This window comes from Streptomyces sp. NPDC002788 (assembly GCF_053592115.1).
On the sequence record NZ_JBSFVB010000003.1, the window covers coordinates 342,393 to 455,292 of the forward strand.

At 71.8% G+C, this 112,900-nt stretch carries 99 protein-coding genes and 3 pseudogenes (2 of these 102 only partly in view); 58 read left to right on the top strand and 44 right to left on the bottom strand.

Translation table 11 applies throughout. The annotated features are described in order from the left end of the window. Both ACWD1U_RS08200 and ACWD1U_RS08205 read right to left on the bottom strand, forming a co-directional pair. Positions 1–1,131, bottom strand: partial view of a flotillin family protein gene (locus ACWD1U_RS08200; RefSeq protein ID WP_451105524.1) — the 5' portion only. The gene continues 402 nt to the left of window position 1, outside the view; only the first 1,131 of its 1,533 coding nucleotides appear in the window; it begins with the start codon at positions 1,129–1,131; the stop codon falls past the left edge of the window. Positions 1,132–1,236: 105 nt separating this feature from the next. Then, positions 1,237–1,749 (bottom strand): hypothetical protein, encoded by a 513-nt coding sequence (locus ACWD1U_RS08205; RefSeq protein WP_451105526.1) that lies wholly within the window; start codon positions 1,747–1,749, stop codon positions 1,237–1,239. A gap of 526 nt (positions 1,750–2,275) precedes the next feature. On the opposite strand from ACWD1U_RS08205, the gene ACWD1U_RS08210 reads away from it, so the two are divergent. Next, the gene (locus ACWD1U_RS08210) at positions 2,276–3,532 is read left to right on the top strand and encodes a cation:proton antiporter (protein WP_451105528.1); all 1,257 of its coding nucleotides are present in this window, start codon (positions 2,276–2,278) and stop codon (positions 3,530–3,532) included. Between the two features lie 415 nt (positions 3,533–3,947). Then, the gene (locus ACWD1U_RS08215; RefSeq protein WP_451105530.1) at positions 3,948–5,486 is read left to right on the top strand and encodes an alanine/glycine:cation symporter family protein; all 1,539 of its coding nucleotides are present in this window, start codon (positions 3,948–3,950) and stop codon (positions 5,484–5,486) included. Between the two features lie 102 nt (positions 5,487–5,588). On the opposite strand, the gene ACWD1U_RS08220 is transcribed toward ACWD1U_RS08215, so the two are convergent. Continuing rightward, positions 5,589–6,038 carry a hypothetical protein gene (locus ACWD1U_RS08220; RefSeq protein ID WP_451105532.1) on the bottom strand — a complete coding sequence of 150 codons (450 nt, stop codon included), beginning with the start codon at positions 6,036–6,038 and terminating at the stop codon, positions 5,589–5,591. A gap of 499 nt (positions 6,039–6,537) precedes the next feature. Beyond that, entirely contained in the window at positions 6,538–8,043 is a 1,506-nt protein-coding gene (locus tag ACWD1U_RS08225) for a SulP family inorganic anion transporter (RefSeq protein WP_451105534.1), read from the bottom strand. Positions 8,044–8,485: 442 nt separating this feature from the next. Here ACWD1U_RS08225 and ACWD1U_RS08230 point away from each other — a divergent pair, with 442 nt between their 5' ends. Then, positions 8,486–8,887 (top strand): MerR family transcriptional regulator, encoded by a 402-nt coding sequence (locus tag ACWD1U_RS08230; protein ID WP_451105782.1) that lies wholly within the window; start codon positions 8,486–8,488, stop codon positions 8,885–8,887. Between the two features lie 201 nt (positions 8,888–9,088). On the opposite strand, the gene ACWD1U_RS08235 is transcribed toward ACWD1U_RS08230, so the two are convergent. Beyond that, positions 9,089–9,262 carry a hypothetical protein gene (locus ACWD1U_RS08235; RefSeq protein WP_451105806.1) on the bottom strand — a complete coding sequence of 58 codons (174 nt, stop codon included), beginning with the start codon at positions 9,260–9,262 and terminating at the stop codon, positions 9,089–9,091. A 222-nt stretch (positions 9,263–9,484) separates the two neighbouring features. On the opposite strand from ACWD1U_RS08235, the gene ACWD1U_RS08240 reads away from it, so the two are divergent. Continuing rightward, positions 9,485–9,631 (top strand): hypothetical protein, encoded by a 147-nt coding sequence (locus ACWD1U_RS08240; RefSeq protein WP_451105536.1) that lies wholly within the window; start codon positions 9,485–9,487, stop codon positions 9,629–9,631. Between the two features lie 176 nt (positions 9,632–9,807). On the opposite strand, the gene ACWD1U_RS08245 is transcribed toward ACWD1U_RS08240, so the two are convergent. Both ACWD1U_RS08245 and ACWD1U_RS08250 read right to left on the bottom strand, forming a co-directional pair. Continuing rightward, on the bottom strand, positions 9,808–10,596 hold the full coding sequence (locus tag ACWD1U_RS08245; protein WP_451105538.1) for an ABC transporter permease subunit: 789 nt from the start codon (positions 10,594–10,596) through the stop codon (positions 9,808–9,810). Between the two features lie 58 nt (positions 10,597–10,654). Then, positions 10,655–11,581, bottom strand: a complete 927-nt coding sequence (locus ACWD1U_RS08250; RefSeq protein ID WP_451105540.1) for an ABC transporter ATP-binding protein — start codon at positions 11,579–11,581, stop codon at positions 10,655–10,657. An 84-nt stretch (positions 11,582–11,665) separates the two neighbouring features. Between ACWD1U_RS08250 and ACWD1U_RS08255 the strand changes: the two genes are divergently transcribed. Further along, complete coding sequence (locus ACWD1U_RS08255; RefSeq protein WP_451105542.1) at positions 11,666–12,127, top strand: GbsR/MarR family transcriptional regulator; 462 nt, start codon at positions 11,666–11,668, stop codon at positions 12,125–12,127. A gap of 409 nt (positions 12,128–12,536) precedes the next feature. After that, a complete protein-coding gene (locus ACWD1U_RS08260) occupies positions 12,537–13,634 on the top strand; it encodes a DUF7847 domain-containing protein (protein WP_451105544.1) in 1,098 nt (365 codons plus the stop codon). 396 nt (positions 13,635–14,030) lie between these two features. Here ACWD1U_RS08260 and ACWD1U_RS08265 read toward each other — a convergent pair whose 3' ends face one another. Continuing rightward, entirely contained in the window at positions 14,031–14,396 is a 366-nt protein-coding gene (locus ACWD1U_RS08265) for a hypothetical protein (RefSeq protein WP_451105546.1), read from the bottom strand. A gap of 34 nt (positions 14,397–14,430) precedes the next feature. Continuing rightward, on the bottom strand, positions 14,431–14,937 hold the full coding sequence (locus tag ACWD1U_RS08270) for a hypothetical protein (RefSeq protein ID WP_451105548.1): 507 nt from the start codon (positions 14,935–14,937) through the stop codon (positions 14,431–14,433). A 470-nt stretch (positions 14,938–15,407) separates the two neighbouring features. Here ACWD1U_RS08270 and ACWD1U_RS08275 point away from each other — a divergent pair, with 470 nt between their 5' ends. Then, the gene (locus ACWD1U_RS08275; RefSeq protein ID WP_451105550.1) at positions 15,408–16,988 is read left to right on the top strand and encodes an alpha/beta hydrolase; all 1,581 of its coding nucleotides are present in this window, start codon (positions 15,408–15,410) and stop codon (positions 16,986–16,988) included. Positions 16,989–17,269: 281 nt separating this feature from the next. Here the strand turns inward: ACWD1U_RS08275 and ACWD1U_RS08280 are convergent, their stop codons facing one another. Together ACWD1U_RS08280 and ACWD1U_RS08285 are read right to left on the bottom strand one after the other, a co-directional pair. Continuing rightward, positions 17,270–19,279, bottom strand: a complete 2,010-nt coding sequence (locus ACWD1U_RS08280; RefSeq protein WP_451105552.1) for an FtsX-like permease family protein — start codon at positions 19,277–19,279, stop codon at positions 17,270–17,272. Then, positions 19,276–20,061 carry an ABC transporter ATP-binding protein gene (locus tag ACWD1U_RS08285; protein ID WP_451105554.1) on the bottom strand — a complete coding sequence of 262 codons (786 nt, stop codon included), beginning with the start codon at positions 20,059–20,061 and terminating at the stop codon, positions 19,276–19,278. Before ACWD1U_RS08285 ends, ACWD1U_RS08280 begins: the two co-directional genes overlap by 4 nt. Positions 20,062–20,223: 162 nt before the next feature. Here ACWD1U_RS08285 and ACWD1U_RS08290 point away from each other — a divergent pair, with 162 nt between their 5' ends. Together ACWD1U_RS08290 and ACWD1U_RS08295 are read left to right on the top strand one after the other, a co-directional pair. After that, positions 20,224–21,420, top strand: a complete 1,197-nt coding sequence (locus tag ACWD1U_RS08290; RefSeq protein WP_451105556.1) for a sensor histidine kinase — start codon at positions 20,224–20,226, stop codon at positions 21,418–21,420. Further along, the gene (locus ACWD1U_RS08295) at positions 21,417–22,076 is read left to right on the top strand and encodes a response regulator (RefSeq protein WP_451105558.1); all 660 of its coding nucleotides are present in this window, start codon (positions 21,417–21,419) and stop codon (positions 22,074–22,076) included. Before ACWD1U_RS08290 ends, ACWD1U_RS08295 begins: the two co-directional genes overlap by 4 nt. A 277-nt stretch (positions 22,077–22,353) precedes the next feature. On the opposite strand, the gene ACWD1U_RS08300 is transcribed toward ACWD1U_RS08295, so the two are convergent. Both ACWD1U_RS08300 and ACWD1U_RS08305 read right to left on the bottom strand, forming a co-directional pair. Continuing rightward, complete coding sequence (locus tag ACWD1U_RS08300) at positions 22,354–24,804, bottom strand: ABC transporter permease (RefSeq protein WP_451105560.1); 2,451 nt, start codon at positions 24,802–24,804, stop codon at positions 22,354–22,356. Further along, positions 24,798–25,523 carry an ABC transporter ATP-binding protein gene (locus ACWD1U_RS08305; RefSeq protein WP_451105562.1) on the bottom strand — a complete coding sequence of 242 codons (726 nt, stop codon included), beginning with the start codon at positions 25,521–25,523 and terminating at the stop codon, positions 24,798–24,800. Before ACWD1U_RS08305 ends, ACWD1U_RS08300 begins: the two co-directional genes overlap by 7 nt. A gap of 161 nt (positions 25,524–25,684) precedes the next feature. Here ACWD1U_RS08305 and ACWD1U_RS08310 point away from each other — a divergent pair, with 161 nt between their 5' ends. The 3 genes from ACWD1U_RS08310 (at position 25,685) to ACWD1U_RS08320 (ending at position 29,111) form a co-directional block, all read left to right on the top strand. After that, positions 25,685–26,956: a sensor histidine kinase gene (locus ACWD1U_RS08310; RefSeq protein ID WP_451105564.1), complete on the top strand. Its 1,272-nt coding sequence runs from the start codon at positions 25,685–25,687 to the stop codon at positions 26,954–26,956. Beyond that, positions 26,946–27,605 (top strand): response regulator, encoded by a 660-nt coding sequence (locus tag ACWD1U_RS08315; protein ID WP_451105783.1) that lies wholly within the window; start codon positions 26,946–26,948, stop codon positions 27,603–27,605. Before ACWD1U_RS08310 ends, ACWD1U_RS08315 begins: the two co-directional genes overlap by 11 nt. 177 nt (positions 27,606–27,782) lie before the next feature. Next, positions 27,783–29,111, top strand: coding sequence for a cytochrome P450 family protein (locus tag ACWD1U_RS08320; RefSeq protein WP_451105566.1), 1,329 nt, complete (start codon positions 27,783–27,785; stop codon positions 29,109–29,111). On the opposite strand, the gene ACWD1U_RS08325 is transcribed toward ACWD1U_RS08320, so the two are convergent. Continuing rightward, a complete protein-coding gene (locus tag ACWD1U_RS08325; protein WP_451105568.1) occupies positions 29,056–29,979 on the bottom strand; it encodes an NAD-dependent epimerase/dehydratase family protein in 924 nt (307 codons plus the stop codon). The two genes, ACWD1U_RS08320 and ACWD1U_RS08325, sit on opposite strands and share 56 nt — an antisense overlap. Continuing rightward, positions 29,976–30,995 (bottom strand): ScbA/BarX family gamma-butyrolactone biosynthesis protein, encoded by a 1,020-nt coding sequence (locus ACWD1U_RS08330; protein ID WP_451105570.1) that lies wholly within the window; start codon positions 30,993–30,995, stop codon positions 29,976–29,978. The genes ACWD1U_RS08325 and ACWD1U_RS08330 overlap by 4 nt, the downstream gene beginning before the upstream one ends. A gap of 159 nt (positions 30,996–31,154) precedes the next feature. On the opposite strand from ACWD1U_RS08330, the gene ACWD1U_RS08335 reads away from it, so the two are divergent. From ACWD1U_RS08335 to ACWD1U_RS08350, 4 genes are all read left to right on the top strand, one after another. Further along, entirely contained in the window at positions 31,155–31,829 is a 675-nt protein-coding gene (locus ACWD1U_RS08335; RefSeq protein ID WP_451105572.1) for a ScbR family autoregulator-binding transcription factor, read from the top strand. Between the two features lie 255 nt (positions 31,830–32,084). Then, on the top strand, positions 32,085–33,536 hold the full coding sequence (locus tag ACWD1U_RS08340; protein ID WP_451105574.1) for a DUF2252 domain-containing protein: 1,452 nt from the start codon (positions 32,085–32,087) through the stop codon (positions 33,534–33,536). A gap of 340 nt (positions 33,537–33,876) precedes the next feature. Beyond that, positions 33,877–34,704: a hypothetical protein gene (locus ACWD1U_RS08345; protein WP_451105576.1), complete on the top strand. Its 828-nt coding sequence runs from the start codon at positions 33,877–33,879 to the stop codon at positions 34,702–34,704. Between the two features lie 65 nt (positions 34,705–34,769). Further along, complete coding sequence (locus tag ACWD1U_RS08350; RefSeq protein WP_451105784.1) at positions 34,770–35,099, top strand: rhodanese-like domain-containing protein; 330 nt, start codon at positions 34,770–34,772, stop codon at positions 35,097–35,099. Between the two features lie 60 nt (positions 35,100–35,159). Here the strand turns inward: ACWD1U_RS08350 and ACWD1U_RS08355 are convergent. Continuing rightward, positions 35,160–35,369, bottom strand: a pseudogene (locus ACWD1U_RS08355) (acyl-CoA dehydrogenase family protein); the annotation flags it as partial. Between the two features lie 657 nt (positions 35,370–36,026). Here ACWD1U_RS08355 and ACWD1U_RS08360 point away from each other — a divergent pair. Genes ACWD1U_RS08360 through ACWD1U_RS08370 form a run of 3 tightly spaced genes read left to right on the top strand, consistent with a single transcriptional unit; the run spans position 36,027 to position 38,913 of the window. Then, positions 36,027–36,968, top strand: a complete 942-nt coding sequence (locus ACWD1U_RS08360; protein ID WP_451105578.1) for a DUF5819 family protein — start codon at positions 36,027–36,029, stop codon at positions 36,966–36,968. Then, positions 36,965–38,176 carry an HTTM domain-containing protein gene (locus ACWD1U_RS08365; RefSeq protein ID WP_451105580.1) on the top strand — a complete coding sequence of 404 codons (1,212 nt, stop codon included), beginning with the start codon at positions 36,965–36,967 and terminating at the stop codon, positions 38,174–38,176. The genes ACWD1U_RS08360 and ACWD1U_RS08365 overlap by 4 nt, the downstream gene beginning before the upstream one ends. Next, positions 38,173–38,913, top strand: a complete 741-nt coding sequence (locus ACWD1U_RS08370; RefSeq protein WP_451105582.1) for a TrmH family RNA methyltransferase — start codon at positions 38,173–38,175, stop codon at positions 38,911–38,913. The genes ACWD1U_RS08365 and ACWD1U_RS08370 overlap by 4 nt, the downstream gene beginning before the upstream one ends. 181 nt (positions 38,914–39,094) lie before the next feature. Here ACWD1U_RS08370 and paaN read toward each other — a convergent pair whose 3' ends face one another. Then, positions 39,095–40,786: a phenylacetic acid degradation protein PaaN gene (gene paaN / locus ACWD1U_RS08375; protein WP_451105584.1), complete on the bottom strand. Its 1,692-nt coding sequence runs from the start codon at positions 40,784–40,786 to the stop codon at positions 39,095–39,097. A gap of 160 nt (positions 40,787–40,946) precedes the next feature. Here paaN and ACWD1U_RS08380 point away from each other — a divergent pair, with 160 nt between their 5' ends. After that, positions 40,947–42,464 (top strand): 3-hydroxyacyl-CoA dehydrogenase, encoded by a 1,518-nt coding sequence (locus tag ACWD1U_RS08380; protein ID WP_451105586.1) that lies wholly within the window; start codon positions 40,947–40,949, stop codon positions 42,462–42,464. After that, a complete protein-coding gene (locus tag ACWD1U_RS08385; RefSeq protein WP_451105588.1) occupies positions 42,461–43,051 on the top strand; it encodes a TetR/AcrR family transcriptional regulator in 591 nt (196 codons plus the stop codon). The genes ACWD1U_RS08380 and ACWD1U_RS08385 overlap by 4 nt, the downstream gene beginning before the upstream one ends. A 75-nt stretch (positions 43,052–43,126) precedes the next feature. Here ACWD1U_RS08385 and ACWD1U_RS08390 read toward each other — a convergent pair whose 3' ends face one another. Then, on the bottom strand, positions 43,127–43,612 hold the full coding sequence (locus ACWD1U_RS08390; protein ID WP_451105590.1) for an Lrp/AsnC family transcriptional regulator: 486 nt from the start codon (positions 43,610–43,612) through the stop codon (positions 43,127–43,129). A 188-nt stretch (positions 43,613–43,800) separates the two neighbouring features. On the opposite strand from ACWD1U_RS08390, the gene pdhA (ACWD1U_RS08395) reads away from it, so the two are divergent. The 6 genes from pdhA (ACWD1U_RS08395) to ACWD1U_RS08420 all read left to right on the top strand — a co-directional run bounded on the left by pdhA (ACWD1U_RS08395) (position 43,801) and on the right by ACWD1U_RS08420 (position 50,962). After that, positions 43,801–44,952 carry a pyruvate dehydrogenase (acetyl-transferring) E1 component subunit alpha gene (pdhA, locus tag ACWD1U_RS08395; RefSeq protein WP_451105592.1) on the top strand — a complete coding sequence of 384 codons (1,152 nt, stop codon included), beginning with the start codon at positions 43,801–43,803 and terminating at the stop codon, positions 44,950–44,952. Further along, positions 44,949–45,953 carry an alpha-ketoacid dehydrogenase subunit beta gene (locus tag ACWD1U_RS08400; protein WP_451105594.1) on the top strand — a complete coding sequence of 335 codons (1,005 nt, stop codon included), beginning with the start codon at positions 44,949–44,951 and terminating at the stop codon, positions 45,951–45,953. The genes pdhA (ACWD1U_RS08395) and ACWD1U_RS08400 overlap by 4 nt, the downstream gene beginning before the upstream one ends. Further along, on the top strand, positions 45,953–47,392 hold the full coding sequence (locus ACWD1U_RS08405) for a dihydrolipoamide acetyltransferase family protein (RefSeq protein WP_451105596.1): 1,440 nt from the start codon (positions 45,953–45,955) through the stop codon (positions 47,390–47,392). The genes ACWD1U_RS08400 and ACWD1U_RS08405 overlap by 1 nt, the downstream gene beginning before the upstream one ends. Before the next feature lie 86 nt (positions 47,393–47,478). Continuing rightward, entirely contained in the window at positions 47,479–48,438 is a 960-nt protein-coding gene (locus ACWD1U_RS08410) for an NTP transferase domain-containing protein (protein WP_451105598.1), read from the top strand. Then, complete coding sequence (locus ACWD1U_RS08415; RefSeq protein ID WP_451105600.1) at positions 48,438–49,859, top strand: molybdopterin molybdotransferase MoeA; 1,422 nt, start codon at positions 48,438–48,440, stop codon at positions 49,857–49,859. The genes ACWD1U_RS08410 and ACWD1U_RS08415 overlap by 1 nt, the downstream gene beginning before the upstream one ends. Then, the gene (locus tag ACWD1U_RS08420) at positions 49,856–50,962 is read left to right on the top strand and encodes a potassium channel family protein (protein ID WP_451105602.1); all 1,107 of its coding nucleotides are present in this window, start codon (positions 49,856–49,858) and stop codon (positions 50,960–50,962) included. Before ACWD1U_RS08415 ends, ACWD1U_RS08420 begins: the two co-directional genes overlap by 4 nt. Before the next feature lie 74 nt (positions 50,963–51,036). Here ACWD1U_RS08420 and ACWD1U_RS08425 read toward each other — a convergent pair whose 3' ends face one another. Then, positions 51,037–51,885: an ABC transporter permease gene (locus ACWD1U_RS08425; RefSeq protein ID WP_451105604.1), complete on the bottom strand. Its 849-nt coding sequence runs from the start codon at positions 51,883–51,885 to the stop codon at positions 51,037–51,039. After that, positions 51,882–52,901 (bottom strand): ATP-binding cassette domain-containing protein, encoded by a 1,020-nt coding sequence (locus tag ACWD1U_RS08430; protein ID WP_451105605.1) that lies wholly within the window; start codon positions 52,899–52,901, stop codon positions 51,882–51,884. The genes ACWD1U_RS08425 and ACWD1U_RS08430 overlap by 4 nt, the downstream gene beginning before the upstream one ends. Before the next feature lie 171 nt (positions 52,902–53,072). On the opposite strand from ACWD1U_RS08430, the gene ACWD1U_RS08435 reads away from it, so the two are divergent. Next, positions 53,073–54,062 (top strand): NAD(P)H-quinone oxidoreductase, encoded by a 990-nt coding sequence (locus ACWD1U_RS08435; protein WP_451105607.1) that lies wholly within the window; start codon positions 53,073–53,075, stop codon positions 54,060–54,062. A gap of 37 nt (positions 54,063–54,099) precedes the next feature. Here ACWD1U_RS08435 and ACWD1U_RS08440 read toward each other — a convergent pair whose 3' ends face one another. After that, positions 54,100–54,615: a hypothetical protein gene (locus ACWD1U_RS08440; RefSeq protein ID WP_451105608.1), complete on the bottom strand. Its 516-nt coding sequence runs from the start codon at positions 54,613–54,615 to the stop codon at positions 54,100–54,102. A 374-nt stretch (positions 54,616–54,989) separates the two neighbouring features. Between ACWD1U_RS08440 and ACWD1U_RS08445 the strand changes: the two genes are divergently transcribed. Continuing rightward, positions 54,990–55,538, top strand: coding sequence for a bacterial proteasome activator family protein (locus tag ACWD1U_RS08445; protein WP_451105610.1), 549 nt, complete (start codon positions 54,990–54,992; stop codon positions 55,536–55,538). A 79-nt stretch (positions 55,539–55,617) separates the two neighbouring features. Here ACWD1U_RS08445 and ACWD1U_RS08450 read toward each other — a convergent pair whose 3' ends face one another. Further along, a complete protein-coding gene (locus ACWD1U_RS08450; RefSeq protein ID WP_451105785.1) occupies positions 55,618–57,255 on the bottom strand; it encodes a protein kinase domain-containing protein in 1,638 nt (545 codons plus the stop codon). 345 nt (positions 57,256–57,600) lie between these two features. Here ACWD1U_RS08450 and ACWD1U_RS08455 point away from each other — a divergent pair, with 345 nt between their 5' ends. The 5 genes from ACWD1U_RS08455 to ACWD1U_RS08475 all read left to right on the top strand — a co-directional run bounded on the left by ACWD1U_RS08455 (position 57,601) and on the right by ACWD1U_RS08475 (position 63,685). Next, on the top strand, positions 57,601–59,193 hold the full coding sequence (locus ACWD1U_RS08455) for a protein kinase domain-containing protein (RefSeq protein ID WP_451105611.1): 1,593 nt from the start codon (positions 57,601–57,603) through the stop codon (positions 59,191–59,193). Positions 59,194–59,642: 449 nt separating this feature from the next. Then, on the top strand, positions 59,643–60,845 hold the full coding sequence (gene pdhA / locus ACWD1U_RS08460; RefSeq protein WP_451105613.1) for a pyruvate dehydrogenase (acetyl-transferring) E1 component subunit alpha: 1,203 nt from the start codon (positions 59,643–59,645) through the stop codon (positions 60,843–60,845). A gap of 1 nt (position 60,846) precedes the next feature. Then, a complete protein-coding gene (locus tag ACWD1U_RS08465; RefSeq protein ID WP_451105615.1) occupies positions 60,847–61,824 on the top strand; it encodes an alpha-ketoacid dehydrogenase subunit beta in 978 nt (325 codons plus the stop codon). 10 nt (positions 61,825–61,834) lie between these two features. Further along, entirely contained in the window at positions 61,835–63,289 is a 1,455-nt protein-coding gene (locus tag ACWD1U_RS08470) for a dihydrolipoamide acetyltransferase family protein (protein WP_451105617.1), read from the top strand. 228 nt (positions 63,290–63,517) lie between these two features. Beyond that, positions 63,518–63,685 carry a hypothetical protein gene (locus tag ACWD1U_RS08475; protein WP_451105618.1) on the top strand — a complete coding sequence of 56 codons (168 nt, stop codon included), beginning with the start codon at positions 63,518–63,520 and terminating at the stop codon, positions 63,683–63,685. Positions 63,686–63,740: 55 nt separating this feature from the next. Here ACWD1U_RS08475 and ACWD1U_RS08480 read toward each other — a convergent pair whose 3' ends face one another. Continuing rightward, positions 63,741–64,640 carry a D-alanyl-D-alanine carboxypeptidase family protein gene (locus ACWD1U_RS08480; protein WP_451105619.1) on the bottom strand — a complete coding sequence of 300 codons (900 nt, stop codon included), beginning with the start codon at positions 64,638–64,640 and terminating at the stop codon, positions 63,741–63,743. 208 nt (positions 64,641–64,848) lie between these two features. On the opposite strand from ACWD1U_RS08480, the gene ACWD1U_RS08485 reads away from it, so the two are divergent. Together ACWD1U_RS08485 and ACWD1U_RS08490 are read left to right on the top strand one after the other, a co-directional pair. Then, positions 64,849–65,499 carry a GntR family transcriptional regulator gene (locus ACWD1U_RS08485; RefSeq protein ID WP_451105621.1) on the top strand — a complete coding sequence of 217 codons (651 nt, stop codon included), beginning with the start codon at positions 64,849–64,851 and terminating at the stop codon, positions 65,497–65,499. Continuing rightward, positions 65,496–66,791: an MFS transporter gene (locus ACWD1U_RS08490; protein ID WP_451105623.1), complete on the top strand. Its 1,296-nt coding sequence runs from the start codon at positions 65,496–65,498 to the stop codon at positions 66,789–66,791. Before ACWD1U_RS08485 ends, ACWD1U_RS08490 begins: the two co-directional genes overlap by 4 nt. Before the next feature lie 25 nt (positions 66,792–66,816). Here ACWD1U_RS08490 and ACWD1U_RS08495 read toward each other — a convergent pair whose 3' ends face one another. After that, complete coding sequence (locus ACWD1U_RS08495) at positions 66,817–67,554, bottom strand: SAM-dependent methyltransferase (protein ID WP_451105625.1); 738 nt, start codon at positions 67,552–67,554, stop codon at positions 66,817–66,819. Between the two features lie 148 nt (positions 67,555–67,702). Continuing rightward, entirely contained in the window at positions 67,703–68,527 is an 825-nt protein-coding gene (locus ACWD1U_RS08500) for a maleylpyruvate isomerase family mycothiol-dependent enzyme (protein ID WP_451105627.1), read from the bottom strand. A 181-nt stretch (positions 68,528–68,708) separates the two neighbouring features. Here ACWD1U_RS08500 and ACWD1U_RS08505 point away from each other — a divergent pair, with 181 nt between their 5' ends. After that, positions 68,709–69,506, top strand: coding sequence for a carbon-nitrogen family hydrolase (locus ACWD1U_RS08505; protein ID WP_451105629.1), 798 nt, complete (start codon positions 68,709–68,711; stop codon positions 69,504–69,506). 50 nt (positions 69,507–69,556) lie between these two features. Here the strand turns inward: ACWD1U_RS08505 and ACWD1U_RS08510 are convergent, their stop codons facing one another. Beyond that, positions 69,557–70,048, bottom strand: coding sequence for an LURP-one-related/scramblase family protein (locus tag ACWD1U_RS08510; RefSeq protein WP_451105631.1), 492 nt, complete (start codon positions 70,046–70,048; stop codon positions 69,557–69,559). Further along, entirely contained in the window at positions 70,045–71,043 is a 999-nt protein-coding gene (locus tag ACWD1U_RS08515) for a GlxA family transcriptional regulator (protein WP_451105633.1), read from the bottom strand. Before ACWD1U_RS08515 ends, ACWD1U_RS08510 begins: the two co-directional genes overlap by 4 nt. A gap of 52 nt (positions 71,044–71,095) precedes the next feature. Here ACWD1U_RS08515 and ACWD1U_RS08520 point away from each other — a divergent pair, with 52 nt between their 5' ends. Both ACWD1U_RS08520 and ACWD1U_RS08525 read left to right on the top strand, forming a co-directional pair. Beyond that, a complete protein-coding gene (locus ACWD1U_RS08520) occupies positions 71,096–71,488 on the top strand; it encodes a cupin domain-containing protein (RefSeq protein ID WP_451105635.1) in 393 nt (130 codons plus the stop codon). 119 nt (positions 71,489–71,607) lie between these two features. Continuing rightward, a pseudogene (locus ACWD1U_RS08525) lies at positions 71,608–71,921 on the top strand (alkyl hydroperoxide reductase); the annotation flags it as partial. 12 nt (positions 71,922–71,933) lie between these two features. On the opposite strand, the gene ACWD1U_RS08530 reads toward ACWD1U_RS08525, so the two are convergent. From ACWD1U_RS08530 to ACWD1U_RS08545, 4 genes are all read right to left on the bottom strand, one after another. Continuing rightward, positions 71,934–72,188: a DUF6458 family protein gene (locus ACWD1U_RS08530; protein ID WP_031137490.1), complete on the bottom strand. Its 255-nt coding sequence runs from the start codon at positions 72,186–72,188 to the stop codon at positions 71,934–71,936. Positions 72,189–72,275: 87 nt separating this feature from the next. After that, positions 72,276–73,574: a M18 family aminopeptidase gene (locus tag ACWD1U_RS08535; RefSeq protein WP_451105637.1), complete on the bottom strand. Its 1,299-nt coding sequence runs from the start codon at positions 73,572–73,574 to the stop codon at positions 72,276–72,278. Positions 73,575–73,648: 74 nt separating this feature from the next. Continuing rightward, a complete protein-coding gene (locus ACWD1U_RS08540) occupies positions 73,649–75,475 on the bottom strand; it encodes an acyl-CoA dehydrogenase (RefSeq protein WP_451105639.1) in 1,827 nt (608 codons plus the stop codon). Between the two features lie 133 nt (positions 75,476–75,608). Then, positions 75,609–76,427: an intradiol ring-cleavage dioxygenase gene (locus tag ACWD1U_RS08545; RefSeq protein WP_451105641.1), complete on the bottom strand. Its 819-nt coding sequence runs from the start codon at positions 76,425–76,427 to the stop codon at positions 75,609–75,611. A 122-nt stretch (positions 76,428–76,549) separates the two neighbouring features. Here ACWD1U_RS08545 and ACWD1U_RS08550 point away from each other — a divergent pair, with 122 nt between their 5' ends. The 3 genes from ACWD1U_RS08550 to ACWD1U_RS08560 all read left to right on the top strand — a co-directional run bounded on the left by ACWD1U_RS08550 (position 76,550) and on the right by ACWD1U_RS08560 (position 78,528). Continuing rightward, entirely contained in the window at positions 76,550–77,014 is a 465-nt protein-coding gene (locus ACWD1U_RS08550) for an SseB family protein (RefSeq protein ID WP_030846788.1), read from the top strand. 113 nt (positions 77,015–77,127) lie between these two features. Then, positions 77,128–77,376 (top strand): hypothetical protein, encoded by a 249-nt coding sequence (locus tag ACWD1U_RS08555; RefSeq protein ID WP_451105643.1) that lies wholly within the window; start codon positions 77,128–77,130, stop codon positions 77,374–77,376. A 174-nt stretch (positions 77,377–77,550) separates the two neighbouring features. Next, positions 77,551–78,528: a pirin family protein gene (locus ACWD1U_RS08560; protein WP_451105644.1), complete on the top strand. Its 978-nt coding sequence runs from the start codon at positions 77,551–77,553 to the stop codon at positions 78,526–78,528. A gap of 195 nt (positions 78,529–78,723) precedes the next feature. Here ACWD1U_RS08560 and ACWD1U_RS08565 read toward each other — a convergent pair whose 3' ends face one another. Then, complete coding sequence (locus ACWD1U_RS08565; RefSeq protein WP_451105645.1) at positions 78,724–80,865, bottom strand: ATP-binding SpoIIE family protein phosphatase; 2,142 nt, start codon at positions 80,863–80,865, stop codon at positions 78,724–78,726. Positions 80,866–81,064: 199 nt separating this feature from the next. Here ACWD1U_RS08565 and aspS point away from each other — a divergent pair, with 199 nt between their 5' ends. The 4 genes and pseudogenes from aspS to ACWD1U_RS08585 all read left to right on the top strand — a co-directional run bounded on the left by aspS (position 81,065) and on the right by ACWD1U_RS08585 (position 84,337). Continuing rightward, on the top strand, positions 81,065–82,828 hold the full coding sequence (aspS, locus tag ACWD1U_RS08570) for an aspartate--tRNA ligase (RefSeq protein WP_451105647.1): 1,764 nt from the start codon (positions 81,065–81,067) through the stop codon (positions 82,826–82,828). A gap of 118 nt (positions 82,829–82,946) precedes the next feature. Further along, a complete protein-coding gene (locus ACWD1U_RS08575; RefSeq protein WP_451105649.1) occupies positions 82,947–83,912 on the top strand; it encodes an intradiol ring-cleavage dioxygenase in 966 nt (321 codons plus the stop codon). Between the two features lie 67 nt (positions 83,913–83,979). Beyond that, a pseudogene (locus ACWD1U_RS08580) lies at positions 83,980–84,216 on the top strand (Scr1 family TA system antitoxin-like transcriptional regulator); the annotation flags it as partial. Continuing rightward, entirely contained in the window at positions 84,131–84,337 is a 207-nt protein-coding gene (locus ACWD1U_RS08585; protein WP_451105650.1) for a DUF397 domain-containing protein, read from the top strand. The pseudogene ACWD1U_RS08580 and the gene ACWD1U_RS08585, both read left to right, overlap by 86 nt. Here the strand turns inward: ACWD1U_RS08585 and ACWD1U_RS08590 are convergent. The 3 genes from ACWD1U_RS08590 to ACWD1U_RS08600 form a co-directional block, all read right to left on the bottom strand. Next, positions 84,334–84,699, bottom strand: coding sequence for a PH domain-containing protein (locus tag ACWD1U_RS08590; protein ID WP_451105651.1), 366 nt, complete (start codon positions 84,697–84,699; stop codon positions 84,334–84,336). The two genes, ACWD1U_RS08585 and ACWD1U_RS08590, sit on opposite strands and share 4 nt — an antisense overlap. A gap of 116 nt (positions 84,700–84,815) precedes the next feature. Beyond that, positions 84,816–86,531: a methionine--tRNA ligase gene (metG, locus tag ACWD1U_RS08595; RefSeq protein WP_451105653.1), complete on the bottom strand. Its 1,716-nt coding sequence runs from the start codon at positions 86,529–86,531 to the stop codon at positions 84,816–84,818. A gap of 167 nt (positions 86,532–86,698) precedes the next feature. Continuing rightward, positions 86,699–88,642 carry a VWA domain-containing protein gene (locus ACWD1U_RS08600; protein ID WP_451105655.1) on the bottom strand — a complete coding sequence of 648 codons (1,944 nt, stop codon included), beginning with the start codon at positions 88,640–88,642 and terminating at the stop codon, positions 86,699–86,701. A gap of 279 nt (positions 88,643–88,921) precedes the next feature. On the opposite strand from ACWD1U_RS08600, the gene ACWD1U_RS08605 reads away from it, so the two are divergent. Further along, the gene (locus ACWD1U_RS08605; protein WP_451105657.1) at positions 88,922–91,000 is read left to right on the top strand and encodes a PhoX family protein; all 2,079 of its coding nucleotides are present in this window, start codon (positions 88,922–88,924) and stop codon (positions 90,998–91,000) included. Between the two features lie 51 nt (positions 91,001–91,051). Here the strand turns inward: ACWD1U_RS08605 and ACWD1U_RS08610 are convergent, their stop codons facing one another. Both ACWD1U_RS08610 and ACWD1U_RS08615 read right to left on the bottom strand, forming a co-directional pair. Then, positions 91,052–92,053, bottom strand: a complete 1,002-nt coding sequence (locus ACWD1U_RS08610) for an endonuclease/exonuclease/phosphatase family protein (protein WP_451105658.1) — start codon at positions 92,051–92,053, stop codon at positions 91,052–91,054. Positions 92,054–92,262: 209 nt separating this feature from the next. Then, positions 92,263–93,090 carry an alpha/beta fold hydrolase gene (locus ACWD1U_RS08615; RefSeq protein ID WP_451105660.1) on the bottom strand — a complete coding sequence of 276 codons (828 nt, stop codon included), beginning with the start codon at positions 93,088–93,090 and terminating at the stop codon, positions 92,263–92,265. Positions 93,091–93,167: 77 nt separating this feature from the next. Here ACWD1U_RS08615 and ACWD1U_RS08620 point away from each other — a divergent pair, with 77 nt between their 5' ends. Continuing rightward, positions 93,168–94,514 (top strand): aminotransferase-like domain-containing protein, encoded by a 1,347-nt coding sequence (locus tag ACWD1U_RS08620; RefSeq protein WP_451105662.1) that lies wholly within the window; start codon positions 93,168–93,170, stop codon positions 94,512–94,514. Here ACWD1U_RS08620 and ACWD1U_RS08625 read toward each other — a convergent pair. Together ACWD1U_RS08625 and ACWD1U_RS08630 are read right to left on the bottom strand one after the other, a co-directional pair. Continuing rightward, positions 94,411–95,379: a hypothetical protein gene (locus ACWD1U_RS08625; RefSeq protein ID WP_451105664.1), complete on the bottom strand. Its 969-nt coding sequence runs from the start codon at positions 95,377–95,379 to the stop codon at positions 94,411–94,413. The two genes, ACWD1U_RS08620 and ACWD1U_RS08625, sit on opposite strands and share 104 nt — an antisense overlap. A gap of 211 nt (positions 95,380–95,590) precedes the next feature. Continuing rightward, the gene (locus ACWD1U_RS08630) at positions 95,591–96,034 is read right to left on the bottom strand and encodes a hypothetical protein (RefSeq protein ID WP_451105666.1); all 444 of its coding nucleotides are present in this window, start codon (positions 96,032–96,034) and stop codon (positions 95,591–95,593) included. A 122-nt stretch (positions 96,035–96,156) separates the two neighbouring features. Here ACWD1U_RS08630 and ACWD1U_RS08635 point away from each other — a divergent pair, with 122 nt between their 5' ends. From ACWD1U_RS08635 to ACWD1U_RS08655, 5 genes are all read left to right on the top strand, one after another. Beyond that, positions 96,157–97,371, top strand: coding sequence for a PP2C family protein-serine/threonine phosphatase (locus ACWD1U_RS08635; protein ID WP_451105668.1), 1,215 nt, complete (start codon positions 96,157–96,159; stop codon positions 97,369–97,371). Between the two features lie 65 nt (positions 97,372–97,436). Beyond that, on the top strand, positions 97,437–98,498 hold the full coding sequence (locus ACWD1U_RS08640; protein WP_451105670.1) for a hypothetical protein: 1,062 nt from the start codon (positions 97,437–97,439) through the stop codon (positions 98,496–98,498). A gap of 107 nt (positions 98,499–98,605) precedes the next feature. Continuing rightward, complete coding sequence (locus ACWD1U_RS08645; RefSeq protein WP_451105671.1) at positions 98,606–98,959, top strand: hypothetical protein; 354 nt, start codon at positions 98,606–98,608, stop codon at positions 98,957–98,959. A gap of 4 nt (positions 98,960–98,963) precedes the next feature. Then, positions 98,964–101,486, top strand: a complete 2,523-nt coding sequence (locus tag ACWD1U_RS08650; protein WP_451105673.1) for a substrate-binding domain-containing protein — start codon at positions 98,964–98,966, stop codon at positions 101,484–101,486. Further along, positions 101,486–102,898 carry an extracellular solute-binding protein gene (locus tag ACWD1U_RS08655; RefSeq protein ID WP_451105787.1) on the top strand — a complete coding sequence of 471 codons (1,413 nt, stop codon included), beginning with the start codon at positions 101,486–101,488 and terminating at the stop codon, positions 102,896–102,898. The genes ACWD1U_RS08650 and ACWD1U_RS08655 overlap by 1 nt, the downstream gene beginning before the upstream one ends. A gap of 125 nt (positions 102,899–103,023) precedes the next feature. On the opposite strand, the gene ACWD1U_RS08660 is transcribed toward ACWD1U_RS08655, so the two are convergent. After that, the gene (locus tag ACWD1U_RS08660) at positions 103,024–103,599 is read right to left on the bottom strand and encodes a CGNR zinc finger domain-containing protein (RefSeq protein ID WP_451105674.1); all 576 of its coding nucleotides are present in this window, start codon (positions 103,597–103,599) and stop codon (positions 103,024–103,026) included. 103 nt (positions 103,600–103,702) lie between these two features. Here ACWD1U_RS08660 and ACWD1U_RS08665 point away from each other — a divergent pair, with 103 nt between their 5' ends. After that, positions 103,703–104,875: an epoxide hydrolase family protein gene (locus ACWD1U_RS08665; protein WP_451105675.1), complete on the top strand. Its 1,173-nt coding sequence runs from the start codon at positions 103,703–103,705 to the stop codon at positions 104,873–104,875. Positions 104,876–105,063: 188 nt separating this feature from the next. Here the strand turns inward: ACWD1U_RS08665 and ACWD1U_RS08670 are convergent, their stop codons facing one another. After that, positions 105,064–107,064, bottom strand: a complete 2,001-nt coding sequence (locus ACWD1U_RS08670; protein ID WP_451105676.1) for a YncE family protein — start codon at positions 107,062–107,064, stop codon at positions 105,064–105,066. Between the two features lie 120 nt (positions 107,065–107,184). Continuing rightward, positions 107,185–107,337, bottom strand: coding sequence for a hypothetical protein (locus ACWD1U_RS08675; RefSeq protein ID WP_451105677.1), 153 nt, complete (start codon positions 107,335–107,337; stop codon positions 107,185–107,187). A 213-nt stretch (positions 107,338–107,550) separates the two neighbouring features. Here ACWD1U_RS08675 and ACWD1U_RS08680 point away from each other — a divergent pair, with 213 nt between their 5' ends. The 3 genes from ACWD1U_RS08680 to ACWD1U_RS08690 all read left to right on the top strand — a co-directional run bounded on the left by ACWD1U_RS08680 (position 107,551) and on the right by ACWD1U_RS08690 (position 110,314). Then, positions 107,551–108,522 carry a permease gene (locus tag ACWD1U_RS08680; RefSeq protein WP_451105789.1) on the top strand — a complete coding sequence of 324 codons (972 nt, stop codon included), beginning with the start codon at positions 107,551–107,553 and terminating at the stop codon, positions 108,520–108,522. After that, positions 108,519–109,319: a TIGR03943 family putative permease subunit gene (locus tag ACWD1U_RS08685; protein ID WP_451105679.1), complete on the top strand. Its 801-nt coding sequence runs from the start codon at positions 108,519–108,521 to the stop codon at positions 109,317–109,319. Before ACWD1U_RS08680 ends, ACWD1U_RS08685 begins: the two co-directional genes overlap by 4 nt. Positions 109,320–109,525: 206 nt before the next feature. Then, positions 109,526–110,314, top strand: a complete 789-nt coding sequence (locus ACWD1U_RS08690) for a GAF and ANTAR domain-containing protein (RefSeq protein ID WP_451105681.1) — start codon at positions 109,526–109,528, stop codon at positions 110,312–110,314. A gap of 18 nt (positions 110,315–110,332) precedes the next feature. Here ACWD1U_RS08690 and ACWD1U_RS08695 read toward each other — a convergent pair whose 3' ends face one another. Further along, positions 110,333–111,121 carry a hypothetical protein gene (locus tag ACWD1U_RS08695; protein ID WP_451105683.1) on the bottom strand — a complete coding sequence of 263 codons (789 nt, stop codon included), beginning with the start codon at positions 111,119–111,121 and terminating at the stop codon, positions 110,333–110,335. Positions 111,122–111,464: 343 nt separating this feature from the next. On the opposite strand from ACWD1U_RS08695, the gene thrS reads away from it, so the two are divergent. After that, positions 111,465–112,685, top strand: a complete 1,221-nt coding sequence (gene thrS / locus ACWD1U_RS08700; protein ID WP_451105685.1) for a threonine--tRNA ligase — start codon at positions 111,465–111,467, stop codon at positions 112,683–112,685. Positions 112,686–112,757: 72 nt separating this feature from the next. Here thrS and sigJ read toward each other — a convergent pair whose 3' ends face one another. Continuing rightward, positions 112,758–112,900 carry the end of an RNA polymerase sigma factor SigJ gene (gene sigJ / locus ACWD1U_RS08705; RefSeq protein ID WP_451105687.1) on the bottom strand. Its footprint extends 787 nt past the window's final position, so only the last 143 of its 930 coding nucleotides appear in the window; its start codon lies beyond the right edge, outside the window — the gene reads right to left on this strand; the stop codon is at positions 112,758–112,760.

Sequence of the window (112,900 nt, forward strand, 5' to 3'; positions counted from 1 at the left end):
CGCCGCACGCCGGGACCGCTCGGCCTCGCCCTGCTTGAGACCCTCGATCGCCTGCGCCTCGGCCAGCGCGCTGCGCTGCTGCTTCTCGCCCTCACCCGTGAGCCGGGACCGCTCGGCCTCCGCCTGCGCGGCGGCGATGGCGGCCAGCCGCTCCGCCTCGGCCTGCTTCACGCGGGCCACGCGCTTGGCCTCCGCCTCCTGCTCGGCGGCGTACCGCTGGGCGTCGGCGGGCTTGCGGACCTGGGTGTCGAGCTGACGGTCGGTCAGTTCGGCCTGCCGCTCGGCGACCTTCTCCTGCTGGGCGAGGATCTCCTGCTCCCGGGCCGCCTCGGCCAGCGGACCGGCGGCGGCCGCACGGGCCGCGGCCTCGTCGGTCTCGGCCTTGATCTCGGCCTGCTTGAGGTAGAAGGTCCGCTGGGCGATCGCGATCTCCTCCTCGGCCTTGAGCCGCGCCTGCTCGGCGGCCCGCCGGGCGACCGCCTCGGCGATGTCGGCCTCCTGCTTGGCGCGGGCGGCCTCGGGCCGGCCGAGGTCCTCCAGGTAGGAGCCCTCGGTGGTGATGTCCTGGATCTGGAAGGCGTCCAGCACCAGGCCCTGCCCGGACAGGCTCGCCTCCGCCTCCTCCGCCACCTGTCCGGCGAACGCGGCCCGGTCCCGGATGATGTCCTCCACCGACATCCGGCCGACGATGGCGCGCAGCGCGCCGGAGAGCACCTCCTGGGTGAAGCCGACGATGCCGTCCTGCTGCATGAGGAACCGCTGGGCGGCGGCGCGGATGGCGTCCTCGGTGCCGCCGACCTTGACGATCGCGACACCTTCGAGGTTGGCCTTCACCCCGCGCAGGGTGACCGCGCCGCGCACGGCGATCGGGATGTGCCGGGACGACAGGTCGAGGGTGAACTTCTGCTGCACGAACGGCACGACGAACACACCGCCGCCCACCACGACCTTCTGCCCGCTGTTGTCGGTGAAGATCCGGCCGGTCTCCGGATCGGTGGACTGCTTGCCACGTCGGCCGGTGACGATGAACGCCTCGCTCGGACCGGCCACCTTGTACCGGCTGACGACGACCAGCGCGATCAGCACCAGGAGTACGACGACTCCCCCTGCCGCGATGACGACGGAACTCATGGTGTTGTCCCCTCAGCCCTCCCTGAGGACGGCATTCGATAAGGATGTGTGCGTATTCGAACGGCACCGCTGTACGGGTGCCGGAAGCCCGACAGGCCGCGTGATTCAGCGCTCTACCGGGCGGACGGACACCGCCGACTGCGACAGCGCCCGCTCCACCCAGACCTCGGCTCCCCGGGCCACCGGAACCGGGCTCTTCGCCGAGAGCTTCACCGGCGCTCCGGCCAGGTGGACGAGTACCTCGCCGTAGCCATGGGCGGGGATGGAGGTGACGACCGACCCCGATGCGCCGATCAGGTCGTCCTCACGCGGGGCCCCGGAAGAGTCGCGCATGAGCTCCCGGCTGAGGCGGTAGGCGAACCAGCCGGTGAGCACGCCGGCCGGCACCCCGATCACCACGGCCCCCACCGCTCCCAGCCCGGTGGTCCCCATGACGATCGCCCCGGAGAACCCGAGCATGGACAGGAACCCGGCGATCACCGGCAGCGACAGCAACCCGTCGACGATGCCGTCCAGAACGGCTACGCCGTCGAACAGCCCCTCAAGCAGGCCGTCGAGGACGAACGACAGGGCAAGGAGGACGATCCCCGCAATGCCGAGTCCAAGAAACCAGGCCACCCGCGGACACCGCCTCTCCTTGCCTTACCCCCGTCGGTAGCTGCATCGTCACATGTCGACCTTCTGCAAAGCATTGCCTGCTTCCGGCAATGTTTACGCGGCTTTTAGTGCCGGGCTCTCCACAGTCGGCCAACTGGCGGCCAGAGTCCCCGGATTCAGGCCGCCATGAACCGTACCGAGCCCTCGGCCGGCTCCGGTCGCCGCTCCGCAGTCGCCGCCTCGATCGGACCGGTGACACTGCTCAACGCCCCGGCGGGCACCGGCGCCAGAACCAGGTCGTGCGCGTGTCCGCTCGGCATCCGCACGCCGGTTCGACTTGCGCGATGCCACCGCGCGGAGGGGGTGCTACATCTCCGTCGCCGACCGGAGGCGGGTCCCCTGTCGAGAAATCCGCCCATGCCCCAGCCGACGACGGTTTGGGCCTCCGCTCGTTGTCGTCCATGACCTGTGGGATGTGGGGTATTCGGCCGGGGCCCCAGCGGGCACACCCAATGATCGATGGCGGCAAGAAGGGCGGGCCATACCGGTGACGAGCGCGGACGCGGTTTTCGCGTGGCTGGGGGTCGGTGCGTTGCTCGCGGCCGTGCTGCCTCGGGTCCTGTCCGGACGACCGCTGTCCCTACCGCTGGTCTTCCTGCTGTGCGGCATCGGGGTGTATCTGCTGCCTCTGCCGTTGCCCGTGATCGATCCGGTGGAGGACCGGGTGGTGGCCGAGCATGTCACCGAGGTCGTGGTGATCATCTCGTTGATGGGTGCGGGGCTTGCGCTGAACCGGCCCTTCGGGCGGCATCGGTGGGGTGCCACCTGGCGACTGCTGGGTGTCACCATGCCATTGACGTTCGTGATCACCGCGCTGGTGGCCTGGTGGTTGCTGGACTGGCCGCCGGCCGCCGCGCTGCTGCTGGGAGCCGTCCTCGCGCCGACCGATCCGGTGCTCGCCGCGGAAGTGCGGGTGGGCGAGCCCACGGACGACGAACACGATGAGGACGAGGTGCGGTTCGCTCTCACCAGTGAGGCGGGCCTGAACGACGGACTCGCGTTTCCGCTCACCTACGCGGCCGTGGCACTGGCCGCCGCCGCGGGCAGCGGCTGGTCGGCTGCGTGGATCGGTACGTGGGCCGCCCAGGACGTCGCATACAAGTGCGCTGTCGGTGTGCTGGGCGGACTGCTGGTGGGCAGGTTGCTCGGCTGGCTGTTCTTCCGGACGCGGTCAACGGTGCTGAGGCTGTCTCAGCACCGGGAGGGCTTTGTCGCGCTGGGCGCCACCTTCCTGTCGTACGGGGTGACCGAAGTCGCCGGGGGGTACGGCTTCCTGGCGGTGTTCGTCACCGCGTGCGCCATCCGGGCCGCCGAACGGGCCCACGGCTACCACAACGTCCTGCACGACTTCACGGAGCAGGTGGAGCGCCTGCTGACGGCGGCCGTGCTGTTCTTGCTGGGCGCCTTCGTCGCGCTGGGCGGCCTCTCTGCTCTTTCGTGGCGGGGCGCGGCCACCGCGTGCGTGGTGCTGCTGGTGATTCGGCCGCTGTCGGGGTGGGCCGGACTGCTGCGGAGCTCCCTGGGGAGCCGGGAACGCTGGGTCGTCGCGGCATACGGCGTCCGGGGGATCGGCTCGTTGTACTACCTCGCCTACGCCCTGGGCCGGCACGGCTTTGTCGTCCCGGAGCGGGAGCTGTGGGCAGTGGTGACCTTCACCGTGCTTGCCTCGGTCGTGCTGCACGGCATCACGGCGGGCCCGGTCATCGCACGGCTCGACCGGCTCCGCGACACCCGATCGATGTAGTGGCCGCGCGAGCCCGGGGGCACGGTCCCCCACGCGTGGTTTCAGGGAGGGCGTTGGCCCGGGGGCCTGGGCATCGGCTCAGGCAGGTGTCCGATGAACGTATCCGGGTCTCCGGATAACGGCTTGATATCGCCCGCTGGCGCTTTCCATCATCACCGACGGTTATGTGATCTGCATTACTAATGGTCTTGCAAAGACCGTGATAGAACAACCCAACTCCGCAGGTGGTGCGACTCGTCGCCGCATTGCGGAGCGGTCGGCGTGCACCGGCAACACGCTCAGGCGATCACGGTCCGCGTCCGTGGGGCCACGTTCACGAGGTCGGCGTCAGCCGTCGGCGTCCACTCCCACCAACCGCACATCAACCGGCAGCACTCACCCCGTGTTCCGGTTCTGCGCCATCGAGGTAGCCACTGTGTCACTCGACTCCGTCACCCAAAACGTCGACGAAGCCGTCAGCGATTTCTTCGAACCGATAGCCAAGTGGCTCGGAGAAGTCGTCTTCTACGCGGTTCCCGTCGGCGGAACGGAACTTCCCCTGATCGTCGCCTGGCTTGTCGTCGCCGGTCTGGTCTTCACCGGCTGGTTCGGGTTCGTGCAGGTCCGCAAGTTCAGACTCGCCGTCGATGTGGTGCGAGGGAAGTACGACGAGAAGGGGTCGGCCGGTGAGGTCAACCACTTCCAGGCGCTGACCGCGGCCGTCTCCGGCACGGTCGGCCTCGGGAACATCGCCGGTGTGGCCGTCGCCGTCTCCATCGGCGGCCCCGGCGCGACGTTCTGGATGATCCTCTGCGGCCTGCTCGGCATGGCCACCAAGTTCGTCGAGGTCACCCTCGGCGTGAAGTACCGCGAGGTGCACGCCGACGGCACCGTCTCCGGCGGGCCGATGCACTACCTGCCCAAGGGCCTCGCCGACCGCTTCGGCACGAACGGCAAGAAGCTCGGCAAGGTCCTCGCGGTCCTCGCCTCCTTCATGATCCTGTTCTTCGGCCTCTTCGGCGGCAACCTCTTCCAGGTCAACCAGTCCTACGCGCAGCTGGTCTCCGTCACCGGCGGCGAGGACGGCCTGATGGGCTCCTCCGCCGGCGCGCTGTTCTTCGGCATCCTCGTCGCCGCGCTCGTCGGCATCGTGCTGCTCGGCGGCATCCGCTCCATCGCCACCGTCACCAGCAGGCTCGTGCCCGCCATGGCCGGCATCTACATCGCGGCCTGCCTGGTCGTCATCCTGGTGCACGTCACCGAGGTCCCGGCCGCCATCGGCACGATCATCGAAGGCGCCTTCAACCCCGAAGGTGTCGCCGGCGGTGTGCTCGGCGCGCTGATCATCGGCTTCAAGCGGGCCGCGTTCTCCAACGAGGCGGGCCTGGGCTCCGCGCCGATCGCCCACTCCGCGGTGAAGACCAAGCACCCGGCCAGCGAGGGTCTCGTCGCCCTGCTGGAGCCGTTCATCGACACCGTCGTCATCTGCACCATGACCGCGCTGACCATCGTCATCGCCAACCCGGCCAGCTGGGCCGAGGCCCGCAAGGACCCCGATTCCATCGGCGGCGTCACGATCACCTCCGACGCCTTCGAGACGGTCCTGCCCTGGTTCCCGTACATCCTCACCGTCGCGGTGCTGCTGTTCGCCATCTCCACCGTGCTGACGTGGGGCTACTACGGCCTCAAGGCGTGGACCCACCTCTTCGGCCGCAGCAGGATCAGCGAGCTGACCTACAAGGTCGTCTACACCCTGTTCGCGATCACCGGCTCGCTCCTGACGCTCCAGACCCTGATCGACATGGCCGACGCGGTGCTGTTCATGCTCGCCGTCATCAACATCATCGGCCTGTACCTCCTCGCACCGGTCGTCAAGCGCGAGCTCAACTCCTTCATGGAGTTCGTCCGCGCCCGTAACGCCGGTGAGGCCATCGGGGGCGACGAAGACCAGGAGTCGGTGAAGACCACCGTCTGACCGTCCCCCCGGGCGGCCCGGCTCCTGAACGGGCCCGTGCACACCTTGCGCCTTGGTGGGCACGGGCCCGTTCCTTCGCCGGCTGCACCGTCGCACAAGCGCTCACCCCTTGGTGACGGGCGGTGATGCGGGCCGTCCCGGGACCGGGGCGGCAGTCCCCGTGGGAAGCTGGTCCAAGACATCGTCCGACTGCGTCGAGACCGTGTCTCCGGGCCTGTCGACACCGCTGCCGGAGCCGCTGGAGAGCTGGGACATCGCTCCCAGGACCACGACGACCGCCGTAGCCAGCCCGACGACTCGGCCGATGCGTCGGCGTCTGGCTCGGGCATCCATGTCCTGCCACGCCGGCCCCCGCCAGGGGTCCTCCGGGTCATACAGCTCACCGACAGCCTCGATCTGCCCTTGCCGGTCCTGCAGGTGAAAGGCATCACGATCGCCTGCTCGAAGCCGCTCGGCCCGTTCCATCCGTTCCTGTGCGGACGGCTCCTTGGGGGCGGATTCCCCGATGGCCCGTTCGCTGTCCCGGAGGAACTGCTGCCAGAACTCGTCCATACCCATCGCCCCCGTTGTCCACATCCTGTGGGTATCGGCAAGGCAGGACGACCCACCTCACCCGGCGGGCATCGACCGTACCTCTTCCGATCACCTCTCCACGAACGGGAGTTGGTGGCCGCGGAAGTCGCCGGCGGCACGCTTCCGCATCCCGGCAGGATTCCCCGGCTACGGCTGCCGTCAGGGGCCCTGCCAGTGGCGCGACCTTCCCTTGTCCCGCCACTGCTCACGCATCGGCCAGGGGCGGCGACAGCCACTCAGAGCACAGCGCCAGCGCCTGAAGGGCACTGGAGCAGGCGCCGGCCGTGCGAACCGGCTCGCCGCTGATCCAGCACGCAAGGCGGCGGACCCCCCTGGTCGGAGGGTCACGAACGGCGAGTGCTCGCTGAGCAGCAGCAGCTTGCGCAGCGCCAAGCGGATACGCCACAGAACTCGGCGACGTGCCGATGCGGGTACAGACATGGCTCCCACCCCGGCGATACTCCGCGATGCGGCTCGGTCAGTGGCCGGCTGACAATTCGCCGCTGAGCTTGCCGTGGAGATGGGCGCTGAGGTCGTTCAGGCCGATGATCTCGACGGTCTTGCCGCGCTGGGCGTACTTGGTCTCGATGGCGTCCAGTGTCGCGACGGAGGAGGCATCCCAGATGTGGGCGGCGGACAGGTCGATGACGACCTTGTCCGGGTCGGTGGCGTAGTGGAACTGCCCGACGAGGTCGTTGGAGGAGGCGAAGAACAACTCGCCGGTCACCTGGTAGACGACGGTGCTGCCGTCGGGATCGGTGACGGCGGTGACCTCGGCGAGGTGGGCCACGCGCTTGGCGAAGACGACCATGGCGGTGACGGAGCCGACGACTACACCGATGGCCAGGTTGTGGGTGGTGATCACGACGGCGACGGTGATCACCATGACGGTGATTTCCCCGGTCGGCATCCGCTTGAGGGTCTTGGGGGCGATGGAGTGCCAGTCGAAGGTCGCGAACGACACCATGACCATCACCGCGACCAGGGCGGCCATGGGGATGTCGGAGACGACCGGGCCGAAGACGACGCACAGCACCATCAGGAACGCCCCGGCGAGGAAGGTCGACAGGCGGGTGCGTGCGCCGGAGACCCGTACGTTGATCATCGTCTGGCCGATCATGGCGCAGCCGCCCATGCCGCCGAAGAGCCCGGTGACGATGTTGGCGATGCCCTGGCCGATGGACTCGCGGGTCTTGCTGGAGTGGGTGTCGGTGATGTCGTCGACCAGCTTGGCGGTCATCAGCGACTCCATCAGGCCGACCAGCGCCATGGCGAAGGCGTACGGGGCGATCGTCGTGAGGGTGTCGGGAGTGAAGGGCACATCCGGCAGGCCGGGCACCGGCAGCGCGGACGGCAGCTCCCCCTTGTCGCCGACCGTTGGTACGGCGATCCCGGCCGCCACTGTGATGACGGTCAGGATGACGATCGACACCAGCGGCGCGGGGATCACGGTGGTGACCTTCGGGAAGAGCACCATCAGCGCCAGCCCGGCCGCGATCAGCGGGTAGACCGGCCAGGGCACGTCGATCATCTCGGGCACCTGGGCCATGAAGATGAGGATGGCGAGGGAGTTGACGAAGCCGACCATCACGCTGCGGGGGACGAACCGCATCAGCTTCGCCACGCCGAGCGCGCCGAGAATCACCTGGAAGACGCCGGCGAGAACCACGGCGGCGACCAGGTAGCCGAGGCCGTGCTCGCGGTTCAGGGGCGCGATCACGAGGGCGACGGCGCCGGTGGCCGCGGAGATCATCGCCCTGCGGCCGCCGACGACGGCGATGGTGACGGCCATGGTGAACGAGGCGAACAGGCCGATAGCCGGGTCGACACCGGCGATGATCGAGAAGGAGATCGCCTCGGGGATCAGCGCGAGCGCGACCACGAGGCCGGCCAGTACCTCGGTGCGCCAGACCTTCGGGTCACGAAGCCAGCCGGGCTTGAGGGAGCGCAGCCATGTGCCGGGGGACAGTACGGAAGAAGACAACGAAGCAGCAACCTGTCGTGCTCGGGGGCACCCCTGGGGGCGGACGGGGCGCGGAGGACGGCGCGGAAGGCCAGGCCGGCGTCCCGCGATCGGCCACCAGGGGCCGGAAGTCAGGGCAGAGCCGAGGGCGCGATCGAATGCGCGTCGGGCTCTGGTCAGGGTCGAAGGATCAGGGCGGACAGGCGGCGGTGCCGGGCACCACGGACTCGCGCACGGTCTCTCCTGCAACACTCGGATTCATCGCCGGGGGCGACGTCGGTCCCGGCACGGCAACGGCCCGGCCAGGATGCCCGCCCCACACGCGGAGGAGGAACGGCGATCAAGGCCCGCCCTCAGCCACGGAAACTCTACCCTAACGTTAGGGTAGGGATCGGCGAGCTGGACGGGACGCAGCGCCGTCGACAGCGAGAAGGGCCAGGTCGGGGACGTGAACAGCAAGCACATGCAGATCGGTGAGGTCGCCGCTCGAACCGAGCTGTCCCTGCGCACCATCCGGCACTACGAGGAGACCGGGCTCGTCGTCCCCTCGGCCCGCTCGCAGGGAGGCTTCCGCCTCTACACCGACGCCGACGTCGCCCGCCTGATGGTCATCCGCCGTATGAAGCCGCTCGGCTTCACTCTGGAGGAGATGCGTTCGCTGCTGGAGGCCACCGACCGCCTGGACTCCGGCGGGGAACTGCTGCTCGAGGAGCGAGAGGAACTACTGGACCGGGTGCGCGGCTACGAACAGGCCGCGCAACAGCGCGTGGCCGACCTTCGCACTCAACTGGCCCGGGCGGAGGAGTTCGCGGCCACACTGCGCGAGCGCCTCCGGCGGAACGCGGCGTCGGCCGGGACCCCATAGCGGATCGGAACCGAGTCGAGCGCGGTTTGATCACCCGCCAGGGCCGGACACCTGCCCGTCGGGCGGGAGACTGCCGGCTCAGAGCCGGGGCGAGGCGCAGCGTTCGCTGGACGGTGACAGAGCACCAGGGGCACACCACGGGCTACCAGTCGGCTGCCGGCCGCTGCAGGCGGTCGGCAGCGGGTTTGTCGTCGCGGGCGCTCAGGTGCGGCGTCGGCGACCGGCGGTCCGTACGACAGCGCCCGTGGCGGTGAGGATCAGGCCCAGGACGAGAACCGGAAGGCCGGGTCCCGGGAGGACGTACATGAGAGCTCCGGTCACTGTGGTGGCACCACCGATCGACATGAGTGCGACGCCGAGAGAGGACATGGACACACGGTTCTCCTGTCTTGTGCGGGCTTCGGACGGATACTGACGGCTGCCAGGTCCGGCGGACCGGGCAGCCGTGTGAGGTGCCTCGGACGATGAGTGACCCCAGCCCTCGGCGTTGACCGGGTCGCCGCAGACGTCGTCGCAGTTGCTGCAACTGTCGCCCGCGACGGGACCGGCCTGCAGGAACCGGCCGGAAGCCGGGTCGTACAGCCGGACGTCTCCAGTATGACCAGGTGGCACGGTGTCGGAGGAGCGCTGCTCGCCGGAGAGGGCTTCTCCTACGCCACCGCCGAGGCGGTCGTCCAGAAGGGCGACGTCATCGTCGTCACCGGCAGGACCCGCGCGGTGGAGGCGTTCGCCGAGCTCAGCTGAAGCCCCGTCCGGGGGCTACTTGTCCGCGCGACAGAGCTTGAGGTCCCTGTTCACGAAGAGGTGCACGAATCCGCACCGCCAGCAGATGAGACCGGTCGCCGTCGCCTGGTCGGGGCCGGTGACCAAGGAGGCTATCCCGCACGTGGGTGCGGCGGCTCTGCGGATCCGCCGGCCCGTCAGCCGTTGATGTCGCGGTGGTTGAAGCGGTACGTCCCTGCGGCCACCAGCACCGCGGCGGCTGCCGCGAGGATGCCCGCGTCGGTCCACTGGAAGCCGTGCTTGAGCGGCTCTCCGCCGATGTAGTAGTGGAACGGTGACAGGTACGCGGCCCAGTCGGCGCCCAGCTGGTCGGCGAAGGTGTGCGCGGCGTAGGTGAGGACGCCGATGCCTGCGGTCGCGGTGAAGACGACGGCACGGCGGCCGGTGGCGGCGCCGAGGCCCATGGCGAGCGCCCCGAACGCCACAGCCAGGAGAGCAAGGTTGAGGCACTGGGCCAGGAACTCGGCCGGGCTGATGGAGGTGAGGTCGGCACTATCCCTGACGGCGAGCATCGCGACCCACACTGCGGCGGCGATTGCGCAGGCCCCGGCGGTCAGGGCTCCGAACCGCTGCAGGATCAGTCGGGTCCGGGTGACCGGGTGGGCGAGGAGAAGGTCGAGGGTGCCGGTCTCCTCGTCTCCCGCCGTGGCGCGGGCCCCGGTCGCCGCCCCGTAGAAGAGGGCGAGCAGCGGCAGGATGAGGCCGAAGACGGAGGACTGCAGATATCCGGCGGCCGAGGTCAGATCGTCGAGGTGGAAAGCCTCGCGCATCGCTTCGGGGAAGTCCTGGACGGACTCGGCCCCGCCGGTGGCCATCTGGGGGTAGAAGCTCGCGTACATGGCGGCGGCCAGGGTCGTGCCCATCGTCCAGGCGATGAGCGGGCGGCGGCTGTCGCGGAGGGTCTGGGTGAACACGGTGGCGTGCATGGCGGGTTGGCTCCTCGGTGAGGCATCTGAGCAGTTGAGCAGGTGATGGTGCGGCAGGTCAGACGGTCGCGGCGGTCGGACGGGGCGCGGCCTCCGCGTCGGCGTAGTACGCGTGGAAGAGGTCGTCGAGGGCGGGTTCGATGGTCCGTAGCGCGGTGACGTGGTGCTTGGCGGCGGCCTTGACGAGGGCGTCGGGCTCGCCGGTGAGTTGTCCGCGCAGGGTGGTCCCGTCCGGGCCGAGCACGAGGTCATTTACGCCGGGCAGCTGGGCGAATTCCTCGGCGGTGACCGGCTCGGCGAAGCTGATCTCGATCTCGCGGACCGCTCCGGCCCGCAGCCGGGCCACGGTGTCCAGGGCCACCACACGCCCGTCCCGGAGGATGCCGACCCGGTCGGCGACCGCCTCGACCTCGTCCATGATGTGGCTGGACATGAACACGGTCTGGCCGTTCGCGGCGGCCTCCGCGACCAGCTCCAGGAACGTCTGCTGCACCAGCGGGTCGAGTCCGGAGGTGGGCTCGTCGAGGATCAGCAGCTCCGGGGTGTGCATGAAGGCCTGCACCAGCCCGACCTTCTGCCGGTTGCCCTTGGACAACTTCTTGATGGGTGCGCTCTGGTCGAGGCCGAGCCGGTCGGCCAGGTCGTCGATGTGCTGCCGAGGCACGCCGCCGCGCAGATCGGCAAGGAAGCGCAGGCAATCACGCACCTTCTGGCGTCCGTCGACGACGAAGTCGCCGGCGAGATAGCCGACGCGGCGGCGCAGTTCGACACCGTCGGCGCGCGGGTTCAGACCGAGGACCGTCGCGTGGCCGGAGGTGGGGCGGATCAGGTCGAGCAGCAGCCGGATCGTGGTGGATTTCCCTGCGCCGTTCGGCCCCAGACAGCCGAAGACCTCCCCGACGCGCACGTCGAGGGACAGGCCGTTCAGGCCGCGACGGGAGCCGTACGTCTTGGTGAGCTCACGGAGCTCGATCGCGTTCTCCATGACTTGGAATGTATCGAGCTTTCAGAGATCTGTAAATACTCGGAATATATTGAACGCTCGAAGATGGTCGCTACCCTGAGAGGCATGGACGCGAAGGAACAGCTGCGCCACGCAGCGGAGAAGCTGGCCCTGACCCTGGCCCAGAACGGCATGCAGAAGACCACGGCCCGGGTGATGACCGCCCTGCTCTACACGGAGCAGGACACAATGACCGCCGCTGACCTGTGCGAGGAGCTGTCGATCAGCTCAGGAGCCGTCTCCACCGCGATCAAACAGCTCATCCCTGTCGGACTCGTCGAGCGCGTCCCCGCGCCCGGCAGTCGCCGCGACCATTACCGCTTCCGCGACGGCGCCTGGGCCACCCTCATGTCCCAGCAGAACGTCATGCTGGACGTGATGCTCGGCGCGGCTCGGGAGGGCATCGACGTCGCGCGGGATGGTTCCTCCACCGCACGGCGTCTGCACGAGATGCAAAACTTCTACGCCTACATGGCACGGGAGATGCCCACACTGATCGAGAACTGGCGCAAGACCTACCAGGTGTAGTCCTTCGCTGCGCAGCGCCTCCGTCAGGCCCGTGCCCGAGCCGGTGGCGACCCCCTTCGTCTGGGCAGCCGCCTTCTTCGGCGGCTTGCTGTGGTGGCCGTACTCCGTGCCGTCGGAGGCCTGTCCGGTTCCGCCGTCGCCCTTGGCGTGCTGTGCGCGCCGGGGGGTGCTGGGGCCTGCCCGCCCGCTTCACGGGTCCTGTCAGAATCCTGGGTTCTTGCCGGCGAGGGTCATGCAGTGGGCGAGCTGGAGGAACACCTCGTGCATGGCGTCCCGGACTTCCAGGTTTCCCGGCTGAGCGCATCCGCCGCGAAGGCCTCGCGGCCGCCTTGGCCGAAGCCGCCTACCTCCCCCGCTGACCCCCGCCGGGCTAACGTATGCCGTTCCGAACAAAAGAACGGAACACGGCATGGCGTACCAGGGGTGGGGACCACAGGGGTCGAACGGTCCGCAGGGGCCGTACGGTCCCTACGGCTGGGGCGGCTGGCAGCCGCCACCGTCCAGACCGGGCGTGATACCGCTGGCACCGCTCGGGCTCGGTGCCGTCTACAACGGTGCGTTCTCGACGATGGGGCGGTACGCGCGGCAGTTGTTCGGCGCGATGGGCGCGGGCCTCGCCCTGCTCTTCGCCGCGACGGCCGGCGCGTTCGCGGTGGCCTACCTCAGCGTTGAGGACGACTGGCAGGTGCTGATCCACGCCGACGAACCGACCTGGGCCATGGCTGGCCCGATCGTGATCTCCGTCGTGGTGGCGTACGTGGTGCTCATGCTGCTCACCCTGCTGGTGAACTCGTTCCTCTCCGCTGTCAGCCCGGTGGTCCTGGAACACGCCGTGCTGGGCCGGCGCACCACCTTCGGTGCGGTATGGCGCCGCGCCTGGGCCCGTACACCGTCGGTGCTCGGCGTCACACTCCTCATGTATCTGCTGATCGCGATCCCGGTCGCCCTCTTCTTCCTGGTCTGGATCAGCCTGATCGCCCTGCTGGTGACGGCCGAGAGCCCCCTGATGGCGCCGGGGCTCGTGTTCTTGCTCGGGCTGCTGATGCTGCCCTTGGTGACCTGGCTGTTGGTGTCCTTCTCGTTCGCGCCCGCCGCCGCGGTCCTTGAGTCGGCCGGCCCGATCACTGCCCTGAAGCGCTCGTTCCGGCTGGTCCGCGGTGCCTGGTGGCGCATGTTCGGCATCCTGCTGCTCACCTGGGGCATGGTGGCCGTCGGAGGGTGGATCGTGCAGATCCCGCTGCTGTTCACCGGCCCGCAGCCCTCGTACGACGCCTACGGCCCGTACGAGGAACCGCCCGCCAACGTCGGCGAGTTCTTCACCGACGTGTACGGCGACGCGCTGCCCGGCCTGTGGACCTATCTGGTGCTCACCGTCGTCGCCACGCTGGTGGTCCAATTGCTCGCCATCGCCTTCACACAGCTGGTCAGCACTCTGCTCTACATCGACCAGCGCATCCGCCGCGAAGGCCTCGGCGAGAGCCTTGCCCGGGCGGCCGGCCACCAGTAGGCCGGCACACGGAAGCCCAGGAGGCACAGGGGACAGGAAGCACACGGAAGGGCGGCCGGCACCCAGCGGTACCGACCACAGGGCCGCCCTGTTGCTGCTGACTCCGGGCCGGCTACCGAACCGCCGCACGGGCCGCATTGTCCGTGATGCGGCTCAACTCCGCGCGCTGGCGTGCGCTCCACCCACAAACCGTGGACCGGCCTGATCCGCCCTCATGACGTCGTGGCGGTCCACCGCCTGTGGGGCCCGCGCCGGCGAACAGGTGCCGCCGAGCTCCCCGACGGCACACACGGGCACCATCGCGGTCTTCGACACGGGTCAGGTCCGTCGGCCGCCCCGGCCCGGTGCTGGGGTTGCGCTCAGGACGGCCGCACGACGCAGCAGCCCTGGCCGTGTTCACCGCTCGGCGGACCGCCCCAGGCTCTTGATCTTCTCGAACGGGTAGGCACCCACGATCACCACGGCCAGGCCGTAGAGGGCGAGGACCACAAGTCCCCAGGTGCCGACCGTTCGGCCGCCGCCGCTCATGATGACCGTGCCGATCGGCCCCAACGGGGCGAAGCTGAGCACCGCGGCCCCGGTGCACCAGAAGGCCACCAGGTCGTTCGCCCGTTTCCTCAGCCTCGGGTCGGACTTCACCTCCGCAGGGACCTCGTACCCGTCGGACCGGTCACAGACCTTGCCCCGGTACCCGGTGCGTGCGGCCAGCGAACTGGCCACGCCCAGCAGGAGGAAACAACCGAAGATGAAGATGTAGGCCATGAATGCCCCAGGATTCGCGCGGTGCCGGGCAACTTCAGCGGATGTACTTGATGATGAAGGCGATCACCATGTTGACGGCCTTGTTCTTGACCCAGCCCGGCAGGAACTTCCAGACGACGCCCCCGATCTCGCCCCCGAGGCAGCCGATGACGGCATTCCTGACGTAGGTCTTCTTGCTGGACGCCTTGCCCGCCGCGATGTCGCTGAGCACCGAGGTGGGAATGCTGGCCAGCGCCCCCTTCGCGCACCATGCCGCGGCACCGATGGCCGCCGCGGCGATCGGGAAGGCGAAGCCACCGGACCGGCTCATGGCCTTCTCGATCTCGGCCAGCGCCTCCGGACCCATCTCCTGCTCGATGAACTGGCGCTGATCCGCGGTCAGTTCAGGAGATTGCGTCGCGGCTGAGTCAGCCACGGCGCGAGCCGTTCCCCGGCTGTCGTCGGCGGCCGTGGCGCTGGGAGCCGCGGTGGCGAGCAGGGCGGCACTGGTGACGGCGGCTATTCCGGCCAGAGAGACGCGGCGCGTGGTGGTCTTACGCATGTTGAATTCCCCAGTAGTCGTTCATCCGTCTCCAGGTCAGGGGAGACGGTTCCGTGGTCCTCACCTGCAGGTCATGGAGGTGATCACGGACGAGACTCTGACATCCCGAGGGAGATCCGACATGAGAGAAGACGCGTGAAAAGGATCACGACTACAGACCGGAACGTCCCGCTCGAATCAGGCCTCTTGTCGAAGACGCCGGTGGAATCACAACTGGCATCGCGAGGAAGCGAAGAAAGTCCTTGGATTGCGGATCACTTGGAATCGTACAACACTCAACTGCATTTCAGCAGGCCACTTGAGGCAGATGGCAATGAGCCAGTCGCGGTTGTCCGACTCCAGCACGATCCGCCCCAACTCCCCGTACGGCCACGGTGGGAGAAACACTGCCCCGTGGAGTGATCAATCCGCATTCCGTGCGCGGCAGGGTGGGTGCGTCCCGTACGCATCGACCCAAGGACCCAACGCACGTGCGCAGCAGTCGAATACCCCTCTTCCTGGCGGTCAGCGCCGTCACCACGCTCGTCCCCGCGCTGACCCCCGCCACGGCATCCGCCGCTGAGAACCCCCTCCGCCCCTACCTCCAGCAGAAACCGGTCTGGCACCGCTGCGACACGGCGCTGCCCGCCTCCCTCCAGTGCGCCATGATCAAAGTGCCGCTCGACTACGGCAGACCGGGCGCCAAGAAGCTCGACCTCGCGATATCCAGGATGAAGACGAGCACCAAGAAGGAACGGCGCGGTGTGCTTCTGCTCAACCCGGGTGGCCCGGGCGGGCCGGGCGTCGACATGCCGCAGTACATGGCCGGCGAGCTGCCGAAGTCCGTGAAGAACGAGTACGACCTCGTCGGCTTCGACCCGCGAGGCATCGGCCGGAGCTCACCCGTCGGCTGTGGCCTGACGCCCGAGGAGCGGAACTGGGAACGGCCTTACAAGGCCGGGACGTTCACCAAGGACGTGAAGTGGGCCCGGACCGTCGCCGAGAAATGCGACAAAAGGCAGGGCGGCAAGCTGCGCCACATCACCACCCGCAACACCGCCCGGGACATGGACGTCATCCGCCCCGTGCTCGGCGAGAAGAAGATCTCCTACCTCGGATACTCCTACGGCACCTACCTCGGCGCCGTCTACACGCAGATGTTCCCGAAGCGCACCGACCGCTTCGTGCTCGACAGCGCCGTCGACCCGGCCCGGGTCTGGCGCGGGATGATCCAGGTTTGGGCGGAGGGCGCCGAGCCCGCCTTCACCCGATGGACCGAGTGGACCGCCGCGCGGCATGCCGCCTACAAGCTGGGCCGGACTCCCGAGGCGGTCCGCAAGACCTTCTACGGCCTGGTCGCCCAGGCCGACCGCAAGCCGATCGACCTCGACGGCACGCTGCTGACCGGAGACGACATCCGCCACGGCTTCCGGGGCCTGTTCTTCAGCACACGCGACGCCGCCGAAGCGGTCGCCGAGCTGAAGAAGGCCGCAGCCGGACCTCGCCCGACCGCCGATCGGGAACTCAGGACACCCGAGCCGGTTCCGCCGTCCTTCGGCCGGACCGTACCCGAGGACAACGGCGATGCCGGCTTCTGGGCCGTCGTCTGCGCCGACACCCGCGCCTGGCCGCGTGATCCCGAGCAGTACCGCAAGGACGCGATCCGGGACAAGGCCAGGTACCCGCTGTACGGCGACTTCGCCTCGCACATCAAGCCGTGCGCCTTCTGGAAGAAGAACGGCAGCGAGCCCGCCACCAGGATCGATAACAAGGTGCGCGCGCTGATCCTCCAGAACGAGTGGGATTCCCAGACGCCGCTGACCAGCGGCCAGGGCCTGCGCCGCGCCATGAAGGGCTCGAGGATGGTCACGGTCGCCGGAGGTGTCGGACACGGCATCTACGGCACCAAGTCGTGCGCCGACAAGACGGCCACCACCTACCTGACCACCGGCAAGCTCCCCACGAAGGACATGACCTGCGAGGCCGCACCGGCCGCAGACGAACGCGACGCCCCCAACCGGCTGCCGCTCCCGACACCTCCGGGCATCCCGGGGATGGTCAGCCGCTTCTGATCGCCAGGAGTCCCTGGGAGGCCGGCCGCCTGCGGGAGGCCACCAGCCGGCCCCACCGGGTTCGTCGTGAGACATCACACAGCCTGGTCACGCCGTACGACAGGCCCCGACGCGTGAGCCAACTCACGGACGGGGCCTGTCCCTCGTCATGCTGTCAGAGCCGGGTTCGGATTGATCTGTGCCGTTGGCACCAGGTGGCCGGTCGGGGTCCAGCGGGGAACGGCAGTGAGCTCTCCCGCAGGCGGCTCCGGCAGGGCCGGTTCTACCCGGCCCCCGCGGTGTCACTCGCCCCGCGCCCCCGCCTGCCGGGTGACCGAGCGCAGCAGGGGACGGCTCAGCCCGCCGGCCGCCAGGATTCCGGCGAACCCGGCGGCGCAGCAGACCGCGAGAACGATCAGGCCGCGTGCGTCGAAGGACGAGTCGCCGCCGGCCAGCGTCAGCGATCCCCCGCACAGCAGCCCCGTCGCGACAGCCCCACCCGCCAGCACCGTGACCGGGATCAGCGTCTCCCGGTTCCGGGCGGCGTCCAGGACCCGCAAGGGGGTCCCGGCCAGGTGCAGCAGGCCGTAGGTGCGGCGGCGGTCCAGGACGGCGGCGGCCGCGGTGATCCCGGCCGAGGTGATGGCGACCGTGAACGTCACCACGAGCACCACTCGGGTGATGGTGGTGAAGTCCCGGGTGAACCGGGCCTCGGACCAGTTCACGTCGGTGCCGGTGACCGGGTACTGGTCGGGCGTCAGGCCGGTGAGCGCGGTACGGGCGCGGTCCAGCTCGGCCGGGCCGCCGGACACGGTGGCGGTGACCTGGCGGCTGTCGTAGGGGGCCTGGGCCACGAAGCCGTCGTCCACGCCGATCACCGCGGTCACCCCGGCGGCGTGCAGGCGCTGTTCGGCCAGCGTGCGCACCTGCGTCACCTTGTTGACCGGGACGGCGATGGCGAGCTGGTCGGGCCGTCCTCCCCACGGGGGAGCGGCGTCCAGGGTGAGCAGGGCGAAGAACCCGGCGACGAACCCGGCCAGGGTGAGCCCGGAGACGATCCGCCAGGCGGCCTTCGGATCGTCGAGCAGCCGGCGCCCGGCCAGCAGCGTCGCCGGCCGCTTGGCCCGGGCGGTGACGATCCTGCCGAGCAGCCGGACCACCCAGGGCCCGATCACGGCCAGCGCCAGGAAGACCGCGGCGAACGCGTACAGCGCCATGGAGTCGTCGCTGCCGTACTTCTTGGTGATCCAGCCGTATCCGGCGACGACGGCCACGAAGACGACCGCTCGTACGGCGCTCGCTCCCCGGCTGCGCGAGCGGCGTGCCACACCCAACGGGCCGACGACCACCTGACGGAGTCCCGCGAGCGCGCTGACCACGACCAGCGCGACCACCCCTGCCGTCACCGCGAGCAGCGGCAGTGCGCCGATCCACAGGTCGGCCGTGTACCAGGCGCCGCCCGCGAGCGGCAGACTCGCCGCCACCGGCAGCAGCACGGCGTACCCCACGGCGCCGAGCAGCGCCCCGGCCGTCCCGGTCAGCAGCGCCTCGGCGGCCGTCAGCCCGGCGATACGGCCCGGCGTGGCGCCGATCAGGCGCAGTGCGGCCAGCCGCTGGTCGCGGCGGGAGACCGACAGCCGGGCGGCCGAGGCCCCCAGCACCAGCAGCGGAACGATGACGAGGACGGTGGCGAGCCGGGCCAGGAACTCGTACATCCTGCCCGTGCCGTCCGCGAGCTGTGCGCCGGTGAAGGACGCGACGCGGGTGGGGGAGGCGATGTCGCCGACCCGGCGCGGATCGGGCGCGCGGGGGGCGGTGACCGCCGGGTCGGTGGAGCGGTGTCCGACCACCGCGACGAGTTCGCCGGGGTGCGCCAGCGCCGCGCGGCCCAGCGTTCCGGTGGGTGTGCCGGGGACGGGGTGGCGGTCGGCGGGCAGCCGGTCGAGCAGGGCGCCGAGCGCCGGGGAGACCCACAGTTCGCCCGGGGCGGGGAAGCGGTCGAGGCCGGGCGGGGCGGGGGCGGTGCGCCCGGGCAGCCGCGCGACGTCCACGACGGTGACGGGCACTCCCCGGCTGAACGTCGTGCCGACCGCCTCGACGGCCACCGGACGGGAGGACTCCACCGGGTTGCGCCAGTCGGTGCGGTCCGAGCGGTGCTGGAAGCCCAGGTTCATCGCGACGCACAGCAGCAGCAGTGCGGTGGACACGGCCGCCGCCGCGACCGCGAGCCCGGTGGCGAGCAGGCCGGTGCGGCCGCCGGCCCGGGTGAGCCGCCAGGTCAGCGCCCAGGTGGTGCGGTCCGGTGCCCTCATGGCCGGTACCCCGCCTTCGCCTCGGCGCCGGTCTCCGTCCCGGCCTGGGTTCCGGTCTCCGTCTCGGCCCGGTCCCCGGTCAGCCGGCCGTCGCGGACCTGCACCGTGCGGTCGCACCAGCGGGCCACGTTCGCGTCGTGGGTGACGACGACCAGGGCGGCGCCCTGGTCGCGGCTGACCTCCACCAGCAGGTGGATCACGTCCATGCCGGTGGCCTGGTCCAGCGCGCCGGTCGGCTCGTCCGCGAAGATCACCTTCGGACGGCCGACCAGGGCCCGGGCGATGGCCACCCGCTGCGCCTGGCCCCCGGACAGCTGCCCGGGACGCCGGCTCTCCAGGCCCTGAAGGCCCAGCGGCCCGAACCACTGGCGGGCCTGCTCGACGGCCTCCCGGCGCGCCGTGCCGCCGAGCATCAGCGGCAGGGCCACGTTCTCCTCGGCGGGCAGTTCCGGCAGCAGCTGGCCGGACTGGAAGACGAAGCCGAACGCGGTGCGGCGCAGCTCGCTGCGGGCCGGTTCGCGGAGCTGGTCGATCCTCCCCCAGACTTCGTCCGGGGGGACCCCCATCTCGCTTCGCTCGCCGTCCAGCAGGACCTCACCGGAGTCGGGTCGTTCGATCCCGGCCAGGCAGTGCAGCAGGGTGGATTTGCCGGAGCCGGACGGGCCCATGACGGCCAGCGACTCGCCGGCCGTCACGTCGATGTCGACGCCGGCCAGGGCGCGGGCCATGCCGTAGGACTTGAACAGGCCGGTGCCGGTCAGGACGGCGGAGGGGGTGTTCATCGGGCGGTCTCCCCGGCGGGGACGGTGATCATCAGGTGCATGCCGTCCACGATCGGGGCGCACGGTTCCCGGCGGGCTCGGCCGGACGGCCGGTTGTGGCGGCCGGACATCGGCCGTTCGGCCGAGTCCGCGGGGAATCGCCGCTTCCGTATCCTTCCGGGCGTGTACTCCGAGAATCCGCTGCTCCGCCGGGCGCTGACCGCCGTCGGCTGGATCATCCTCGGCCTGATGGGGCTGTTCGACGTGTTCGCCAAGGGGGCGCCCGACTACCGCTGGCCGAGCTTGCTGCCGATGGTGTCCGGCCCGCTCGCATGCATGGCGCTGCTGTGGCCCGCTCGTCGGCCGAGCGTGCCGGTACGTGCCGTGCTCGTCGCGGGCGGCTCGCTGGTCCTCACGGCTGTGATCGCCACGTGGGCGGGCCCGGACATCGCCCGTACGTTCGGGGCGCTGGAGAGCGTCGCTCTGCTGGTGCTGCTGTCCCGCGCGGTGTGGGCGGTACCGGGCTCGAGGACCGCGGTGGCCGTTTGTGCCGCACTGAGCGTGGCCGTCGTCGCGATCCCGCAGCGCTTGCTGCCGAACGACATCCGGAACGACGGCCAGTCCGCCCTCAGCGGGTCTCTGCTGATGACGCTCGCCGTCGGCCTGGCTCTCGCCTGGGGTTCGCGGGTACGGCTGATGGAGGAGCGGCGGGCCCGCGACATCGCCGCCGTACGCCAGCGCCAGCGCCTGGAACTCGCCCACGACCTGCACGACTTCGTCGCCCACCACGTCACCGGCATCATCGTGCAGGCCAATGCCGCGCTGACCCTCCAGCACACCGCACCGGAACAGGTCGGACCGCTGCTGGAGAACATCACCCGCTCCGGATCGGAGACGCTGGACTCGATGCGCCGTCTGGTGCGGGTCCTGCGCGAGGACGACCACGCGGGCGTGCGGCCCGGCGAGGTGTGGGCGGAACTCGCCCGCCTGGTCTCCGCGTTCTCCGGAGACGAAGAGGACGCCCAGTTGCACGTGGCGGCGGCGGCCCGCGAGGTGCGGCTCGCCCCCGAGGTGGAGACGTCCGTGCACCGCGTGGTGCAGGAGGCGTTGACCAACGTGCGCCGGCACGCGCCCGGCGCCGTGGTCGCCGTACGGGTCGACGTGGACGGGCACCGGCTGCGGGTCGAGGCGTACAACACGGCACCGGCCGCGCGCCACACCGCCCCGGTCGGCGGGCGCGGCGGCTTCGGCCTGGTCGGCCTGCGGGAACGCGTCGAGGCGGTGGAGGGCACGCTGACCGCGGCCCCCACCGACGACGGCGGCTGGCGGGTGACCGCCGCCTTCCCGGTGCTGGCCGCTGTGGCAGGATCACCGGCGTGAACGACGCGGCGATCCGGGTGCTGATCGCGGACGACCAGGAGCTGGTCCGCATGGGCTTCCGGCTGATCCTCGGCGCCCAGCCCGGCATCGAGGTGGTCGGTGAGGCCGCCGACGGCGCCGCCTGCGTGGAACTCGCCCGCCGGCTGCGGCCGGACGTGTGCCTGGTCGACATCCGGATGCCGAGACTGGACGGACTGGACGTCACCCGGGCCCTGGCGGGCCCCGGAGTTCACGCACCGATGCGGGTCGTCGTGATCACCACCTTCGACCAGGACGACTACGTGCACACCGCGCTGCGCAACGGGGCCTGCGGCTTCCTGCTCAAGGACGCCCCGCCCGGCCTGCTGATCGAGGCGGTGAGGGCCGCCGCCCGCGGCGACGCGCTGGTCTCCCCCGCCGTCACCGTCCGGCTCTTGAAGGAACTGTCCTCCACGCGGCGCGATCCGGATGCCCCATGCCCGCTGACCGAGCGCGAGCTGGACGTGGCCCGGCTCGTCGCGGTGGGCCGCACCAACCAGGAGATCTGCGACCGGCTCGTGCTGTCACTGTCCACCGTCAAGACGCACCTGGCCAACATCCAGCAGAAGATCGACGCTCGTAACCGGGTCGAGATCGCCGCCTGGGCGTGGGAGTGCGGCGTGGTCCGGGAGCGATAGGGACCGCCTCCATCGGCCCGGAGGGTGCGCCCGGAGCGCATTCCGCTCATGGCGCACCGCCGGCGGAGGCGCCGCCGGCGGCCTGCGCGCCCTGCCGGGTGGTGCAGCACCACCGGGGTGCCCACGTCGCCGGCCGGCCGGCGGTCCTCAGTCCTCCCCCAGGCGTCGAGCGCGGCGAGCACCCCGAGGAAGTCGCGGCCCTCGTTCGTCGGCAGGAGGTCCGTTGCGCGGCCACCTGGTCATCGGTCTCGTCGTGAGACGGACCGGTTCCGGCCTCTCACTCCCGTACGCCCGCCAGTTCCACCGCCCGGCGCCGCAGGGCGAGGGCGGCGGGGGTGGCCGCCGAGACCACGGCGAGCACGGCGCAGGCCGTCACCGTCGTGCCGAGGGCCTGCCACGGGAACACGAGGGCGGGCCGCACCGACAGCAGGGCGAGCGCGCCCCCCATCCCGGCCAGGTTGACGGCGGTGACCAGGAGACCGAGGAGCGCACCTGCCGTCACGACCGTCAGGGCCTCGGCGCCGGTCAGCCACAGCACCTGCCACCGGGTGGCTCCGGCCAGCCGCAGCACGGCCAGGTCGCGGGTCCGGTCGGACGTCGCCATGACCATCGTGTTGGCCACGGAGATGCCCGTGTAGAGCAGCGCGATGCCGAGCACGAGCAGAAGGCCGAGGCGGGTCGTGCGGTTCGTCTCGGGGTGGGTGGCCCGGATCCACTGGTCCCGAGGGAGGACCCGGCCGTGCCGCGCGCCGGCGACGTCGCGCAGGGCGGCGGCCACGGCACGCGGGTCCGCGCCGCCGGCCAGGGACACGTCCACCCGGTCGACCGTGGAGCCCGGGGCGTTGCGCGGGGTGACGTAGACGCCGTTGCCGCCGGTGCCCTTGTTCATCACCGCGGCGATCCGAAGGGTCCGCGGCGTCCCGTCGCCGAGCCACACCCGCACCCGCTCGCCCACCCGGTGCCGCGGCCACTCCTCGTTGACGATGATCGAGCCGTCGTCGAGGCCGCTCACCTTCCCGGCGGCCAGCGGCAGGCGCGTGGTGGCCGCCAGGGCCCCGGGGGCCGCCGCGCGTGCCTCGGACCTGACGAGAGCCACGCCGTCCTCCAGGACGTGGACGGCCGTCGAGGACGTCGGCGACACCACCGTGCCCGGCACCGCCCGCAGCCGGCGCAGGGTGGCGTCGTCGAAACCCGCGCCGGCCGCCGGGGTCACGACGAAGGCGGCGGTGGTGCGCTCGCTCGTCTCGGCGGCCTTCGCCCGGTTCAGGGTCGCGGTGGCGCCGAGCAGCGAGCCCGCGAGGGCTACCGTGACGAGGACGGGGGCCGCGAGCGCGGCGGTACGGCGTACCCCGGCGGCGGCGTTCTCGCGGACCAGCATGCCGCCGGCGCCCGGCAGCAGCGCGGGCAGCCAGGTCAGCAGCCGGGTCAGAGGGCGCAGCACGAGCGGCGCGAGCAGAGCGGCCGCGGTGATCAGTAGCAGCGGGCGGATGATGTAGGTCTTGCGGTGCAGCAGGTCGCCCGGGTCGTCGGCCAGGGCGAGGAGCAGGGTCACGGCGGCCGTCAGCAGCAGGGCCGTACCGCTCAGCAGCCGGCCCCGGGTGATCGGGCCGCTGTCCGCGGACGCCTCGCGCAGCGCCTCCGTGGGGCCGGTACGGCCGGCCCGCCAGGAGGCGGCGGCCGCTCCGCACAGCGCGACGAGCAGACCGGTCCAGAAGGCCGCGTGGTACGGCCAGGCGTGGTCGCCGATGGTGAACCAGGCCGGGGCGAGACCGCCGTCGACCACCCACTCGGCCAGCAGCGGCGCCCCGAGGGAGCCGAGGACACACCCGGCGGCCGAGGCGAGCGCGCCGACGGCCAGGGCCTCGGCGAGGACCGTCCGGCGGACTTGGCCCGGGGTCGCCCCGGCGGCGCGCAGCAGGGCGAACTCCCGGCGTCGCTGGGCGACTGCGAAGGCGAAGGTCGACGCCACGACGAACACCGACACGAAGGCGGTGACGCCGCCGGCCGTGCCGAACAGGGCGTTCATCGCGGTGAGCGCCTCGTCATCCCGGCCGGGAGCGGCGTCGGCGAGGCGGCGCGCGTCGCCGGTGAGGACCCGCGCGCTGTCACCGACCGCCTCCCGTACGGCCGCAGGACCGGCGTCCACGACCAACTGGGTGCTCACCGGGGAGAGTTGCGCGGCACGGGCATCCGTGAAGAACACGGCGTCCTCGAAACCGCGTGAGGCCAGGGTGCCGGTGACGCGCACGGTGCCCCGGTCGGTGCGCAGCCACCGGCCGGGCCGCGCCCAGTCGCCGGTGACGGCCACCTCGCCGGCCGTACGGGGCGCCCGCCCGGCGGCGAGGTCGTACGGAGCGAACGCGGCGGTGGACCAGGGGTGGCCCACCAGGCCGGCGGGCCCGCCCTCGGCGTGCACCGGGAAGGACCGGTCGGCCACGACCGTGCCCAGCTTCCTCAACTCCGCGACGGTCGTGGCGGGCACCGGTCGCGGGTGGGCGAGCGGGCTCACGCGGTCGCCGATCGGGGTCGGTACGCGCAGCGAGTCCGGCCCCTTGACGACGACCGGCGCGGCCGCGAAGCGTTCCGGATCACGCTCGGGGGCGGTGGCCGACGAGGCCAGGGTCAGGCCCATCACGGTGAGGAGTGCCACGCCCAGCGAGAGCGCGACGAAGCTGCCGGTGAAGACTGCCCAGCGGGTGCGCAGGGTGCGCAGGGCGACGCTCAGCACGGCACTGCCTCCAGCCGGGTCATGCGCGCGGCGACGGCGTCGGCGCTCGCCCCGGACAACTCCCCGTTCACCCGCCCGTCGACGAGGAAGACCACGCGGTCCGCGTACGAGGCGGCGACCGGGTCGTGCGTGACCATGACGACCGTCTGACCCTCGCGGTCGACCATGCCGCGCAGCAGCCCCAGCACCTCGCGTCCGGTCCGCGTGTCCAGGGCTCCGGTCGGCTCGTCACCGAACAGCACGTCGGGGCGGGTGATCAGGGCCCGGGCCAGGGCGACGCGCTGCTGCTGACCGCCGGACAGCTGCCCCGGTCTGTGCCGGGCCCGTTCGGCGAGGCCGACCTGCCGGAGTGCTTGGCGCACCCGGGCCTTCGGCACCCGGCGGCCGGACAGGCGCAGGGGCAGGGCCACGTTCTGCTCGGCGGTCAGGGAGGGCAGCAGGTTGAACGCCTGGAAGACGAACCCGACGCGCTCGCGGCGCAGCAGGGTCAGCCGCCGTTCGCTCAGCCCGGTCAGCTCGGTGCCGCCCACGGTGACCGACCCGGAGGTGGCCCGGTCCAGACCGGCGGCGCACTGGAGCAGTGTGGACTTGCCGGAGCCGGAGGGGCCCATGACGGCGGTGAAGGTCCCGGCGGGGAACGCCAGGCAGACCCCGTCGAGTGCGGTCACGGGGCCGTACCTCCTGGTGACCGAGTCCAGCCGGACGGCGTCGTTCGTCATCTGCCCCACCTCTAGTCGATTTCTGGCTGCCTCCACGAAACCGGTCGGGGAGGGGGCGGCGCAGTGAGGCGGGAGCTAGATCCGGGGTAGGGCCAGGCATACCCTCGGGCCTCCTTCCGGGCCCATGGCCGGGGGCTCGGAGGGCTTCTACGGTGGTCCCCATGCGCCCTCGGAACGTCTGGCAGGCCATGTCCCGCCCCGGCTATCTGCTGTCGGCCTGGCCGTGGCGGTCGGCCTGTTACCTGGTCACCGGCGCGGTCGTCGGCGTCGTCGTGCTCGTGGGGATCCTGACCTCGGTGGCGGCCGGCGGGCTGCTCGCCATCTCTCTGGTCGGGCTGCCCCTGCTGCTCGTCAGTGCCCTGGCGGGCATTCCGGTGGCGGCGCTGGAGCGGTTCCGGTTGCGGCTGGTCGACACGGAGCCGGCGTCCGACCCGCACGAGCCGCCCGGGGAGCCGGGGCTGCTGTCATGGCTGTCGACGCGGTTACGGGAGCGGGCCACCTGGCGGGAGCTGGGCCACGCCCTGCTGTTCGCCGGGCTGTTGTGGCCGGTCGACGCGCTCGCGGTCGCGGTCTTCCTGGGGGGCCCTTTGTCCATGGTCGCGACTCCGTTGCCGACCGCCGCCCTCGGCGAGGCGAAGGTTCTCAAGGTGTGGCTCGTCACCACCTGGCCGGCCGCTGCCGGCTTCGCCGTCCTCGGGCTGCTCCTGCTCGTCCCGGGCACCTACCTGCTGGGCGTCGCGGCCGGCGCCCGCGCCGGGCTGACCCGGTTGCTGATCGCCCCGCGCGAGACCGACCTGGGGGCCAGGGTGGTCGAACTGGCCCACTCCCGGGTGCGGTTGGTCGACGCCTTCGAGGCGGAACGGCGGCGGATCGAGCGCGACCTGCACGACGGGGCGCAGCAGCGGCTCGTCGCCCTGACGATGACGCTCGGGCTGGCCCGCCTCGACGCCCCGCCCGGGCCGCTCGCCGAGCAGCTGGCCAAGGCGCACCAGGAGGCCGGGTCCGCCCTCGCGGAACTGCGCGAGCTCATCCACGGCATCCATCCCAGGGTCCTCGCCGACTACGGCCTCGAAGCGGCCGTCGCCGACGCCGCCGACCGTTCGGCCGCGCCCGTGGACGTCGACCTGGAGTTGCCCGGGCGGTTCTCCCAAGCGGTCGAGGCCGCCGCGTACTTCGTGGTGTGCGAGGCGCTCGCCAACGTGGGCAGGCACAGTGAGGCGAGCCGGGCGGAGGTGAGCGGCGGGTACCGCGACGGACGGCTGTGCCTGCTGATACGCGACGACGGTCGCGGGGGTGCGCGGGCCGGCGAGGGCAGCGGGCTGACCGGGCTCGCCGACCGGGTGTCGGTGCTCGATGGCAGACTCACCCTGTCCAGTCCGCCCGGCGGACCGACCCTGCTGCGTGTGGAGATCCCTTGTGACCCTGCGAGTTGAGCGACCGCTGCGGGTCGTCCTGGCCGAGGACAGCGTGCTGTTGCGGGACGGGCTCGTCGGGCTGCTCAAACGCTGCGGGCACCAGGTCGCCGCGGCCGTGGGGGACGCCGGGGCGCTGGTCGCGGCCGCGGGCGAACACCGCCCCGACGTGGTGGTGACGGACGTGCGGATGCCGCCCGGCTTCCAGGACGAGGGCCTGCACGCCGCTGTGACACTCCGTCAGGAGCGGCCCGGGCTGCCCGTCCTGGTCCTCAGCCAGTACGTGCAGCGCCGGTACGCCGCCGAGCTGCTGGACTCCGGCGACGGCACGGGAATCGGCTATCTGCTCAAGGACCGCGTCGGCCAGGTCGAGGAGTTCGTCGAGGCGCTCGGCAAGGTGGCCGACGGCGGAACGGTCGTCGACCCCGAGGTCGTACGGCAGTTGCTGCGCCGCCGCCGCGACCCGCTGGAGCGGCTCACCCCCCGCGAGCGGGAGGTGCTGGCGCTGATCGCCGAGGGGCGGTCCAACCGTGCCATCGCCCGCGAACTGGTCGTCTCCGAGGCGGCCGTGGGCAAGCACATCTCCGGCATCCTGACGAAGCTGGACCTGCCGCCGGCGGACGAGACCCACCGCCGGGTGCTGGCGGTGCTGGCCTATCTCAGGGCGTAGGGCTTCCCCAACGGCGGGCCGCTGTCGACCCGTTGTATGAGAACCGGCGAGTTGATGTCATCGCGTCGCATCAGAGCCCTGAGTGAGGCGGTGGCCGAAACAAACCGGATGACAAGTCTTCCAGGCGTTCGAATCGCACCATGGTTCCCCAGCCCCTGGAACGAGGAGCGACGAGTCATGGCGCAGCAGGCCTGCCCCTTCCTGGCGATCGACCCGTCCGGTCAGGACCTCTACGGCGAGATAGCCCGCATCCGTGCCCGGGGCCCGGCCGTCGAGGTCGAACTCCCGGGCGGCGTACACGCGTGGTGGATCAACGGCCTGGAGCTGAACAAGCGGCTCCTGTCCGGGCCCGAGACGAGCAAGGACGCCTACCGGCACTGGCCGGCCTGGATCAGCGGGGACATCTCCCGCACCTGGCCGCTGGCCATCTGGGTCTCGGTGCGCAACATGGTCACCGCCTACGGCGACGACCACAGCCGGCTGCGCCAGCCGATGGCCGCGGCGTTCACCAAACGCCGCGTCGACGCGCTGCTGCCTCGCGTGCAGGAGATCGTCGACCGGGCACTGGACCGCCTGGAGCGGATCCCGGAGGGGGAAGTCGTCGACCTGCGGGCCGCGTTCGCGGCGCCGGTGCCGCACGAGGTGGTGTGCGAGCTGTTCGGCGTACCCCGTGGCGAGGACGGTCCGCGGGGGGCGCTGTACCGCGTCATCAACCGCTTCTTCGACACGGAGATCTCCCTGGAGGACGCCCAGGCGAACGCGGTCGACCTCTACGGGACGCTGACCGCGTTCCTGCAGCACAAGCGCGAGCACCCGGCCGACGACCTGACGACGGCGCTCATCGCCGTCCGCGACGAAGGCAGCCTCAGCGAGCAGGAGTTGATGGACAACCTGATCCTGCTGCTCACCGCCGGTTTCGAGACGACCGTCAACCTCATCGACAACACCGTGCACAGCCTGCTCGCCCACCCCGACCAGCTCGCACTCGTCCGCTCCGGGCAGGCGACCTGGGAGGACGCCCTGGAGGAGTCGCTGCGCCACGAGGCGCCGGGCGCCATGTCGGGCCTGCGCTACGCCGTGGAGGACATCGAGATCGAGCCGGGGCTGACCATCCCGAAGGGCGACCCGGTGGTGGTCTCCTTCGCCGGTGCCGGGCGCGATCCCGAGCGGCACGGGCCGGACGCCGATCGGTTCGACGTCACTCGCCCGACCAGTCGCGACCATGTGTCTTTCGGCCATGGTGTGCACCACTGCCTGGGCCGGCCTCTGGCCATGGCCGAGGCGACGCTGGCGCTGACATCCCTGTTCGCGCGCTTTCCGCGGCTGGCCCTGGCCGATCCCTCGTGTCCGCCGAAGCGGCTGCGGTCGATCATCTCCACGGGGCACGAGGAGTTGCCGGTGCTGCTGCACGGCCGGGACCCGGGCCCGCGCCCGGAGGAGGCGGAGGCGATCAGGAAGCTGTCCGGCCCCGGAGGAACGCGCGGTACCAGGGTGCCGCGCGCCTGAACGCGGCCTCGAACCCGTCGCCGGGCGGGCAGTCGAGGTCCCTCCAGAAAGCGTCGTCCACGAACCAGTGGTCGACCGTGAGCATCCCCAGGTGATGGAGCGCGAGCGGCGACCCGGCGGCCCGCTCCAGAGCCGTGGTGGCATCCACCGCCGCATCGCCGCCGGGCTTCTCCACCTGCGCGCTCACGGCCGCGAGCAGGTCCGGAACGGGCACCGGCTCGGGGTGGTTGACGTGGTGCACACCACCGCCGTGCTCCGGGGCGAGGGCCGCGGCCACCACCGCGCGGCCCAGGGTGTCGACGTCGATCATCGACTGGAGTGCCTCGCAGCCGGTCAGGGTGGCCGACAGCTCGTTCATCAGCCACACCAGTCCGGGGATCACCCAGCGGTCGCCCTCGCCGTACACGAGGTGCGGGCGCAGCACCAGACCGCCCGCGTCGAGGACGTGCCCTTCGGCGGCGGCCCGGGTGCGGCTGGTGGCCGACGCGGGCGCGACCGGTACCTCCCCGGGGCGCACGCCCCGGAAGGGCCCCCGGCCGAGGACGGCGGCCGTGCTCACGTACACGATCCGCCGCACTCCGGCGCGCAGGGCCTCCGCGACCAGGGCGCGGGTGCCGTGGTCGTTGACGGCCTCGGCGGTCTCGGCGTCACCGCCGATCTGCGTGGCGCAGTGCACCAGGACGTCGGTGTCGGCGCAGGCGCCGCGCAGGGAGGGCGGGGCGCAGAGGTCACCGTGGACGAACTCCGGTCCGGGCGGCGCGTGCCGGGACAACAGGCGTACGCGCACGCCCGGTTGCCGCTGGGCCGTGGCGGCGACCCGGCTGCCGACGAAGCCTCTCGCGCCCGAGATCAGAAGGTTGATCGTCACGACAGGGACCGTACCCGCGCCGGCCGGGCGGAGGTCAGCGTGGCCGTGAAGACGACCTCGCCGTCCTGGCGCCCCGTGACCCGTACGGTCACCTCCCCCGGGTCCTGATCGAACAGTTCCGTCTCGAGCCGGCACGGGCTGTGCAGCTCGGTGTAGCGGGCGAAGGCGGCCGTCATCGTCCGGGGCAGGAACGGGCGCTGCCCGGACGCGGCGGTCGCGGCCTGGCGGGCCGCCTCGAACAGGACCATGCCGGGGACGTGGTCGTTGGGCCGGGGGAAGAGGACCGGATGGCCGGTGTCGACGCGCAGCTGCCAGACGCCGGTGCGGTCGGCGGGGGCGAGGACGACGTCCTCGGTGCGGGAGCGGCCGGCGACCTCGGGAGCCACGCCCGGCAGCAGCGGAACCGGGGTGTCCCAGGCGTCCAGGCGTCCCGCGCGCAGGCGGCGGTAGGCGAGCGGCGAGGTGCAGCCGGTGCTGCCGGTCCCGCGGGCGACGAAGCGGCCCGCCCGGCGGAACTCCATCGTGGTCCGCATGCTCGCCAGGACGCGTCCTCGACGGCGTATCTCCGAGCACACGACGTCGATGTCGACGGGTTCGGCGGCGTCCGCCGGCAGGAGTGCGGACGGGTCGAGCGAGACGGTCAGGTCCCACATGACGAAGTGGGTGTCGGCGGGGGCGCCGAACTCGGCGTGCGCGAGCACCATCGAGGCCTGCCGCAACGTTTCGCCCACGATCATCGGGTCCTGGTGACGCTCGTCCACGGGTTCGAAGAAGGGGTGGGCGGCGGGCCAGTGCGCGGTGAGACGGAAACGCGTTCCGGAGATTCGGCTCCACCGGGTGGGGAAGACGTCCGTCTCGGTGGTGCGGTGGGCGAGTTCCTTGGAGACGGGGGCCTGCGAGGGGTGACCAGGGGGGTGTGGCGTGTTCTCGACGGCCTCGGGCGTTCTGTTCGCCGGACGGCCCGCGCGTCCGGTCTGATCGTCCGTGAGCGCGCTTGACGGGCCTGTCTGCGGCATGAGAACCCCCGGGGATCGGCTGCCTGGCTGCGGTCGGCGTTTGACTAAGGTACGGACGAGCCGGTTTTTTTCAAAGGGTGAGCCAAGCTGCTGGGACAGGCTCTCGCGCCCCCGCCGCACAGCGACTTCACAGGGATCGACAGAGATCAGGAGGCACCGATGGCGCGACAGGAGCGCGCGATCCGCACCCGGCGGACCATCCTGGAGGCGGCCGCGGCCGTCTTCGACGAACGCGGCTACACGTCGGCGACCATCGGGGAGATCCTGGACCGGGCGGGCGTCACCAAGGGCGCGCTGTACTTCCACTTCGGCTCCAAGGAGGAGCTGGCGGTAGGGGTTTTCGAGGAGCAGCTCGCGATCACGCTCCCGCCGCAGTCCAGCAAGCTCCAGGAACTCGTCGACTCCGGTCTGGTGCTGGCCCGCCGGCTCCGTTCCGAACCGCTGGTGCGGGCCAGCGTGGGTCTCGCCCTCGACCAGAGGGCCATGGACCTCGACCGCACGCCGGCCTTCCGCATGTGGATCGACCAGAACGTGCAGACGCTGGGCAAGGCGAAGACGCAGGGCGAACTGCTGCCGCACGTCGACGTCGCGGAGACGGCGGAGCTGCTGGTCGGCAGCTTCTCGGGCGTGCAGCTGCTGTCCCAGCTGCGCTGCCAACGGCAGGATCTGGAGCGTCGAGTCGTCGTGCTGTTCGAGCACTTCCTGTCCGGCATCGCGGTTCCCGCGGTGCTGGCCCGGCTCGAGATCTCGGTGGACCGGGGCGAGCGGGTGCTGGCGGAGGGGCGGGGCGGGGAGACGGCGGCGGTGCCGGTGCAGGCCCCCTCCGGGGCGTAGAGGCATAAGGTTTCGGGGCTTACGGGGCTTACGGGGCTTACGGGGCTTACGGGCGTGTAGGGCGTCGCGGCGTGCGGGCTCAGGCGGTCGGGGCGCGGGGCTGCCGCAGTGACAGCGCCTCGGGACCTCCTGGCCGGGCGCCCGTACGGATTGCCCACAGCTGTGGAGTTGTCCACAGGGTCTGACGAGTTTCGGCCACCGGTTGTACGGTCGGCACGAGTTGATGTTCGTGTGCGTGCGGGGGAGGCGGTCGGGATGACCAGGGCTGACGGAGGAACCGGGGCTTCGGCTCAGGGCGGGACGACGGCTGGGGACGGGTCGGGGCGTCGGCTGCCCCGGGTGCGCGGCTTCGCCGAGTGGCCGGCCGAAGGCTCGCCCAAGGACGACGGCAAGGCCCTGCGCAAGCGGACCCCGCGCAGTGCGCACGCCGCGCTCGACCTGGACGCGTCCCGGCCCGACGCGGTGAGCGCGGTCGAGGAGTCGGGCCGCGGCCGGCTGCCCGAGCTCACCCCGATCCGGGTCGGCCGCATGGCCGCCACCCCCTTCGCGTTCCTGCGAGGCTCGGCGGGCCTCATGGCGTACGACCTGGCGCGCACGCCGATGACCGGGATCCGGGCGCAGATCTGCGGCGACGCCCACGCGGCCAACTTCGGCCTGTACGGCGACGCGCGCGGCGGACTCGTCATCGATCTGAACGACTTCGACGAAACGGTGCACGGGCCCTGGGAGTGGGACCTCAAGCGCCTCGCGACCTCCCTGGTGCTCGCGGGCCGGGTGGCGGGGGCCGACGAGGACCAGTGCCGCAAGGCGGCGTTCGACGCGGTGGGCGCCTACCGCCGGACCATGCGGCTGCTGGCCGAGCTCCCGGTGCTGGACGCGTGGAACGCCATCGCGGACGAGGAGCTCGTCTCCCACGCCGACGCCCATGACCTGCTCGGCACGCTGGAGCGGGTCTCCGAGAAGGCCCGCCACAACACCAGCGGCCGTTTCGCGGCCAAGTCGACCGAGGCCACCGAGGACGGCGGGCGCCGCTTCGTCGACGCCCCGCCGGTGCTGCGGCGCGTCCCGGACGAGGAGGCCGCGGCGGTGGCGGCGTCCCTGGAGGAGTACGTCGGCACCCTGCCGGAGGACCGCCTGCCGCTCCTCGCCCGGTACGCCGTGCAGGACGTGGCGTTCCGCGTCGTCGGCACCGGCAGCGTCGGCACCCGGTCCTACGTCGTGCTGCTCCTGGACCACCGCGGTGAGCCGTTGGTGCTCCAGGTGAAGGAGGCGCGGGCCTCGGCGCTGGTGCCGCATCTGGTGACGGCCGGGTTCGAGGCACCGCAGGCCGGCCACGAGGGCCGGCGGGTCGTGCTGGGCCAGAAGCGGATGCAGGTCGTCAGCGACAACCTGCTGGGCTGGACGACGGTCGACGGATTCCCCTTCCAGGTCCGCCAGTTCCGCAACCGCAAGGGCAGCGTCGATCCGGCGGCCCTGGAAGCCGACCAGATGGACGACTACGGCCGCATGACCGGCGCGCTCCTGGCCCGGGCCCACGCCCACAGCGCCGATCCGCGGCTCATCGCCGGGTACTGCGGGAAGAACGAGGAGCTGGACGAGGCGATGGCGGCCTTCGCGGTCGCCTACGCCGACCGCACGGAGGCGGACCACGCGGATCTGGTCGCGGGGGTGAGGGCGGGGAAGGTCGCGGCGGAGACGGGGGTGTGACGGGGCCGAGCCGGGGGGCGCCGTCTCCCGCCGGGCGGCACGGCTGCGGACCGTGCCGTCGGCCGGCGCCGGTGTTGGTCGGCTGGGGACATGTGTGCCGCTTGGGGAGTCCGGGCGGAGACGGGGTGTGGGGCGGTGAGCTGCGGGCTGGGCCGGGCCGTAGCCCGGCGCCGAGTCCGTCGGCTGCCGGCATGCGTGCCGTCCGGGGCGGCAGGGGTGGGGCTGCAAGGATCACCCGCGGTGCCGGGGTGTGCAATGCCCCGGCTCGGGCTGGAGCGGGGCATGGCTCATCGGAGGGCAGGGGCGCCGACGGAGTCGGCCCGTGGCCTACGCTGGTCGGGTGACGACCCCGGAAGCTGACCAGGATGGTGGCGACGCCGCACGGCCCGAGGCGCGGCTGGAGCGGGCCGTGCGGGCCGCCGAGCAGGCGCTGATCGAGTACGAGATCGCCGTCGAGACCTTCCGTGTCGAGGTCGAGAACTTCTCCCGGCTGCACGAGCAGAAGCTCGGTCCGCTGTATGCCCGCCTGGAGGAGCTGGACGCGCGGATCCTGGAGGCCAGGGCCGCCCGCAGTGGCGACCCCGAGGACCGGCGGCGGGCGGAGGAGGCCCGGGCCCGCCTCGCCCCGATCCCCGGCGTCGAGGAACTGCTGCACGGCTGGATGGACGGCAGCGGCCTGTTCCCGGAGGCCTCGGCGATGCTCACGGACCAGGCGGTCCGGCCCCCGCAGCGCGTCCGCCCCAGCGAGGAGGCCCGCAAGCTCTACCGCGACCTCGCCCGCAAGGCCCATCCGGACCTGGCGCAGGAAGAGGTGGAGCGCGCCCGGCGCGAGGAGTTCATCACGCGGGTCAACGCCGCCTACGCCCGGGGCGACGAGGCGGAGCTGCGCGAGCTCGCCGAGGAGTGGGCCAGGGGGCCCGAGCTGAAGCGCGGCCCGAGCCGCGCCGAGGAGCTCTACGCCCGCCTCGAATGGCTGGCCCAGCGCAAGGAACTGCTGGCCCTGCTCGCCAAGGAGCTGGAGGACAGCGCCATCGGCCACATGATCCAGCTGGCCCCGCACGACCCGGACCGGCTCCTGGACGAGATCGGCCGTCAGCTGCTCACCCAGGTCGGCGAGCGTGAGACGGAGCTGGCCGTGCTGCTCGGCGAGGGCCGGGGCCAGGGCTGAGCCGTGCCCGGGGTGCCTCATCGGGCGGTTCGGGTAGCGTCGGATGCATGAGTTTCGGAGCTGGTGTGCCCACGGTCGCGGTCGCGGACCTCAAGGACGGCGACTTCCTGCTGGACGTCCGGGAGGACGACGAGTGGAAGGCGGGTCATGCCGAAGGGGCGCTGCACATCCCCATCAGTGAGTTCGTCGCCCGGTACGGCGAACTGACCCAGGCCGCCCCGCAGGACGGCCGGGTCCATGTGATCTGCCGGTCCGGCGGCCGTTCCGCCCAGGTCACGATGTATCTGGCCCAGCAGGGCATCGACGCCGTGAACGTCGACGGCGGCATGCAGGTGTGGGAGGCGGCGGGTCGTCCCGTGGTGACGGATGACGGACAGCAGGGGTTCGTCCTCTAGCGTCCCTCGCGTCCATGGGCTGAGTCGGCGGGTGCGGGGCCGCCCCTCGCCTGGAAGCCGTCAGGCCGGCGGGTGGGCGGCCAGGAGGTCGCCCAGGGCCTCCTCGTGCGCGGCGGCCGGGCCGAGCGACAGCTCCAGGTGCTCGGCCCGGGGCGTATCGGCAGTGCCGGCGTCGTCGACGTCGGCGCCGAACCCGCCGTGCAGGTGCCGCGCGGCCCGAACGACCGGCCTACGCCCTCCGCACGCCGCGGCGCGGTGCTCTCCAGCAGCGCACCCGGGCCAGCACCTGCCCCGACTCCCGCAGCACCAGGCGCAGGCGCGACGGCGTCCAGGCCGACCCCGCCGTACCTCGCGTAGAGCAGCATGCAGGCTCAGCAGGCCCGCGTCGGAGAGCGCGGCCCACAGGGCGCGGTCGTACGTCTCGGCGACGGCGCCCGGGTGAGGGCCGGCTGGGCACGGCGTTGGGCCGGCTGGGCACGGCGTCCGGGGCGACCCGGGCGAGCACGCCCTTCGCCGCCTCGGCCGCCGCCCGCTGCTCCTCGGTGGAAGCGAAGTCCGCGGTGCCTGTCCTTCCGGGGACCCCATTGAGCTGACGAGGCCTCAATAGAACATGTTCTAGAAGAAGGAATGGGCGTACGCGAAGGCGCCGTAGGGTGTCCCTCCTGTGGACGACCGCCCCGGGCACCCTGTGGATAACCTGCGGGGGTCCCCTGTGGACCAGGGGGACCGCACTCCGGGCGGTCGCGGTCGCCGTACGGTCGGCATGCCCGATGTGGCGACGGCCACGGCCCGGACCGGCGACAGAGGCTGTGCCCGGGGCCGACGGCCTGAGTAGCGTGCCGGTGCCGCGCGGCGGTGCGTGGGGCGGTACGACGCCCTCGCGGCCGGGTGGGCACAACGACGGACCGGGATCGGGAACGGGGCGGAATGGACGCGCACGACGAGGGCTCGAAAGCCCGGCACGCGCCGGGCGAGCCTGGCGGGCCGGGCGAGGGCCCGCCTGCCGATCCTCATCCGCTCGCTGGCCCGCGCCCGCCTGCCGATCCTCATCCGCTCGCTGGCCCGCGCCCGCCTGCCGATCCTCATCCGCTCGCTGGCCCGCGCCCGCCCGCTGATCCTCATCCGCTCGCTGGCCCGCGCCCGCCCGTTGATTCTCATCCGCCCACCGGTCCGGGCCCGCTCGCGGAGCACGGCCAGCCCCTGGAGTCCCCCACCGGTATCGCGGCCCTCTCCCTCGGCTACCGGATCGCCGTCGCGGTGGCTCTCGCGGTCGTGGCCATCGGGGTCTGTGCGCATCTCGGGATGACGTTCCTGCACGTCGCGCCGGCGAACACGGTCACCCGGGAGCACGGCAAGGCCGTGGACGAGTGGATCTACCCGGAGTTCGAGCAGAACTGGAAGCTCTTCGCGCCGAACCCGCTTCAGCAGAACGTCTCGGTCCAGGTCCGTGCCCAGGTCCGCGGGCCGGACGGCATGACGCTGACCACCGGCTGGTACGACCTGTCCGCGGAGGACGGCCGGGCCATCGACGGCAACCTGCTGCCCAGTCACACCCAGCAGAACGAGCTGCGCCGCGCCTGGGACTTCTTCGTCGCGACGCACGACAGCGAGAACCGGCCGGTGGGTTTGCGCGGCTCGCTCTCGGAGTCGTATCTGCGCCGGATCGCGGTGCTGCGCCTCGACCGTGCCGACGCGGTGCGGACCGCGACCGGGGGCGGCGGCGTCGTCGAGCGCGTGCAGTTCCGCTCCCGCACCAGCAACGTGCCGCCGCCCGAGTGGAGCCGGGAGAAGGTCTCCACGGCGCCGTCCTCCCGCGAGCTGCCGTGGTGGAAGCTGCCGCGGGACGAGGCCGAGGGAGGCGTGCGGTGAACCGCTTGTCCCTGGCCGTCTCGCGCGGCATCGCCCGGGTCACGGAGGCCGCCCTCGGCCCGTACCAGACCGCCGTCGTCCGTATCGGCTTCAGTGCCACCTGGCTGCTGTTCCTGCTCCGCGAGATCCCCCACCGCCAGGAGCTCTACGGCCCCGACGGCCCCTGGAGCTGGGACCTCGCCCGGCAGCTGATCGGGTCCAACGGCGCCTTCACCACCCTCATGTGGTCGGACGGCCGGATCTGGTTCGAGATCGTCTACGCCCTGGCGATCCTCGCCAGTGCCCTGCTGATGCTGGGCTGGCGGACCCGCACCATGTCGGTGCTGTTCATGGTCGGCGTGCTGTCGCTGCAGAACCGCAGCGTCTTCATGGGCGACGGCGGCGACAACGTGCTGCACCTGATGTCGATCTACCTGGTGTTCACGCGCTGCGCCCAGGTGTGGTCGCTGGACGCCCGGCGAGCCGCGCGGACCAGGGCGGCCCGCGTGCGGGGCGAGCGGATCACGGACCGGACCGGCCCGGCCCTGTGGGGCGTGTTCGGCTTCGTGCTGGTCGCGGTGACCCTGATCGGCCGGATGGGGGGCGACTGGCTGATACCGGCGCTGCTGTGGGCGGTGTGGGCGGCACAGGCCCTGTGGTGGCTGGTCGGGCGCCGCGCCAGGACCGGCGAGCCGCGGATCCTGCTGGACGTCGTCGCCAACATCGTGCACAACGGCGCCCTGCTCGTGATCATGGCCGAGGCGTGCCTGATCTACGCGACGGCCGGCTGGTACAAGATCCAGGGATCGCGATGGCAGGACGGCACCGCGGTCTACTACCCGCTCCACCTGGAGTACTTCTCGCCCTGGCCCGCGCTCGCCGACCTGCTGTCCGCCAGCGGCACGATGGTGATGCTCGTGACCTACGGCACGGTCCTCGTGCAGGTCGCCTTCCCGTTCACGCTGTTCAACCGGCGGGTGAAGAACGTCCTGCTGGCGGTCATGATCACCGAGCACGTGGTGATCGCGGTCGTCCTCGGTCTGCCGTTCTTCTCGCTGGCGATGATCGCGGCGGACGCGGTGTTCCTGCCGACGGCCTTCCTGCGGCGCCTCGGCGGCCGGGCGGCCCGCGCGCGGGATCGCCTCCTGAGCCGCGTCCGGCGGGCCCCAGTCCCCGAGCCGCACGCCCACGAGAGCCCCGAGACCACGCACGTAGGCTTCGGGGCATGACCGACCCCGTGACCCTCTGGCACCGGCTCGCCGCTGACACCGTCCTGCTCGACGGCTTCCACGCCCTCAAGCACGCGCTGCGGTTCGGCGCCGAGGTACCGGTCGCGGTCACCGCGGACCGGGCGGCAGCCCTCGCCCTCGCCGACGAGCTGGCGCCCGACGTACGGGATGCCCTGGCCGCGCTGCTGACGGAGGTGCCGCACGAGACCTACGTGTCCTTCGTGCCGCGCCCCCACCCCACGGCCGTGGCAGCCCTGGCCGTCCGTCCCGCCCGGGCGTCCAACCTCGAGAAGCTGGCGCACGCGCCCCGCACGGCCCCGGTCGTGGTTCTCGACAACCCGCGCAACCTCGGCAACGCGGGTGCGGTGATCCGCCTGGCCGCCGGTTTCGGAGCGACCGGCGTGGTGACGACCGGGACCGTCGACCCCTGGCATCCCACGGTCGTTCGTGGCGGGGCGGGCCTGCACTTCGCCACGGCCGTGGAGCGACTGACTGTCGATGAGCTGCCGCCCGGGCCGCTGTTCGCCCTCGACCCGGAGGGCGATGACATCCGGGGCGTCAAACTCCCGGACGACGCCGTCCTCGCCTTCGGCTCCGAACGCACCGGCCTGTCGTCGGAACTACGCGCCCGCGCCGACCACTTGCTGTCCCTGCCGATGCGCCCCCAGGTCAGCAGCTACAACCTGGCGACGAGTGTGGCCATGACCCTGTACCACTGGAGCTGCGGTGCGGCTTAGGGGTCCTTGCACTGTGCCCGCCCGGGTCGCGCGGCCTGGCACCGCGCCTGGCCGCGTTGCCGAAACGCCCAGGTAGCTCCGCTACCAGGGCGCTCCGGCGCCTTGCGATGCACGGCACCGGACCACGCGACCTGATCGGACGCTCATAGGGCAAGGACCCCTCAGGGGTCCTTGCGCTCCCTCAGGCCTCCCGCCGCACCTCGACCACCCTGAACCGGTTGGCGACGAACGCCCCGTCACACAGCGCCGCACTGGCCGCCGGGTTACCCCCCGAACCGTGGAAGTCGGAGAACGCGGCCGTCTGGTTCACATACACTCCGCCCGTCAGATTGAGCGACAGCTGCGCCGCCTCCTCCAGACAGGCCTCCCGCACGTCCTGCTCGACGTCCGGGTCGGTCGTGTACGCCCCGACGGTCATCGCGCCCTTCTCCCGGACGGTCCGTCGCAGCAGCTCCACCGCGTCCGAGGCCGAGTCGACGGCGACGGCGAAGGACACCGGCCCGAAACACTCGCTCATGTAGGCGGCCTCCGCGTCCGGCTTGGCCCCGTCCAGCTTCACGATCACGGGCGTACGGACGACCGCCCCCGGGAAGTCCGGGTTGGTGATCTCACGGGACGCCAGGGCGACCTCGCCCAGCCCCGCCGCGGCCTCCAGCCGAGCCTTCACATCCGGGTTGACGATCGCGCCCAGCAGTGCGTTCGCCCGGGCGTCGTCGCCCAGCAGCCCGTCCACCGACTTCGCGAGATCCGCGACCACCTCGTCGTAGGACTTGGGGCCCTGGTCCGTGCCGATGCCCTCGCGGGGGACCAGCAGGTTCTGCGGCGTCGTGCACATCTGGCCGCTGTACAGGGACAGGGAGAACGCCAGGTTGGAGAGCATGCCCTTGTAGTCGGACGTGGAGTGGACGACGACCGTGTTGACGCCGGCCTTCTCCGTGTAGACCTGCGCCTGGCGGGCGTTGGCCTCCAGCCAGTCGCCGAAGTCGGTCGATCCCGTGTAGTCGATGATCCGGATCTCGGGGCGCAGCGCGAGCGTCTTGGCGATGCCCTCGCCGGGGCGCTCGGCGGCCAGCGCGACCAGGTTCGAATCGAAGCCGGCCTCGGTGAGCACCTCGCGCGCGACCTGCACGGTGAGGGCGAGCGGCAGCACCGCGCGCGGGTGGGGCTTGACCAGGACCGCGTTGCCGGTGGCGAGGGAGGCGAACAGGCCCGGGTAGCCGTTCCACGTCGGGAAGGTGTTGCACCCGATCACCAGGCCGATGCCGCGCGGCACCGGCGTGAACTGCTTGGTCATGGCCAGCGGGTCGCGCTTGCCCTGCGGCTTGGTCCACTCGGCGTTGTCGGGCGTGCGCACCTGCTCCACATAGGCGTACGCCACCGCCTCCAGGCCGCGGTCCTGCGCGTGCGGTCCGCCCGCCTGGAACGCCATCATGAACGCCTGGCCGGAGGTGTGCATGACCGCGTGCGCGAACTCGTGCGTCCGGTCGTTGATCCGCCTGAGGATCTCCAGGCAGACCACCGCGCGCTGCTCCGCGCCCGCGTCCCGCCAGGCCCGCTGCCCGGCCTTCATGGCGGGCAGCAGCACGTCGAGGTCCGCGTGCGGGTATGTCACGCCCAGGTCGATGCCGTACGGGGACGTCTCACCGCCCACCCAGTCGTCCGTGCCCGGCTGGCCGAGGTCGAGGCGGGAGCCGAGGAGGGCGTCGAAGGCGGCCTTGCCCGCGGCCGCGTCCAGGCTGCCGTTCTCCCCGTAGGCCTTCGGGTGCTCGGGGTGCGGGGACCAGTACGCGCGTGTGCGGATCGCTTCCAGCGCCTGGTCGAGGGTGGACCGGTGCCGGGCGATCAGCTCGTGCGCCGAGAGTGCGGCGGTCATGGGTGACCAACTCCTCGTCTCAAGAACTCTTCGTCGAGTTCATGACCTGGGCAGAAACCTGGGCAGGAACACTCGGACAGAGCTAGAGTAACCGAACGATCGGTCGGTTCAAGGGGGTCCGCCGCATCTGTGGAAAACCCCGTGCGGGAGGATCGCGCACATGACAGCACTCGACCTCAGCAGCCCCGTGGCCGTCGTCGGCACCGGCACCATGGGCCAGGGAATCGCCCAGGTCGCGCTGGTCGCGGGTCATCCCGTACGGCTGTACGACGCGGTTCCCGGGCGGGCGCGTGAGGCGGCCGACGCGATCGGTGCCCGACTGGACCGGCTCGTCGAGAAGGAGCGGCTCACGGCCGCCGACCGGGACGCCGCCCGTGCCCGGCTGCATCCCGCCGGGACCCTCGGCGAGCTCGCCGACTGCTCCCTGGTCGTCGAGGCGGTCCTGGAGCGGCTGGACGTCAAACAGGAGCTGTTCCGCGAGCTGGAGGGCATCGTCGACGACGACTGCCTGCTCGCCACCAACACCTCGTCCCTGTCCGTCACCGCCGTCGCCGGTGCCCTGCGCGTCCCGGGCCGCTTCGTCGGCCTGCACTTCTTCAACCCGGCGCCACTGCTGCCGCTGGTGGAGGTCGTCTCCGGGTTCGCCACGGACGTCACGTCGGCCACGCGCGCGTACGAGACCGCCCGCGCCTGGGGCAAGACGCCGGTGGCGTGCGCGGACACTCCCGGCTTCATCGTCAACCGCATCGCCCGGCCGTTCTACGCCGAGGCCTTCGCGGTGTACGAGGCGCAGGGCGCCGACCCGGCCACCACCGACGCGGTGCTGCGCGAGTCGGGCGGCTTCAGGATGGGCGCGTTCGAGCTGACCGACCTGATCGGCCAGGACGTCAACGAGTCCGTCACGCGGTCGGTCTGGCAGTCCTTCTTCCAGGACGTGCGCTTCACTCCGTCCGTCGCCCAGCGACGCCTGGTCGAGTCCGGCCGGCTGGGCCGCAAGACCGGCCAGGGCTGGTACGACCACCGCAACGGCGCCGAGCGCCCCGAGCCGGACACCGCCGAGCGGCGGCAGCCGCCCGCGTACGTGGTCGCCGAGGGTGACCTGGGCCCGGCCGGTGACCTGCTCGCGCTGATCCGCGCGGCGGGCATCCCCGTCCGCGACGAGGACGAGGACAACGGCACCCGCCTGGTGCTGCCCAGCGGCGGCCGGCTCGCCCTCGCCGACGGGCAGACCTCCGTGGAGTTCCGGGACGTCGTCTACTTCGATCTCGCCCTGGACTACCGCAAGGCCACCCGGATCGCCCTGTCCGCCTCCCAGGACACCTCCCCGCAGACCCTCGCCGAGGCCACCGGCCTCTTTCAGGCGCTCGGCAAGAAGGTCAGCGTCATCGGCGACGTGCCAGGCATGATCGTCGCCCGCACGGTCGCGCGGATCATCGACCTGGCGCACGACGCCGTCGCCAAGGGCGTGGCCACCGAGGAGGACATCGACACCGCGATGCGCCTCGGCGTCAGCTACCCCCTGGGGCCGTTCGAGTGGAGCCGCCGGCTCGGCCGTTTCTGGGCCTACGCGCTCCTGGACGACCTGCACCTGCGCGACCCCTCGGGGCGCTACGCGCCGTCCCTCGCGCTGTACCGCCACGCCCACGCCTCCGACAAGCGGGAGGGCACCGCCTCATGACCACCGCCAAGCGCGACGCCTACACCCCGGACACGCTGCTGTCCGTCGCCGTCCGGGTGTTCAACGAGCGCGGATACGACGGCACCTCCATGGAGCACCTCTCCAAGGCGGCCGGCATCTCCAAGTCGTCGATCTACCACCACGTCACCGGCAAGGAGGAGCTGCTGCGCCGGGCCGTGAGCCGGGCCCTGGACGAGCTCTTCGGGATCCTCGACGAGGAGCACGCACGCGTGGGGCGGGCCGCGGAGCGCCTGGAGTACGTCGTCCGGCGCATGGTCGAGGTGCTCATAGCCGAACTGCCCTACGTCACCCTGCTGCTGCGCGTGCGCGGCAACACCGACACCGAGCGGTGGGCCCTGGAGCGGCGCCGCGACTTCGACCACCGGGTCGCCGACCTGCTCAAGGCCGCGGCGGCCGACGGTGACGTGCGCGGTGACGTGGAGGTCCGGCTGGTCACCCGGCTGGTCTTCGGCATGATCAATTCGATCGTGGAGTGGTACCGGCCGGACGGGCGGGGGATGGGCGAGCGCGAGGTCGCCGAAGCGGTGGTGCAGCTGGCGTTCGGGGGCCTGCGCAAGGCCGGCTGACCTTGAGGGGTCCTTGCACTGCGAGCGACCCGGGCGGGCATGGTGCGAGGGGCCCTGAGGGCTCCGCCGAACCCCTCAGCCCTGCGGCTCCAGGTCCTCCTCCTCGAACACCAGCAGCGTGCGCGAGCTCAGTACCTCCGGGATCGCCTGGAGCCGGGTCAGCACCAACTCGCGCAACGCCCGGTTGTCGGTCACGTGTACCAGCAGCAGCACGTCGAAGTCCCCGCCCACCAGGGCGATGTGGGAGGCGCCGGGCAGCTGTCTGAGCTGCTCGCGGACCGTGCGCCAGGAGTTCTGCACGATCTTCAGGGTGACGTACGCCGACGTCCCCTGACCTGCTCGCTCGTGGTTGACGCGGGCGCCGAAGCCGCGGATGACCCCGTCCTCGACGAGCCGGTTGATCCGGGCGTAGGCGTTGGCGCGCGAGACGTGGACGCGTTCGGCGACCGAACGTATCGAGGCGCGGCCGTCGGCCTGGAGCATGCGCAGGATGTCCTGATCGACGGCGTCCAGGGGCCGTGCCGGCGGCAGCATCGCGCCGTCGTCCTGGCTGTCGGCCATTTGTTCAGATGCCACCTGCGCCCGCCTCCCGGTCATGGACGTACTGCGTCCATCTCAGGTCGGGGGGGACCGTTTGTCCACAGCCTGAGGTCACCCGTAGCCAAAATGTGCCGGCGACCGAACAATCGGTAGGTGAGGCGCATCACAGCCGATGTGCCTCCAAGCCGCTCCCACGAGGAGGTGCCGTCATGACGGTCATGGAGCAGCGGGGCGCGTACCGGCCGACCCCGCCGCCCGCCTGGCAGCCCCGCACGGACCCCGCGCCGCTGCTGCCCGACGCGGAGCCGTATCGCGTCCTCGGCACCGAGGCCGCCGCGAAGGCCGACCCGGAGCTGCTGCGGACGCTGTACGCGGAGCTGGTGAAGGGCCGCCGCTACAACGCCCAGGCCACCGCCCTCACCAAGCAGGGCCGTCTCGCGGTCTACCCCTCCACCACCGGCCAGGAGGCCTGCGAGGTCGCCGCCGCACTGGTCCTGCAGGAGCAGGACTGGCTCTTCCCGAGCTACCGCGACACGCTCGCCGTGGTCGCCCGGGGCGTGGACCCGGTCGAGGCCCTCACGCTGCTGCGCGGCGACTGGCACACCGGCTACGACCCGTACGAGCACCGGGTCGCCCCCCTGTGCACCCCGCTCGCCACCCAGCTGCCCCACGCCGTGGGCCTCGCGCACGCCGCCCGCCTCAAGGGCGACGACGTGGTCGCGCTGGCCATGGTCGGCGACGGCGGCACCAGCGAGGGCGACTTCCACGAGGCGCTGAACTTCGCAGCCGTCTGGCAGGCGCCGGTCGTCTTCCTCGTGCAGAACAACGGCTTCGCGATCTCCGTCCCGCTCGCCAAGCAGACCGCGGCCCCGTCGCTGGCCCACAAGGCCGTCGGCTACGGCATGCCCGGCCGCCTGGTCGACGGCAACGACGCCGCCGCCGTGCACGAGGTGCTCTCGGACGCCGTACGCCACGCACGCGCGGGCGGCGGCCCCACCCTCGTCGAGGCGATCACCTACCGTGTCGACGCCCACACGAACGCCGACGACGCGACCCGCTACCGCGGCGACGCCGAGGTCGAGACCTGGCGCGAGCACGATCCGATCCGGCTGCTGGAGCGTGAGCTGACCGCGCGCGGCCTGCTCGACGAGGCCGGCATCGAGGCCGCCCGCCAGGACGCCGAGACCATGGCAGCGGCCCTGCGCGAGCAGATGAACCAGGACCCGGACCTCGACCCGATGGACCTGTTCACCCACGTCTACGCCGAGCCCACCCCGCAACTGCGGGAGCAGCAGGAGCAGTTGCGGGCAGAGCTGGAGGCCGAGGCCGAGATCGAGCCGGAAGGGGGCACGCACCGATGACCACCGTCGCCGTCAAGCCGGCCACCATGGCTCAGGCCCTCACGCGCGCGCTGCGCGACGCCATGGCCGCCGACCCGAGCGTCCACGTCATGGGCGAGGACGTCGGCACCCTCGGCGGCGTCTTCCGCGTCACCGACGGACTCGCCGAGGAGTTCGGCGAGGACCGCTGCACGGACACCCCGCTCGCCGAGGCGGGCATCCTCGGCACCGCGGTCGGCATGGCCATGTACGGCCTCAGGCCCGTCGTGGAGATGCAGTTCGACGCGTTCGCCTACCCGGCGTTCGAGCAGCTCATCTCGCACGTGTCCCGCATGCGCAACCGCACCCGCGGCGCCATGCCCCTGCCGATCACCATCCGCGTTCCGTACGGCGGCGGCATCGGCGGCGTCGAGCACCACAGCGATTCCTCCGAGGCGTACTACATGGCGACTCCGGGGCTCCATGTCGTCACACCGGCCACCGTCGCCGACGCCTACGGTCTGCTGCGCGCAGCCATCGCCTCCGACGACCCGGTCGTCTTCCTGGAGCCGAAGCGGCTGTACTGGTCGAAGGACTCCTGGAACCCCGAGGAGCCGTCGCCGGTTGAGCCGATCGGCCGCGCGGTGGTGCGGCGCCCCGGCCGGAGCGCCACGCTCATCACGTACGGGCCGTCCGTACCCGTCTGCGTGGAGGCGGCCGAGGCGGCCCGGGCCGAGGGCTGGGACCTCGAAGTCGTCGATCTGCGTTCCCTGGTGCCGTTCGACGACGAGACGGTGTGCGCCTCGGTGCGGCGGACGGGCCGCGCGGTCGTCGTCCACGAGTCGGGCTCCTTCGGGGGCCCGGGCGGGGAGATCGCGTCCCGGGTCACGGAGCGCTGCTTCCACCACTTGGAGGCGCCGGTGCTGCGCGTGGCCGGGTTCGACGTCCCGTACCCGCCGCCGATGCTGGAGCGCCACCACCTGCCCGGTGTGGACCGGATCCTGGACGCCGTCGGGCGTCTGCAGTGGGAGGCCGAGAGCTGATGGCACAGGTGCTGGAGTTCAAGCTGCCGGACCTCGGTGAGGGGCTCACCGAGGCGGAGATCGTGCGCTGGCTGGTCGAGGTCGGCGACGTGGTCGCCGTCGACCAGCCGGTCGTGGAGGTCGAGACGGCCAAGGCGATGGTCGAGGTCCCCTGCCCCTACGGAGGTGTGGTCACGGCCCGCTTCGGCGAGGAGGGCGCGGAGCTGCCCGTCGGGGCGCCGCTGATCACGGTGGCGGTGGGGGAGCGGCCGCCGTCCGGTGACGGTGACGCCGGGAGCGCCGGTGCCGGGGGCTCCGGGAACGTCCTGGTCGGGTACGGCACGTCCGAGGCACCGGCGCGGCGGCGCAGGGTGCGTCAGGCGCGGCCGGCGACGGGGACAGCAGGACGGGCCGGTGCGTCCGTGGACGGACGGAACGCTGCCCCGGCGGCAGTGGACGGCCGAACCGGTGCCCCCGGGATCGAGGACGGCCCCGTCCCGGTGATCTCGCCCCTGGTTCGCCGTCTGGCTCGGCAGAACGGCCTCGACCTGCGGGAGCTGACCGGCTCGGGACCCGACGGGCTGATCCTGCGGGCGGATGTCGAGTACGCCCTGCGCGCGGCGGCCCAGGGCACCACGACGGCGCCGTCGGCCGAGCCGCACCCGCGCGTGCCGCGGACGCCGAGCGCGGCCACCGCACCGCAGACCGCGGAAGCGGCTGCCTTCGCGCCCCACTCCTCCGCCGTCCGGTCCTCCGTGTCCGCGGCCCCCGGCGAGATCCGCACGCCCCTCAAGGGCGTCCGCGGCGCCGTCGCCGACAAGCTGGCCCGCAGCCGCCGCGAGATCCCGGACGCGACCTGCTGGGTGGACGCCGACGCCACGGAGCTGATGCGGGCGCGCACGGCCATGAACGCGGCCGGCGGGCCGAAGATCTCCCTCCTGGCCCTGCTGGCCCGGATCTGCACGGCCGCTCTCGCGCGCTTCCCCGAGCTCAACTCCACCGTCGACACGGAGGCCAGGGAGGTCGTCCGGTTCGACCACGTCCACCTGGGCTTCGCGGCGCAGACCGACCGGGGGCTCGTCGTCCCGGTGGTGCGGGACGCGCACGCACGGGACGCCGAGTCGCTGACCGCGGAGTTCGCCCGGCTGACCGAGGCGGGCCGGGCCGGGACGCTGACACCCGCGGAACTCACCGGCGGCACCTTCACGCTGAACAACTACGGCGTCTTCGGCGTGGACGGCTCCACCCCGATCATCAACCACCCCGAGGCCGCCATGCTCGGCGTCGGCCGCATCGTCCCCAAGCCGTGGGTGCACGAGGGCGAGCTGGCCGTCCGCCAGGTCGTCCAGCTCTCCCTCACCTTCGACCACCGGGTGTGCGACGGCGGCGTGGCGGGCGGCTTCCTGCGGTACGTGGCGGACTGCGTGGAACAGCCGGCGGTGCTGCTGCGGACGCTCTGATTCCTGTTCGGCCCGCGAGCTGGGACTCGTGATCGTGTCGCTTCCCCCGCGTTCCGTGTGATCGCGGGGGCACGCATACTCGGTGGATGACCGCCAACGATCCCCCCGGCGAGCCCCGGGCCGGTACCGGCCACGCGCAGGGGGCGCATCCCGCCCTCCACGACGCCGTCGTGCTCGCCGGCGGTGCCGCACGGCGCCTCGGCGGCGCGGACAAACCCGGGGTGCGCGTGGGCGGCCGGGCCCTGCTCGACCGCGTCCTCGCCGCGTGCCGCGGCGCCCGCACCACCGTCGTCGTCGCCTCGCCGAGGCCGACCGCACGGCCCGTGACCTGGGCCCGCGAGGACCCGCCCGGCGGCGGGCCCCTCGCCGCCATCGACGCCGGACTCCGGCACACCACGGCGGAGCATGTCGTGGTGCTCTCCGCCGACCTGCCGTTCATCGAGGAGCCGACCGTCGGCCGGCTGCTGAGCACGCTCCGGACGAGCGGCGCCGACGGCGTGCTGCTGACCGACCCCGACGGCCGTGATCAGCCGCTCGTGGCCGCGTACCGGGCGCCGCGGCTGCGCGAGACGCTCGCGCTCCTGGACGGACGGCACGGCGGCCTCGCCGGTCTCCCCCTGCGGCGTCTCGTCGCCGAGCTGGACCTCACCCGCGTCTTGGACCCCGTCGCGTCCTTCGACTGCGACACCTGGGACGACATCGCCACGGCCAGGGCACGGATCAGGGAGCATGGACACGTGTTGGATGAATGGATTTCCGCCGTCAACGACGAACTGGGCATCGACCTCGAGGTCGACACCCGCGGCCTGCTCGACCTCGCCCGTGACGCCGCCCACGGCGTGGCCAGGCCGGCGGCGCCGCTGACCACCTTCCTCGTGGGCTACGCGGCCGCACAGGCCGGCGGCGGCCCCGAGGCGGTCGCCGAGGCCGCCCGCAAGGCGGCGGCGCTCGCGGCTCGCTGGGCACAGGAGAGCACCGCGCAAGCCCCGCGAGCCCAGGGCGACGTCGCCCCCGACGCCACCCCCGACACCCGCCCGGACGCCTGATGACCCCGCACGGCACCCGCGCCGGTGAGGACGCCGAGGACCTCGACGTCGAGGAGGTGCTCGCCCTCGTGAAGAACAGCAACGACAGCACCCTCGGCGATCACGGTCACGGACCCGGTGCACACGGCCACTCCCCGGGCGGCCGGGGAACCGGCGGCTCCTCCGCACAGGCCGACGCCCGGCCCCCCTCCCCCCCGCCCGACAGCCGCCACCACGCCACCCCCTGGCCCGAGGCCCGTTCCCTCGCCGAACGCGCCGCGCGGGACACCGTCCGGGCCGTCCGCCGCGCCCCTGTCTCCGTCCCCCTCGACGCCGCCCTCGGCCTCACCCTGGCCGGTCCGCTCGACGCCCTCACCGACCTTCCCTCCTTCGACACCTCGGCGATGGACGGCTGGGCGGTCGCCGGCCCCGCCCCCTGGGACGTCCGGGACGAGGGCGTCCTCGCGGGGCACGTCCCGCACGAGGCTCTCACCGACGGCGAGGCCGTCCGGATCGCCACCGGCGCCCGCATCCCTGCGGACACCACCGCCGTCCTGCGCAGCGAGCACGGCCGCACCGACGACAGGGGCCGCCTGTACGCGACCAGGGACGTCGTCCACGGCCAGGACATCCGCCCGCGCGGCCAGGAATGCCGCACCGGTGACCAACTCCTCCCCGTCGGGACGCTCGTCACCCCCGCCGTCCTCGGGCTGGCCGCGGCGGCCGGGTACGACACCGTGACCGCCGTCCCCCGCCCCCGCGTGGAAGTCCTGGTCCTCGGTGACGAGTTGCTCGCCGAGGGGCTGCCGCACGACGGCCTGATCCGGGATGCGCTCGGCCCGATGCTGCCGCCCTGGCTGCGTGCGCTCGGCGCCGAGGTCACCGCCGTCCGGCGTATCCACGACGACGCCGACGCCCTGCACGAGGCGATCACCACGTCCGGCGTCGATGTCGTCGTCACCACCGGCGGCACCGCCGCGGGCCCGGTCGACCACGTCCACCCCACCCTGCGCCGGATCGGCGCCGACCTCCTCGTGGACGGCGTCAAGGTCCGCCCGGGCCACCCCATGCTGCTGGCCCGCATCAGTGAGGCGCAGCACCTCGTCGGCCTGCCGGGCAACCCGCTCGCCGCCGTCTCGGGCCTGCTGACGCTCGCCGAGCCGCTGCTGCGGATCCTCGCGGCCCGCCCGGCCCAGGAGCCCTACACGCTGCCGCTCGGGGACGCCGTGCAGGGGCACCCGTACGACACCCGGCTCGTCCCGGTCGTCCTGCGCGGTGACCGGGCTGTTCCGTTGCACTACAACGGCCCCGCCATGCTGCGCGGCATCGCGGCGGCCGACGCGCTGGCCGTCGTCCCACCGGGCGGCGCAGGTCCGGGGCAGGAGGCGGAGCTGCTCGACCTGCCCTGGGCGTCCGCAGGAATCGGGGTGTGTTTCACGTGAAACTTCCGGGCCAGGACGTGATCGCCCGTCAGGCCGACGAGCATCTGGTGACCCATCGGGTGAAGCTCCCGAGGACAGTGGTGGAGCATCCGATCCGCCAGGTCGCCAGGCGGTTGTCGATGGCACTGGTGGTCCTTGTCGTGACCGCGCTGATCGTCTACGCCGACCGTGACGGCTACAACGACAACGCGGGCGGTGGTCTCGATCTCCTCGACGCCTTCTACTACGCGACCGTCACTCTCTCCACCACCGGCTACGGCGACATCACCCCTGCCAGTGATGGCGCCCGGCTGACGAATATCCTCGTCATCACGCCCCTGCGCGTGCTGTTCCTGATCATCCTGGTCGGCACCACGCTCGAAGCCCTCACCGAACGCACTCGGGAGGAGTGGCGACTGACCCGCTGGAGGTCCACGTTGCGCGATCACACCGTCGTCATCGGCTTTGGCACGAAGGGCAGGTCGGCGATCCGGACCGTCTGCGCGACGGGGCTGAAGAAGGAACAGGTCGTCGTGGTCGATCCCAGCTCCAAGGTGATCGACGCCGCGACCGCAGAGGGCTACGCGGGTATCGTCGGGGACGCGACACGCAGCGAGGTGCTCAAGCGGGCCGAGGTCCACAAGGCGCGTCAGATCATCATCGCGACCCAGCGCGACGACACGGCCGTCCTGGTGGCGCTGACGGCCCGGCAGCTCAACCGCGGGGCGAACATCGTCGCCGCGGTGCGCGAGGAGGAGAACGCGCCGCTGCTGAAGCAGTCCGGCGCCGACGCGGTCATCACCAGCGCCAGCGCCGCCGGCCGGCTGCTCGGCCTGTCCGTGCTCAGCCCCTCGGCCGGCATGGTGATGGAGGACCTCATCCAGCAGGGCAGCGGGCTCGACATCGTCGAACGGCCGGTCGTCAAGGCCGAGGTGGGCAAGACCCCGCGCGAGGTCGCCGACCTGGTGGTGAGCGTCATACGCGGTCACCGGGTGCTCGGCTACGACGACCCGGCCGTCGGCACGCTGGAGTTGACCGACCGGCTCATCACCATCGTGCGGAAGACACCGGCCACCCAGGTCGCGCCGGACATCCGCCCGATGCCCCCGATGCCGCGCAACTGACCGGCGGGGCGGACAGCACACCGGCCGCCGCGCACCCACCCGGGTGCGCGGCGGCCGACCAAGGCCCCGGGGGGCTACTTCCGGTTGTACAGCCGCATCGTGACCGGCCCGAAGACCAGCACGAACAGCCCTGCCCAGCCCAGCGACCAGGCGACCTCCTCGGCCGGCCAGTCGCCGCCCATCAGACCGCGCACCGCCGACGCCAGATGCGTGATGGGGCTGTTGTTGACGAAGGCCTGCAGCCAGCCCGGCATCGTCCTCGGGTCGACGAACACGTTGGAAAGGAAGGTGAGCGGGAAGATCACCATCATGCTGACGCCCATCACCGACTTCTCGGTGCGCAGCATCAGCCCGAACATCGTCCAGATCCACGAGAACGCGAACGAGAACAGCACCAGCAGGGCGATCCCGGCCAGCACCCCGGCGACCCCGCCGTCCGGCCGGAAGCCGAGGATGATGCCGACGGTGAGCATCACGACGGACGCGATCGTGTAGCGCAGGGCGTCGCCGAGCAGATAGCCGACCATCGTCGACGGCCGCCAGATCGGCAGGGTGCGGAACCGGTCGAAGACGCCCTTCTCGATGTCGGTGTTGACCGAGACGCCCGTGTACATCGTGATCATGACGACGGACATCACGAGGATGCCCGGCAGCAGGAACTGGATGTACTCCTTCGGCGAGCCGGCCAGCGCCCCGCCGAACAGGTACGTGTACATCAGCACCATCATGATCGGGAACGCCGTGACGTCGAAGAGCTGCTCCGGCACGTGCTTGATCTTGAGGATCGCCCGCCAGCCGAAGGTCATCGAGGCCGACCAGGCGCTGGGCCTGGGCGGCCGTTCCCTGGCGATGAGCAGAGCGGCGAGGGACTCGGCGCTGACCGGGGCGAGGTCCTTGCTCTCGGTGGTCGTCGCGGTGCTCATGCCGCCACCTCGTCCTTCCTGTCGTCGGAGTGGTCGGCGGAGTCGTGCGTGTCGTGGCCGGTGAGGGCGAGGAACACCTCGTCCAGGCTGGGCTGGCCCAGCGAGAAGTTGTCGACGGTGATCCCGGCCCGGGACAGCTCGCTCAGCGCGCGGGAGGCCTGCTCGGCCGCGGAGTCGTCGCTCGCCGCCGTACCGAGCCGGGCGGTCAGGGCCACCGGGTCGGACTCCATCTGCACCTGCGCGGCGAGGGCCCGGCGCAGCAGCCCGGCCGCCGGCTCGCGCTGGTCGGGATCTCGTAGCCGCAGATGGACGGATCCGGCCCCGACGGACGACTTCAGCTCGCCCTTGGTGCCCTCGGCGATGACCCGGCCGCGGTCGATGACGGCGATCCGGGATGCCAGCTGGTCGGCCTCGTCCAGGTACTGGGTGGTCAGCAGCACGGTGGTGCCCTGGGCGACGACGGCCCGCACGATGTCCCACACCTGGTTGCGGCTGCGCGGGTCCAGGCCGGTCGTCGGCTCGTCGAGGAACAGCAGGTCCGGGGTGTTGAGGATGGACGCGGCGATGTCGATGCGCCGCCGCATGCCGCCCGAGTAGTGCTTGACCTGCTTGCCGGCCGCCTCCGTGAGCCCGAAGGCCTCCAGGAGCTGGGCGGCACGGTCCCGGGCGGCCCTCTTGTGGTGGCCGAGCAGCCGGCCCAGCAGGACCAGGTTCTCGGTGCCGGTGAGGTCCTCGTCGACCGACGCGTACTGGCCGGTGAGGCTCACCCGGCTGCGCACCTCGTCCGCCTCGCGGACGATGTCGTGGCCGAAGACATGCGCCTCGCCGCCGTCCGGCCGCAGGAGTGTGGCGAGCATCTTCACGGTGGTGGTCTTGCCGGCGCCGTTCGGGCCGAGGACGCCGTAGACCGTGCCGGCGGGCACGGACAGGTCGACTCCGTCGACGGCCCGGGTTTCGCCGAACCTCTTCACCAGGCCCGCGGTCTCGATGGCAAGGCCGGACGTCTGCGTGCTCATGCTTCGGGTCCTTCCGAGTACGTGGGCTACGCATGGGGAGACCTTTACCGTCGCCCAAACTCATCGGTCGCGCACATGGATTTCCGCCAGGACCGGACCGACGACGTAGCGGAAGCGGTCCCGGGGACGGAGGCGGACTCGGCCCGGGGACCGGGGGGTACGGTCCCCTTCATGCATGCGATCACGATTCCCGAACCTGGTGGGCCCGAGGCGCTGGTCTGGGACGAGGTCCCGGATCCCGTGCCCGGCGAGGGCGAAGTCCTGGTCGAGGTGACGGCCGGCGCGGTCAACCGGGCCGACATCCTGCAGCGACAGGGCTTCTACGACCCGCCGCCCGGCACGTCCCCGTATCCCGGCCTGGAGTGCTCCGGGCGGATCGCCGAACTCGGCCCCGGGGTCGCCGGCTGGAACATCGGCGACGAGGTGTGCGCGCTGCTGTCCGGCGGCGGCTACGCCGAGAAGGCGGTCGTCCCTGCCGGGCAGCTGCTGCCGGTGCCCGAGGGCGTGGACCTGAAGCAGGCCGCGGCGCTGCCCGAGGTGGCCTGCACCGTCTGGTCGAACGTCTTCATGGTCGCCCATCTGCGCCCCGGCGAGACGCTGCTCGTGCACGGCGGCTCCAGCGGCATCGGCACGATGGCCATACAGCTGGCCAAGGCCGCCGGCGCGCGGGTGGCGGTCACGGCCGGTACGAAGGAGAAGCTGGACCGGTGCGCCGAGCTGGGCGCCGACATCCTGGTCAACTATCGCGAGCAGGACTTCGTCGAAGAGGTCAGGAAGGCCACGGACGGCGCCGGTGCCGACGTGATCCTCGACAACATGGGTGCCAAGTACCTGGAGCGCAACGTCAAGGCCCTCGCCGTCAACGGCCGGCTGGCGATCATCGGGATGCAGGGCGGTGTGAAGGGCGAGCTGAACATCGGCGCCCTGCTGGCCAAGCGCGCCGCCATCAGTGCGACATCCCTGCGTGCCCGGCCGCCGCAGGAGAAGGCGGCCATCGTCGCGGCCGTACGCGAACACGTCTGGCCCCTGTTCGCCGGCGGCCGGCTGCGCCCGGTCGTCGACCGCGCGATCCCCATGCCGGACGCCGCCACCGCCCACCGGGTGGTGGAGGAGAGCGGCCACGTCGGCAAGGTGCTGCTGATCGCGCCGCGGGGCGCCTGAGGTCCGGGGCCGGATTCGTGGTGCCGTGTGACCGGCCTCAGACCCGCCGCAACCGCAGTCCCACGAAGGCCAGGCCCAGCCCCAGTCCGATCAGGACCAGGCCGCTGCCCAGCGGCAGGATGCGCGGAACCGGGCCGGTGGGGCGTTCGGCGGTAGCGGCCCGGCGTACGGGCTGGTCCATCGGTGCCGGGGGCTCCGGGACGGCCTCCCGGGGCGCCTCGGGTACCACGGCGGCCTCCCGGGGCGCCTCGGGTACCGCGCTCGCGTCGGCGACGCCCGGCTTCTCCTCGGCTCCCTCCGGCCGTCCCGGCCGCTCCCGCCCCTGCCCGGCCCGGCTCCCGGCCCGCGAGGGCTCGCCCGCGGCGGACGGGGGTGACAGGACGGACGGGACGGACGGGGCCGCCCGGGCTGCGCCGGCCCCGGCTCCCTCCTCTTCGTCGTACGCGAGGACAGCACCGTGGGACGGAGCAACCCCGTACGGTGAGACGACCGCACCCGCCCCCAGGGCGACCACCAGTCCCACCGCCCGCAGTGCGCGTTGCCATGGAGTCACGTGGGTGACCCCCTCCCGCCGTGCCCGGTAGGGCAGAAACGGCAAGTTCGGTCATATCGAGGCAATCAGCCTCACACCACCCCCGTCGTCAGGCACTCCGGGTTCGGCCGAGGGGCGGAATCGCTGCACGATCCGGGGCAGCTCTGCACACCTACGGCCGCCCGGAACGGGACGGCACGGTGGACCGTGACGGCGTCGAGAGGGCCGGACGGGGCGTGCGGGGCCCGGCTGCCGAGACTCACCCGGGAGGGGGGGGGAGCCACCCGCCGCGGAGCAACCCGCGGCCTGAGCAACTCGTCTCCTCCATCACGGTGGATCAGCCTCCCGCGGGGGCACCACAAAGGTGAGGTGCAGGCGTGCGAGAGAATGGCGACATGGAGATGCCGAGGAACGAGAGGTCGCCGGAGAACCAGCAGATCCTGGTCGTGGGCCAGGACGGCATGGCGCTCAGCGGCGGCGGGGACGAGGACTCCCGAGAGACCCCGGTCACGGAGCAGGTGGAGCAGCCCGCGAAGGTCATGCGCATCGGCAGCATGATCAAGCAGCTTCTGGAAGAAGTGCGCGTGGCTCCCCTGGACGAGGCCAGCCGGGTCCGGCTCAAGGAGATCCACGCCAGTTCGGTGAAGGAGCTGGAGGACGGTCTTGCGCCCGAGCTGGTCGAGGAGTTGGAGCGGCTCTCCCTGCCCTTCACGGACGAGGCGACCCCGAGCGACGCGGAGCTGCGCATCGCGCAGGCCCAGCTGGTCGGCTGGCTGGAGGGGCTGTTCCACGGGATCCAGACGACGCTGTTCGCCCAGCAGATGGCGGCCCGCGCCCAGTTGGAGCAGATGCGCCGGGCCCTGCCGCCGGGCGTCGGGGACGGCCTCGACGAGCAGCACCCGGGCGGCCGGTCGGGCGGCCGGTCGGGCGGCCCCTACCTCTAGACCACCACCGGACCTCATACGACGAAAGGGCCCGGCGGCCGAAGCCGAAGCCACCGGGCCCTTCCCCATGTCCGGAACGTCAGCCTGGCGGGTTGCCCGTCGAGACGTCGAGCTCGATCGTCGGCATGTCCTTCGGGTCGACATCGGTGCCCTTGGCCGGGAACTGGTTCATGACCGTGCCCTCGCCGTAGGTGTTCTCGTCCATCGAGTCCGTGCTGATCTGCCAGCCGGCCGCCTGGGCACAGGCCTTGACCGACTGGATGTTCTTGAACTTGAAGCCCGGGACCTTGATCTTGTCGGGGTCGCTGTACGACTCCTGAGGCTCCGTGCACTCCTCGGTCTCGATCGTCCTCGTCGTGTCCGGCCCGCGGTAGCCGGGCCTCTTCTCCGCCGAGGCCGACGCGGTCGCGCTGCTGCCCCCGCCGCCCTTGCCGTCCTCGCTGCCGCCGTTCGTCAGCAGCGCCCCGACCAGTCCGCCGACGGCGACCACGGAGACGACGATCGAGCCGATGATCACCGGCTTGTTGCTCTTGCCGCCGCCCTGGGAGGCGGTCGCGGCCGGGGGCGTGAGGTTGTACGGCGGCGGGGTCGAGGGGCCGGGCTGCGGGGAGTACGCGGCCGGGTACGGCGTCTGGTACCCGCCCTGCTGCGGATAGCCGTAGGCCGCCGACGGGGTCGGGGTGCCGTACGGGTTCGGGGGCGGGGCCGGCTGATACGGCGCCCGGACCTGGCCCGAGGGCGCCGCGGTCGCCTGGTCGACCGGCGGGAACACCGCCGAGCCGACGCCCGCGCCGCTCGGCGGGGGCGTGCCCGGGACGATGCTCGGCGGCGCGGCCCGGAAGGAGGCCGCCACGCGCAGGCACTCGTCGCGCATGGTCGCGGCGCTCGGGAAGCGCTCGTTCGGGTTCTTCTTCAGCGCGCGGGCGATCAGCGCGTCCACGGCCGGGGGCAGCGCGCGGTTGATCGAGGACGCGACCGGCGGCTCCTCCTGCACGTGCGCATAGGCGATGGCCAGCGGCGAGTCCGCGTCGAACGGCAGCCGCCCGGTCACCAGCTGGAACAGCATGATGCCGACCGAGTACAGGTCGGAGCGGGCGTCCACCCCGCGGCCGAGGGCCTGCTCCGGCGACAGGTACTGCGGGGTGCCGACGACCATGCCGGTCTGTGTCATCGACGTCACACCGGACTGCATGGCGCGGGCGATGCCGAAGTCCATGACCTTGACCATGCCGCGCTTGGTCACCATCACGTTGCCCGGCTTGACGTCCCGGTGGACCAGGCCCATCTCGTGGCTGATCTCCAGCGCGGCCAGCACGTCCCCGGTGATCTTCAGTGCCTTGTCCGGGGGCATCGCGCCCTGCTGCCGCACGTCCTCGTCGAGCACCGAGCCGAGCGGGCGGCCCTCGACGTACTCCATGACGATGTAGGGCGTCGTCATGCCGTCGAGGGTGTCCTCGCCGGTGTCGAAGACCGAGACGATGTTGGTGTGCGTGAGCTTCGCCACGAACTGCGCCTCGCGGCGGAACCGCTCGCGGAAGGCCTGCTCCCGTCCGAGTTCCGTGTGCAGTGTCTTGATCGCGACTTGCCGGTCGAGCACGCTGTCGTACGCGAGGTGCACCGCGGCCATGCCGCCCTGGCCGAGCAGGTCACGCAGCTGATAGCGGCCACCGGCGAGCGCCCGCCCTGTGTCCTGGCCTTGTGCGCCGTCCTGACTCAGTCCCTGTCCCCCCGTAGCCCCTGCAGGCGCGGCCGACCGCCGCCTGCTCCCTCGTTGATCCAACCGTCGTTCCCGGCCAAGTCTGCCCCAGGGCACTGACACGTCAAGCTCGGTGCCCGTTCCGTGACCGTACGCGGAAGAAGCGTCGCGCAAGCGTTACCGGGGGCGTACGGCCGGTACGCAGAATTTGCACGACAGTACGGAGTGAAGGTTTCATGGCCGGTCCGTCTCGTGCCGGTCCCGACACCCGTCCCGGACCGGAGGCTTGCGCCGAGGCTGTAGCGTGGCCGACGGAGACCGTAACAACACCGCGCGCACCGCGGGCAGAAACGACGGCGAGGACTGATGGCACAGCAGCAGCGCGCTCAGGGCCCGTCCGACCCCGAGGCGACTGGCGGCGGCATGTCGGACGCGCCGGACAACTGGGGTAACGGCGGGCTGGTCGGGGACGGCCGGTACCGGCTGACCCACAGACTCGGCCGGGGCGGCATGGCCGAGGTGTTCGCAGCCGAGGACGTCCGCCTCGGGCGCACCGTCGCCGTCAAGCTGCTCCGCTCCGACCTCGCCGAGGACCCGGTGTCCAAGGCGCGCTTCACGCGCGAGGCCCAGTCGGTGGCCGGCCTCAACCACCACGCGATCGTCGCCGTGTACGACTCCGGCGAGGACTTCGTCGGCGGCCAGTCCGTGCCCTACATCGTGATGGAGCTGGTCGAGGGCCGCACCATCCGTGACCTGCTGCTGAACGCCGAGGCCCCCGGCCCCGAGCAGGCCCTGATCATCGTCTCGGGCGTCCTGGAGGCGCTCGCCTACTCGCACCAGCACGGCATCGTGCACCGCGACATCAAGCCCGCCAACGTCATCATCACGCACAGCGGCGCCGTGAAGGTGATGGACTTCGGCATCGCCCGCGCCCTGCACGGCGCGCAGTCCACGATGACGCAGACCGGCATGGTCATGGGCACCCCGCAGTACCTGTCCCCCGAGCAGGCGCTCGGCAAGGCCGTCGACCACCGCTCCGACCTGTACGCCACGGGCTGCCTGCTCTACGAGCTCCTCGCGCTGCGCCCGCCCTTCACCGGCGAGACCCCGCTGTCGGTGGTGTACCAGCACGTCCAGGACATCCCGACGCCGCCGTCCGAGGCCTCCGACGCCTGCCCGCCGGAGCTGGACGGCATGGTCATGCGCTCCCTCGCCAAGGAGCCCGACGACCGCTTCCAGACGGCCGAGGAGATGCGCGGACTGGTCCAGTACGCGCTCCAGATGCTCTACGAACAGGGCGGCCACACCGGCACCTGGAACACCGGCCCGGTGGACATGCACGAGGGCCGTCACACCCCCTCGGGCGGCTTCGCCCAGACCGCCGTGATGGGCCACCCGGGGGACGCCTCCGGCACCGCGCAGATCCCCTCGCCGATCCTGCCCGGCGGCTACGGCAACGGGGACGACGGCGGCTTCGAGGGCCACGGCAACAAGGGCAGCGGTCGCGGCAAGCTGTGGATCATCGCCGTGCTCGCGGTGATCGCCGTCGCGGTGGGCGTCGCCCTGGCACTGAAAACCACGGGCAACGGCGACGGCGGTCGCGACGTCAAGGAGTCGCCGACCACCTCGCAGACGGCCGAGAAGAAGACGCCGAGCGAGACGCCGAGCGACGACACGACCGACGGTCCGACCGACACGTCCACGGACAACGGCACCGGCACGGGTTCCGGCGGCGGTGACTGGACGCCGTCGTCCACGCCCTCCTACACGCCGTCGCAGAGCGCTCCCCAGTCGCCCACCGGGCAGCCTTCGGACCCGCAGACCTCCGTGGAGCCGACCGGCGAGCCGACGGACCAGCCGCCCTCGGACCCGGCGTCACCGCCGGCCGACACGGGTGGCACCGACTCGGGCGGTGCGACCGGTGTCGTCGGAGGCTCGGGCGGCGAGGGCGGCGGCTGACCCGAGCCCGGCCCCCGGACCGGACGGCCGCCACAAAACCGATGATCCACGCGCGCGTGGGACCCGGAAACGGGCCCCACGCGCGCGTGCCGTTTCGCCGCGCCCACAAGTTGACTCTTCCCGTGACCTGGGTCACCGGGTTAACGTGCGGTAGCCCCGACCTCCTGCAAGGCTGTGACCAGGGCCCCTTCCACACCTGTCCGATTTTACTTGGATATCCAAGCAAAATCGCAGGTCAGATGGGGTTTCACAGAAATGTGGCGCACTGGGTAACGTGCTTTTTGCAGGGCGCTCGCCGGGGCACCTGTCACGCCTGTTCCCGGTCGAGTGGCACCCACCCCGTGCCCGGTGGTCGAGTTCAGGTGAGCCGCTCCCCCGAGCTCAACAGGAGCAGGGGGACCCTCAGGCCTACCGGCAACCCCGGGAGCCGGACCGACGGAGGAGCACACGTGACCGTGGAGAGCACTGCCGCGCGCACACCGCGACGCAGCGCCGGAAGCAAGGCCGGCACCACCGGCACCAAGCGCACCACCCGCACCACCGCCAAGAAGGACGCCGGCGCGAAGGGCACCGAGCCCCAGCTCGTGCAGCTGCTGACGCCCGAGGGCAAGCGCGTCAAGAACGCAGAGTTCGACAAGTACGTCGCCGGTGTCACCCCGGACGAGCTCCGCGGCCTCTACCGCGACATGGTGCTCACCCGCCGCTTCGACGCCGAGGCGACCTCCCTGCAGCGCCAGGGTGAGCTGGGCCTGTGGGCGTCGCTGCTCGGCCAGGAGGCCGCGCAGATCGGCTCGGGCCGGGCCCTGCGCGACGACGACTACGTCTTCCCCACGTACCGCGAGCACGGCGTCGCCTGGTGCCGCGGGGTGGACCCGACCAACCTGCTCGGCATGTTCCGCGGCGTGAACAACGGCGGCTGGGACCCGAACGGCAACAACTTCCACCTCTACACGATCGTCATCGGTTCCCAGACGCTGCACGCCACCGGTTACGCGATGGGTGTCGCCAAGGACGGCGCGGACAGCGCGGTGATCGCCTACTTCGGTGACGGCGCCTCCAGCCAGGGCGACGTGGCCGAGTCGTTCACCTTCTCCGCGGTCTACAACGCCCCGGTCGTGTTCTTCTGCCAGAACAACCAGTGGGCCATCTCCGAGCCGACCGAGAAGCAGTCCCGCGTCCCGATCTACCAGCGCGCGCAGGGCTTCGGCTTCCCGGGCGTCCGGGTGGACGGCAACGACGTGCTCGGCTGCCTCGCGGTCACCCGGTGGGCCCTGGAGCGGGCCCGCTCCGGCGAGGGCCCGACCCTCGTCGAGGCGTTCACCTACCGCATGGGCGCCCACACCACCTCCGACGACCCGACCCGGTACCGGGGCGACGAGGAGCGCCAGGCCTGGGAGGCCAAGGACCCGATCCTGCGCCTTCGCCGCTATCTGGAGGCCTCGAACCACGCGGACGAGGGATTCTTCGCGGAACTGGAGGCCGAGTCCGAGGCGTTGGGCAAACGAGTGCGCGAGACGGTCCGTGCCATGCCGGACCCGGACCACTTCGCGATCTTCGAGAACGTCTACGCGGACGGACACGCGCTCGTCGACGAGGAGCGCGCCCAGTTCGCCGCGTACCAGGCGTCGTTCGCCGACGAGGGGGGTAACTGAGATGGCCGACAAGATGGCTCTGGCCAAGGCGATCAACGAGTCGCTGCGCCGCGCCCTGGAGTCCGACCCCAAGGTCCTGATCATGGGCGAGGACGTCGGCAAGCTCGGCGGTGTCTTCCGGGTGACGGACGGCCTGCAGAAGGACTTCGGCGAGAGCCGCGTCATCGACACCCCGCTCGCCGAGTCGGGCATCGTCGGCACGGCGATCGGCCTGGCCCTGCGCGGTTACCGCCCGGTGGTGGAGATCCAGTTCGACGGCTTCGTCTTCCCGGCGTACGACCAGATCGTCACGCAGCTGGCGAAGATGCACGCGCGCTCGCTGGGCAAGGTCAAGATGCCGGTCGTCGTGCGCATCCCCTACGGCGGCGGCATCGGCGCCGTGGAGCACCACTCGGAGTCACCCGAGTCGCTGTTCGCGCACGTGTCGGGCCTGAAGGTGGTCAGCCCGTCGAACGCGTCGGACGCTTACTGGATGATGCAGCAGGCCATCCAGAGCGACGACCCGGTGATCTTCTTCGAGCCCAAGCGCCGCTACTGGGACAAGGGCGAGGTCAACACGGAGGCGATCCCGGGCCCGCTGCACAAGGCCCAGGTGGTCCGCGCGGGCACCGACCTCACCCTCGCCGCCTACGGGCCGATGGTGAAGCTCTGCCAGGAGGTCGCCGACGCGGCCGCCGAGGAGGGCAAGGACCTGGAGGTCCTGGACCTGCGCTCGGTCTCCCCGATCGACTTCGACTCGATCCAGGCCTCCGTCGAGAAGACCCGCCGCCTGGTCGTCGTCCACGAGGCGCCGGTGTTCTTCGGCTCCGGCGCGGAGATCGCCGCCCGGATCACGGAGCGCTGCTTCTACCACCTGGAGGCCCCGGTGCTCCGGGTCGGCGGCTACCACGCCCCGTACCCGCCGGCCCGCCTGGAGGAGGAGTACCTGCCGAACCTGGACCGGGTGCTGGATGCCGTCGACCGCTCGCTGGCGTACTGAGGAGAGGGTCGTGACGACGATGACGGAAGCGTCCGTGCGCGAGTTCAAGATGCCCGACGTGGGCGAGGGACTCACCGAGGCCGAGATCCTCAAGTGGTACGTCCAGCCCGGCGACACGGTCACCGACGGCCAGGTGGTGTGCGAGGTCGAGACGGCGAAGGCGGCCGTCGAGCTGCCCATCCCCTACGACGGCGTGGTCCGGGACCTGCACTTCCCCGAGGGCACCACGGTCGACGTGGGCACGGCGATCATCGCGGTGGACGTGAGCGGCGGCTCCGCCCCCGCGCCCGTCGCCGAGCAGCCCGCGCCCGCTCGGACGGCGGCCAAGCCCGCCGAGGAGTCCAAGCCCGAGGAGCCCAAGACCGCGGGCTCGGGCCGCCAGCCGGTCCTGGTCGGTTACGGGGTGGCGACCTCGTCCACCCGCCGACGCCCCCGCAAGGGCCCGGAGGTCCCGGTCCAGCAGGCCTCGCCGGCGTTCCAGACGGAGCTGAACGGCCACGCGCCGGCGGCTCCGGCCGCACCCGCCCCGACCGCGATCTCCCCGGCCCCGGCCGGGGCGGACCGCCCGCTGGCCAAGCCTCCGGTCCGCAAGCTGGCCAAGGACCTGGGCATCGACCTGACGACGGTCACCCCGACCGGCCCGGACGGCATCATCACGCGCGAGGACGTGCACGCGGCGGTGGCCGCCGCCGTGCCGGAGGCCACCGAGCCGGCGGCACAGCCGGCCCCGGTCGCCGCACCGGCGCCGGCCTCGTACGACACCACGCGTGAGACGCGTGTTCCGATCAAGGGTGTCCGCAAGGCGACGGCGGCGGCCATGGTCGGCTCGGCGTTCACGGCGCCGCATGTCACGGAGTTCGTGACGGTCGACGTGACGCGCACCATGAAGCTGGTCGAGGAGCTCAAGGAGGACAGGGAGTTCGCGGGCCTGCGCGTGAACCCCCTCCTGCTGATCGCCAAGGCCCTGCTGGTCGCGATCAGGCGCAACCCGGACATCAACGCGTCCTGGGACGAGGCCGCCCAGGAGATCGTGGTCAAGCACTACGTGAACCTGGGCATCGCGGCCGCGACCCCGCGCGGCCTGATCGTGCCGAACATCAAGGACGCCCACGCCCAGACGCTGCCGCAACTGGCCGAGTCGCTGGGCGAGCTGGTGTCGACGGCCAGGGACGGCAAGACGTCCCCGGCGGCCATGCAGGGCGGCACGGTGACGATCACCAACGTCGGCGTCTTCGGCGTCGACACGGGCACGCCGATCCTCAACCCGGGCGAGTCCGCGATCCTCGCGGTCGGCGCGATCAAGCCGCAGCCGTGGGTCCACAAGGGCAAGGTGAAGCCCCGCCAGGTCACCACCCTGGCCCTGTCCTTCGACCATCGTCTGGTCGACGGCGAGCTGGGCTCGAAGGTCCTGGCCGACGTGGCGGCGATCCTCGAGCAGCCGAAGCGTCTGATCACCTGGGCATGAGCCGACCGCGGCGGCCTCCCCGCCCCACCCGGGCGGGGGGCCGCCGGCGTCTGCCCGCGAGGTTGACCGGCGGTGTTCCGAGGAGCCCGAGAAGCTCCTGGGACCCGCCCAAGGACCCCACAGGTAGCGGTGAGCCGGACATACGATCACTCTCACCGGGAGCTGGACCTGGCCCGGCATGCAGGGGCGGCCCTTGACAGAGAGTCAACTCCCCTCAGGCGTGACGCGATGGTGCTCGAAGCCCGGAGATTCGTGAACTCCGTCTACGGCAGCCGTATCGGCAAGACCGTCGAGGAGACCGGCGAGGCCGACCGCTCCACCGTCCGCGCCCTGACCCGTGCCCGGCGAGCCGGCCGCGCCGACCTGCGCGCACCCGTTGCGGGAGCAGCTGCCTGACCAGCGGAAGGGGGCTCACCGCCGATGGCGGTGAGCCCCCTTCTCGTGCGTCGTCCTACCTGGTGAAGCCGTAGTTGAGCAGCTTCGTCGCGTCCGACTTGCGCGTGGTCGCGTTGGTCGAGGAGAGGACCGTGCCGATGACCGTCTTGCCGTTCTTCGTCGCCGCGAAGACCAGGCAGTACCCGGCCTCCGGGCCCGAGCCGGTCTTCACGCCGATCGCGCCGGTGTAGCTGGTGAGCAGCGGGTTGGTGTTCTCCCACGGGGCCATCGTCCGCGTACCGCCGGACTTGGTGGTCGTCTTCGCCGTGTACTTCTTCGTCTTGACGACCGTGCGGAACGTGGAGTTCTTCATCGCCGCGCTGGCGAGCTTCGTCAGGTCGCGCGGCGTGGAGTAGTTGCTGCCCCTGCCGATGCCGTCGAACGAGTCGAAGTGGGTGTTCTTCAGGCCCAGGTTCTTGGCGGTGGTGTTCATCTTGCCGATGAACGACTTCACGCGCGCCGCCCGCGTCGAACCCGAGCCGAACTTGTCGGCGAGCGCGTAGGCCGCGTCACAGCCGGACGGCAGCATCAGGCCGTACAGCAGCTGGCGGACGGTGACCTTGTCGCCGACGATCAGCTTGGCGTTGGACGCCCAGTTGTTGTCGACGATGTAGTCGCTGTACGCCTTCTGGACCGTGACCTTGCTGTCCAGGTTGAGGTTCGACTGCTTCAGCACCACCAGAGCGGTCATGATCTTGGTGGTCGAGCCGGTCGAGCGGCGGGTGTCGGCCGCCTTGGTGTAGAGCGACTTGCCTGTCGCGTTGTTCATCACGTAGCCGCCCTTGGCGGCGATGGTCGGCGCGGAGGCGGCCTGCGCCGGCGCGACGGTGAGAGCGCCGGTCGCGAACACGGCGCCGGTGGTCACGGCGACGGCCGCAGCTCTGCGGAGACGGGTGCCCTGAATGCCGGTTATCAAGTGAAGTACCCCGATTGCGTCGAATGCCCCAACGATGCGGCCGAGTTGAGGACGAGGGGAAAGGGGCCGCACGTGTCTGACTCGTAACTAGCACACGAAGTTGTGCCGTTGCCGAGGGGGGCCCCTGCTTTGCCACAGATGTGTGACATTCGGGTCCGCATCCTGGACGGATGCATCCATGCGTACCTGTTGTATCTATGCTGTCGGCATGCCCCTGGCCGTGAAGCAACCCCCCGCCGCCGACCGCGTCTACGCCCACGTCAAACAGGGCGTCCTGGAGCGCCGCTACGAGGGCGGGACCCTCCTCACCGAGGGCGAGCTCGCCGAGGCCGTCGGGGTCTCGCGCACTCCGGTACGCGAGGCGCTGCTCCGGCTGGAGGCCGAGGGGCTGATCCGGCTCTACCCCAAGAAGGGCGCCCTCGTCCTGCCCGTCTCCGCGCAGGAGATCGCCGACGTCGTGGAGACCCGGCTGCTCGTCGAGGAGCACGCGGCGCGCAAGGCCGTGCCGGCGCCCCCCGGGCTCATAGAGCGCCTGGAGGAGCTGCTGGCCCGGCAGAAGAAGCAGGCCGCCGCCGGAGACCTCGCGGGCGCCGCCGTCACCGACCGCTGCTTCCACGCCGAGATCGTCCGCAGTGGCGGCAACGAGATCCTCTCCCGCCTCTACGACCAGCTGCGCGACCGTCAGCTGCGCATGGGCGTCGCCGTCATGCACTCCCACCCCGACCGCATCGCCAAGACCCTCGCCGAGCACGAGGAGATCCTCGACGCGCTGCGCGCCGGGGACGCGGAGGCGGCGGTCGGCCTCGTCCACCGGCACATCGGCTGGTTCTCGCACCTGGCCCGGGGTGAGGTCCGATGAGCTCCACCGCGCTCCCGGACGACCCGCCGGGCGGCCGCCGCGCCCTGGCCGTCTGGGGCATCGGCGTCTCGGTCTACTTCGTCGCGGTCATCTTCCGCACCTCCCTGGGCGTGGCCGGCCTCGACGCCGCCGACCGCTTCCACGTGAACGCCTCCGCCCTGTCCACCTTCTCCATCCTCCAGCTGCTGGTCTACGCGGGCATGCAGATACCGGTCGGCCTGCTGGTCGACCGGCTCGGCACCAAGAAGGTGCTGGCGCTCGGCGCGGTGCTGTTCACGGCCGGACAGCTCGGCTTCGCGTTCTCCCCGTCGTACAGCACGGCGCTCGCCTCCCGGGCGCTGCTCGGCTGCGGTGACGCGCTGACGTTCATCAGCGTGCTGCGCCTCGGCAGCCGCTGGTTCCCGGCCCGGCGCGGACCGCTCGTCGCCCAGTTCGCGGGACTGGTCGGCATGGCCGGCAACTTGGTCTCCACGCTCGTCCTGGCCCGGCTGCTGCACGGCATCGGCTGGACGGCGGCGTTCGCGGGCAGCGCGGCCGCCGGGGCCGTGGTGTTCGTCCTGGTGCTGCTGTTCCTGAAGGACCACCCCGAGGGCCACGAGCCGGAGCCGCTCCCGCACCAGGGCGCGGCCTACGTCCGGCGGCAGATCGCCGCCGCCTGGCGGGAGCCGGGGACGCGGCTGGGGCTGTGGGTGCACTTCACCACCCAGTTCCCGGCGATGGTCTTCCTGCTCCTGTGGGGCCTGCCGTTCCTGGTCGAGGCGCAAGGGCTCTCCCGAGCGGTGGCCGGCGAACTCCTCACGCTCGTCGTGCTGTCGAACATGGTCGTCGGCCTCGTCTACGGCCAGATCGTCGCCCGGCACCACGGGGCGCGGCTGCCCCTCGCCCTCGGCACGGTCGGCACGACGGCGGCCCTGTGGGCGGCGGCGCTCGCCTGTCCGGGCGCGCACGCCCCCATGTGGCTGCTAGTCGTGCTGTGCACGGTGCTCGGAGCGTGCGGGCCCGCCTCGATGATCGGCTTCGACTTCGCCCGCCCGGCCAACCCGCCCGAGCGGCAGGGCACGGCGTCCGGCATCACCAACATGGGCGGCTTCGTGGCCTCCATGACCACGCTGTTCGCGATCGGGGTCCTGCTGGACGCGACCGGCGACGACTACCGCATCGCGTTCTCGGTGGTGTTCGTGCTCCAGGCGGCCGGCGTCACCCAGATCCTGCGGCTGCGCGGGCGGGCGGCCCGGCGGGAGCGGGAGCGGCTGGTGGCGAGTCGCGTGGAGACGGTGCACGTGCCGGTGTGAGCCGGCGCGGAGCCGTCGATGCGCGTCACCGGGTCACCGGTACGAGGGTGAGGTACGCGAGGCCGAGGATGCCGCGGTAGGTGAGCCAGGCGGCCCGGTGCCGGTCTGCGCGCTGCCGTGTCTCGGCGGCCAGGGGATGGCCGGGGTGACCGGCGAGCCACACCTCGGTGTCCGCGAGGTACGCCGACTCGAACTCCTCCCACTCGTCGTGGGTCGCCGTCTCCGTCCACTCCGGTCTGAACCCCGCCTCGACCGCCAGGCCGACGAGGGTCGCGAGGTCGTGATGGTCGGCTACGGAGGCGTCCGGCCACATGCGGGACAACTCGGCTTCGGTCGGGGTGCGGTGCCAGAAGCCTTCGCCGAGCAGCACCCGGCCGCGGTCGGTGACCAGGCGGCGCAGCTCGGCGAGGGCCTCGGGGAGCCGGCTGCTCAGTGCCTGGCTCGCACCCACGCAGAGGACGAGGTCGGCGGGGCCGCGGGTGGTGCCGGTGGCGGATTCCTCCAGGAAGCGGACCCGGGGCGCCGATCCGCGTTCCCCGGCGGCCCGTCGTCCACGAGCCAGGTCGTCGGGGTTCACGTCGATGCCGGTGCCGGTCGCCTCCGGTGCGGCGGCGAGGACGCGGAGCATGAGCTCGCCCCAGCCGCAGCCGATATCCAGCACCGAGGTGGGGTTGTGGCGGATGAGGCGTCGCACGAGGGCGTCCGCTCGGGTTTCGGACAGCGGGCCGTGGAAGGTCAGGCGGGTGTGACGCGGTGGGGTCATGCCGGGGACGCTACGGCGCGGGGTGGGGCAGCGGCACGGGGTTTTCGGTGCCGGCGCCGAGGCCGGGTGGGTGCGCGGCTCGGCGCGACGAGGTGCCGCCGCGCCCAGGCTCTGCTCAGCGCAGGGCCGGCTCCGCCCTGCCGGCCCCCTACTGCGTGACCGTGAAGTTCCGCAGGATCGCCGTCGTCAGTTCCGGGTCGCCCTCCGTCTTCAGACGGTCGGAGACCGCGTCGGGGGTCACGCGGCCGCAGGCCAGGCGGACGTAGGTCTCCCAGTCGAGGGTGAGGGTCGCGGCGGGGCCGAGGGCCGGGGCCGTTTCCAGGGTGCCTCGGCCCTGGATGTCGACCCGGATCGTGCGCAGGAACTCGACGGGGCCGTGGACGTCGAAGACGATGGCCGAGCTGCGCGGCGCCTGCGCGTCCTCGGCGACGACACGCGGGAGTTCGCCGAGCAGCACGTCGCGGGCGACCAGTGCGCCGGGGGAGTCGAGGTTGCCGGGGCGGCCGAGGGCCGTGCGCAGGTCCTGCTCGTGCACCCACACGTCGAACGCGTGCCGCCGCATCGACTCCTCGAGCGTGAGGTCGCTGCCGTGCGGCCCGCGCACCTTCATGCCCGGGTCACGCGAGTCGTTCCGCAGCTGCCGGTTGCGGCGGATGATCACGTACTCCAGCTCGGAGGTCATCTCCGGCGCCGTGTGGTGGCGGCGGACGTCGACCTGCATCTCCATGTAGCGCTGGTGGTCGTTGGTGACGTGGAAGAGGTCGCGCGGCAGGGTGTGGATGGGACGCGGGTCGCCGAGCATCTCGCAGTCCAGGCCGATGACATGGGAGACCACGTCCCGCACCGACCACCCCGGGCAGGGCGTGCGCCGGTTCCACTCTGCCTCCACGAGTGGTCCCACCAGCTCGGATATCGCTTCGATGGAGTGGGTCCAGGCGTCGGCGTAGGGCTGGAGGGTGGGATGCAGACTCACGGAACGGGACCCCTCGGCGGTCGGTGCACGGGCAGATGGTGGCGGCGTTGCCAGTGGGAGGTGGCGGCTGTCAGCGGGTGTCTTGAACGCTAAGTTACGCTGCTGTGAGGCACCCCGGCAGTGCTTTCGTGTGACGATCGTAGGCCCGTGTGGACGACTCGAATGCCAGGACGGTGGTAGTGTGCGCGCCTCTGTGATCCAGATCGCCGTAGAAGAGGGCGAATCGGTCGAAGCGCGCCGTCGGCGGGCGGCCGCGATGGTCCGGGATCAGGCCGGAAGCGATCTCGTCGTCCTGCCGGAGCTGTGGACCACGGGTGCCTTCGCCTACGAGGAGTTCGGGCGGGAGGCCGAGCCGCTCGAAGGGCCGACGTACGAGGCGATGGCGAAGGCCGCGAGTGACGCGGGCGTCTGGCTGCACGCCGGCTCGATCCCGGAGCGGGATCCGGAGGGACCGCTCTACAACACCTCGCTCGTCTTCTCCCCCTCCGGCGATCTGGCCGCCGCCTACCGCAAGATCCACCGCTTCGGCTTCGACAAGGGCGAGGCCGTCCTGATGGGCGCGGGCACGGAACTGGTGACGGTGCGTCTGCCCGCCACGACCCTGGGCGTGGCCACTTGCTACGACCTCCGTTTCCCCGAACTCTTCCGCGGTCTCGTCGACGCCGGTGCCGAGACGCTCGTGGTGGCGGCGGGCTGGCCGGAGCGCCGCCGGTCCCACTGGACGCTGCTGGCCCGGGCGCGGGCCGTGGAGAACCAGTCGTTCGTTCTCGCCTGCGCGACGGCGGGCACGCACGCCGGAGTCCCCCAGGCCGGCCACTCGATCGTGGTCGACCCGTGGGGCGAGGTGCTGGCCGAGGCCGGGGCCGGCGAGGAGGTCCTCACGGTGGAGTTCGACCCGGGGCAGGTCGCGACGACACGGGAGCAGTTCCCGGCGCTGAAGGACCGGATGCTGGGACTCCAGCCGCCGCGCCGGCCCTGAGCGCCCGCTCCCGGCCCCCGGCGAGGGCGGGTCTACACGGCGAGGGCGGGTCAGCCTTCCCGCTCCTTCTCCGCCAGGTGGATCACACACACCGACACGGCGATCAGCAGCGCCGGATCCGCGTCCTCGCGGACGACGTCCACGCCGTAGGTGTCGCGCAGGGTCAGCCACCGCCGCGAGACCACCGCCAGCAGCTCCCCGTCGTACTCGACCGCGAACTCCCGGTCGAGGATCTTGCCGCTGACGTCCAGCTCGTTGCCGTCGGCGAGGGACACCCGGTAGTGGTTGCGCAGCAGGGACAGGCGCTTCCGACGGATCGTCGCCAGGGGCTCCCCGCCCCGCTGGAGCACCATCGTGTCGCGCAGGGCGAGCATCTTCTGGTGGATGTCGACGAGGACACGCCCCTGGGCGTCCTTCAGCTCCCAGGTGTCCCGCAGGCGCAGCGCCTTGCCGTCGACGAGGAACACCTTGGTGCCGTGGTCGTCCTCGATCCAGTAGTCGTCACCGAAGCCGAGGAGCCGGTCGTACACGAGGAATCTCATGTCACCAGGGCTTCCCCGCCGCCGGTTCCGAAACGCCGTCGATAGGCCGACGGGCTGAGCCCGGTCGCGCGGCGCAGCCGGGTCCGCAGGTTGGCGGCCGTGCCGAGCCCGCTGCTGGCCGCCACGACGTCCAGCCGCTTCTCGCCCTTCTCGATCAGCCGGCACGCCAGCGCCACCCGCTCCCCGGTCAGCCACGCGAGCGGGGTCGTGCCGAGCTGGGCGCGGAAGCGGCGGTGCAGTGTGGCGGGGCTGACCCGTGCGCGTGCCGCCAGGTCCGCCACGGTCAGCGGCTCGCCCAGCCGCACCTGAGCCCACGCCAGCAGCGGCGCCAGGGACTCGTCCCGCACCTCCGGCACGGGCCGCTCCACGAACTGGCGCTGCCCGCCGTCGCGGTGTGCGGCGAACACGAGCCGGCGCGAGACCTGGTTGGCGATCTCGGCGCCGTGGTCGCGCCGCCAGAGGTACAGCCCGAGATCGAGCGCCGCCGCGCTGCCGGCGGCCGTGAGGATGTCGCCGTCGTCGACGAACAGCACGTCCGGCTCCAGCAGCACTTTCGGGTGCAGCCTGCGCAACGAGTCGGCCCAGCGCCAGTGCGTCGACGCCCGCCGCCCGTCCAGCAGTCCGGCCTCGGCGAGGGCGAAGGTGCCGGTGCAGAAGCTCACGACCCGGGCGCCGCGCGCGTGGGCGCGCCGGATCGTCTCGAGTACGTCGGGGCCGCGCGGTACGACGTTGTCCGGCCGGCCGGGCACGACCAGCGTGTCCGCCTCCGCCACGGCGTCCAGGCCCCGGACCCCGGTGAGCGTGAAGAAGCCGTGGTTCATCCGGATCTCCGGGGTGGGCGCGCACAGCGCCACTTCGTACAACGGCCCCGGCAGGCCCAGCTCGGGCCTCGGCAACCCGAACAGCTCGGTGGCCACGCCGACCTCGAAGGGATTGGTGCCCTCGTCGACGATCACGGCGACCCGGTGCGGACGCTGCGAGGATCCTTGCGACATGTGCGATTCCTAGCACTCGCGCGGGGCGGGGGGAACCCCGCAGGATCCCCTCATGACTCAGGAACCCGTCTCCCTCGACCATGCCCTGGCGTCCTTCACCGACCGGTGGAGCCCCCGCATCGTCACCGCCGTCAACGACTACGACGTCCGCATCGCGAAGGTCGAGGGCGAGCACGTCTGGCACGTCCACGACCACACCGACGAGTTCTTCCTCGTCCTCGACGGCGAACTCCACCTCGGCCTGCGCGAACCGGCCGGCGAACGCACGGTCGTCCTGCCCAAGGGCAGCGTCTTCACGGTCCCCCGCGGCACCGAACACAGGCCGTACGCCCCGGTCCCCACGGCGATCCTCATGTTCGAACCCACCGGCACCCTCACGGTCGGCGACCGCCACGACGAGATCCCGGACCACGTGGACGCCACGACGGGGCACGCGCTGGGCTGACCGCCGGTACCGGACGGAGCAGTCGCCGACCCGGTGCTCCACGCGGTGGCAGGCGGAGGTAATCGCCCGGGTGTGACCGGCTGTCGCCGCCGCGCCCACGGCTCGGGGACGTTCCGTACATCCTCCAGGCTCCGGCGGGGCAGAAGCTGGACACCCGCCATGGCTCCTCGACGCGCCTGCTCGTCTCGGCGACGCCGCCGCGGCTGCCGCGCAGCGGCGAGGGCGCGGGGACGGATCCGTCCCCGCGCCCTCGAACTCGATTCCTCCGTGCCGGGAGGGCGTGCCGCGTGCCTCCGCCCTGGGCGCCTCCTGCTACGACGACCCGCCCATGCCTACCCGGCCTGCCATGTCCTTCAGCGGGACTGCGTGCGCGTCCGCCTCACCGAGGCGGACGGACCGGCTGCCCCTCGTGCCGGCCGGGACGGGCGCCTGATCGCCTCGGGCGTCACACCCCGTATCCGTCGCTGTAGCCGTCGCGGCGGTGATGGTGGGCCGCCGGGTCTTCCACGACCTGCGTCGTGGGGGGCACCACCACGCGCCGGCGCCTGGCGATGCTGCTGAACGTGGTGACGCCGATCAGTCCGACGATCATCAGGATGATGCCGACCAGGTCGAGGTTGACCCCCTGCATGTCCCAGTCGGTCGCGAACGTGAGGATGGCTCCCACGGCGATGAGGATGATGCATCCGCCGAGGCCCATGAGTGTCGCCTCCCTGTACGGTCCGGTCGTTCCGGTCCCGAACTCCGGGTACCCCGGCGAGGAACACCCATGCGGTGGTGGCCTGTTCTACCTCTGCAGAAACGCCGTCAGCGCGTTGGCGAGGAGGAACGGGTCGTCGGCGCCGCAGAGTTCGCGTGCGCTGTGCATCGACAGGATGGCCACGCCGATGTCGACGGTCCTGATGCCGTGCCGGGCGGCGGTGATCGGGCCGATCGTGGTGCCGCAGGGCATGGAGTTGTTGGAGACGAAGGACTGGAAGGGCACGTCGGCCGCCTCGCAGGCCGCCGTGAACTCCGCGCGGCCCGAACCGTCCGTGGCGTAGCGGTTGTTGACGTTGACCTTGAGGATCGGGCCGCCGTTGACGCGGGGGTGGTGCGTCGGGTCGTGCCGCTCCGCGTAGTTGGGGTGGACGGCGTGGCCGGTGTCGGAGGACAGGCAGACCGTGCCGGCGAAGGCGCGGGCCCGGTCCTCGTAGGAGCCGCCGCGGGCGAACACCGAGCGTTCCAGCACGTTGCCGAGCAGCGGTCCGTCCGCGCCCGTGTCCGACTGGGAGCCGTTCTCCTCGTGGTCGAAGGCGGCCAGGACCGGGATGGAGGCCGGCTGCGACGGCGAGGAGGCGACGGCCGCGAGGGCCGCCGTGCCGGCGTGCACCGACAGCAGGTTGTCCATGCGCGGGCCGGCCAGCAGCTCGCGGTCGCGGCCCAGGTAGGCGGGCGGTTCGACGGAGTGCGTCATCAGGTCCCAGCCGGTGACCTCGCCCGCGGGGATGCCGGCCGTCTCCTCCAGGAAGGCGATCAGATCGCCGTCGCGCACGTCGCGGCCCAGGCCCCAGACCGGCTGCATGTGCCGCTGCTTGTCGAGCTTGAGGCCGTCGGCCGTCACCGAGCGGTCCAGGTGGATGGCGAGCTGCGGAACGCGCAGCAGCGGGCGGTCGACGTTGACCAGGCGCGTCGAGCCGTCGCGCAGGGTCAGCCGGCCCGCGAGACCGAGGTCGCGGTCCAGCCAGGAGTTGAGCAGCGGTCCGCCGTAGATCTCCACGGCCACCTGGCGCCAGCCGTGCGCTCCGGTGTCGGGGAGCGGCTTGACGCGCAGGTTGGGGGAGTCGGTGTGGGCGCCGACGATCCGGAACGGCGTGTGCGGTGCGGCGCCCTCCGGCACGTACCAGGCGACGATCGCGCCGCCGCGCAACACGTACTTGCCGCCGCTCGTCCCGTCCCAGGCGTCCGTCTCCGAGACCTGCTTGAACCCGGCCTTCTCCAGCCGCTCGGCGGCACTCGCCACGGCGTGGTACGGCGACGGGCTCGCCGCCAGGAAGGTCATGAGGTCGTCGGTGTGGCCGCGGTCGAAGCGCGCTGGTTCGGTCATGCCTTCACCTTAACGACGGACGAGGGCCTGTTCCCCGGGTAGGGGAACAGGCCCTCGAACAGAGGACGCGAGGATCAGAACGCGGCCTCGTCCAGCTCCATCAGGTCCAGCTCGACGCCCTCGGCGACCTTGCGGGCCAGGGTGACGCCCGGCAGGACGTTGGCGGCGAAGAACTTGGCCGCGGCGATCTTGCCCGTGTAGAAGGCCTTGTCCTTGGCGGAGGCGGTCTCCAGCTTCTCGGCGGCGATCGCGGCGCCCTTGAGCAGCAGGTAGCCGACGACGACGTCACCGGAGGCCATCAGCAGGCGGGTGGTGTTGAGCCCGACCTTGTAGATGTTCTTGACGTCCTGCTCGGTGGCCGCGAGGTCGGTGAGCATCAGGCCGACGATGGCCTCCAGCTCGACGGCGGCCTTGGCGAGGTGCTCGCGGGCCCCGGCCAGCTCCTCGCCGCCGGTGCCGAGGGCGAGGAACTTCTTGATGTCCTCGGCGAGGGAGTTCAGCGCGGCGCCCTGGTTGCGGACGATCTTCCGGAAGAAGAAGTCCTGCCCCTGGATGGCCGTGGTGCCCTCGTAGAGGGTGTCGATCTTGGAGTCCCGGATGTACTGCTCGATCGGGTACTCCTGGAGGAAGCCGGAGCCGCCGAAGGTCTGGAGCGACTGGGCGAGCAGCTCGTAGCCCTTCTCGGAGCCGTACCCCTTGACGATGGGCAGGAGCAGGTCGTTCAGCGCGTGCTCGGTGGCGGCGTCCTCGCCGGCGGCCTCCTTGATCTGGATCGCGTCCTGGATCGAGGCGGTGTACATCACCAGGGCGCGCATGCCCTCCGCGTACGCCTTCTGCGTGATCAGCGAGCGGCGCACGTCCGGGTGGTGGGTGATGGTGACCTTCGGCGCGGTCTTGTCCATGAAGTTCGCCAGGTCCGGGCCCTGGACGCGCTCCTTGGCGTACTCCAGCGCGTTCAGGTAGCCCGTGGACAGCGTGGAGATCGCCTTCGTGCCGACCATCATGCGGGCGAACTCGATGATGCGGAACATCTGGCGGATGCCGTCGTGCTTGTCGCCGATCAGCCAGCCCTTGGCGGGGTGCCGGTCGCCGAAGGTCATCTCGCAGGTGTTGGAGGCCTTCAGGCCCATCTTGTGCTCGACGTTCGTGGCGTAGACGCCGTTGCGCTCGCCCAGCTCGCCGGTCTCGAAGTCGAAGAGGTACTTCGGGACGAGGAAGAGGGACAGGCCCTTGGTGCCGGGGCCGGCGCCCTCGGGGCGGGCCAGCACGTAGTGGAGGATGTTCTCCGACATGTCGTGCTCACCGGAGGTGATGAAGCGCTTCACGCCCTCGATGTGCCAGGAGCCGTCCTCCTGCTGCACGGCCTTGGTGCGGCCGGCGCCCACGTCGGAGCCCGCGTCGGGCTCGGTGAGCACCATCGTGGAGCCCCACTGCTTCTCCGTGGCGATCTTGGCTATGTGCTTCTGGACCTCGTTGCCCTCCTCGAAGAGGATGCCGGCGAAGGCCGGGCCCGAGGAGTACATCCACACGGCCGGGTTGGCGCCCAGGATGAGCTCGGCGTACGCCCAGATCAGGGAGCGGGGCGAGGTGGTGCCGCCGATCTCCTCGGGCAGGCCGAGACGCCAGTACTCGGAGTCCATGAAGGCCTGGTAGCTCTTCTTGAAGGACGCGGGGACCGGCGCCGTGTTGGTCTCCGGGTCGAAGACCGGAGGGTTGCGGTCGGCGTCGACGAAGGACTCGGCCAGCTCGTTCTCCGAGAGGCGGGTCAGCTCCTCCAGGATGCTCTTCGCGGTCTCGACGTCCATCTCCTCGAACGGACCGGTGCCGTACACCTTGTCGCGCCCGAGTACTTCGAAGAGGTTGAACTCGATGTCACGGAGATTCGACTTGTAGTGCCCCATGGCGACGGCTCCCGGCTCCCTAGAGAGATCGGCGAGGCACTGGCTCCTCGCGCTAGTTCACGTACCAACAAGTAGCTAGATGATGCTACCCGCCAGTAATAAGACGCAACCCCATCCGGTCATCTGTGACAGGTCACACCGGAACGGTCAAGGCCGCGGTGTAGCCGTCCCCCGCGCTGCCCGTCATCGTCGCCAGCTGCCGCTCGTGGCCGTCGCTGAAGATGCTGTCGCCCTCCAGGGAGAGGCTGCTCAGGTTCCGCACGCTGTCGCCGTAGCCGTCCGTGGCGTACACCGCGTCGCAGACGTCCTGCGGGAAGGCGAGCTGCGAGGTGTTCGTGATCGATGTGGCGGCGGTGGCGTCGGCCAGAGAGCCGTAGACCTCGAAGTGGATGTGCGGCCAGCGGCCCGGGTAGCAGCCGGGGAAGACGCTCGTGAACGTGACCTGGCCCTTGTCGTCCGTCTCCTGGACGCCCCGCAGGTAGTTCTCCTCGGTGACGCCCTCGGAGTACAGGGAGTAGGCGCCGTCCCGGTCACAGTGCCAGAGGTAGACGGCGGCGCCCTCTTTCGGCGTCCCGCAGCCGGAGGCCGCGTCCACCACCGTCAGTGTGATCGTCAGGGGTACGCCCTCGGCGGTGCCGCCCGCGGAGTCGCCGAAGCTCTTCGTGATGTCGCCGCGGACGACGCCGCTCTCCTTCAGGACGTCGACGCCGTTGGAGCCGTCGCCGGGGAAGGGCCCGGCCGTCTCCTCGGGGATCTCCGCGCACCCGGCGGACGAGGAGGGCGCCGAGGTAGCGGTGGAGGCCGGGGTCTTCTCCTCCGTCGTGCAGCCCATCAGCGGGACCAGGCTCGCGCCCGCCATCAGCCGGATCATCCGGCGGCGGGCGAGGACGGGGAGATCGTGGGACAGGCCTCTGTCGTGCTCGTGCGGGCCCTCGTCATGGCGTCCGTTCATGGTTCGACGCTACGAGCGGCGGGCGCGGCGATCCACAGAACCGGCGCTGTCGAGTCGCTGTCGGTTTGCCGGGCCTGCCGTACCGGCCCGTCCGCCCGGCCGCTCTCGGTACTCTTGCGCTCATGTACGGCTACGACCAGACAGCGGGCCCGCAAGGGCAGTACGCCCCTCCGCAGCAGCCGATGTCCGGCGGATACGGACAGCAGCCGCCGCTGTACCCCGAGCCGTCCCCGCCCTCCCTGACGGACGCGGTGCGCGCGTTCACCACCGGGCAGATGGCCGCCGAGGACTTCCAGCAGGTCTTCGCGACGTCGAAGGTCTACTGCCCCCGCGGCGACAACCCCGGCTTTCTCGCGCTGCACAACACCCAGCAGCCGGTGATCCCGATGTTCAGCACGCTCAAGGAACTGCGCCGGTACGCGGGCAAGGAGTCCAAGTACTTCGTGATCACCGGCGCCGAGGTCCTGGACCTGCTGCCGACCGGCTACGGCTTCGTCCTCGACATGGAGGGCGAGCACCGCATGGTGTTCGACGCGAAGGCCGTGGAGCAGATGGTCGAGTTCGCGATGCGCCGGATGTATGGCTGAACGCCATTGCTTCGCAGACGGCGGCTGACCCTACTCCGACATCGGCAGGCGTAGCGCCAGTCCTGCACCGCCCTCGTATCGCGATCCTCGGCTCCCTCCTCTCCGGCGGTCACGTGGACGAGATGCCGCCCGGCGCCCCCGAGCAGGCCAGGGAGTCCATCGGCGGGGCGCCGGCGGTCGCGGGCGGAGACCAGGGCCTGGTGCGGGCGGCCCGTGAGGCCTTCACCGCCTCGATGTCGACGACCTTCACGATCAGCGCGGTCGGTGTCCTCGCCGCGGCGGTCGTGGCCACGCTGGTGATGCGGGACCGCAAGGCCGGGTCCGCCCGGGCCGGGGGCGAGGAGCCCGAGCTGGCCGCCTGACGCGGACGGACGAAGGCCGTCACCCCGCTGCGGGGTGACGGCCTTTCGTCATGCCGGTTTCCCGTGGTTCGCTGCGCCGTCCCCTGGGTGGGAATGCCTTCGCGGTTTTCACTGTTGGGGGTGGCAGGAAGTTCAACGCTCAACTAAACTGGGCGTACACGAGGAGGAACCGACATGCCTGCTGTGACCGTCGAGAACCCGTTGACGCTGCCCCGCGTGACCGCGCCGGCCGACGCCGTGGCACGTCCCGTGCTCGCCGTCACGACCGCTCCGAGCGGTTTCGAGGGCGAGGGCTTCCCGGTGCGCCGGGCGTTCGCGGGGATCAACTACCGCCACCTCGACCCGTTCATCATGATGGACCAGATGGGTGAGGTGGAATACGCGCCGGGCGAGCCCAAGGGCACGCCGTGGCACCCGCACCGCGGCTTCGAGACCGTCACGTACATCATCGACGGGATCTTCGACCACCAGGACTCCAACGGCGGTGGCGGAACCATCACCGACGGGGACACCCAGTGGATGACCGCGGGCTCGGGCCTGCTGCACATCGAGGCCCCACCGGAGCATCTGGTCATGTCCGGCGGGCTCTTCCACGGCCTCCAGCTGTGGGTGAACCTCCCGGCCAAGGACAAGATGATGGCCCCGCGCTACCAGGACATCCGCGGCGGCAACGTCCAGCTGCTGACCACGCCCGACGGCGGCGCGCTGCTGCGGGTGATCGCCGGGGAGCTGGACGGGCATGCCGGTCCCGGCATCACGCACACGCCGATCACGATGGTCCACGCGACGCTGGCGCCGGGTGCGGAGCTGACCCTGCCGTGGCGCGAGGACTTCAACGGGCTGGCGTACGTCCTGGCCGGGCGCGGCAGCGTCGGCACGGACCGCCGCCCGGTCCACATGGGCCAGACCGCCGTCTTCGGCGCGGGCTCCTCGCTGACCGTCCGCGCCGAGGAGAAGCAGGACTCCCGCACGCCGGACCTCGAGGTCGTCCTGCTCGGCGGGCAGCCGATCCGCGAGCCGATGGCCCACTACGGCCCGTTCGTGATGAACACCAAGGACGAACTCATGCAGGCCTTCGAGGACTTCCAGAAGGGCCGCCTGGGCACGGTCCCGGCGGTGCACGGGATGACGGGGAGCGGTCCGCAGGACTGACGCGTCACCCGGGGCGGCCGGTGGGCACGTTCTCCCGCCGGTGCCGCCCAGGCCGGTTCCGGGCAGTGGAGGGGCGGTCGCGCGGGCGCGGCCGCCCGGCCTGTCCCCGGATCGCCGGCCGGCCGATCCGGCGGACCGCCGTCAACAGCCGCCACGGGGAGCAGGAGCCGCCGCCGTCCGAGGAGTCGTGACCCGCTACGGCGACCAGGAGCCGTCGCCCGAGCCGTCGGTGGACTCGTGGAGCTCGAACCAGATGCTCTTGCCCTCGCCCCGCGGGTCCACCCCCCAGGCGTGCGCGAGCAGTTCGATCAGCACCAGGCCGCGGCCGGAGGACGCCAGCTCACCGGGTCTGCGCTTGTGCGGCAGATCGTCGCCGGCGTCGGTGACCTCGATCCGCAGCCGCCGCTCCCCCACCGCCGCCCCGCTGATCTCGGCGACCAGCAGCGCGTCGGAGTCGGTGTGCACGAGGGCGTTCGTCAGCAGCTCCGACAGCAGCAGCACCGCCGAGTCGGCCTGGTCCGGCGAGGCCCAGTCGTGCAGCAGCTCCCGTAGCTGCTGCCGGGCCACCGCGACGCGCTCCGGCTCGGCCTGCGCGACCGTCAGTACCGAGCGCCGCACCGGCCGCCCCGGGGTCAGGGTGTCGCCGCAGCCGCAGCTCCCGCCCTCCCGGCTCAGCAGCAGCACGGCGATGTCGTCCTCGCGGCGGTCGGCCAGAGGGCCGGTGGTGTGGTGCGACGACGGCCCGTGCACCGCCTGCACGAGGCTGTCGGCGAGTTCCTCCAGATCCCCCTCGTGCTCCTCCAGGATCACCCGCAGCCGCCGCCAGCCCGTGTCCAGGTCGTGTCCGCCGGTCTCGATCAGGCCGTCCGTGCAGATCAGCATGGTCTCGCCGGGCTCCAGCGCGAGCCGGGTCGTGGGGTAGTCGGCGTCCGGGTCGATGCCCAGCGGCAGGCCTCCCGACGTCGGCCGGGTCAGGACCGTCCCGTCGGCCATCCGGATCGCCGGGTCCGGGTGGCCGGCACGGGCGATGTCCAGCACCCCCTTCGCCGGGTCGACCTCGACGTACACGCAGGTCGCGAAGCGCGGGTCGAACGGATCCTCGTCGGTGATGCCGTGCAGGAAGCGGGAGGCACGGGACAGCACCGCGTCCGGCCGGTGGCCCTCCGACGCGTAGGCCCGCAGGGCGATCCGCAGCTGGCCCATCAGCCCCGCGGCGCGTACGTCATGGCCCTGGACGTCCCCGATAACCAGCGCGAACCGCCCGCTGGGCAGCGGGATCACGTCGTACCAGTCGCCGCCGACCTGAAGCCCGCCGCCCGTGGGGACGTAGCGGGCGGCGACGCTCATGCCGGGGATGCGCTGCGGGCCGAGCCTCGGCAGCATCGTGCGCTGGAGTCCGTCGGTCAGGGCCCGCTCGCTCTCGGCCACGCCCGCCCGGGTCAGGGCCTGCGCCAGCATCCGCGCCACGGTCGTCAGCACGGACCGCTCGTCCGGTGTGAACGCGACCGGGTAGGCGAAGGCCGCCATCCACGCGCCCATCGTGCGACCGGCCACGGTCAGCGGCAGGAACGCCCAGGAGCGGCGGCCGAAGCGCTCGGCAAGCGGCCAGGTCAGCGGATAGCGGGACTTGTACTCCTCGGCGGAGGACAGGTACACGGCCCGGCCCGTCCGCACCACCTCGGCGGCCGGGTAGTCCGTGTCCAGCGGCATGTCCGAGAACGGGCTCTCGGTGCCCTGCTGCTGCCCGTGATGGCCGATGATCGTCAGCCGGTCGCCCTCCACGCCGAACACCGCCAGCCCGTCCGGCGAGAACCCGGGCATCGACAGATTGGCCGTGACCCGCAGGACCTCCTGCGTGGAGCGCGCCTCGGCCAGCGCCCGGCCCGCGTCCAGCAGGAACGCCTCCCGCGAGCGGCGCCAGTCACCGGTGACCGCGCTGCGCCCGGCCGGGGTGCCCGGCTTCGGCTCTGTGACCTCCTGGAGGGTCCCGATCAGCAGATACGCCTTGCGCTCCCGGTCGTAGGACGGCTTGGAGCGGCTGCGGACGACCCGGACGACCCGGCCCTGCTCGTCCATGATCCGGACCCGCACCTCGGCGAGGGTGCCCTCGGCGACGGCGAGCTGGGTGACGCCGGTGATCTCGTTCCAGTCGACCGGATGCAACCGGGCCCTGGCCTGTGCCTCCGTGAGGCTGACCTGCTCGGCGGGCAGCCCGAGCAGCCGTGCCGCCTCGGCGTCGACCGTGACCAGCCCGGTGGCGGTGTCCCAGTGCCACAGGCCGGTCGCGAGGGCTGCGAGAGCCTCCCCCACGGCGGGCAGGGGCTCGCCAGTGCGCATTGCCCTACTTTAAGAAGAGGCGCTCGAACACTGCCACCGACGGTGGCCGCATGTGCGATCACCGTCGACGTGTGCGCGATCACCGCGGATGCCTGATCGATCGATAACTGTGGAGAGTCGATCTTCGCCTGCCCGGTACGCTGGGGACCAGTTTCACGTGAAACACAGACCCCGATCAGCGAAGACTGGATGAACGACGATGCATCGGTACAGGTCCCACACCTGCGGCGAGCTCCGCTCCTCTGACGTCGGCACCGACGTCCGGCTGAGTGGCTGGCTGCACAATCGGCGCGACCTGGGCGGCATCCTCTTCATCGATCTGCGTGACCACTACGGCATCACGCAGCTCGTGGCCCGTCCCGGCACCCCCGCCTACGAGGCCCTCGACAAACTCTCCAAGGAGTCGACCGTCCGCGTCGACGGCAAGGTCGTCTCCCGCGGCGCCGAGAACATCAACCCCGACCTGCCGACGGGTGAGGTCGAGGTCGAGGTCGGCGAGGTCGAACTGCTCGGCGCGGCCGCCCCGCTGCCGTTCACGATCAACGCCGAGGACGGGGTCAACGAGGAGCGGCGCCTGGAGTACCGCTTCCTGGACCTGCGCCGCGAGCGCATGCACCGCAACATCATGCTGCGCACGGCGGTCATCTCGGCGATCCGCCACAAGATGACGGCGCTGGGCTTCAACGAGATGGCGACGCCGATCCTGTCCGCGACCTCCCCGGAGGGCGCCCGCGACTTCGTCGTCCCGTCCCGTCTGCACCCGGGCAAGTTCTACGCCCTCCCCCAGGCGCCCCAGCAGTTCAAGCAGCTGCTGATGATCTCCGGCTTCGACCGCTACTTCCAGATCGCGCCCTGCTTCCGTGACGAGGACGCTCGCGCCGACCGCTCGCCGGGCGAGTTCTACCAGCTCGACGTCGAGATGAGCTTCGTCGAGCAGGAGGACGTCTTCCAGCCCGTCGAGAAGCTGATGACGGAGCTGTTCGAGGAGTTCGGCGGCGGCCGCCACGTCACCTCGCCGTTCCCGCGGATCCCGTTCCGCGAGGCGATGCTGAAGTACGGCTCCGACAAGCCCGACCTGCGCGCCCAGCTCGAACTCGTCGACATCACCGACATCTTCGAGGGCTCGGAGTTCAAGGCCTTCGCCGGCAAGCACGTGCGCGCCCTGCCGGTGCCGGACGTCTCCGCCCAGCCCCGCAAGTTCTTCGACCAGCTCGGCGACTACGCAGTCTCCCAGGGCGCCAAGGGCCTGGCCTGGGTCCGCGTCGGCGAGGACGGCTCGCTGTCCGGCCCGATCGCCAAGTTCCTCACCGAGGACAACGTCGCCGAGCTGACCAAGCGCCTGTCGCTTTCGGCCGGCCACGCCGTCTTCTTCGGCGCGGGCGAGTTCGACGAGGTCTCCAAGATCATGGGCGCGGTCCGCGTCGAAGCCGCCAAGCGCGCCGGGCACTTCGAGGAGGGCGTCTTCCGGTTCTGCTGGATCGTCGACTTCCCGATGTACGAGAAGGACGAGGAGACCGGCGCGATCGACTTCTCGCACAACCCCTTCTCGATGCCGCAGGGCGGCCTGGAGGCCCTGGAGACCCAGGACCCGCTGGACATCCTCGGGTGGCAGTACGACATCGTCTGCAACGGTGTCGAGCTGTCCTCTGGCGCGATCCGGAACCACGAGCCGGAGATCATGCTCAAGGCCTTCGAGATCGCCGGGTACGACCGCGAGACCGTCGAGGAGAAGTTCGCCGGCATGCTGCGCGCCTTCCGCTTCGGCGCCCCGCCGCACGGCGGCATCGCCCCCGGCGTCGACCGCATCGTCATGCTGCTCGCCGACGAGCCCAACATCCGCGAGACGATCGCCTTCCCGCTCAACGGCAACGCCCAGGACCTGATGATGGGCGCGCCGACGGAGCTGGAGGAGGCGCGGCTGAAGGAGCTGCACCTGTCGGTGCGCAAGCCGCAGCCGAAGTAGGGCGTACAGGCGTGAGTGGCTCGGAACCGGCGCCGGTTCCGAGCCACTTTCGTACCCAGGGCTCTCACCCAGCTCTCACCCAGGCTCCTGACAGGCCCGCTCCCTAGTTTCCCTTCCCATGACGGGACAGGAAACGGCCCGAGGGCCGAAGCACAAGCAGGATCTGACACGCCGCAAGGTCGTCGCCGCAGGCGCCGGCGCGGTGGTGGCGGCGGGCGTCGGCGGAACGTTCGCGGCGGGCGCGTTCGCCGGCGAGGAGACGAGCGCCGCCAAGGGCAAGACCGGCGGGAGCACCGGCGAGGTCTGCTACAAGCTGACCTCCGAGACCACCGAAGGCCCCTACTACATCGACGCGGACAAGCTCCGCCGGGACGTCACCGAGGACCAGGAGGGCATCCCGCTCACCCTGCGCCTGAAGGTGATCGACTCCGACACCTGCAAGCCCCTCGTGAACGCCGCCGTCGACATCTGGCACTGCAACGCGCTGGGCGTCTACTCGGGGTACGAGTCGATGGGCAGCGGCGGCGGAGGGGGAGGTGGCGGGGGCGGGGGCGGTACGCCGCCCTCCGGTACGCCGACCGGTGCCCCCACGGGAGCCCCTACGGGAGGGGGCGGCGGCGTGCACGAGGAGCCCACCGACGACGAGCGCTACCTGCGCGGCACGTGGCGTACGGACAAGCGGGGGATCGTCGAGTTCCGCACGATCTTCCCCGGCTGGTACCAGGGCCGCTGCGTGCACATCCACACCAAGGTGCACGTGAACGGCACCTGGACGCATGCCGGCTACGAGGGCGGTACGACCTGCCACACCGGCCAGCTCTTCTTCGACGAGGAGTCCGTGCTGGCCACGGCCGAGGTCGAGCCGTACTCCACCAACACCTCGACCCGCACCACCCTCGACGAGGACACCATCTACCCCGGCAACGGCACCGAGGGCGGACTGCTGAAGCTGAAGTACAAGAAGAACGCCATCGCCAAGGGCGTCGTCGCCACCCTCACCATGGGTGTCGACCCCGAGGCGACGCAGGACGGCACGGGGGACTCGGTCCAGCCCGGCGCGTCGGCCTCGGCATCCGCGAACTGACGGACGTACGAGGGGCGGACGCGTACAAGTCGTCCGCCCCTCGTTCACATACACGCACTTCTGCTCAATGCCGATGGACTGCGACACCCACTCCGGCCTGGACGGGCGGATCGAGTTGCTGAAGTTCCCCGATGGCACGGCCGTGGGGCGCTCCGACGGCGCGTTCGATGGTCGGCCGACCTCGGAACCCAAACACCTGCGCGTCCTTGAGCTGCGGTATGGCACCATCCAGGCTCAGGCGCTCCGAACTGACGTGGTTCAAGAGCAGCTACAGCGGCTGCAACGACGGCAACTCCTGCGTTGAGCTTGCCGTCGCCCCCGGCACCGTGCACGTTCTTGACTCCAAGAACGTCGAAGGTCCCTGTCTGGCGATCGCGCCCGGCGCGTGGGCGGACTTCGTGCCCTACGTCGTGGAAAGCCGTTAACGCGCCACGAACTGAGTCAGGATCGCCTGGACCTCGTAGATGTCGACGCCCTTGGTGAAGGTCTTCTCGATGGGGGCCGGGGTGCCGGAGATCCAGATCTTGAGTTCGGCATCCAGGTCGAAGGTGCCGGCCGTTTCCACCGCGAAGTGGGTGATGCTGCGGTAGGGGACGGAGTGGTACTCGACCTTCTTGCCGGTGATGCCCTGCTTGTCGATGAGGATCAGGCGGCGGTCGGTGAAGAGGATGGTGTCGCGGATCAGCAGGAACGCGGCGTGGACCTGTTCGCCGTGGCCGAGGAGGCGGGCGTAGTCCTGCTGGGCGGATGCCGGGTTCACGGTGTGTGCGTTGCCGAACAGTGCCATGGGTGTCCCCCCGTTTGGTTGGCTGTGCCCCTCGGTCATCTTAGGAACGGGGGCCCGGAAACGGGACCGCCCCCGGGAGAGGATTCTCCCAGGGGCGGGTGCGGGGGCGGCGGTGGTTACGCCGACTCGCCGCCGAAGCGCTCCTTGTACGACTCCAGGTCCTCGTCCGTGAGCTTGGCGAACAGGACCGGCGGGATGGTGAAGGGGGTGCCGGCGGGTACGGCGGTCAGGGAGCGCGCCTGTTCCTGCGTGACCCAGGCCGCGGTGTCGTTCTCCAGGGAGAACGCCTCGCGCATCTTCTTCGCCGACGTCGGGATGAACGGCTCGGAGACCACCGCGTAGAGGTGGATGAGGTTCATCGCCGTGCGGAGGGTGAGCGCGGCGCCCTCGGGGTTGGTCTTGATCTCCAGCCAGGGAACCTTCTCCTCCAGGTAGGAGTTGCCCGCCGACCACAGGGCGCGCAGCGCCGCCGCGGCCTTGCGGAACTGGATGGCCTCCATCTGGGATTCGTACTCCGCGAGCAGGCGGGCGATCTCCTCGCCCAGCTTCGCCTCCGCCTCGCCCGGCTCGGCACCCGCCGGGACCTCTTCGCCGAAGCGCTTGCGGGAGAACGACAGGACGCGGTTGACGAAGTTGCCGAGGGTGTCGGCCAGGTCCTTGTTCACCGTGGCGGTGAAGTGCTCCCAGGTGAAGGACGAGTCGTCCGACTCGGGGGCGTTCGCCATCATGAAGTAACGCCAGTAGTCGGCGGGCAGGATGTCGAGCGCGTCGTGCGTGAAGACGCCTCGGCGCTGCGAGGTCGAGAACTTGCCGCCGTAGTAGTTCAGCCAGTTGAAGGCCTTGATGACGTCGACCTTCTTCCACGGGGCGCGGGTGCCCAGCAGGGTCGCCGGGAACATCACGCTGTGGAAGGGGACGTTGTCCTTGCCCATGAACTGCGTGTAGTGGACGCTCGCGTCCGACTCCCACCACCATGAGCGCCAGTCGCGGTTCTCCGGGTCCTGGTCCGCCCACTCCTTCGTCGCGCCGATGTACTCGATCGGGGCGTCGAACCAGACGTAGAAGACCTTGCCCTCGGCGGCGAGGTCCGGCCAGGTGTCGGCGGGGACGGGGACGCCCCAGTCCAGGTCACGGGTGATCGCGCGGTCGTGCAGGCCCTCCGTGAGCCACTTGCGGGCGATGGAGGAGGCCAGCACCGGCCAGTTGTCGGCGCGCTCGTCGACCCATGCCTCGACCTCGCCGGCGAGCGCCGACTGGAGGAGGAACAGGTGCTTGGTCTCGCGGACCTCCAGGTCGCTGCTGCCGCTGATCGCAGAGCGGGCGTCGATCAGGTCCGTCGGGTCCAGGACGCGCGTGCAGTTCTCGCACTGGTCGCCGCGGGCCTTGTCATAGCCGCAGTGCGGGCAGGTGCCGATGATGTAGCGGTCGGGCAGGAAGCGGCCGTCGGCGTTCGAGTACACCTGGCGGATCGCGCGCTCCTCGATGAACCCGTTCGCCTTCAGTTCGCGCGCGATCTCCTGCGTGATCTCGTGGTTCTGCGGGGAGGAACTGCGGCCGAAGTAGTCGAAGGCCAGGTTGAAGCCGTCGTAGATCGCCTTCTGCTGGTGGTGTGCCTCGGTGCAGAACTCGTCCACGGGCACGCCCTGCTCCTTGGCGGCGAGCTCCGCGGGGGTGCCGTGCTCGTCCGTCGCGCAGATGTAGAGGACCTCGTGGCCTCGCTGGCGCAGATAGCGGGAGTAGACGTCCGCCGGGAGCATGGACCCCACCATGTTGCCCAGGTGCTTGATCCCGTTGATGTACGGAAGGGCGCTGGTGATGAGGTGTCGAGCCATCGCGGGCTGCTCCCAAGTCGCTACGCGGGGTGACGATCTCGTGGTCTCGGTCGTCTACGGAACCTTGAAATCGTAGCTGACACGGGTACGCCGCCCGCCTCCCCTTTTACGGGGTGGGAAGCGGGCGGCGTCGGGTGGGTCGGGGTTGGCGGGGTGGGCCGGGAGGGTTACGGGCGCCAGTTCGCCAGTACGCCCTCGTAGAGCTCCTTGTCCGTGAGTTCCCGGGGGGTCTCGCCGGCGAGGAAGTGGGACGTGTTCGGGGTCTTGAGCTTGCGGAGGTAGTCGAAGGCCTTGTTCTCCGGGTCGCCGAAGGCGACGAAGGAGAAGAAGACGGCGGGGTGGGTCTTGGCGGCGGCCGTGAGGGACTGGGTGGCGGGGGTTTTCGCGTCGGGGGCGCCGTCCGTCTGGAAGATCACCAGGGCGGGGGTGTCCTCGTCCTCGGTGTCTTCGGTGTGACGGGCGAGGACGGCTTCCACGGCTGCGTGGTAGCTGGTGCGGCCCATGCGGCCGAGGCCGGCGTGCAGGTTGTCGATCTTGTTCTCGTGGTCGGTGAGGCTGATCTCGCCGGTGCCGTCCAGTTCCGTGGAGAAGAAGACGACGGGGACGGTGGCCTCGGGGTCGAGGTGGGCTGCGAGGGCCAGGGTCTGCTCGGCGAGGGCCTGGGCTGAGCCGTCCTTGTAGTACGGGCGCATCGAGGCGGAGCGGTCGAGGACGAGGTAGACCTTGGCCCGGGTGCCGGTGAGGTGGTTGGTCTCGAGGGCGGTGGCGGCGGCCTTGTAGGCGGTGGTGAGGCCGGGGGCGCGGGACTTCACCTGGGCGAGGGTGAGGGCGGGCTCGGGCTCGGGCTCGGGCTTGGCCTCGGCTTCGCCTTCGCCTTCGGCCGCCTGGGCGTCGTCGTCGGCGGCTGTGGGTGTGGGTGTGGCGTTGGTTGCGGCTGCGGCTGCGGCTGCGGCTGCGGGGGCGGGAGGCGCGTCGGCCTCGGCCTTCGGCTTCGCCTCGGCCTTCGGCTCGTCGTCCGGTGTCGCGTCGGGGGTGGCCTTGGCCTTCGGCTCGGCCTTGGGCGTGGGCTTGGCTTCGGCCTTCTGCGTCGCCTTCGGCTTGGCCTTCGGCTCCGGGTCGGCCTTGGGCTCCGTGTCGGCCTTCGGCTCCGCGTCGGTCTTGGGCTCCGTGTCGGCCTTCGGCTCCGGGTCGGTCTTGGGCTCCGCGTCCGCCTTCGGCTCCGCGTCCGCCTTCGGCTCCGTGGGTGTCTCGGCCTCGGCCTCGGCCTCGGGCTCCGGCTCGGCTCCCGCCTTCGTGCTGGGTTCCGGCGTCTCCACCGAGGCGTCGGCCTCGGCCGCGGTCTTCGCCTCCGCCTTGGGCTCGGGCCCGTCCGGCGTCTCAGGCGTCTCCGGCGTCGCCGACCCGGGCTCCTCTGCCGCGGGGGCGACCTCGACGGCGGTCGGCGCTTCCGCCTCGGCCGTCTCCTCCGCCTTGGCCTCTTGCGGCACCGTCGGCCCCTCGGCGACCGGCTTCTCCCCCGCGGTCGCCTCCGCCTCCGCCTCCGTCGCCTTCTCCTCGACGGTCGGCTCCGGAACCTCGGCCCGCTCCTCGACGGCTGTCGGCTCCTCGGCCGCCGCCTCCGCGACCTCCGGCTCGTCTGCCGTCGGCGCCGCGGGCACCGGCTCATCGGCTACCGGCTTCTCCGCGACCTCCGCCTTCTCCGCGACCTCTGGCTCGTCTGCCGTCGGCTTCTCCGCCACCGGCTCCTCGGCAGCCGTCGGCTTCTCCGCCCCCGGCCCCTCAGCGACCGCCGACTCCGCCGACTCCGTCGACCGCGTCGGCCTCGGGACGGTCACATTGTCGAACGCCGCCGACACGAGGTCGTGAAGGGACGACGGCGACGCCGCGGATGACGGGCGGGGTTCCGGGACGTTCCCCGTCGGCGCTGGGTCCGGTTCGGGGGAGGGGGACGGGATGGTCGGGTCCGTGGCGGGGAGCTGCTGCGCAGGGGTTTGCGTGCTGGGCGTCGGCTCCTCGCCGGTCGTCGTCGTTCGAGCCGCACCCTCCGCCTCGGTGCTCCGTGACTTGCGGGACCGTCCGAACGCGTTCCGCAACCGAGTGAGAATGCCCATGTGCGCGCAACCCTTCGCGTGAGTTGAAGCCCGTCAATCCCTGGCCAGGACGGACACGTAAGGTTAGCGGCCCTCCTGGGTGATCTTGGGCAGGGGCGGGTGTGGGAGGCCCGGTCTGTCAAGGAGGCATCCGGCCTGCGCGGGTGTCGCCGTGCTGAACGGGCGCAACCCCCGTACGTCAGCCGCAGGTTCACTCGTTGTTCATCAGGGCGCCCGGCTGCCGCACATACGTGCCCCTACGGTCACGCTGACACCACGGGCATCCAAGGAGAGAGCAAAGTGCGCAAGCTGCTGCCGTTGATCGGAACGCCGTCCGGTTCGCATCCCGGCGGCCGGTCCGCCATGACCTGTCGTTTCCGGTGTGGTGACGCCTGCTTCCACGAGGTGCCCAACACCAGCTCCAACGAGTACGTCGGCGATGTGATCGCCGGTGCCCTCAGCCGCCGTTCGATGATGCGGGCCGCGGCTGTCGTGACCGTGGCCGCCGCAGGCGCGGGTGCCGTGGGTGCCGGGCAGGCCCCCCAGGCCGCCGCCGTCCCCGCCACCGCCGCCTCCGAGGTCGCGCGGCGCAAGCACAAGGGAGCCCGCGGGCTGCGCTTCGCCCCCGTGGCCCCCAACACCGCCGACGCCGTGACCGTGCCGGACGGGTACCGGCAGAACGTCGTCATCCGCTGGGGTGAGCCCATCCTGCGCGGCGCTCCCGCCTTCGACCCGGAGAGGCAGACCGCCAAGGCTCAAGCCGGGCAGTTCGGGTACAACTGCGACTTCCTCGCCCTGCTGCCGCTGCCCGGGGAGCGGGGGCGGCAGCTGCTCGTCGCCAACCACGAGTACACCGACGAGATCCTGATGTTCCGCGGGTACGACGCCGCCAACCCCACCCGCGAGCAGGTCGAGATCGCCTGGGCCGCGCACGGGCTGTCCGCCGTGGTGGTGGAGGGGGACCGGAGGACCGGCAAGCTCACCGCCGTCGCGCGGCACCGGCTGAACCGGCGCGTCACCGCCACCACCGAGTTCCGGCTCACCGGGCCCGTCGCCGGGTCCGACCTCGTGAAGACCTCCGCCGACCCGAGCGGTACCAAGGTGCTCGGCACCCTCAACAACTGCTCGGGCGGTGTCACCCCGTGGGGCACGACCCTGCACGGCGAGGAGAACTTCAACCAGTACTTCGCCAACGCCGGGCGGGCGACGGACAAGCGGTACGGGATCGGGGCCGGGGCGACCGAGCGCAAGTGGGAGCGGTTCGACAAGCGCTTCGACATCGCCCAGGAGCCGAACGAGGTGCACCGGTTCGGATACGTGGTGGAGTTCGATCCGTACGACCCCGACTCCACGCCCCGTAAGCACACCGCGCTCGGGCGGTTCAAGCACGAGGCCGCGACCATCAGGATGACGGCGGACGGGCGGCCCGTCGTGTACACCGGTGACGACGAGCGGTTCGACTACTTCTACAAGTTCGTCGGCAGCAAGCGGATGCGGAACGGGTCGTCGCGTGCCGTGCGCGAGCACAACCTCTCCCTGCTCGACGAGGGGACGCTGTACGTCGCCAAGCTCACCGGCGATTCCCCCGCCATCGAGATCGACGGCACGGGCAAGCTGCCGAACGACGGCGAGTTCGACGGCAGCGGCGAGTGGATCCCGCTGGCCACCGCCACCGCGGAGGGTGCCGTCTCGCACGTGGAGGGGATGAGTGCCGAGGAGGTGTTCGTCTTCACGCGGCTCGCCGGCGACAAGGTGGGCGCGACGAAGATGGACCGGCCCGAGGACATCGAGCCCAACCCGGTGACCGGCAAGGTGTACGTCGCCCTGACCAACAACAGCAACCGCGGGGTCGGCTCCAACGCCAAGGCGGACGAGGCCAATCCGCGCAACGCCAACAAGCACGGGCACGTGCTGGAGCTCACCGAGCGGTGGAACCGGGCGGAGAGCACCCGGTTCGCCTGGTCGCTGTTCCTCGTCGCCGGTGACCCGGAGGACCCGGCGACGTACTTCGCCGGGTTCCCGAAGGACGGCGTCAGCCCGATCTCCTGCCCGGACAACGTCGCCTTCGACCCCTACGGCAATCTGTGGATCTCCACCGACGGCGCCCAGCTCGGTTCGCACGACGGCCTGTTCGGTGTGGCGACCCGGGGTGAGCGGCGCGGTGAGCTCAAGCAGTTCCTGACCGTGCCGAAGGGGGCCGAGACCTGCGGTCCGATCATCCAGGACCGGCGCGTCCTGGTCGCCGTTCAGCACCCGGGCGAGATCGACGGGGCGTCCGTGGAGAAGCCCGCCAGCACCTGGCCCGACGGGCCCGGAACGTACGTCCGGCCGGCCGTCGTGGCGGTGTGGCGTGCCGACGGCCGCGACATCGGCGTCTGACCGAGCCGAGACGAGCAGTGGCGGTAGGGGGCGGCCCTTGGGCGACGTCCCCTACCTGTCCGCGTGCAGCGTCAGGTCCGTCACCACCGCCCGGTGGTCGGTGTCGGCCAGGTCCAGGATGCGGGTGCGGTCCGCCGCGAAGTCCTTCGACACCAGGACGTGGTCGATCTGCACGCCCAAGGTGGGGGCGGTGAGGGCCGGCCAGGTGGCCGTGCGGTCGGCGCCGTCCAGGCGGGAGGCGTCGCGCAGGCCGGTGTCGAGGATGCGGCGGAAGGCGGCGTGGTCCTGGGAGGCGTTGAAGTCGCCGGCCAGGACGAGGGGCGTGCCGGGGTCGGTGGTGGCCGCGTCGCGCAGGGCGCCCAGCTCCCGGCGCCAGAGGTCCACCTGGCCGGGCAGCGGGGGCATGGGGTGGGCGAGTTGAAGCCGTACGGCGTGTCCGTCGACGTCGGCGATCGCCCCGGGCATGCCCAGGGTGGCGCGGACGCCGTCGGTGGGCCGGAGCGGGAAGCGGCTGAGGATGACGGAGCCCTCGGAGCCACCGCCCTCGACGGCCCGGCGGTGCGGGTAGTCCTGGGCGAGGTCCCGCTTCAGCAGTACGTCGCACTCGTAGTCGCATTCCTCCACGAAGACCACATCCGGTTTCTCGCGGCGGACGGCGGCGACCAGGGAGCCGGTGCCCTGGCCGAACTCGACGTTCGAGGTGAGCACCCGGAACGCGGCGACCGGGCGGCCCGCGGGGTCGCCGACCTTGCCGTACGGGCCGATGAACCAGGCCAGCAGGGCGAGCAGGACGACGCCCCAGACCGTGCCGAGCCACCAGCGCGACAGCAGCGTCAGCAGCAGGGCGACGGCGGTGGGCGCGAGCAGCCAGGGGAAGAAGGCGAGGAACTGCGGGACGGGTGTGATGCCGTCGCTGTCGGCGGCCCGGAAGCCGACGATCACGCTCACGCCGGCGAACAGCAGGCCGGCGCACCAGGCGCCGAACCGCCGTCCGGGCGGACGGTGCTCCGGCCCGTCGTGGGTGGCGGTCCACTCGGCAGCGGCGGTGTCCAAGGCCCGGCCTTCCGGTCGCGTGGGTGGGATGCCCGAATCCTCCCTCAGGGCTCCTCGCACTATGCCCGCCCGGGTCGCGTGGTCCGGCACCGTGCCTCGCCGCGTTGCCGAAGCGCCCGGGCAGCTCCGCTACCGGGGCACTCCGGCGCCTTGCGCTGCGCGGCACCGGACCACGCGACCTGATCGGACGCTCATAGTGCAAGGACCCCTCAGAGACGGGGTGGGGCGGAGGAAGGTTGCCGCGCATCGACCCGAACCAGGAATTCTCCCAGCGCCCGGTCGAACACCTCGGGGCGTTCCAGGTTCGGCATGTGGGCCGCGCCCTCGATGATCTGCAGCGTGGAGTCGGGGAGGGCGGCGTGCAGGGTCCGGGCGCCGGAGACCGGCGTGAAGGTGTCGTCGGCCCCTACGACGACCAGGGCCGGGACGCAGACGCGGGGCAGCAGGGCGTTGTAGTCGGGGCGCCGGGCGCGGGCACGCAGGGCCGCGGCGGCGCCCTCGGGGGCGGTGGCCGTCATCATGCCGTGGACGTGGGCCTTGACCTCGGCGGGCGCGTAGGGGGCCACCATCCGCTCCAGGACCTCGTCGGCGTAGCCGCGCATGCCCTCCGCGAGGAGCCGGTCCGCCATGGCGTCGCGGGTGCGGACGCCGTCCGGGGTCTCCGCCGACGCGAACGTGTCCGCGAGGACCAGGCCCCGCACGCGCTCGGGGAACCGGCGGTAGCAGTCCAGGACGATCTGGCCGCCCATCGACAGGCCCGCCAGGACGACGGATTCGACCTCCAACTCGTCCAGCAGGGCTTCGATGTCCTCGGCGAATCCGGAGAAGTCCGTGAGGGCCGGGGTCGTCGGCGAGGCGCCGTAGCCGCGCAGGTCGGGGGCGATGACGCGACGGGCCGTCGAGAACGTCTCGATCTGCGGGGCCCACATCGTGCGGTCGAAGGGGTGGCCGTGGACGAGGACCAGAGGAACCAGGGGGACAACCGGCTGCCGGGGGGAAACGGGGCCTTTGTCCTCGCATGCGAGGAAGGGTGCCATGTGGTCGACCCTAGACGGGTCAACTACTCGGGGCAATAAGATCTTTGCTCTCGGTGCAATGCAGGGGGAGGCGGGCAATGGGTGACTACCGGCGGATCGCCGACCGGATCGCCGACGACATCGCCGGCGGGCGGCTCGAACCCGGTCAACGACTGCCTCCGCAGCGGGTGTTCGCCCGGCGCCGGGGGATCGCGCCGTCGACGGCCGGGCGGGTGTACGGGGAGCTCGTCCGGCGTGGGCTGGTCGTCGGCGAGGTCGGGCGGGGCACGTTCGTACGGGCCGCCCCGGCGGGACCGGCGGGGCAGGGGCTCGTCGAGGCCGGTGCGTCGGCCGCCCCCGTCAACCTGGAGCTCAACTACCCGTCCGCACCCGGTCAGCCGGAGCTGCTCGGTCCCGTTCTGGCGTCGCTGCTGCGGCCCGATGTGCTGGCCGAGGCGCTGTTACCGGCGGCCGCCACCGGCACCGAGGCCGCGCGGGAGGCCGCGGCCGGACTGCTCGCCACGCCGGGCTGGCGACCCGGCCCGGAGCGGCTGGTGTTCACCGGCAACGCCCGGCAGGCCATCGCCGCCGTCCTGGCCTCACTGGTCCGGCCGGGCGGCCGGGTCGGGGTGGAGCAGCTGACGTATCCGCTGGTCAAGGAGATCGCGGCGCGACTGGGCATCACGCTGGTGCCGCTGGCCGGGGACGCGGCCGGGCTGCTTCCGGAGGCCGTCGCGGCCGCGCACCGTACGGCGCCGCTGTCCGCCCTCTATGTGCAGCCGACCCTGCACAATCCGACGTCCCTGACGACCGGCCGGCCGCGGTTGCTGCACCTCGCGCAGCTAGTGCATGACTTGAACCTGCCCGTGGTGGAGGACCGCATCTGGTCCTTCCTGCGGACGCCCGGCGACCCTCTCGCCGTGCACGCCCCCGCCCTCACGCATGTCGTCGACGGCCTCTCCAAACGGGTCGCCCCGGGGCTCACGGTCGGCTTCCTCGTGGTGCCGCCGCACCGGGTCGGTGCGGTGGCGGACGCCGTGCGGTCGGGCGGGTGGAGTGCCGGGCGGTTCGCGCTGGAGGCCGCCGTGCGCTGGACCGCGGAGGGGACGGTGGCGCGGCTGGTGGCGGACAAGCGCGTCGACGCGGCCCGGCGGCAGCGGATCCTCGCCGAGGAACTCGCGGGCTTCGCCGTACGGTCCGATCCGGGTGCCTACTTCGCCTGGTGGGAGGTGCCGAGCCCCTGGCGCGCGGACACCTTCACGGCGGCCGCCGCGGCGCACGGCATCGCCGTCACGCCCGGCCCCGCCTTCGCCGTCGCTCCCGGGCACACGCCCGACGCCGTCAGGCTCGGGCTCGCGTCGGCTTCGCAGCCGGATCTGCGACGGGCTCTGCGGACGCTCGCGCACGTCGCCGCCCGGCGAGCCGGGGACCGTACCGGCCCGTGAGCCAGGCACCGAGCGCCACCGCCAGGCCGAGGACGAACAGCAGCCAGGACACCGTGCGCAGGGTGGCCGTCAGGGCGTCGTAGACCGCGCCCGCGGCGGGGCGGTGGAGTGCGTCGGGCAGGTCGGCGAGGGTGAGGCGGCGGCCGATCGCGACGGCGAGGACCAGCAGCGCTCCGCCCAGGGCCGTGCCGAGGCCGAGGGCGGTGACCGCGCGGCGGCGGCACGCGGCGGTGGCGATCCCGGCGACGGCGAGGACGGCCGCGGCGAGCGGCAGCCAGAAGGCGGCGGTGTCCAGCACGTGATACCCCTTGCGCAGTCGGTCCGCGTCCTCGGCCGGGAGCAGCGGGATCCGGGCGTGTGTGACCGGAATGCGGCGGGCGAACGGTACGTGGTCGTCGGTCAGTTGCTGTTTGACCCGGGCGATGACGGGGGCCGGGTCGACGGTGACCGGGGCGCCGTGTGCGCCGTCGTCGCGCAGGGCACGCAGCACCGCGTCGTGGGCGGTCCGGTTCGCCGCGTCCCAGGCCGTGCGGAACGCCTCGGTGCGGGTGAAGGAACGGGCCGCGTCGTGCACGAACGGAGCGACCGTGCCGCGCAGGGAACCGGTGTCGAACTCGTGCCCGGCCTCCCGCATGACGCCGTCCCCGAGGGCGTCCGCGACCGCGCGCCGCACGTCCGGGTCGGTGGCGAGCGGCGCCATCGTGCGGACGTAGCGGCCGGTGTCGGTCAGCCCGTGGGCTGCCCAGGACGCGAGCGCGCCGAACGGCAGGAGCAGGCACGCGAGGAGGAGCAGAACGGCCGACAGGGCGTTCCGCAGTCGTGGGGGCGCCTGCTCGGGTACGGGCGCCCGGTGGAGCTCGGGCACCCTTCCAGGCAAGGCGTCGCCGGCTCGCCTCGCGACCGCTGCGACGCCCGTCCGGCCGTGTCTTTCACACCGGCCGATCCCCCCACCTGCGCAAAGCGGTCCGGAGCAGGGCGCTTCGCGCTCCGGTGGAGGGCTCGCCCGATCGGGTGCTTCCACGTGCGGGGGAGAAGGCAGCCGACCCTGCGCGATGCGACGTCCCTGACGACAGGCCCTACTGGGTCGATGCGGAGGCCGGTGCGTCCCTGCGTGTGTAGAAGCGGTAGAACATCACCGCGAGGACGCCCACCCCCACCGCCAGCCCGACCCCGGCCGACCGCAGCACGGAATCGCCGCTCTGGCTGTAGAGGAAGCCGATCGCACAGCCCGTGAAGACGAACCAGGCCAGCGCGTGCGGTCCGGTTGCCAGCCGGGGGGCGAAGTGCCAGACCGCGGCGAACAGGACGGCGAAGACGAGCGCGGTGAGGAAACCGAACAGCAGGTTCCAGCCCGTGATGGGCCCGCCGTGGCGCCGGTTCGCCGCGGCCCAGAAGCCGTAGACCAGCCCGAGGACGACGGGCAGTGCGACCTTCGCGGCGGCGTGGGTCCGGGCGCTGAAGACGTCGGGCCTGCGTCGCCGCGTGGTCGTCCCGCGCGAGGCGGGTGCCGCATGAGCCATGACAGCTCTCCTCTCTGTCCCTGCCCCTGGTCTCCAGGGCACACCGGCGGTGAGCCGCCGGCAAGTCGGCGGAGGACCCGGAACGGGATGCGGCCGGTGCGGCCCCGTGATTCGCTGGGGCCGTGAGCCGCCACCGCACGGGGCACGGCCCGCTCGACCGGCACGCCCGGGCCGGCCGCCGGGACATCGTGCGGCGGCAGGAGCTGCTGCGCGTGCGGGGCCGCAGCGTGGCCTGGGTACCGCCGCTGCTGCTGCTCGTCGCCATCGTGTTCGGCGACTACCACACCACCGGAGAGTTCCGCATGATCTCCTGGATCGTGCTGGTGCCCGGCATCGCCGCCGCGATCTGCGGGGTGTGGGGCACGGCTCTGCTCGCGGTCCTCTCGCTCGTCGTCTACGTCCTCGTGGACGGTGCCTGGCCGCACGAGTACCAGGCCGGACCAGCCGACTTCGTCCTCGTCGCCCTCGGCGGCATCCTCGCCGTTCTGGCCTGTGCGGTCCGGGTGCGCGACGAGCGCCGCGCGCTGCACATGGGCGACGTCACCGACACCGTCCGCCGCACGGTGCTGCGCCCGCTGCCGCCGGGCTGGGGTGGCCTCGACCACGCCGGTGTCTACCTCACCGCCGACGCCCACGCCCGCGTCGGCGGCGATTTCTACGACATCCAGCCCGGCCCGCACGGCACCCGTGTCCTGCTCGGCGACGTGCAGGGCAAGGGGCTGGGGGCGGTGGAGGCGGCGGCCGCGCTGCTCGGCACCTTCCGTGAGGCCGCGTACCACGAGGCCGACCTCACGACGGTCGGCGAGCGGCTCGAGACGCGGATGATCCGGCACCGCGGGCACACGGTCGCCCTGGGCCGCTCGGACGGCGACCGGTTCGCCACCGCCGTCCTGCTCGGCTTCCCCGACGGCGACCGGGAGGCGGTGGACGTGGTGCTGTTCGGGCACGAGCCGCCGCTCGCGGCCGGGCCGGACGGGGTCCGCAGCCTGCCGGCCGGGGCCGGGCTGCCGCTCGGCTTCCGGGACCTCGCGCCCGGCCCGCCCGAGGTACGGCGGCTGCGGGTCGCCGCCGGTGAGACGCTGCTGCTGGTGACGGACGGCGTGACGGAGGCCCGGGACGGCACCGGGACGTTCTACCCGCTCGCCGACGAGGTGTGCCGGGCCGTCGCCGAGGACCCGGGCACCGCCGAACCGGCCCGCCTCGCCGCGTTCGTGCGGGACGGCACGCTGCGGCACGCGGGCGGGCGCCTGGCCGACGACACCACGGTGTTCGCCGTCCGCCGGGCCGCCCCGGGCGACGGGAGCGAAACCCCCGAAGGGGGACGTTCGCGGTCCTGACGCCCCCCTTCGCGGCGGCAGCGGTTACGGTGCTGCCGTACGTGATCGACACAGGGGGAGGGACGATGCCCGGAACCGTGCTGCTGCTGGCGGCCTCGCCGATGGGCAAGGGGCGTCTGGTGGACGCCGCCTCCGTCCTTCCCGTCCTGGCCGCCGTGCCGCCCGCCGTGCTGGCCGGCACGGACACCGCGAACGTCATCGAACTCGCCGACCCGCTGGAGCCGCAGGCCGTCCTCACCCGGCTCCGCGCCGCCGCCGCTGCCCCCGGCCCGCTCACCGTGTACGTCACGGGCCAGCTCCAGCTCGACCGCCGCCAGCGCCTGCCCCACCTGGCGCTGGCCCGCACCACCGCCTCCACCGCCCGCTACACGGCGTTCCCCTGGCACTGGTTCCGGGAGGAACTGCGGCTGCGGCCGGCCGGCGCCACGACCCTCCTGCTCGACCTGCACGCCGACGCCGAAACCTGGGAGCTGCTCCGGGGCACCCCGCTGGACTCGGGGCGGGGCAACGCCGTTCACGGTCGCATCGCGCCCCCGCCGTCCCGACGCACGGTCGCCACACCGGCGTACATGAAGGCCGTCGCCACGATCCTGCGCAGCGGATTCCGGCCGTCGGCCGACCAGTTGCACCAACTGGCGCTGGCCCGGATCGCGCCGGAGAGCGCGGGCACGGACCTCGTGCTCAGCACGCCGGGCCCGTCGGCCGGTGATCCGCACGCGGCGATCACCGCCGCCGTCCAGTCCGGCCGCCACTCCGACGCCGACGCGCTGGCCGCCCGGCACGAGCATGCGGCCGTCGCCGCGCACGGGCCCGCCTCCGAGGAGGCCCTGCACTGGGCCGAGGTCCGGGCCGACCTGGCGATGTTCGCCGGGGACGCCGCCCGCAGCTGCGGCACCTGGCTGTCGATCGCCACCGCCCGCCTGAACGCCGGGCAGGCGCCGGACGCCCCCGCCGTCGAGGCCGCCGTGGACCGGGCGCACCACCAGTGGGGCCAGGTCCGCGACACCGTCCGCGCCCGTGAACTGGGCGCCTCCCTTGCCGCGTTGCGCGGGCGGGTGCCGGGGCGGCGCGAGGGGGCGCTCGATCATGTGCGGCGGCAGTTGCGGCAGTTGCAGGCCCAGCCCTGAGCACGCGTGCGCCGTGTGCGGACGGTGTGAAGAGGGCGTGCGATCGCCTGCGGAGGTTGTGTCACAGGTCTGCCGCGGAGGCCTGACCCGGTGTCATGATGTCGGGCATGACAGAGGGGGACCAAGTGGCTGTTTTAGGCGTGCGCGTGCGGCTGGGCACCGGCGCGACCGTGGACGATGTCAGGGCTTTGAAGACGTGGCTGGAGCGGGAAGAGCCGCTGCAGGAACTGCTCTCCGGCGACAGCCTGAGTATCGAGGTGCGGAGCAGCACGGACGGGACCAAGGGACGGCTGGGGCCCGACCTCGAACTCGTTTTGAAGCTGCTGGGTGACGTCGTCACGGTCGCGGCACTGACCGAGTACACCGCACGGGCGGTGAAGACCTGGACGAACAACCGCCGCAGGCTGCAGGGCGGCGATCCCGATCCGCAGATCCGTCCGCTGGAACCCGACGGGGAGTAGGCGGGTGAGCCGCTTCGACCCGCGCGGCAGAGTGAACCGGGCGCTGCTGGTCGGTGTGTCCGAGTACGACCACACCACGCCATCGGATCCACAGGGCGTCAACGGCCAGCTCCCCGCCGTGCGGCACAACCGGAAGCTACTCGAGGACGCGCTGCACCGGGGCGATGTGTTCGGTGCGGGCGAGGTGAAGGGCCTGGCCTCGCCGACCCCGGACGACTTCACGGGGGCGCTGCACCGCGCCTGCCGGGATGCCGAGGGGCTGCTGCTGCTCTACTTCGCCGGGCACGCCGTCACCTCCACCTCCGGCAACGAGCTGCACCTCCAGATGCGCACCGCGCGGGTGCTCACCGGCGACGGGCTGCCCGGCTCGGTCAGTTTCAGCCAGGTGCTGGGCGAGCTGGCGGCGAGCCGGGCCGAGCAGGTCGTGGTGATCCTCGACTGCTGCTACGCCGGCAATGCCGCGGGAATCTGGCACCGCTTCGACGATCCGCAACGCAAGCACAAGATCCTTCTGCTGATGAGCGTGCAGCCCAACCGCTGCATCCTGGGCGGGGACGCCGACGCCCCGACGCCGTTCACCCGCGAGGTGGCGCACGTCCTCCACGGGGGCGCGGAGGTGTGGCTCTCCACGCTGTATGCCGCGGTGAAGCAGCGGATGGCCGAGGGGAAGTACAAGGCGGAGGACGACGACTCGCAGCGACCGCAGGCGCTGGCTCCCCCCTGGGACCCGGACGCGGACGTGCTGCTGGCGGCGGGCTCACTGGACCCGCCTGTGGTGGTCGACGAGCGCCCGGCCCGCTGGTTCGCCGGGCCCCGGCGCACATTCGCCCGCGCCCGGAAGGCCCTCGCCCGGCTCGGCCGTACCGGCCTGACGGTTGTGCCGGCGTTGCTCGCCACCGGCGCCGGCGGGTACGGAGTCCTGGTCCTGACCGAAGACTCCGCCCCCTGCCGCCCGTCACTGGAGCTGCGTGTCCTCGCCGACCCCGATCTGGAGCCGGCGATCAAGACGGCCGCGGACGCCTACCTCGCGTCTGACGCCAACACCACCGAGGACGGCTGCCGGCACAGCGGCGTCACCGTCTACAGCTCCGGTGCCGCGGGCGTGGTGACCGCACTGGGAAAGCGGACCGACGCCTGGCAGCAGCCGCGCGACGACGACAACCCGCAGCGGGACATCGGCCCGCAGCCGGACGTGTGGATCCCCGGCACCCGCGCGGACGTCCAACGGGTCACCGCGGACCAGGAGGACCGCGTCTTCGCCCGGCTGGAGCCGGACGCCGAGCCGTTCGTGTACTCGCCGGTCGTGCTGGCCGTCCCGGAGGGCCGGGAGGACGCCGTCGAGCGCACCGGGCAGTCGCTGTCGAAACTGGTCGCCCGCTTCAGACAGGAGCAGCGCCCGGCCGAAGTCCTGCGGCCCGACCCGGAGTTCGCCGCACCGGCGCTCCTGGCGACGGTGGGCCTGTACGGCGGCGGAGCCGACGCCCGCGGCGCGGAGCGCCTCATCACGCAGTCCGGCCGGCCGGAGCCCTCGGCCGTCAGGCTGCTGTGCACCCTGCCCGAGGACGACGCCGTGGACGACCGCAGCGCGGCCCTGGTCCCGGAGTTCCTGCTGAAGAGCGGCGTCGGCTGCCACCCGGCCACGCGCGCCCCGCGCATCGCCGCCTACCCCGACGACGTACCCGGCCTGGAACCGACGTTCGTGCGAGTGCGCTGGGAGGACGGCGAGCGGGACGCCGGCGCCAGGGACGACGAGGTGAACCGCTTCCGCTCCTGGCTGACCAGCGACGAGGGCCGGAGGGTGCTCGGCGGGCAGGGCTTCAGGTCCGCGCACGGCGAGCGACGCCTGCTCGATCCGAAGTCGGCCCTCCAGGGGCTGATCGACGAGGTCCGGCCGGCGGACTCCGCCGACCCGTCGGAGATCGACACGGCGCTGACGCGCTACGGCAACGCGCACGGTCCCGGCCAGGTCCTTTTCCTCCTCGACAGCTCCGGATCGATGGCCGGCCTGTGGGACGGACCCAGCGGCGGCCCCGGCATCCTCAAGCAGACCCTGGCCGGGCTCGGCGGGGGGGACGAGTACGGGGTGTGGGCGGTGCACGGTCTCGACGGCCGCACGCACACCGACCTCCTGGGCTTCGCCACGCACCGCCGCCGGGACGCCGAGCGCGCCCTGGACGCCGCCCGGGTGCGGGACGCGGAAGCCGATCCGGCCGCCGCCCTGCTGGACGCCCTGGCGTTCATGCGGGAGCGCGGCGCCGACGGCGACAGGCCGCGGCTGATCGTGTACCTCACCGACGGTGAGGACGACAACCGCCTCACCGGCGGCGACCTCGCCGAGGTCGTCGACCGGGCCCGGGCCTCGGGCGTGCCCGTGGCGATGGTGACGCTGAACAGCGGTGGCTGCGACCGGGACCGCCCCGGCACGCTCGTCTCGGAAGCGGGGCAGGGCCGCTGCCTGGACGCCGGGGACGACCTCGTGCCCGCCCTGCGCGACGAGGTCGCCCGCACCGGGACGGGGGAGGGATGATGGCCCGACGCCTGACGGCCGCCGCGCTGTCCCTGCTGTCGCTGCTGACGTCGGCGGCCTGCACCGGCGGTGACGTACAGCAGCCGCCGCCGGGCGCCGACTCCGCCCCCCGGATCGTGGTGGCCAGCGGCCAGGACGTCACCGGCAAGAACGGCATACGCCGGCAGCTCATCGACGCCTGGAACGCCAGGGAGGGCGAACACGGTTACCGGGCCCGGCTGGTGGAGCTGCCCGGTTCGGCCGACCAGCAGCGCAGCCAGCTGCTCGGCGCCCTCCAGTCCGGCAGCGCCGAGTACGACGTGGTGAACCTGGACGTGACCTGGATCCCGGAGTTCGCCGACGCCGGCCTGATCCGCCCGCTGAGCGACTCGGCCGTCGAGGCCCCCGAGGACCTCATCCCGTCCGTGGACAGGACGTCGTACTGGGACGGCGAGCGGTACGCCGTCCCCTTCAACAGCGACGCGGGCCTGCTGTACTACCGCAAGGACCACCTGGTGAAGGTGGGGGCCTCCCGGACCGACCTCGGCGACGGGGTCACCTGGGACGAGCTGCGGCAGCTGATCGACGCCGTCGAGAGGCGCAACACACCCGAGGGCTACGAGGGCGGCTGGACCACCCAGCTCGCCGCGTACGAGGGCCGTACCGTCAACGCCATCGAGGCCTTCGCCTCGGCCGTACCGGGCTTTCGGCTGACCGACGACGACGGTGACTACGTCGCGACCCGGGAGCAGTTGACGGCGGGGGTGACCGAGCTGCGGGAGCGCACGGCCTCGCCGTACATCCTGGGGGAGGCCGCCGAGTCCCGCGAGGCCGAATCGCTCAGCGCCTTCGCCGAGGGCCGCACCACCTTCCTGCGGCACTGGCCGTACGTCTACCCGACCCTGCACGAGACCTTCAAGGGAAACCTCGGTGTGGCCCGGCTGCCCGGCAAGGCGGTCCTCGGCGGCCAGAACCTGGCCGTCACCTCGTCCACGTCCGAGCAGCGGGCCGCGAAGGCGGCCGAACTGATCGCGTTCCTGACCGACCCGGACAGCGAACGCTGCTTGCTGCGCGCCGGTTTCGCCGCGACCCGCACCTCCGCCTACCAGGAGGACGGCACCGCCCCGGATTGCGAGAACGCACCCGCGTACGCCGAAGGCCCCTCGGTGTCCCCCAGCGGCGAGAGCACCGCCCGCATGGCCCCGGACCGGATGGCCGACGGCACCAGCTACTCCCGCCACATCCTGCTGCCGACCCTGCGTGAAGCCGTGGACCGCCCCCGCACACCCCTGTACGGGGCGGTGACCCAAACCCTCACCACCGAACTCGACGCCCTGTACGGTCCGCCCCGGGGGCCGGGCGGGAGCCGGCCGGGTGACGTGGAAGTGGCGCACAGCCTTGACGAGGCGTTGAGAAGCGTTCTGCCCGATTGAGGATGCGCATCGGGGCTGAATCGCGTCCGGATGGTTCGCTCACGCCTGCATGCTCACCAAGAGCTTGTGACCCGACTTGTCGAGGTGTGCTGGTCGGCGTGACCAGGGATGTACCGAGGTGACGATCACTCCGCTGATCTGGAATTTTTGCGCTGGTTGGCATGGAAGCGCGCTTTCTTCTGACGATTCCCGCACGTGTTCATGTCACACCATTTGCGGGTGCGACTTCGACTGGTGTCGAAGAAGGCGGCTTGGCAGGTCGGTGACGCGCACAAGGCCAGTTTTCCGTCTCGTTCGCCCGCGATGATGCTGATCGCGTCGGCGGCGATCACGCTGAGGGCATCTTCCACGCAGGAGGCCGAGCTGAGCCGCCATCGCCGCTCGCCCTCGGGCGTCAGGATCGCCGCGGCCCGACCCTGAGCGCTGCGGTCATTGATGACTTGGACAGCAGACGCGGGGAGGGCGTCCTGGAGCGCGGCGGCTGTCGCGGCGGCGTGAATCGACTCCCTCAGTTCCCGAGCGAGGTCGAGCTGGGCCGTGGTGCAGGAGTCCACGGCGAGGCCGTTCACTGCCAGCCAGTCGATGAGGCGGTGCGGCGTGGGAATGCGCTCCACGGCGTTGCCATGACGCTCCGACAGGGTCCCCGTGAAGCTGGTCGCCAGCACATTGCCGAGGCGGAAGTCAGGGAACGCGGTACGCATGGAACCACCATAGCCGGTTGCGGCGTGGCTCGGAGAACTGTTAGAACCGTCATAGCCGGTTCGCGATAGATCGGAGCCGGTTCCACGACGGCCAGGAGGTCTCATGCCCCGTCCGACCAGCGACGTGCAAGCCTTTGAAGCCCACGCGACTGACGCCGACCTCGACGATCTGCGCGCGCGACTGGCCGCGGCGCGGCTACCGGAGGCTGAGACGCTCCAGCGCGCCGCGCCCGACCCTCGCCGATGGGAACAGGGCGTTCCTCTCGCCGACCTCGTCGATGTCGTGAACTACTGGCGCACCGGGTACGACTGGCGGTCGTTCGAAGAGCGCCTCAACCGTATCGGCCAGTTCCGAACGACCATTGATGATCTGGGAATCCACTTCCTGCACCGCCGATCCGCGCGCGCGGATGCCACTCCTCTGATCCTGACGCACGGCTGGCCGGGCAGCATTGCTGAATTCGTCGACGTGGTAGACGAGCTGGCAGATCCGAAAGACGCAGACGCGCCGGCGTTCCACGTCGTGGTCCCGTCGCTGCCAGGCTTTGGTTACAGCGACAAGCCGGCCACCACCGGGTGGGGAGCCGAAAAGACCGCGGCCGCGTGGGTGGAACTGATGGGAAGGCTCGGCTACAGCAAGTTCGCGGCCCACGGCGGCGACTGGGGAGGTGTGATCACCACGGTCCTCGGCGGCAGGTTCCCCGCGCACGTTCTCGGCATCCACACCACGTTCGCGCAGGCGCCGCCCGGGTTGACAACGGACGGGCTGACGGCGGCCGAGCGCAGGTGGACCGAGGAAACCCGCGATTTCTGGCGCCACCGCGCGGCGTACGCGAAGCAGCAGGCGACCCGGCCGCAGACCATCGGCTACTCGCTCGTCGACTCACCGGTCGGGCTGCTTGCCTGGATCCTCGACAAGTTCGCCGAGTGGACGGACACCGAGGACAGCCCGTTCGAGACGATTTCCAGGGACCGCGTTCTCGACGACGTCACCCTGTATTGGCTGACGCGGACCGGCGCATCGGCGGCCCGCATTTACTACGAAAGCCACAACTCGCTGGACCCCGAGCTTCGGGTCGACGTCCCGTCAGCGATCAGTATGTATCCCCGCGACATCGAGAAGTGTCCGCGCCCCTGGGCGCAGGAGCGGTACCGGCAAATCGTCCGATGGAGGTCGCCCGAAATCGGGGGACACTTCCCGTCGCTGGAGGTTCCCGAGTATTTCGTCAGGGATCTGCAAGAGGGCCTCGCGGCAGTGCTGGCCGCTCATCGGTGAAGCGGCTCGGCGACCCGGCACTCGACCACCGCCCGACCCGGTTCGAGGCGTTGCCCGAAGCTTCCGGACCGAGCAGGTCTTTCGGATGCGTCCGTCCTCGGCGAGTTCGTCCACAGCTGTGGACGAACTCGCCGAGGACGGGATCCTCGCCGTCTCTCCGGAGGCCTGCGCCGCCTTCGTGGCGTACGTCAGCGCGTGAACACGAAGTACTTCCACCCGCCGTACGTCGTCGTGTTGACGTTGTCGCCGGACGTCGGGTCGATGTAGGACGAGCGGATCCGGAAACGCGGGCCGATCGGCGGCGTGCCGGTCAGGGTGACCGAGTCCTTGCCGTAGCGGTCGAGCGCGAAGTACTCGGAGCCCGTGGTGCGCCAGGCGCCGTCGCTGTACCGCTGCACCTGGAACTGGTACTTCCGGCCCGGGTACATGGACATCGTCGTGTCGTGGACCGGGTCCTTGGACTGGCGGAAGTAGTAGTACTTCTGGTTCCAGGCGGTCGCCGTCTGGTACGAGCCGATCAGCGACGTCGAGATCTTGACCTTCGTGTAGACCGTGTTGATGACCGTCTTCGCGGCATACCGCGTGTCGCCCGTGAACTTCGCGCTGACCTTCGTGTCGCGGTTCAGGCGGACGGTCGCCGAGAGGTTGCCGGACGAGTCGACCGTGCCCTTCTTGACCAGCGTGTTCGGCTTGTCGGAACCGTACGGATCGGCCCAGATCTCGACCGTGCGGTTCTTGTACGTCGTACCGAGGTGCGCCGTGAACGACACGTCGCTGCCGTAGCCGTACACCTTGCCGTTGTTGTTCAGCGTCAGCGCGGTCGCGGTCTTCGCGACGCTCACCGCATGGGCGGCCGTGGCGCCCGCGTGGTCGGCGTCGCCCGCGTACGTGACCGTGTACGTCACCTTGCCGCCGGCCGGCGGGGTGTCCGTGAAGGAGTACGAGCCGTCGGCCGCGACCGCCGCCGTGCCGAGCTGCCTGCCGGACGGGGACTCGTCGTCGGTGCGGGTGACCGAGACCTTCGTGCCCGCCGGGAACGCCGCCGACGAGGACAGCGCGCCGGTGAGGCCGAGGGGCTTGGCGCGGGTGGCCGTGGCGGGGGCGTTCACCGTGAGGGTGGTGCCCGCCTTCGTCGGGGCTTCGAGGATCCGCAGCGAGTAGACGCTGTTGTCGTTCTCCGAGATCGCGAACAGCTTGCTCTCGTCCGGCGCCCAGGCCAGGCCGGCCGGGGCGAGGGTGTCGGCGCCGCTGCTGTCGCCGGTGTTGGGGAAGTCGTACTGCCTCAGCGGCATCGAGGTGCCCGGCTTGAAGACGTGGACGTCCGGGTCGTACCAGGAGAAGGTGCCCGCCGCGACGTCGCCGTTCGGGGCGATGTCCACCGCGTTCGGGTAGGTGTTGGTGACGTACTTGCCGTCCGCGGACAGGTCCGAGAGCTTGTAGACCGCCTGGTAGTACGGGGCGCCGCTGGCCGTGACGACGTCCTTGCCGTCCGGCGTGACCGCGAGGTCCTGGAGGTTGCCGCCGCCGGTGTTGCCCGGGTCGAAGGAGTAGGCCGTACGGCTCGCCGTGCCGGAGGAGACGTCGTAGACGGCGAGTACGACCGGGCTCTGGCCCGGGGCGCCCGCGACGAGCGTGCCCGGGGCGCCCGCGGAGGCGTCCAGGATCGGGGCCTCGTAGAACGTGCGGCTGGTGTCCTGGCCCAGGGTGACGCCCGGGTCGGTGGCGCTCGGGTCGAGCGAGCCGATGTTGCCGTCGCCGGAGGCACCGTAGCTGAACCACAGCTCGCCGCCGGCCAGGGCCACGTACGCCGGGCCGGCGCCCTGGCCCGTGGACCAGCGGCGGGCCTCGCTCGCCGTCGCCGTGTCGATCGCGACGACCGCGTTCGCGTCGTGCACGGCCGCGTACAGGGTTCCCGAGTCGGGCGACAGCTCCAGGCCGTGGACGCCGGGCAGCGAGCCGATGGTGGCGGTGACCTTGCCCGCGTAGTCGGTGACGACGACCTGGCCGGCCGTCGGATCGCTGATGAAGACGCGGTGGTGGACCCCGTCGACGACCATGCCGCCGGTCGACTTCAGGGGCAGGATCGCGCTGGAGTCGGCAGCCGCCGACCCGGCGCCGGCCGCGACGAGCGTGACCGAGCTGAAGAGGACCGCGAGCGTGGTCGCGGCCGTGAGAGTGCGTCTGTGCACGGTTGTCTCGAACCCCCCGGTGCGGATGAAGTGATCAGCCTGCGCAGGCTAGATCAACGCACTGACATTCGGATGAACAGGGAAGTAAGACGATGGTGTGACAGGGCCGTGCCTGTCGCCTCAGCGCGAGTGGGCGACGCCCTGCGGGCCGTGCCGCGGCGACTCGGCGCTCGTCGGCCCCGCGTTCGCCGCCAGCAGCAGTGTCGCCACGGCCACCACGGCGGCGGTGAAGCCTCGGGCGTACCGCTCGGCGGTGCGTGTGCGTTCGGGCACGGTGACCTCGCAACCGGGGCAGCTCCTACGACGACAACGTATCAAGCAGGCCGACGCCCCACCGGCCAAGGCGGCCCTCGGGCCCGCGGCACAGCCTCCTCTGTGAGGAAACCCGGCCGTCGCGACAGCCGTGCGGGTTAGCCTCCTCGCGGCACATGAGCGACCGGGGCGGGGCACGTGGAGAACCAACGGACAGTGGCCGATGGCATACGGATGGGCCTGCGGGCCCTCGTGTACGCCGTTCTCGGGGGCGCCGCGCTGATCACCGTCGTGACGGTGGGGTCGGTACTCGGGCCCCTGCTGGCGCTCGACCTGTACACCCCTCCGGTCGCGGCCTGGTGGACGGTGTTCACCGCGATCGCCGTGCAGGGCGTGCCGTTCCTGCTGCTGGGCACGGTCGTGTCGGCGGCGATCGGGGCGTTCGTGCCCGAGCGGGTGTTCCAGAGGCTGCTGCCCCGCCGTGAGGTGCTCGCCGTACCGGTCGCGGGGGCGGCGGGGGTCGTGCTGCCCGGCTGCGAGTGCGCCTCCGTGCCGGTGGCGGGCAGCCTGATCCGGCGGGGTGTCGCCCCGGCTGCCGCGCTCGCCTTCCTGCTGTCGGCGCCCGCGATCAACCCCGTCGTCCTGGTGGCGACCTCGATCGCCTTCCCCGGACAGCCCGAGATGGTCCTCGGCCGGCTGGTCGCCTCGCTCGGTACGGCCGTGGGGATGGGCTGGTTGTGGGCGCGGTTCGGGCGCGAGGAGTGGCTGCGGCTGTCGAAACGGAGCGCCGCGCACGCGCCGGGCGGTGGTCCGCGCGCTTTCGTCCACGGGCTTCAGCACGACTTCCTGCACGCCGGCGGGTTCCTGGTGCTCGGGGCCGCCGCCGCGGCGACCTTCGACATCGTCGTGCCGCGGTCGCTGGTGGAGGTGTTCACCGGGTCGGCCTGGCTGTCGGTGCTGCTGCTCGCGCTGCTCGCGGTCGTGCTGTGCGTGTGCAGCGAGGCCGACGCGTTCGTGGCGGCGTCGCTGAGCGGCTTCTCGCCGACCGCGCGGCTGGCGTTCATGGTGGTCGGGCCGATGGTCGACCTGAAGCTGATCGCGTTGCAGTCGGGGACCTTCGGGCGGGCCTTCGCGGTGCGGTTCTCGTCCGCGACCTGGGTGGTGGCCGTGGGGAGCAGCGTGCTGGTGGGGTGGTGGTTGCTGTGAGGCGTTACGGACCGGCCGTACTGCTCGCGCTCGTGGGCGCGGCGATCCTGCGGGTGTCGCTCTTCAGCGAGCTGTACCTGCGCTATGTGCAGCCGGGGCTGCGGCCGTACCTGGTGGTGTCCGGGCTGGCGCTGGTGCTCCTGGCCGGGACGGTGGCGGTCGTGGCGCGGACGGCGGGGGAGCAGGAGGGCACCGGTCACAGCCTCGGTCCCGCCGGTCCCGGCGCGGATGACGGGTACGGCTACAGCCACGGTTCCGCCGGTTCCGGTGCGGACTCCGGGCACGGCCACACCCACGGGCCCGCCGGCCCCCGCGTCGCCTGGCTGCTCGCCCTCCCCGCCCTGGCCCTTCTCCTCTTCCCGCCGCCCGCCCTCGGCTCCTACAGTGCCGAGCGCGAGGCGGGCCAGCGTGCGGCGCGGGGCGTCGGCGACTTCCCGGCCCTCCCGGCCGGTGACCCGGTCGGCCTCACCCTCGGAGAGTTCGGCTCCCGGGCGGTCTACGACAGCGGCGGATCCCTGAAGGGCCGTACGGTCCGCCTCACCGGCTTCGTCACCCTTGGCGACGACGGCACCTGGTACGTCACCCGCCTCCTCGTCTCCTGCTGCGCCGCCGACGCCACGACCGCCAAGGCCGAGGTGCGTGGCGCGGACGCCCCGCCCGTCGACACGTGGGTGACGGTCACCGGCACCTGGCACCCGAAGGGCGCGCTGGGTTCGGCCGCCGCCTGGCCGCCGGTCCTCGACGTCACGTCCGTACGGCGGGTGCCGCAGCCGGACAACCCGTACGAGAAGCGCTGAGCCCGAGCCCGGCCGCGACGGCCGGGGCACGGGTTTTGCCCGACCGGCTACGGGTAGTCGGGCCACGGTTCCGGGAGGGCTCGCAGCAGGATCCGGTGCTCACCGGCCTGCCAGGCGGCACGCGCTGGTCCGCCCCGCTGCGCACATCGTCGTGGGCCGGCCCGGGAAACCGTCGGCACTGAGAGCGGCGCTGATCGAAGGAGGCGGTGGGCGTGCTGCCCAGGGACGACCCGCGAGGCGCCCCCGGGGGCGACCCGGGTCCCCGCCGCACGGGCGATGACCTGGACCCGTACGGCCTCCGGGCCGTCGACACGATCGTCGAGGGGGTGCGCGGTGCCGAGCCCGTCGAGCTGCCGGGGCGGTTGTGCCAGGTGGCCGTGGAACTGCTGCCGGTGACCGGTGCCAGCGTGTCGCTGCGCAGCGAGGGCATGCCCGTGCAGCTGGGCGCCAGCAGCGTGGAGGCCGCGCGTCTGGCGCACATCCAGGCCACGCTGGGTGACGGCCCCTGCCAGAGCGCGCTGCAGGACGGGGCGCCCGTGCTCGCCTGCGACCTGACCACCGGCCCGGACGCCGGGCGCTGGCCGGTCTTCGCCCAGCAGGCGACGGCGGCCGGGGTCCGGGCGGTGTACGCGGTGCCGCTGGGCAACGACGCGGTGTGCGTCGGCACCCTCGACCTGTACCGCGACCGGCCGGGTGGCCTCACCGACGGCCAGTTGCATGTCGCCCGGATCGTGGCCGGGGCCATGACGGTGGCCCTGATGTCGCTGCCGCGCGGGGACGAGCCCGGGACACAGGGCGGGGAGGTGTGGCTGAGCGGGCTGGCCGCCGATCACGACGAGGTCTACCAGGCCGTCGGCATGATCATGGCGCAGCTCGGCGTCGCCTCCGACGACGCGCTCGCGCGGTTGCGGGCGGACGCCTTCGCACGGGGTGTCACGGCCCTCGACGCGGCACGGGACGTGATCGGACACCGCATGCGCTTCGAGGGGGACTGACGCCCGGGCCGGAGCCCTTCAGATCTGTGCCCGGGCCTGCTTCCGGATCTCCGCCAGCCGCTGCGCCCCGAGCTGCACGGCCTGCTGCGTGACGTCCTCGTACACCTCGCCGAGGCCGGCGTGGGTGACGGTGATCGCCTCCTCGCCGAGGCGGACGCCGGCGATGTCGACGGTGAGGTAGGTCAGCTCCCCCTCCTCCGTCTCGCCGGCCAGCGTCACCCGCAGGGCCTGGCGGGTGTCCCCCACCGGCGGCAGCGGCAGTTCGCCGACCTGGACGCCCTGGACGCCGCCGCGGTTGGTCGCCGCCGTGAACTGCCCGCACCGGCCCGGCATCGACTTCAGCCAGTCGAGCGCGCGGTCGGCGTCCGCCGGGCGGTGGGCGGCGATCTGGTAGCGCATCTGGGCGTCGGTGTCGCCGTCGTCCAGCGCGGTCATGGCGTGCGGGCCCTGCGGGGGGCCGAACAGCTCCTCCGTGTAGAGGACGTCCAGCAGCCGCTGGCAGTCAGGGTCCTCGGTGGTCCCCTTCAGCAGACCGTCGCGCCAGGTCCGCGCGCCGCGGGTCGGCACCCACGGCTCCCCGAGATCGGCCTCGGTGACCAACGCCGCCCGGGTCTGAGTGTCGGTGAGGACGTCCCCGGAACCGGCGGGCTGCTCCACGGCCGGTGACACGGCGGACGCGGAGGCGGAGGCGGAGAACCACCGGGGCCGCGGCTCGTCCTGGGCCGAGCAGCCGGCCGCGGCCGGCAGGGCGATCAACGGCAGCACGGCGAGAAGGAGGGCACGGGTGGTGGCCGGAGGGTGGGTCATCGGGGTGCCTCCTGAGGGGCGGGCCGGGCCGGTCCAAGATCGGGTTCGTGCTCTCACGGCACCACCACGACCGCCCGTTCACCAGCGCGACGGGCCGTCCGGGTGAGGGGACGGTGTAGGAGCGCCGCGGCGGCACGGGCACGGAAAATCCCTCGCTCCGACGCCGCGCCACCAGCTACGGTCACGCCCATGCAGCGCGTCCCGCCCCGCCCGTCCTCCACGACGACGCCGGAGAGTGTCCCGGCGCGCTGACAGCTGACATGAGTGTCCGAAGCCCCGGGGTGAGTGCCCCGGGGCTTCGTCGCGTGGTGCTCGCTCCCTCGCAGACCCGGAGGAGCCCCCCATGTACGACCACCGCCGACTCGGCCGTGAACTGGCACTGTTCGACACCGACCCGCTGATGGGCGCGGGGCTGCCGTACTGGCTGCCCGACGGCGCGATCATGCGGCACACCTTGGAGGAGTACATCCGCGACGCGGAACGGCGGGCCGGCTACCGGCACGTGTACTCGCCCGTCCTCGGCAAACGCGAGCTGTACGAGACCTCCGGCCACTGGGACCACTACGGCGACGACATGTTCCCGCCGATGGACCTGGGCGCCGAACAGGTCCTGCTACGCCCCAGCATGTGCCCCCACCACGCCCTGATCTACCGCTCCCGCTCCCACAGCTACCGCGAACTGCCGCTGCGCATGGCCGAGTTGGGCGGCATGTACCGCTCGGAGCTGTCCGGTGTGCTCGGCGGACTGACCCGGGTGCGGGCCATCACCCTCAACGACGCCCACATCTTCTGCACCCTGGAGCAGGCCGTCGAGGAGGCCCGTGCCGCGCTGGAGCTGATCGGCCGTGCCTACGCGGACCTCGGCATCCGGGCCTCCCGCCACCGGCTCTCCCTGCCCGGCGAGGGCGGCAAGTACGTGGCCGACCCGGACCTCTGGAAGCGGGCCACCGCCCTGCTCCGCCAGGTCCTGGACAGCTCCGGCATCCCCTACGAGGCCGTCGAGGGCGAGGCGGCCTTCTACGGCCCCAAGATCGACGTCCAGATCACCGACCCGGCCGGCCGGGAGGCCACCCTCTCCACCGTCCAGATCGACTTCCACCAGCCCGAACGCTTCGACCTGCACTACATCGGCCCCGACGGGGCGAAGCACCGCCCGGTCATGGTGCACCGCAGCGTCATCGGCAGCGTGGAACGCGCGGTCGCCCACCTCGTCGAGGCCCACGGCGGTGCCTTCCCCGCCTGGCTGGCCCCGGTGCAGCTGGCCGTCCTGCCCGTGGGCGACGAGCAGGACGAGCACGCCCACGCCCTGGCCCGACGCGCCCTCGAACTGGGCCTGCGCGCCGAGGTCACCGGCCCCGACCGGGGCACCCTCGCCGCCCGCATCCGCGAGGCCCGGCTGGTCCCCTACCAGGCGGTCATCGGCGCGCGGGAGGCCGCCGCCGGGCTCGTGGCGCCCCGCCTGCGGGACGGCCGCCGCCTCGACGCCCTGCCCCCCGAGGAGTTGCTGCACCGGATCGGGGACCGGGTGGCGGCTCGCGGCACCACCCTGTGGGACGAGGTGTAGGGCGGACACCGGTGCGCGGGGCTTCGTGGGCGGCAGGCCGGGGGTGGTTCCCGGTGCCTTCCCACGGACGGGTCAGTCCGCCGTCCAGGGCCGGAGCTTCTCGGGGTTGAGCACGGCCCAGATGCGCTGGATCCGGTCGCCCGCGACCTCGAACGCCAGCACCGACACGGTGACGCCGTCCAGCTGGGCCACCAGTCCGGGCTCGCCGTTGACCT

Excerpts from the sequence above, each read along its gene's own strand:
- ACWD1U_RS08220 (WP_451105532.1), bottom strand. The coding sequence starts at position 6,038 with ATGGACGAGTTCTGGCAGCAGTTCCTCCGGGACAGCGAACGGGCCATC.
- ACWD1U_RS08230 (WP_451105782.1), top strand. The coding sequence starts at position 8,486 with ATGCAGATCGGTGAGGTCGCCGCTCGAACCGAGCTGTCCCTGCGCACC.
- ACWD1U_RS08240 (WP_451105536.1), top strand. The coding sequence starts at position 9,485 with ATGACCAGGTGGCACGGTGTCGGAGGAGCGCTGCTCGCCGGAGAGGGC.
- ACWD1U_RS08245 (WP_451105538.1), bottom strand. The coding sequence starts at position 10,596 with ATGCACGCCACCGTGTTCACCCAGACCCTCCGCGACAGCCGCCGCCCG.
- ACWD1U_RS08250 (WP_451105540.1), bottom strand. The coding sequence starts at position 11,581 with ATGGAGAACGCGATCGAGCTCCGTGAGCTCACCAAGACGTACGGCTCC.
- ACWD1U_RS08255 (WP_451105542.1), top strand. The coding sequence starts at position 11,666 with ATGGACGCGAAGGAACAGCTGCGCCACGCAGCGGAGAAGCTGGCCCTG.
- ACWD1U_RS08260 (WP_451105544.1), top strand. The coding sequence starts at position 12,537 with ATGGCGTACCAGGGGTGGGGACCACAGGGGTCGAACGGTCCGCAGGGG.
- ACWD1U_RS08265 (WP_451105546.1), bottom strand. The coding sequence starts at position 14,396 with ATGGCCTACATCTTCATCTTCGGTTGTTTCCTCCTGCTGGGCGTGGCC.
- ACWD1U_RS08270 (WP_451105548.1), bottom strand. The coding sequence starts at position 14,937 with ATGCGTAAGACCACCACGCGCCGCGTCTCTCTGGCCGGAATAGCCGCC.
- ACWD1U_RS08280 (WP_451105552.1), bottom strand. The coding sequence starts at position 19,279 with ATGAGGGCACCGGACCGCACCACCTGGGCGCTGACCTGGCGGCTCACC.
- ACWD1U_RS08285 (WP_451105554.1), bottom strand. The coding sequence starts at position 20,061 with ATGAACACCCCCTCCGCCGTCCTGACCGGCACCGGCCTGTTCAAGTCC.
- ACWD1U_RS08305 (WP_451105562.1), bottom strand. The coding sequence starts at position 25,523 with ATGACGAACGACGCCGTCCGGCTGGACTCGGTCACCAGGAGGTACGGC.
- ACWD1U_RS08310 (WP_451105564.1), top strand. The coding sequence starts at position 25,685 with ATGCGCCCTCGGAACGTCTGGCAGGCCATGTCCCGCCCCGGCTATCTG.
- ACWD1U_RS08320 (WP_451105566.1), top strand. The coding sequence starts at position 27,783 with ATGGCGCAGCAGGCCTGCCCCTTCCTGGCGATCGACCCGTCCGGTCAG.
- ACWD1U_RS08330 (WP_451105570.1), bottom strand. The coding sequence starts at position 30,995 with ATGCCGCAGACAGGCCCGTCAAGCGCGCTCACGGACGATCAGACCGGA.
- ACWD1U_RS08335 (WP_451105572.1), top strand. The coding sequence starts at position 31,155 with ATGGCGCGACAGGAGCGCGCGATCCGCACCCGGCGGACCATCCTGGAG.
- ACWD1U_RS08340 (WP_451105574.1), top strand. The coding sequence starts at position 32,085 with ATGACCAGGGCTGACGGAGGAACCGGGGCTTCGGCTCAGGGCGGGACG.
- ACWD1U_RS08360 (WP_451105578.1), top strand. The coding sequence starts at position 36,027 with ATGGACGCGCACGACGAGGGCTCGAAAGCCCGGCACGCGCCGGGCGAG.
- ACWD1U_RS08370 (WP_451105582.1), top strand. The coding sequence starts at position 38,173 with ATGACCGACCCCGTGACCCTCTGGCACCGGCTCGCCGCTGACACCGTC.
- paaN (WP_451105584.1), bottom strand. The coding sequence starts at position 40,786 with ATGACCGCCGCACTCTCGGCGCACGAGCTGATCGCCCGGCACCGGTCC.
- ACWD1U_RS08380 (WP_451105586.1), top strand. The coding sequence starts at position 40,947 with ATGACAGCACTCGACCTCAGCAGCCCCGTGGCCGTCGTCGGCACCGGC.
- ACWD1U_RS08385 (WP_451105588.1), top strand. The coding sequence starts at position 42,461 with ATGACCACCGCCAAGCGCGACGCCTACACCCCGGACACGCTGCTGTCC.
- ACWD1U_RS08390 (WP_451105590.1), bottom strand. The coding sequence starts at position 43,612 with ATGGCCGACAGCCAGGACGACGGCGCGATGCTGCCGCCGGCACGGCCC.
- pdhA (WP_451105592.1), top strand. The coding sequence starts at position 43,801 with ATGACGGTCATGGAGCAGCGGGGCGCGTACCGGCCGACCCCGCCGCCC.
- ACWD1U_RS08400 (WP_451105594.1), top strand. The coding sequence starts at position 44,949 with ATGACCACCGTCGCCGTCAAGCCGGCCACCATGGCTCAGGCCCTCACG.
- ACWD1U_RS08405 (WP_451105596.1), top strand. The coding sequence starts at position 45,953 with ATGGCACAGGTGCTGGAGTTCAAGCTGCCGGACCTCGGTGAGGGGCTC.
- ACWD1U_RS08410 (WP_451105598.1), top strand. The coding sequence starts at position 47,479 with ATGACCGCCAACGATCCCCCCGGCGAGCCCCGGGCCGGTACCGGCCAC.
- ACWD1U_RS08415 (WP_451105600.1), top strand. The coding sequence starts at position 48,438 with ATGACCCCGCACGGCACCCGCGCCGGTGAGGACGCCGAGGACCTCGAC.
- ACWD1U_RS08425 (WP_451105604.1), bottom strand. The coding sequence starts at position 51,885 with ATGAGCACCGCGACGACCACCGAGAGCAAGGACCTCGCCCCGGTCAGC.
- ACWD1U_RS08430 (WP_451105605.1), bottom strand. The coding sequence starts at position 52,901 with ATGAGCACGCAGACGTCCGGCCTTGCCATCGAGACCGCGGGCCTGGTG.
- ACWD1U_RS08435 (WP_451105607.1), top strand. The coding sequence starts at position 53,073 with ATGCATGCGATCACGATTCCCGAACCTGGTGGGCCCGAGGCGCTGGTC.
- ACWD1U_RS08445 (WP_451105610.1), top strand. The coding sequence starts at position 54,990 with ATGGAGATGCCGAGGAACGAGAGGTCGCCGGAGAACCAGCAGATCCTG.
- ACWD1U_RS08455 (WP_451105611.1), top strand. The coding sequence starts at position 57,601 with ATGGCACAGCAGCAGCGCGCTCAGGGCCCGTCCGACCCCGAGGCGACT.
- ACWD1U_RS08465 (WP_451105615.1), top strand. The coding sequence starts at position 60,847 with ATGGCCGACAAGATGGCTCTGGCCAAGGCGATCAACGAGTCGCTGCGC.
- ACWD1U_RS08475 (WP_451105618.1), top strand. The coding sequence starts at position 63,518 with ATGGTGCTCGAAGCCCGGAGATTCGTGAACTCCGTCTACGGCAGCCGT.
- ACWD1U_RS08485 (WP_451105621.1), top strand. The coding sequence starts at position 64,849 with ATGCCCCTGGCCGTGAAGCAACCCCCCGCCGCCGACCGCGTCTACGCC.
- ACWD1U_RS08490 (WP_451105623.1), top strand. The coding sequence starts at position 65,496 with ATGAGCTCCACCGCGCTCCCGGACGACCCGCCGGGCGGCCGCCGCGCC.
- ACWD1U_RS08495 (WP_451105625.1), bottom strand. The coding sequence starts at position 67,554 with ATGACCCCACCGCGTCACACCCGCCTGACCTTCCACGGCCCGCTGTCC.
- ACWD1U_RS08510 (WP_451105631.1), bottom strand. The coding sequence starts at position 70,048 with ATGAGATTCCTCGTGTACGACCGGCTCCTCGGCTTCGGTGACGACTAC.
- ACWD1U_RS08515 (WP_451105633.1), bottom strand. The coding sequence starts at position 71,043 with ATGTCGCAAGGATCCTCGCAGCGTCCGCACCGGGTCGCCGTGATCGTC.
- ACWD1U_RS08520 (WP_451105635.1), top strand. The coding sequence starts at position 71,096 with ATGACTCAGGAACCCGTCTCCCTCGACCATGCCCTGGCGTCCTTCACC.
- ACWD1U_RS08530 (WP_031137490.1), bottom strand. The coding sequence starts at position 72,188 with ATGGGCCTCGGCGGATGCATCATCCTCATCGCCGTGGGAGCCATCCTC.
- ACWD1U_RS08535 (WP_451105637.1), bottom strand. The coding sequence starts at position 73,574 with ATGACCGAACCAGCGCGCTTCGACCGCGGCCACACCGACGACCTCATG.
- ACWD1U_RS08540 (WP_451105639.1), bottom strand. The coding sequence starts at position 75,475 with ATGGGGCACTACAAGTCGAATCTCCGTGACATCGAGTTCAACCTCTTC.
- ACWD1U_RS08545 (WP_451105641.1), bottom strand. The coding sequence starts at position 76,427 with ATGAACGGACGCCATGACGAGGGCCCGCACGAGCACGACAGAGGCCTG.
- ACWD1U_RS08550 (WP_030846788.1), top strand. The coding sequence starts at position 76,550 with ATGTACGGCTACGACCAGACAGCGGGCCCGCAAGGGCAGTACGCCCCT.
- ACWD1U_RS08560 (WP_451105644.1), top strand. The coding sequence starts at position 77,551 with ATGCCTGCTGTGACCGTCGAGAACCCGTTGACGCTGCCCCGCGTGACC.
- ACWD1U_RS08565 (WP_451105645.1), bottom strand. The coding sequence starts at position 80,865 with ATGCGCACTGGCGAGCCCCTGCCCGCCGTGGGGGAGGCTCTCGCAGCC.
- aspS (WP_451105647.1), top strand. The coding sequence starts at position 81,065 with ATGCATCGGTACAGGTCCCACACCTGCGGCGAGCTCCGCTCCTCTGAC.
- ACWD1U_RS08575 (WP_451105649.1), top strand. The coding sequence starts at position 82,947 with ATGACGGGACAGGAAACGGCCCGAGGGCCGAAGCACAAGCAGGATCTG.
- ACWD1U_RS08585 (WP_451105650.1), top strand. The coding sequence starts at position 84,131 with ATGGCACCATCCAGGCTCAGGCGCTCCGAACTGACGTGGTTCAAGAGC.
- ACWD1U_RS08590 (WP_451105651.1), bottom strand. The coding sequence starts at position 84,699 with ATGGCACTGTTCGGCAACGCACACACCGTGAACCCGGCATCCGCCCAG.
- metG (WP_451105653.1), bottom strand. The coding sequence starts at position 86,531 with ATGGCTCGACACCTCATCACCAGCGCCCTTCCGTACATCAACGGGATC.
- ACWD1U_RS08600 (WP_451105655.1), bottom strand. The coding sequence starts at position 88,642 with ATGGGCATTCTCACTCGGTTGCGGAACGCGTTCGGACGGTCCCGCAAG.
- ACWD1U_RS08615 (WP_451105660.1), bottom strand. The coding sequence starts at position 93,090 with ATGGCACCCTTCCTCGCATGCGAGGACAAAGGCCCCGTTTCCCCCCGG.
- ACWD1U_RS08620 (WP_451105662.1), top strand. The coding sequence starts at position 93,168 with ATGGGTGACTACCGGCGGATCGCCGACCGGATCGCCGACGACATCGCC.
- ACWD1U_RS08630 (WP_451105666.1), bottom strand. The coding sequence starts at position 96,034 with ATGGCTCATGCGGCACCCGCCTCGCGCGGGACGACCACGCGGCGACGC.
- ACWD1U_RS08640 (WP_451105670.1), top strand. The coding sequence starts at position 97,437 with ATGCCCGGAACCGTGCTGCTGCTGGCGGCCTCGCCGATGGGCAAGGGG.
- ACWD1U_RS08645 (WP_451105671.1), top strand. The coding sequence starts at position 98,606 with ATGACAGAGGGGGACCAAGTGGCTGTTTTAGGCGTGCGCGTGCGGCTG.
- ACWD1U_RS08655 (WP_451105787.1), top strand. The coding sequence starts at position 101,486 with ATGGCCCGACGCCTGACGGCCGCCGCGCTGTCCCTGCTGTCGCTGCTG.
- ACWD1U_RS08660 (WP_451105674.1), bottom strand. The coding sequence starts at position 103,599 with ATGCGTACCGCGTTCCCTGACTTCCGCCTCGGCAATGTGCTGGCGACC.
- ACWD1U_RS08665 (WP_451105675.1), top strand. The coding sequence starts at position 103,703 with ATGCCCCGTCCGACCAGCGACGTGCAAGCCTTTGAAGCCCACGCGACT.
- ACWD1U_RS08680 (WP_451105789.1), top strand. The coding sequence starts at position 107,551 with ATGGGCCTGCGGGCCCTCGTGTACGCCGTTCTCGGGGGCGCCGCGCTG.
- ACWD1U_RS08695 (WP_451105683.1), bottom strand. The coding sequence starts at position 111,121 with ATGACCCACCCTCCGGCCACCACCCGTGCCCTCCTTCTCGCCGTGCTG.
- thrS (WP_451105685.1), top strand. The coding sequence starts at position 111,465 with ATGTACGACCACCGCCGACTCGGCCGTGAACTGGCACTGTTCGACACC.